Raw genomic sequence first — 115,343 nt, 5'->3', positions numbered from 1 at the left:
AATCTGGTGAATACGACTCTTGATATGATCGACAGCGGCGATGGTCGACCGGAATGGGGCACGTTGTCGCAGAGCTTGAACAACGACTTCGGCCTCGGTGATCTGAACCCCGGGTCGATTGCCTTCACCATCCTCGGCAACACCATCAACTGGGATCTCGAGCTGCAGGCGCTGCAGCAGGAACAGCGTGGTGAAGTAGTGTCCAATCCACGCGTGGTGACCAGCAACCAGCGTGAAGCGATCATCCGCCAAGGTCGGGAAGTGGGCTACCTGTCGGTGACCGGTGGCCAGAGCAACAACGTGCCGACGGTACAGTTCAAGGAAGCGCTGCTGGAGCTGAAGGTCACGCCGACCATTACGGCGGACGGTCGCGTATTCCTGAACCTCGCAGTGAAGAAGGACGAGATCCAGGACTACACCACCATCACCGGCTTTGGTTCGATTCCGAACCTTGCCAAGCGCGAAGTGACCACCGCCGTGCTGATCGAGGACGGCCAGACCGTGGTCATCGGCGGCGTGTACGAGTTCAGCGACCGCGACTCGGTGTCCAAGGTGCCGTTCCTGGGCGACCTGCCGATCCTGGGCAACCTGTTCAAGACCAAAGGCCGGTCCAAGGACAAGGCAGAGCTGCTGATCTTCGTCACCCCGCGCGTGCTGCGCGTGGCGCCGCGCAGCTACTGAGCAACTGACATGGCGGTACGAACGACGGGGCCCAATCGGGCCCCGTCGTCGTTCCGGCGGCCGGTGGCTTGAACCATCGCTGCCGAATCGGGTCAAACTGGCCCCGGCGCGGACGGCGCCGCAACCCGGTGTCCCATGGATACGACCAGCGACGACGGCACCAGGCTCCACGGCCTGTTCACTGGCCTGCGCGAGGCGCTTGCGACCGAGATCATCGGCCAGGCGGCCCTGGTCGAGCGCCTGCTCGTGGCGCTCCTGGCCGACGGCCACCTGCTGGTGGAGGGTGCTCCCGGCCTGGCCAAGACCAGCGCCATCCGCGCGCTGGCCGCGCGCGTCGAAGCCGACTTCGCGCGGCTGCAGTTCACGCCCGACCTGCTGCCCGCGGACCTGACCGGTACCGAGGTCTGGCGTCCGCAGGACGGGCGCTTCGAGTTCCTGCCCGGGCCGATCTTCCACTCGCTGCTTCTGGCCGACGAGGTCAACCGCGCACCGGCCAAGGTGCAGTCGGCGCTGCTGGAGGCCATGGGCGAGCGCCAGGTCACCGTTGGCCGGCAGACCTATGCGCTGCCGGCGCTGTTCCTGGTGATGGCGACGCAGAATCCGATCGAGCAGGAAGGCACGTTCCCGCTGCCCGAAGCGCAGCTTGACCGCTTCCTGATGCACGTGCGCGTCGGCTATCCCGAAGCCGAGGCCGAGACCGCGATCCTTCGCCTGGCGCGCGAGCGCGCCGCAGCCATGCTGCAGGCGCCTTCGGTTCCCGCCGAACGGATTTCGGAGGCCGACGTGATGGCGGCGCGCAGCGCGGTGCTGGCGCTGCACATGGCGCCCGCGGTCGAACGCTACCTGGTCGAGGTGGTGCTGGCCTCCCGCGACGCCGGGCGCTACGACGCGGAGTTGGCGCGACGCATCGCCTGGGGCGCGAGTCCGCGGGGCTCGATCGCGCTGGAGCGCTGCGCCCGCGCGCATGCGTGGCTGGCGGGGCGCGACTTCGTGACGCCCGACGACGTGCGCGCGGTGGCCCCCGACGTCCTCCGCCACCGCGTGCTGCCCAGCTACGAGGCCACCGCCGAAGGTTGGGATGGCGAGCGCCTGGTGCAGGCACTGCTGGCGCAGGTGCCCTTGCCGTGATCCGCTGGCCCGCCGCCAGACCCGAAGGCCGTGCGCGGCCGCCGGGCGCCGCAGCGGGGCAGGGCGGCGCGCGAGCGGATGAGGACGGGGTCACGCCGACCCTTCCCGAACTGATCGCGCTGCGCGGGCTCGCCCATGCGCGCGGCCGCGTCCGTCGCGGCGCCACCGGCCTGCGCACGCAGGCACCCTCGGCGCTGCGCGGCCGCGGCATGGAATACGCCGAGTCGCGCGCTTACGCCATCGGCGACGATGCCCGTCACATCGACTGGCGCCTGACCGCGCGCAGCGGCAAACCGCATACCAAGCTGTTCCAGGCCGAGCGCGAGCGCCTGACCCTGGTCGTGGCCGATACCGCGCCCGCGCTCTATTTCGGCACCCGGGTGCGCTTCAAGTCCGTGCAGGCCGCGCGCGCCGGCGCCGTCGCGGCCTGGCGTGCGGTCGCCGATGGCGATCGCATCGCCGCGCTGCGTGGCAGCGAGTCCGCGCCGCCGGTGCCTGCGGCGTCGGGCGCCCGCGGGGCGCTGCGGGTGCTCGATGCCCTCGTGCGCTGGTATGCGCGGCCGCCGGAGGACGATGCCGGCCTCGAGGTCGCGCTCGAGCACGCCCGCCGCCTGCTGCGCCCGGGCTCGCGGCTGCTGGTACTGGCCGATCCCGCCAGTGCCGCGGCCATCCCGGCCGCGCGCTGGCCTGCGCTCACCGCCCATCACCAGGTCGTGGTGCTGCTGCTCACCGACCCACTGGAGATGGCGCCGCCGGATGCCCTGCTCGCATTCGCGCCTGCAGGCGGCGATGCCGCCGCCCGCATCGACCTCGACCTCGCCGCCGCGGACCAGCGCCGCCGCTGGCAGGAGGCCTTCGCCGGCGGCGTCGAGAGCACCGTCGCGGCGCTGGCCGCGCGGGGCGTGCACGCCCTGGCGCTGTCCTGCGACGCGCCCAGTGACGCGTGGCTGGGCGCCAGCGATCCCGGGCGCCGCTGATGGGCGACGGCCTCGTCCTGCGCGACATCCACCTGTCGAGCGCGCCGCCATGGTGGCCGCCGGCGCCCGGCTGGTGGCTGCTCGCCGCGGCGATCCTGCTTGTCCTGGCCGCGCTCGTGGCCTGGCGCCTGCTTCGAGCGCGCCGTCGGCGCCGGCTGCTTGCCCTGTTCGACGCCGAACTCGATGCCGCCGCCAACGCCGCCGGAGCCGTGGCCGCGATGTCGGCCCTGCTGCGTCGCGCCGCGAGGCGCCGCCACCCGAGCGCCGACCGGCTCCAGGGCGCGGCCTGGCTCGAACTCCTCGATGCCGGCCGCGATGCCCCCCGGTTCGCCGGCGCCCGCGGCGTGCTGCTGCTCGAAGGCCCTTTCCAGCGCGACGCGGATGCCGCGGCGGTTGCGGACCTGCGCCACGCGGTCCGTGAACGCTTCCTGGAGTGGATGGAGGCCCGCCGATGAACGCGTTCGCTTCCGCCCTGCCTGCCTTCGCCGGTTTCGCCTGGCCCTGGCTGCTGCTCGCCCTGCCGCTGCCCTGGCTGCTGCGCGCCCTGCTCCCGCCCGCGCACGACGCGGGACCGGCGCTGCGGGTGCCGTGGGCCGCGCGCCTGGCCGAGGTCGCCGCGACGCCGGGCATGCCTGCACGCGGGCGCGGCCTGTCCTGGGCGGCCTGGCTGTCCTGGGCGCTGCTCTGCGTGGCCGCGGCGCGCCCGCTGGCCCTGGGGGAGGTGGTACAGCCGCCCGACAGCTCGCGTGAACTCATGCTTGCCGTCGACCTTTCCGCAAGCATGGGCGAGCGCGACATGCTGGTCGGTACCGAGGTGGTGGACCGCTTGACCGCGGCCAAGGCGGTGATCGCCGACTTCGTGGCGCGCCGCGAGGGCGACCGCATCGGCCTGCTGGTATTCGGCCGCGGCGCGTATGTGCTGGCGCCGGCCACCGCCGACCTGGACACGGTGCGCGAGCAGTTGCTGGCCACCGAAGTCGCGCTGGCCGGCCGCGAGACCGCCATCGGCGATGCCATCGGCCTGGGCGTGAAGCGCCTGCAGGCGCAGCGCGAGGGCGAGCGCGTGCTGGTCCTGCTCACCGACGGCGTCAACACCGCCGGCGTGCTCGACCCGGAGAAAGCCGCGGAGATCGCCCGCGACGACGGCGTGCGCATCCACACCATTGCGTTCGGCGGCGACGGCGAGGCGCTCTCGGTGTTCGGTTTCCGCCTGCCGAGCGGCGGCAGCGAGATCGACGAACAGGCGCTGGCGCGGATCGCGGCGATGACTGGCGGACGCAGCTTCCGTGCCCGCGATACCGATGCGCTGGCCGGCATTTACGATGAGATCGATCGCATCGAGCCGGTCGAGGCACCGGGCGAACCCGTGCGTCCGCGCCTGGAACGCTATCACTGGCCGCTGGCCCTGGCGCTTGCATTCGCGCTGCTCGCGACGGGGCTGGCCTGGCGGAGAGGCGCGTCGTGACCCTGCCCTTCACCGAGCTGCAGTTTCTGCGCCCGGCCTGGCTGGCGGCGCTGCTGCTCCTGCCGCTGCTCGCCTGGGCCTGGCGCCAGCGCGCGCACCGGCGCAGCGCCTGGCGCGCGGCGGTGGATCCCCACCTGCTGCCCCGGCTGCTCGCTTCGCGCGGCACGGGTCGCGGGGCGGCCGTGGCCGGGCCGGCTGTGCTCGTCGGACTTGCGGTGGCGGTCCTCGCCCTTGCGGGTCCGAGCTGGCGCAGCGTGCCGCAGCCACTCCAGAGTGGCGGCGGCGCGCTGGTGATTGCACTCGACCTCTCCAGCGCGACGCTCGCCAACGACCTGCCGCCGTCGCGCCTGGTGCAGGCCCGCGCGAAGCTCGATGGGCTGCTGCGCGCGCATGCGGGCGAAGTCGCGCTGGTGGCCTATGCCGACGATGCGTTCGTGGTGTCGCCGGTGACCGCCGATGCCGCCAACGTCGCGGTGTTCCTCGATGCCCTCGCGCCCGACCTGATGCCGGTGGACGGCCGCCGGTCCGGGCGCGCGATCGATCTCGCCCGGGAACTGCTGGCGGGTGCGGGCCACGCCCGCGGCGACATCCTGCTGCTGACCGCCGAAGCGGGGCAGGGCGGTATGCGCGCGGCCGCACGGGCCGCGGCCGAAGGCTACCGGGTGTCCGTGCTGGCCATGGGCACGGAAGCGGGTGCCGGCTACCGGGGGCGCGACGGTGATATCCACCGCAGCGCGCTCGACCCCGCCGCGCTGCGTGCGCTTGCCGCGGCCGGTGGTGGCCGGATGCACGACTGGAACGCATCGACGGCGCAGGGTCTGGGGGCAGCGGGCGGCGGCAACGCGCTGGCCGCTCCGGGCAAGGGGACCCGGGCCGGCGAGGTGCGCGAGGACGGTGGCTACTGGCTGTTGCCGCTGGCCATGTTCCTGTTGCTGGCGGCATTCCGCCGCGGCGGGGTGCTGGGCGCGCTGGCGCTGTGCCTGCTGCTGCCCGTGCAGCCGTCGTTCGCCGCCGGTGCGCAGTCGCCGCAGGCCAGCGCCTGGCGTCGCGCGGACCAGGCCGCGCATGCGCGCAGCACCGAGGCCGAGTCCGCCTATCGCGAGGGCGACTTCGAAGCCGCCGCCCGCGGCTTCGCCGACCTGCCCGGTGCCGACGCCGCATACAACCGCGGCAACGCCCTGGCCCGCGCCGGCCGTTACCGGGAAGCGCTCGCTGCTTACGACGAAGCCCTGTCCGAAGCGCCGGGCATGGCGGATGCCGCGGCCAACCGTGCCGCGGTCGAGGCGGCCATGCAGCGCCAGCCGCCGCCCGCGGGCGGAGGCCGTGGCGGAGATTCGCCTCCCGACGGCGGCCAGGGCGGCGACGCCGGGTCCGACGACGGAGAGCGCGGCGAGCAGGGCCAGGGCGAACCCGACGAAGACCCCGGGCGCGATCCTGACCGCGACGCGTCCGATGCCGCGCCACCGGACCCTGACGACGCCGGAACCGACAACCCGGAGCCGCCCGCCGCCGATGCTGCCGACGCCGAAGCCCGGGCCCGCCAGCAGGCCGCCGACGAAGCCCAGCGCGAAGCCATGCAGCGTGCCCTGGATGCCGGTACCGCCCGCGAAGGCGCGGGCCAGGCGGATGACGGCCTCGAAGCGCAGGCGCAGGCCGAGTCGACGGCCGCCGAAGAACGCGAGCGGGCCAATGCCGCCTGGCTGCGCCGCATCCCGGACGATCCCGGCGCCCTGCTGCGTGCGCGCTTCCGCAGCGAGCACCTGCGCCGTCGCGCCGGGGAGCGCTGAACCCATGATCATGAAAACGACGAACTCCCGAGCGCACCTCGCCTGGCTCCTGCCCGCGCTGCTGCTGTCGCTGCTGCTGCCACCGGCCCTGGCTCGCGCGGAGACCCGCGCCTGGGTCGACCGCGACAGCATCGAACTCGGCGAAACCGTCACCCTCAACATCGAGACCGACACCGGCGCCCGCCCCGACTACGCGCCGCTGCAGGACGATTTCCACATCGAGCAGCGCAGCAGCCGGCAGTCCTTCGAGCAAAGCGCGGGCCGGTCGGTCTCGCGCACGCTGTATGCGGTGGCGCTGCAGCCCGAACGCACGGGCAGGGTGACGGTCCCGGCGCTGCGCGTCGGCAGCGCGCGCACCGCGCCCATCACGCTCACCGTCACCGCGGCCAGCGCCGCACCGGCGCGCGCGCGCGGTCTGGCGTTCATCGACGCCGAGCTCGACGACACCACGCCCTATGTGCAACAGGCGGTCGGGCTGCGGCTGCGGCTGTACTACGCCGCGCAGCTGCTGTCCGGGCAGTTCGACCAGCCGGCGCCCGACGGCGCCGCGCTGCAGCGTGCGGGCAGCGACGTGCAGTACACGCGCGAGATCGACGGCCGTCGCTACCGGGTGGTCGAGCGCCGCTACGTGCTGGTGCCCGAGCGCAGCGGCCGGCTCGAACTGCCTCCGGCGAACTTTCGTGGTCGCGGGGTGGGCGGCTGGCTCGACGACCTGTTCGGCGACGGCCAGCGCGGACTCTCCGCCGACGGCCCGCCGCTCGTGCTCCAGGTGAAGCCCGTGCCCGATGCCGCGCCGCGACCGTGGCTGCCGCTGCACGGACTCGAGCTGCGCTGGCGGGACGCGCCCGACCGCGTGCGCGCCGGCGACGCGGCCACGCTCGAGCTCGAACTCGTGGCCGACGGCGCGACCGGCGCGCAGCTGGAGCCGCCGATGATCACCGTCGACCAGGGCGCCCAGGTCTTCCCCGAACCCGTACAGCACGACGACATGATCGAGGACGGCCGGCCGCGCGTACGCATGCTGCGGCGCTTCGCGGTGCTGCCGGCGCGCGAGGGCCGGCTGCGCATCGAAGGGCCGCGGCTGCAGTGGTGGGACGTCAATGCCGACCGGATGCGCGAGGCGACGCTGCCCGCGCTCGAGCTCGATGTCGCTCCCGCCGCATCCGGCACGGCCGCAGCGGTGCCACCCGGCGACGGGGGGCTGGTGCGCCTGCCCGGGGTCCAGCACGGCGTGGGCGCCTGGGCGCTGGCCACGGTCGCCTTCGCCCTGCTGTGGCTGGCCACGCTCGCCTGGGCGCTGCAATGGCGACACCGGGCGCAGGCAGGCGACACGGCCCCGCGCGACGATGACGCCGCCGCACGCAGCCCGGGCGCGCGACGCCCGTGGCAGGGATCGGCCCTGCGCAGGGTGCTCGACACCGGCGACCTCGGTGACGTCAGCGCCGCGCTGTGCGCCCTGGCCTCACCCGCCGCCGCCGACCTCGACGCGCTCTCGCGGATGCTGGCCCCCGGCCCGCAGCGCGAGGCCATCGCCGCCCTGCAGCGGGCCCGCTGGGGACAGGACGAGGGCGGTGCCTCGCAGGCGCGCGCCGCGGTGCGCGCGGCCTTTGCCCGCGGGCCCGACTGGCTGCCCCGGGACAGTGACATCGACCCTCCGCTGCCCCCGCTCTACCCCCGTTGAACGGGTCGCGGGACGCGCTTTGCTAAGCTCCGCCGTCCACACCGTTCCGGGGAATACCGCATGACCGAGCCGACCGCGCCCAGCACGCAGCGCATGCCGCTGCACTGGAAGATCGCCATCGGCTTCGTCGCGGGCCTGGTGCTGGGACTCTTCGTGCATTACGGCATCGGCCGCGACGCGACCTGGGTGCAGTGGCTGACGCAATACCTGACCCAGCCCTTCTCGACCCTGTTCCTCAGCCTGATCTTCATGATGATCGTGCCGCTGCTGTTCTCGGCGCTGGTGGTGGGCGTGTCGGAGATGGGCGACGTGAAGTCCCTGGGCCGCATTGGCTGGAAAACCCTGGTCTGCACCGTGTTGCTCTCGAGCATCGCCGTGCTCCTGGGCCTGGTGATGGTGAACGTGTTCGAGCCGGGCGCCGGCGTCGACCCGGTGCTGGCGCAGCAGCTGCTGACCGAGGGCGCCGAGCGCACCGCGGCCATCGTCCGCGACAGCGGCGCGCAGCCCACGGGCGTGCAGATGCTGCTCGACATCGTGCCGCAGAACGTGATTGGTGCCGCGTCCAACAACGCCAACATCCTCGCGCTGATGTTCTTCGCGCTGATGTTCGGCATCGGCATCGTGCTGAGTCCGGACACTGCGCCCATCCGTACCCTGCGCCGCGGCATCGAGGGCATCTTCGAGATCTCGATGACCCTGATCGGCCTGATCATCCGCCTGGCGCCGGCAGCGGTGTTCTGCTTCATGTTCAACCTCGCCGTGCTGTTCGGCTGGGACCTGCTGCTGCGCCTGGGTGCCTTCGTGCTGGTCGTGGTCGGCGCGCTGGCGATACACATGCTGGTGGTGTACTCGCTGGCGCTGAAGGCCATCGGCGGCTATTCGCCGGTGAAGTTCTTCAAGGGTGTCCAGGAAGCCATGCTGATGGCGTTTTCCACCGCATCGAGCAACGCGACCCTGCCGACCGCGCTCAAGGTGGCCGACGAGCTGGGCCTGCCCACCAAGGTGTCGCGCTTCGTGCTGACCATCGGCGCGACCGCCAACCAGAACGGCACCGCGCTGTTCGAGGGCGTGACGGTGATCTTCCTGGCCCAGTTCTTCGGCGTCGACCTGACCTGGGGCCAGCAGTTCATGGTGATGCTGGTCTGCATCCTCGGCGGCATCGGCACCGCCGGCGTGCCCTCGGGCTCGCTGCCGGTGGTGGCGCTGATCTGCGCCATGGTCGGGGTGCCGCCGGAGGGCATCGGCCTGATCCTGGGCGTGAACCACTTCCTGGACATGTGCCGGACCACGGTCAACGTCACCGGCGACCTGGGCATCGCGGCCATCGTGTCGAAGGGCGAAGTGGACGCGCCGGCAGACCCGGTGCCAAGGGCTTCTGGAGCCGAAGCCTGAGGCCTGGCCGAGGCGGTGCGCCCCGCTGCGCGCGACGGGGCCGCTGGACCAGTGTTGCGGTCCGGGCTTCCGCGCGAACGCCACGCGCCTGACGCGTGCGGCCGCGCCGCGGGAGACTCGGCGCGCGGGGGATGGGACAATGGCGGCTTCGCCCGCCGTCCCCAGCCGCCCGAGACCATGACCAGCCCCAGCCGCCGCGACCTCGCCAACGCCATCCGCTTCCTCGCCGCCGACGCCGTCCAGGCGGCCAATTCCGGGCATCCCGGCATGCCCATGGGCATGGCCGACATCGCCGAGGTGCTGTGGAACGACTACCACAGCCACAACCCCAACAACCCGAAGTGGTTCAACCGCGACCGTTTCGTGCTGTCCAACGGCCACGGCTCGATGCTGCAGTACGCGCTGCTGCACCTGGCCGGCTACGACCTGCCGATCGAAGAGCTGAAGCACTTCCGCCAGCTCGGCCACCGCACGCCGGGACATCCCGAGAACTTCGTCACCGGCGGCGTCGAGACCACCACCGGGCCGCTGGGCCAGGGCTTCGCCAACGCCGTGGGCTTCGCGCTGGCCGAGAAACTGATGGCGCAGCGCTTCAACCGCCCCGAATACGCGATCGTCGACCACCGCACCTGGGTGTTCCTGGGCGATGGCTGCCTGATGGAAGGCATCAGCCACGAGGCCGCGTCGCTGGCCGGCACCTGGGGACTGGGCAAGCTGGTGGCGTTCTGGGACGACAACCACATCTCCATCGACGGCGATACCGCCGGCTGGTTCACCGACGACACCCCGGCGCGCTTCGAGGCCTACGGCTGGCGCGTGATCCGCGATGTCGACGGCCACGACGCGGACCGGATCAAGGCCGCGATCGACGCCGCGCTGGGGCAGGACGACAGGCCGGTGCTCATCTGCTGCCGCACCACCATCGGCTTCGGCTCGCCCGCCAAGGCCGGCAAGGAGTCTTCGCACGGCGCGCCGCTGGGCCAGGACGAGCTCGAGGCCACGCGCAAGGCGCTGGGCTGGGAGCACGGTCCGTTCGAGCTCCCGCAGACGATCCGCGACGGCTGGCGCGCCAACAACGCCGGTACCGTGCGCGAAGAGCAGTGGAACCGCCTGTTCGACGGCTATGCGCAGCGTCATCCGGAACTCGCCGCCGAACTGACCCGCCGCTCGCATGCAGAGCTGCCCGAAGGCTTCAGCGCCGCCGCGGACGCGTACATCGCGAAGCTGCAGGCCGACAGCCCCAAGATCGCCTCGCGCAAGGCCTCGCAGATGGCGATCGAGGCCTTCGCGCCGCTGCTGCCCGAACTGATCGGCGGCTCGGCCGACCTCGCCGGTTCCAACCTCACGCTGTGGAGCGGCAGCAAGTCCGTGACCGGCGGCGACCCGGACGCGAACTACATCTACTACGGCGTGCGCGAGTTCGCGATGACTGCGATCTCCAACGGCCTGTCGCTGCACGGCGGCTTCATCCCCTACGACGCCACCTTCCTGGTGTTCAGCGACTACGCCCGCAACGCGGTGCGCATGAGCGCGCTGATGGGCGCGCATGCGATCCATGTCTATACGCACGACTCCATCGGCCTGGGCGAGGACGGCCCGACGCACCAGCCGATCGAGCACATGGCCAGCCTGCGCCACATCCCCGGCAACGACGTCTGGCGTCCCTGCGACGCGGTCGAGTCGGCGGTGTGCTGGAAGGCCGCGATCGGGCGCCGCGACGGCCCCAGCTGCCTGGTGTTCTCGCGCCAGAACCTGGCGCCGCAGGCGCGCGATGAAGCGCAGGTGGCCGCGATCGCGCGCGGTGGCTACGTGCTGAAGGACTCGGTCGGCGCGCCCGGGCTGATCCTGATCGCCACGGGTTCCGAAGTCGGGCTCGCGATGGACGCCGCCGCGCAGCTCGGCGACTCCGTGCGCGTGGTGTCGATGCCTTCGACCGATGTCTTCGACCGGCAGGACAAGGCGTATCGCGAGTCGGTGCTGCCGGATGCCTGCCGTCGCCGCGTGGCGGTCGAGGCCGGCGTCTCCGACTTCTGGCGCAAGTACGTGGGCCTGGACGGTGCCGTCATCGGCATCGACCGCTTCGGCGCCAGCGCGCCGGCCGAAGTGCTGTTCCCGCACTTCGGCTTTACGGTCGAGGCCGTGGTCGCCGCCGCGCGCGCGCTCTGAGGCGCGCGGGGAGGGAGGACGCCATGGCGCAGCGCGACTGGGTGGCGCAGGCCATCCACACCATCGAGGCCGACTTCAACCGCTCGGCGGACACCCACCTGATCCCGCTCGCACTGCCGGGCTGGCCGGGCATCGACGTCTATCTCAAGGACGAGTCCAGCCACCCCACCGGCAGCCTCAAGCACCGGCTGGCGCGCTCGCTGTTCCTGTACGCGCTGGCCAACGGCTGGCTGCGCGAGGGCCGGCCGGTGGTCGAGGCCTCCAGCGGCTCGACCGCGGTGTCCGAGGCCTACTTCGCGCGCCTGCTGGGCCTGCCCTTCATCGCCGTGATCCCGGCCTCGACCTCGCCGGAGAAGATCGCCGCGATCGAGTTCCAGGGCGGTCGCTGCCACCTGGTCGACACCGCCTGCGCGCTCGACGCCGAGTCGCAGCGCGTGGCGCTCGAGACCGGCGGCCACTTCATGGACCAGTTCACCTACGCCGAGCGCGCGACGGACTGGCGTGCGAACAACAACATCGCCGAGTCGATCTACCGGCAGATGGCCGAGGAGCCGCACCCGGTGCCGGCCTGGATCGTCTGCAGCCCGGGGACCGGCGGCACCGCGGCCACCCTCGGCCGCTACGCGCGCTACCGCCGCCACGACACCCGCGTGCTGTGCGCGGACCCGCAGGAATCGGTGTTCCACGACGCCTACCGCGCGGCCCTGGCCGGCGAACCCTGGCGCGACTTCACCCACCCCTGCGGCTCACGGGTCGAGGGCATCGGCCGGCCGCGCGTGGAGGCCAGCTTCATCCCCGGCTGCATCGACGGCATGCTCAAGGTGCCCGATGCGCTGGCGCTGGCGGCGATGCGCCACGTCAGCGCCACGCTCGGCCGCCGCGTCGGAGGCTCCACCGGCACCAACTTCGTCGGCGTGCTGCACGCCGCGCGGCGCATGCGCGAAGCCGGGCAGGACGGCTCGATCGTGACCATCCTCTGCGACAGCGGCGATCGCTATGCGCACAGCTATTACGCGCCGGCCTGGTACGCCGCCAACGGCATCGATACCGAAGCCTCGGACGCCGCCATCGCCGCTGCGGTCGCCGGTGGCGACATCGCCGGACTGGCTCCGCTCGGAGACGCCTGACCCGAAGCGGGCGACCGCATGCCTCTGTGCCGGCGCGCCGATCCTGCAGGATCGGCATGCCCGGGCGGGCACTTGACAGGGCGTTTGTTTACGTCTGTAATCGTTACAAATTACAGATGTAATCGACATGCCGATCAGCGATTCCGAAGCCGTGGTGATGGAAGTCCTCTGGAACGAGCAGCCGCTCGCGGCCGAGGACGTGGTGGCACGCCTGTCCGGCCAGGCCGACTGGGCCGAGCCGACCATCAAGACCCTGCTCAACCGCCTGCTGAAGAAGGGTGCGGTACGCGCCGACCGCGACGGACGCCGCTACCTGTATTCGCCGGTGCTGGCCCGCGAGGCCTGGGTGGCCAGCCAGAGCGAGAGCGTGCTCGACCGCCTGTTCGGGGGCCGCGTGGCGCCGCTGGTGGCCCACTTCAGCGAGCGCGGCAAGCTCAGCCAGGCCGATATCGACGCGCTGCGCCGCCTGATCGAGGAGCTTGACGATGACGGCCGCTGACGCCCTGCTGCGCTGGCTGGTCGACGGCAGCCTTGCGGCCAGCGCGGCGCTGCTGCTGGTGCTCGCACTGCGGCAGCCGTTGCGGCGGGCCTTCGGTGCACGCGTGGCCTACGGGGCCTGGGCGCTGGTGCCGTTGGCCCTGGTTGCGGCTGCGCTGCCACGGCCGGACGTCGGGCAGGCGCTGGCGCCGGAACTGATGGCCCTGCATCCGGGCGTGCTGGTGCTGGCGAGGGCAGACGCGGCACCGGCCATCGCCGGCGCCCCTGGCATCGACTGGGCGCTGTTTCTGGCCATCGCCTGGCTGTCCGGAACGGGACTGGCGGCGCTGTACTTCGCGCGCCAGCAACGGCGCTTCGTGGTGGCGCTTGGCCGGCTCGAACCCGATGCCGACGGCAGCTGGCGTGGCCAGCGCGTGGGCGGGCCGGCCGTGGTCGGCGCGCTGCGCCCGCGCATCGTCCTGCCCATCGACTTCGAAGCGCATCACGCACCGGAGGAGGCTGCGCTGGTGATTGCCCACGAGCGCGCCCACCTCGCGCGCGGCGACACCCGCGCCAACCTGGCCGCGGTCGCGCTGCGCTGCCTGCAGTGGTTCAACCCGCTGCTGCATTTCGCCGAGCGCCGTTTCCGCCTCGACCAGGAGCTGGCCTGCGACGCCACCGTGCTCGCGCGCCATCCCCACGCCCGCCGCCGCTATGCGGACGCGATGTTGAACGTGCAGCTGGCCGTCCCTGGACTGCCGGTCGGCTGCCATTGGCAGTCCAGCCAAACCCTGAAGGAACGCATCCTCATGTTGAAGCAACCACTGCACGGCACCGGTCGACGACGCGCCGGAACCCTGGCCCTGGGCGTCATGCTCGCCACTTGCAGCTATGCCGCCTGGGCCGTGCGCCCGGCTGCCGTACCTGAGCCGCCGCCGCCCCCTGCGCCCGAAGCGCCGCCCGCGCCACCCGCCCCGCCCGCGGCGTCGGTGCCGCCGGTGCCGGAGGCACCACCCGCTCCCACGCCACCGCCCGTGCCCGCGGCCGCTCCAGCCCCACCCGCGCCGCCGCCCGTGCCTGCGGTCGTGGGACCCCGAGCCGTCGACCGCCTGCCGCCGCCGAAGTATCCCGCCGAAGCCGCGGCCGCAGGCCAGGGTGGACGGGTGGTGCTGCGGGTGCTGGTTGGTATCGACGGAAGCGTCAAGGACGTGGTGGTGGAGAGATCAGAGCCCGAAGGCGTGTTCGAAGCCGTGACCCTTGAAGCGGTCCGGCAATGGACGTTCTCGCCGCAGCTCAAGGACGGCCGGCCCGCCGAAGGCTGGGTGCGCGTGCCCGTGCATTTCGAGGCGCCCGCTCCCGGGCCGGCCGCCGCAGAGGGCTGAGCGGGTCCGGTCGGATGCCGTGGCCGTCGCCCTGGCAGCCCCGGCATCCGTGGTATCAATAGGGCCGCGAAATCCTGCGCTACCGTTCCCGGAGGCCGTCGTGGAGGGATCACCGCAGCCCGCGCCACCCTGGCAGGTGGATCGCTGGTTCAACACGCCGGCACCGATCGACCTCGCCGCCCTGCGCGGCAGGGTGGTGGTGCTCGAAGCCTTCCAGATGCTGTGTCCGGGCTGCGTCTCGCACGGCCTGCCCCAGGCGGCGCGCGTGCACGCGGGCTTTCCGCCGGAGCAGGTCGCGGTGGTGGGCCTGCACACCGTGTTCGAACACCATGGGGCAATGACCCCGCTCGCGCTGCAGGCCTTCCTGCACGAGTACCGGATCACCTTCCCGGTGGGCGTGGACAGGCCGGGCATCGACGTTCCGTGCCGCAGACCATGCGTGCCTACGCCCTGCGTGGCACGCCGAGCCTGGTCCTGATCGATGCCCGCGGCAACCTCCGGGAGCACTACTTCGGCCAGGTCGAGGACCTGGTGCTGGGCGCGCGGATCGCGTCGCTGGTGCATGAGGCCGGGGCGGGCGCGACCGCGGCATGAGTGCGTCCGGGCGTCCGGCCCCGATGGCGACGCTCAGTCCAGTCTGTGCACGGCCCCGGTCAGCCGCCGCACCTCGTCGGGGTGGTGGCTGACGTAGAGCATCGGCAGCCGTACCTCGTCGCGCACGCGCTGCAGGTACGGGATCAACTCTTCGCGACGCGCCTGGTCGAGTGCCGACAGCGGTTCGTCGAACAGCAGGATCGCCGGCTGCGACAGCAGGGAGCGGCCGATGGCGACGCGCTGCGCTTCGCCGCCGGACAGGTTCGCGGTGCGCCGCGGCAGCAGCGCCTCGATGCCGAGCAGGGCCACCACGGCGTCGAGCTCGAAGCGCGGTCCGGCCCCGGGCGCGGCGTGGCGCCCATAGAGCAGGTTGCCGCGCACGTCGAGGTGCGGGAACAGGCGCGCATCCTGGAACACATAGCCGACGCGGCGCCGGTATGCCGGCAGGTCGATGCCGCGCGCGCGGTCGAACAGCACGCGGCCATCGACCTCGATGCGCCCCGCCCGCGGCTTCACGAGGCCCGCGATGGCGTTGAGCACCGTCGTCTTGCCCGCGCCCGAGGGGCCGACCAGCGCCACCACGCGCGCGCTGTCCTCGATCCGCACCTGGCGCTCGAAACGGCCGCGCTTCAGCTGGATGTCCAGACTCAGCATCGCGCGGCTGCCAAGCGCGTCGCAGCGGTGCATATCCCCGCCGCCGCGTTTCGCCGGGGCCGCCTCATGTGGCGTCCCTCTCGCCGCGGCGGCCGTGCTGGCGCTGCACCAGCCACTCCGAGGCAAGCAGCGCCAGCAGCGAAATCGCCACCGCCACCAGCGCCATCCGCCAGATCCCGAGCTCGCCGCCGGGGACCTGCATCAGCTCGTAGATCGCCGAGGACATGGTCTGCGTCTCGCCCGGGATGTTGGACACGAAGGTGATGGTGGCACCGAACTCGCCCAGCGCCTTGGCGAAGGCCAGCACGCCGCCGGCGACGATGCCCGGCCAGGCCAGCGGCAGGGTGACGGTGGCGAAGACGCGCCAGGGACTGGCGCCGAGCGTGGCCGCGGCCTGCTCCAGGCGGCGGTCGACCGATTCGATCGACAGCCGGATCGCGCGCACCATCAGCGGGAAGCCCATGATCGCGCTGGCCAGGGCCGCGCCGGTCCAGCGGAACGCAAACGTGATCCCGAAATATTCGGCGAGGAAGCCGCCGACCGCGCCCTGGCTGCCGAACACCACCAGCAGCGCATAGCCCACCACCACCGGCGGCAGCACCAGCGGCAGGTGCACCAGGGCGTCGAGCAGGGCTTTGCCCGGAAAGCGCTTGCGCGCCAGCAGCCAGGCCGTCGCGATCCCGAACGGCAGGCTGGCCAGTGCCGCGACGCCGGCCACCTTCAGGCTGAGCGCGATGGCGGCGAGTTCGGCGGGGCTGAAGTCGGGCATCGTGGGCGGGCGCGCGATGCGGCCTCAGCGCAGGCTGAAGCCGTGGCCGCGGAAGATGGCGCGGGCGTCGTCGTCCTGCAGCCAGCGCAAAAATCCGCCAGCGTGCGGATGCCGGCTCGCGGCCACGCGCGCCGCCGGATAGACGATCTCCGGGTGCGAGCCCGGCGGGAAGGTGGCCAGCACGCGCACGCGCGGTTCGGCCTGCGCATCGCTGCCGTAGACCACCCCCAGCGGCGCCTCGCCGCGCGCCACCAGCATCAGCGCCGCGCGCACGTTCTCGACGCCGGCCACGCGCGGCTCGATGGTTTCCCACATGGCGAGCGACTGGAAAGCAGCCTTCGCATACTTGCCGGCGGGCACGCTGTCGACCATGCCCAGCGCGATGCGGCCGCGGGTGCCCAGCAGCGGACGCAGGTCGAGGCCTTCGCGCAGCGTGACCGGCTCCGCGGCCGGGGTCGCCGGCGCGATCAGCACCAGGGTGTTGCCGAGCAGCTCGCTGCGCGTGCCGGCATCGACCAGCCCGCGCGCCTGCAGTTCATCCATCCAGTCGAGGTCGGCGGAGACGAAGACGTCCGCCGGCGCACCCTGCGTGATCTGGCGCGCGAGCGCGGAGCTGGCGGCATAGGACACGCGCACGCGCTGCCCGGTCGCGGCCTGGTAGGCGCCGGCCGCCTCGTCCATCGACTCCTTCAGGCTGGCCGCGGCGAACACGGTCAGCGGCGCATCGGCTGCCCGCGCGTCGTGCGGCCACAGCGCCGCGAAGGCCAGCAGGGCGCAGAGAACGACGGCGAAGCGGTGGCAAAACGACATGGTCCAGCGCCTACAGTGCGTCCAGCGGGAGGTCGAGGTAACGGATGCCGTTGCCATGCGGATCGGGCAGGGCGCCGGCGCGGATGTTGACCTGCACCGAGGGGATGATCAGCGCGGGCATCGCCAGGCTGGCGTCCCGGGTCTCGCGGGTGGCCACGAATGCCGCTTCGTCGACGCCTTCGTGGACGTGGACGTTGTCGCGCTTCTGCGCGCCGATGCTGGTTTCGCAGGCGGGCTCGCGGCCGCCGGGTCCGTAGTCGTGGCAGACGAAGACGCGGGTGTCGTCGGGCAGCTCGGCGAACAGGCGCCGGATCGAGCGATACAGCGTGGATGCGCTGCCGCCTGGGAAGTCGCAGCGCGCAGTCCCGCCGTCGGGCATGAACAGCGAGTCGCCGGTGAACAGCGCGTCACCGATGAGGTAGGCGTTGCTGTCGCTGGTGTGCCCCGGCACGGGGATGGCGCGGCAGGCGATGCCGCCGAGCGCGAAGGTTTCGTCGGCGGCGAACAGATGGTCGAATTGCGAGCCGTCGACCGCGAAGCCGGGGCCGAGGTCGAAGACCTCGCGGAAGCGCGACTGCACGGCGCGGATACCCTCGCCGATCACCACCGGCACGCCGGGCCAGTGGGTGGCCTTGAGCCACTGCGCCGCGGACAGGTGGTCGGCGTGGGCATGGGTCTCGAGCAGCCAGCACACGCGGTATCCGTGCGTGCGGACGCAGTCGGCCAAGGCCTGGGCCGAGGTGGTGGCCGTGCGCCCGGACGCCATGTCGAAGTCCAGCACCGGGTCGATGACCGCGGCCTCGCCGCCGGCCGCATCCGCCACCACGTAGCTCCAGGTGCCGGTGGCGGCGTGATGGAACGGATGGACGACGGGTGCGGCGATCTCATTCATGGCAACTTCTGGGGCGGGGCCAGGGCGTGGTTGAGCAGCGCCGCCAGGCGATGGCCGGCCTCGCGCAGGCGGCGTTCGGCCAGCGGCAGGCGTGCGTCGAGGAAGGCCTCGTCGATCACGTGTTCGCCCTCGGGTGGATAGATCTCGCCGGCTTCAACCAGACGGCAGGATTCCAGCGCCCACTCCAGGACCGGGCGGTCGGAGCCCAGGGTGGCGTCGTCGGCCAGCGGTGTCTGCATCAGTTCGGTCGCGTAGGGCCCGTAGGCCAGTCCGCGGCGCTCGAGGATGGTGCCGTCCCAGACGCGGTGCAGGTTGCTGCCTTGGCCGTCGATGTTGACCTGGTAGCCGTTGCCGCCCTTGTCGTCGCGCGGGCTGGCGTGCAGCGGCTGGTGCAGGTCGGCCACGAAGTGGACGATGAACTTGAGCGCGGCCGTGCGGCTTGCGTCGTCCAGCCCGGGGTCGGACAGGCTGCGGAACATCAGGTTGGTCTGGCCGACCACGCAGTTGTTGCCGGGGCAGTCGCGGGGCGGCTCGAAGCCGCAGCGGCCGTCGAAGTTGATGTAGTGCCACTTCGCCGAGCGTTTGCCGAGTTCGGGATCGTTCCTGCGCAGTGCGTCGGCCCAGGTGGCGACGCCGGCCAGGGTGGGATCGGCTTCATCGGCGAGGAGGCGATCGACTTCGGCACGGGCCTCGGGCTTGAGGCCGGCTTCGGCGATCCGGGCCACGATGCGGTGGCCTTCGGCGCTCCAGGCCAGGGCATCGCCGGCGACGAATGCGAGGGCGATTGCGAGCAGGGGGAGGACACGGGGCATTGGACGGTTCCGGTTCGGGCGCATGCGGCGATTCTAGCCGGCATGCGCCCGGAGACTCCGCCCGGCGGATCGGTGCCGGCGAGCGCGCCGGCGATGGGCGGGCTGTCCCATACGGTCCCGCATTGATCGTGCTCAAGCCCGGGCCGCACCCGTCCGAGCCTGCTAAAATAGGCGTTCTGCGTGTTCCACCCACCCTTGCCGCGGCGCGCGGCGTTACGGAGTCAGCAACCCATGGCGATCAAGGTAGGCATCAACGGTTTCGGCCGCATCGGGCGCAACGTCCTGCGTTCGGCGGTGCAGAATTTCGGCAACGACATCGAGATCGTCGCCATCAACGACCTGCTGGAGCCGGACTACCTGGCCTACATGCTGAAGTACGACTCCGTGCATGGCCGCTTCGACGGCGAAGTGTCGGTCGATGGCGACACCCTGGTGGTCAACGGCAAGCGCATCCGCCTGACCCAGGAACGCGATCCGGCCAATCTGAAGTGGGGCGAGGTCGGCGCCGACGTCGTCATCGAGTCCACCGGTCTGTTCCTCGACAAGGCCAGCGCGCAGAAGCACCTCGACGCCGGCGCGAAGAAGGTGATCCTCTCGGCGCCGTCGAAGGACGACACGCCGATGTTCGTGTACGGCGTGAACCACGAAAAGTATGCCGGCGAGGCCATCGTTTCCAATGCCTCCTGCACCACCAACTGCCTGGCCCCGATCGCCAAGGTGTTGAACGACAAGTGGGGCATCAAGCGCGGCCTGATGACCACCGTGCACGCCGCCACCGCCAGCCAGAAGGTGGTCGACGGCCCGTCCAACAAGGACTGGCGCGGCGGCCGCGGCATCCTCGAGAACATCATTCCCTCGTCCACCGGCGCTGCCAAGGCCGTGGGCAAGGTGATCCCGGAGCTCAACGGCAAGCTCACCGGCATGTCGTTCCGCATCCCGACCTCCGACGTCTCGGTGGTCGACCTGACGGTGGAGCTGGAAAAGGGCGCGAGCTACGAAGAGATCAAGGCCGAGATGAAGGCGCAGAGCGAGGGCGCGCTGAAGGGCATCCTCGGCTACACCGAGGACAAGGTGGTCGCCACCGATTTCCGCGGCGATACCCGCACCTCGGTGTTCGACGCCGAGGCCGGCATCCAGCTCGACGACACCTTCGTCAAGATCGTGGCCTGGTACGACAACGAGTGGGGCTATTCCACCAAGTGCCTGGAAATGGTCCGCGTGGTGGCCGCGAAGTAAGGCTCCGGCCATTTCGAACCTCGGGAAGCCCCGCCTTGCGCGGGGCTTCCTGCTTTCCGGATGGGACGGGCGACCCGTTCTGGAGCCGCCGTGGGCATCGGGCTTCTTGTCCCGGCCGCCGGGCGGCTAATGTGCCGGTTGGGCCGTGGCGACGGCGGGGCGGGGTTCGCAGGGATGGAATCGATACTGATGCTGTTGGCGCTGGTCGTGCTCGCGGTGCCGGTGTTGCTGGTGGTGGTGCTGGTGGCCATCGGCAACCTGAAGCGGCGCGTTGGCGAACTTGAAGCGGCGCTGGCGCGCGTGGAGACGCCGCCGATGGAGGCGCCGGAGAGGCCGGGAGCGGTTCCCCTGCCCGCCGCGTGGGTGGCGGCGGCTGACATGTCGGCGCCAGGCGCCGCAGCCCCGGCGCCCCCCGTTGACGGAGCGTCGCAATCGCCATCGCGCGTCGTGGAAAAGTCGCGGCCAGCGCCACCGCACCATATCGAGCCGATCGCAGCGGAAGCGCGACGTGCCCCCGCGGCGCCGGACCCGTTCGACCGCTTCGCCGCTGCGGTCCGCCGCTGGTTCACCGAGGGCAACGTGCCGGTGAAGGTCGGCGTCCTTGTACTGCTGGCCGGCGTGGCCGCGCTGCTGCGCTACGCCAGCAACCAGGGCTGGCTGACGCTGCCCATCGGCCTGCGCCTTGCGGCCATTGCCGCCGCGGCGCTGGCGGCACTGGCCTTTGCGTGGCGCAAGCGGCACAGCCACCGCAGCTTCGCGCTGGCGGTGCAGGGCGGGGCCATCGGCGTGCTGCTGCTGGTGGTGTTCGCGGCCTTCAAGCTTCACGGCCTGCTGCCGGCCGGCGCGGCGTTCGCGATCAGCGTGGGCCTGGTCGCCGCGCTGGGGGCGCTTGCGGTGCTGCAGGGCTCGCGCACGCTGGCCGTGCTCGGGATTCTCGCCGGCTTCATGGCGCCGGTCTGGCTGTCGACGGGCAGCGGCAACCACGTCGTGCTGTTCTCGTACTACGCGCTGCTCAACGCGGCGATCTTCGCCATCGCCTGCCTGCGCCCCTGGCGCGAACTCAACCTGCTTGGCTTCGCCTTCACCTGGGGCATCGGCGTGGCCTGGGGCGTGCTGGCCTACAACCCGTCGAAGTTCGCCACCACGCAGCCGTTCCTGCTGCTGTTCTTCGCCTTCTACCTGCTGCTGCCGATCCTGTACGCGCGACGCCGGCCACCGGGCCGTCGGGACGTGGTCGACGGCTGCCTGCTGTTCGGCACGCCGCTGATCGCCTTCAGTCTGCAGGCGGCGCTGCTGGAGGGGGAGCGCACGCAGCTGGCGCTGTGCGCCGTGGCACTGGCCGCGATCTATGCCGCGCTGGCCTGGTGGCAGCGACGGGGCCCGCACGCAGTGCTCGCCGAGGCCTATGTACTGCTCGCCGGCGGGTTCGCCACGCTGGCCGTGCCGCTGGCGCTGTCGGCGCGGGCCACCGCGGCCGTGTTCGCGGTCGAGGGCGCCGCGCTGGTGTGGCTTGGACTGCGCACTGCGCGGGGCCTGCCGCGCTGGGCCGGCACGGGCCTGCAGCTGGCCGCGGCGCTGTCGTTCGCCATCGGCGTTGCGGGGCATTCGCAGGATGCGCCCGTGCTCGCCAACGCAAGGTTCACGGGTGCGCTGCTGCTGGCGCTGGCGGGCTTCGCGAGCGCGTGGTGGTACCGCGGGGCGGGGCGGACGCCGGCGGCGCTGGCGTTCTATGCCTGGGGCCTGGCCTGGTGGCTGGGCAACGCCGTGCACGAGGCGGAGACGCATGTCGCATGGAACCTGCGCGCCGACGTGCTGCTGGCGGTGGCCGCGGTGACCGCGCAGCTCGCGGCGGAAGTGCATCGCCGGCGTCCGGCACCGGCGCTGGCGCTGACGGTGCTGGGCGCCATCGTGCTGGCGGCGCCGCTGGCGTTCATGCAGATGGATGCCCACGGCCAGCCGTTCGCGGGCTGGGGCGCGGCGGCCTGGCTGGTGTTCGCCGCGTGCGGCGTGCGCAGCCTCGCCTGCCTGCGCACGGACGGCGGGCCACCGGCAGCCTGGGCGCAGTTCGCCTGGTGGCTGCTGTGGGCGCTGGTGCTTTCGCTGTCGGCGTGGGAGTTCGCGCGCGGCCAGGCGCTGGGCGGTGGCTGGCGCCTGGCGCTCCCGGCGCTGCCCTGGCTTGCGCTGATGGCCCTGGGGCAGTTCCGCTGGCGCTGGCTGCGGCAGCCGCTGGGCGCGGCCTTCGACCCCATGCGACCGGCGTTCATTGCGACCTCTCTCGCCCTGGTGGGCGTCGGCTGGCTGCGCGCGCTGCGCGATGCCGGCGACAGCGCGCCGCTGCCGTGGCTGCCGTTGCTCAATCCGCTCGACCTCGCCCAGCTCGCGGCGCTGGGTCTCTTCGCATGCTGGCTGTGGTCGGCGCAGTCGCCGGCGTTCGCGCGGCGGCGGGTGGCGCTGCTGTCGTCGGCCGGATTCCTGCTGGTCACGTGCATCACGCTGCGTGCGGTGCACCACTGGGGCGGCGTGCAGTGGGGCGAGGCGCTGTGGTCGACCAGCCTGGCGCAGACCGCGCTGACGGTGGTCTGGAGCGTGCTTGGCGTGGCCGGCTGGATCGGCGGTTCGCGCCGCGGGCAGCGTGCGCTGTGGCTGGCGGGCGCGGTGCTGATGGCGGTGGTCCTGGCCAAGCTCGTGCTGTTCGACCGCCAGCACCTGGGCGACCTGCTCGGCATCGGCTCGTTCATCGCCTACGGCCTGCTGTGCACGCTGGTGGGCTGGTTCGCGCCGGCGCCGCCGCGCGCGCCGGTCGAGAGCGGAGCAGCCGCCCCGGCATCAGGCGCAGGTGCGGGCGTCGAAGGGTCCTGAGTGCCCGCCGCTGCCGCTGCTCAGGCCTCGCAGCCCTCGGGACCGCAGGCGGCGCCGTCGCCCGCGGCCGGAGGCGGCGCCAGTTTGCGCAGCGCCTCGGCCAGGGCCTCGGGCGGGTGCGCGCCCTGGATGCCGTGGCGACCGTCGACGACGAAGGTCGGCACCGCGCGGATGCCCATCGCCTGCGCACGGCCCAGCGCGGCCTGCACCTCGGCCACGCCCTCGTCCGAATCCAGCATTGCGCGCACGCGTGCTTCCGGCAGGCCGCCTTCGGCGCCGGCCGTGACCAGCACCTCGGGATCAGCCAGGTTGCGGCCCTCGGCGAAGTGCGCGCGGAACAGCGCCTCGCCGACCGCGTCGGCATCGCCCTCGCGCGCGGCCAGCCACATCAGGCGGTGGCCGGGCAGGGTGGTGACGCGCATCTGGCCGCGGTCGAAGTCCATCGGCAGGCCTTCGGCGCGCGCGGTGCCCTGGGTCTGCGCCAGGAGTTCCGCGGCGCGTGCCTCGCTGCCGAACTTGGCGGCATAGGCCTCGCGCAGGGGGACCGGCGTGGCATCGGCATCCGGATCCAGCAGGAAGGGATGCCAGTGCACTTCGATCGCGGGAGCGTCGTCGCCGAGCAGCGCGAGGGCGCGCTGGAAGCGGTGCTTGCCGATCCAGCACCAGGGGCAGACCAGGTCGGACCAGATGTCGATGCGCACGGGAGTCACCTCTTCGGTTTGCGTTCGTGGACCATGCGGGTGCCGGCCGCGCGGTCGTGCCAGGTCAGGCGGTCGCGGTCGAACCAGGCCCACCAGAAGCCCAGGCCTCCGGCCGCCACCGACAGCGTGGCCACCGCGTAGCGGCGCCACAGCGTCGGCCACGACGGCGCTGGACCGTCGGCGGCGACGACGCGCAGCCGCCAGGGCCGCATGCCGAGGGTCTGCCCGCCGCGGCGCCAGCTCAGCGTGGCGTAGGCGCCGGTGATCGCCCAGCAGCACAGCCACAGCAGCCACTGCAGCAGGCTCCAGGGCTGGATGTTCTCGCGCGCTCCGTGCCCGCCCAGCATGTAGCCGAGCGCGAACAGGAAGCCGAGCAGGAACCACAGCGACAGCACCGGAAACAGGTCGTACAGCATCGCCAGCAGGCGCTTGCCGATGTGCGCACCGGGTAGCGCCTGGCCGCTGGCGGCATGCGGGATGGGATCGTGTGGGGCGTCCTGGGTCATCGCGACAGGATAGCCGCCGCGGCATCCGCGCCGCTAAGCTGGCGACGATGTCCGCGTCCACGCCCGCCGAGCGCCGAACGCGCGCGATGCGGCTGCCGCCGCTGCGCGACGCCGACGCACGCGCCATCGATGCCTTCATCGATGCCTGGTGGGCCGAATCCGGCGCCGCCCGCCAGACCCTGGACAGCTACCGCCGCGACCTGCAGGGCTTTGCGCGCTGGCGGGACCGCGACGACATCGCCGACGCCGACCGCGCCGGCCTGTTCGATTACCTCGCCGATCGCAGCCGCGAAGGCTATTCGTCGCGCAGCAACTCGCGGCTGCTGTCGGCGCTGAGGGCGTTCTACGGCTGGCGCGTGCGACAGGGACTGCGCGCGGACGACCCCACCGCACTGCTGGAGCCGCCGAAACTGCCGCGCCTGCTGCCCAAGGCCCTGGCCGAGGGCGAAGTCGGTCGCCTGCTCGAGGCGCCCGATGTCGGCGTGCCCGCGGGCCTGCGGGACCGCGCGATGCTTGAGCTGATGTACGCCTGCGGCCTGCGCGTGAGCGAACTGGTCGGGCTGCCGGCCAATGGCGTCAATTTGCGCCAAGGCGTGCTGCGCGTCTCCGGCAAGGGTGGCAAGGAGCGGCTGGTGCCCCTTGGCGAGGAGGCCCGGGAGTGGCTCGAACGCTATCTCGCCGATGCGCGTCCGGCGCTGGCCGGCGCCCGCCAGATCCCGGTGGATGCGAAGGGCGACGCGCCGCTGTTCATCGGTCCGGATCTCCGCGCCCCGACCCGGCAGGCGTTCTGGGCCCTGGTCAAGCGCTACGCCGCCGCCGCCGGCATCGATCCCGGCAAGGTCAGCCCGCACGGCCTGCGCCACAGCTTCGCCACCCACCTGCTCAACCATGGTGCCGACCTGCGTTCGCTGCAGATGCTGCTCGGCCACAGCTCGCTGTCGACCACCCAGATCTACACCCTGGTGGCGCGCGAGCAGCTCAAGCGCCTTCACGCCCGCCACCACCCCCGAGCCTGAAAGCCGGCGCAATGGATGGCCATGGTCGCCGGCACCGCCATCGGGCCGCATGCGAGAATGCCGTGTCAGTCGCCGTCATGGCGGCATCGCCAAGCCGAGTCCTGCGAATGAAGTCCTTGCTGCCCCTCATGCTGTGTGCCGTCAGCCTCACCGCCTGCGCCAAGGCGCCGGACGCCGCCGCGCCGGGCGCGCAGCAGGCGGCCCGCGCTCCCGGCCAGGGCATGGCCAGCGCTGCTGCAGGTTCGGCCGAGGAGCGCGCGATCCAGGCACTGCACTCGATCAACCCGCGGATCGAGGTCGACCACGTCGGCGCCGCCCCGCTGCCGGGCTTCCGCGAGGCGGTGGTGGGCGGGCAGATGGTCTACATCAGCGACGATGGCCGCTATCTGCTGCAGGGCGCGCTGTTCGACGTCCACGGGAAGACCGACCTCAGCCAGACCGGCATGGCCGAGGTGCGCCGCAGGCTGCTGGCGACCATCCCCGCGTCGGAGCGCATCGTCTTCGCGCCGGAGAAGCCGGTGTACACCGTCAGCGTCTTCACCGACGTCGAGTGCGGCTACTGCCGCAAGCTCCACGAGGACATCGCCGAGTACAACCGCCTCGGCATCGCCATCGAATACCTGGCCTTCCCGCGGATGGGCCCGGCCAGCGAGGACTTCAGCAAGATGGTCTCGGTGTGGTGCGCCAGCGACCGCCGCGCCGCGCTGACCGCCGCCAAGCAGGGGCGCAAGCTTCCGGCGACCAACTGCACCAGCCCGGTGGCCAGGCATTACGACATCGGCCGCCGCGTGGGCCTGACCGGCACCCCCATGATCGTCACCGCCGACGGCACGCAGATGCCGGGCTACATGCCGCCCGCCGACCTGCGCGCCGAGCTCGACCGGCTGGCCGCGGAGACGGCGGGGCCGGCGGCCACCGCGTCGCCGTCCAGGGTGCCGGAGCCGGACGCCGCCGTGGGCGGCGCGCCGGGCGGGCGCTGAGCCACCAGCCGCGTCGCGGCTTCGCTACAATGGCCGGCCCGTTCCACGGTCGAAACCGGACATGATCGTCCTCGAGGGCCTGCCCGCCCTGTCGCCCTTCCGGCGCGAACGCCTCCAGGCCCGCCTGCAAGCCATCGATCCCGGCATCCGCGTCACCGGGTCCTGGCACGTCTACTGGCTCGATGCCGACGCCGGCGCGATGCCCGACCGGGCGGTCCTGCACCGCATCCTGCAGGCCTCCGACACCGTCGCGCCCGCCGGGCCCGGCGCCGTGACCCGCTTCGTTACCCCGCGTGTAGGCACGCTGTCGCCCTGGGCCAGCAAGGCCGGCGAACTGCTGCGCGGCGCCCGCCTGCCGGTGAAGCGCGTCGAGCGCGGCACCCGCATCGACCTCGCCGGCTGGCCGTCCGACCCGGTGGCAGCGGCCGCCGTGGCGGCCATCCTGCACGACCCGATGACGCAGTCGCTGCTGGTTTCGCACGCCGATGCCGGGGCGCTGTTCACCACGCCCGCGCGCGGCGCGGTCGAGGTCATTCCGCTGGATGGCCTGGAAGACGCCAACCAGCGCCTGGGCCTGGCGCTTGCCGCGGACGAGATCGCCTACCTGCGCGAGCGCTACGGCGCGCTCGGCCGCGACCCGCACGACGTCGAGCTGATGATGTTCGCGCAGGCCAACTCCGAGCACTGCCGGCACAAGATCTTCAACGCCTCCTGGACCGTCGACGGCGAGGAGATGCGCGCGCCCACCGGCGGCCCGCAGTCGCTGTTCAAGATGATCCGCCACACGCACGCGCAGACGCCGGAGCACACGCTCTCGGCCTACAGCGACAACGCCGCGGTGGTGGAGGGCTACGCGTCGAGGCGCTTCAGGCCGGACCCGGACACGGCCGTCTACCGCGCCGAGCCCGAGCGCGACGGCGCCTTCTGCATCAAGGTCGAGACCCACAACCACCCGACCGCGATTTCGCCGTTCGCGGGCGCCTCCACCGGCGCCGGCGGCGAGATCCGCGACGAGGGCGCCACGGGGCGCGGCGGGAAGCCGAAGGCCGGACTGGTCGGCTTCAGCGTCTCGCACCTGCGCATCCCGTCGTTGCCGCAGCCCTGGGAGCAGCCACGCGCGCTGAATCCGCGCATGGCGCCGGCGCTGGAGATCATGACCGACGGCCCGCTGGGCGCGGCGGCGTTCAACAACGAATTCGGCCGTCCGAACCTCAGCGGGTACTTCCGCAGCTTCGAGCTGCCGGAGGGCGACGGCCTGGTGCGCGCCTACGACAAGCCGATCATGCTTGCCGGCGGCCTGGGCGCGATCGACCGCGACCAGGTGGCCAAGCTGAAGCTGTCGCCGGGCGACGCGGTGGTGGTGCTGGGCGGTCCGTCGATGCTGATCGGGCTCGGCGGCGGTGCCGCGAGTTCCGTGGCCTCGGGCGAGAGCGCCGAGGCGCTCGACTTCGCCAGCGTGCAGCGCGACAACCCGGAGATGGAGCGCCGCTGCCAGGAGGTCATCGACCGCTGCGTGGCGATGGGCGAGACCGGCAACCCGATCAAGTGGTGCCATGACGTCGGCGCCGGTGGCCTGTCCAACGCGATCCCCGAACTGCTGCACGATTCCGGCGTGGGCGGCGTGATCGACCTCGACCGCGTGCCCAGCGACGACCCCTCGCTGTCGCCGATGCAGCTGTGGTGCAACGAGTCGCAGGAGCGCTATGTGCTGGGCGTCGCGGTGGATCGGATCGACGAATTCGCGGCGCTGTGCGAACGGGAGCGGTGTCCGTTCGCGGTGGTCGGGCATGCGACGGCCGAAGAGCGGCTGGTGGTGGGTTACGGCGCATCGCCCATGGCCGTCGCGGCGGGTGGGCCGCGCGACGTGCATGCCATCGACCTTCCCATGGACCTCATTTTCGGCAAGGCGCCGAAGATGCACCGCGATGCCGTCCGCCAGACGCCGCATCGCTGGCCCCAGCTCAACGCCGTCGCTCTTGCAGCCACCGGCCGCCCGGGCGAGGCGCTGCACGAAGCCGGCCTGCGCGTGCTCGCGCATCCGACCGTGGCTTCCAAGCAGTTCCTGGTCACCATCGGCGACCGCAGCGTCGGCGGCCTGACCGCGCGCGACCAGATGGTCGGCCCCTGGCAGCTGCCGGTCGCCGACTGCGCGATCACCCTGGCCGACTTCCACGGCCACGCCGGGGAAGCGATGGCGATCGGCGAACGCACGCCGCTCGCCCTGATCGACGCCGCCGCCAGCGCGCGCATGGCCGTCGGCGAGGCGATCACCAACCTCTGCGCCGCGCCGGTCGAATCGCTGGCGCGCACCAAGCTCTCGGCCAACTGGATGGCGGCCGCCGGGCATCCCGGTGAGGACGCGCGCCTGTACGACGCCGTGCACGCCGTGGGCATGGAGCTGTGCCCGGACATCGAATTGTCGATCCCGGTCGGCAAGGACTCGCTGTCGATGCAGGCGCAGTGGCAGTCCGAGGGCACCGCGCACAAGTCCGTATCGCCGGTGTCGCTGGTGGTCACCGCCTTCGCGCCGGTGACCGACGTGCGCCGGCAGCTCACTCCGCTGCTCGCACGCACGGGTGGCACCGAGCTGTGGCTGCTTGGCCTTGGCGCCGGCAAGCAGCGCCTGGGCGGCTCGATCCTGTCGCAGGTCCATGGCGCCTTCGGTGGCGCCTGCCCGGACCTCGATGACCCGCAGCGCCTGCGCGCCTTCTTCGAACTCGTCCGCGACGCGAGCGAGGCCGGCCTGCTGCTGGCCTACCACGACCGTTCCGATGGCGGCGTCTTCGCCAGCCTGTGCGAGATGGCGTTCTGCTCGCGCGTCGGCCTCGACATCGACCTCGATACCTGGGGCGACGACCGCACCGAGAACGTCTTCCGCACCCTGTTCAACGAAGAGCTGGGCGCGGTGGTGCAGATCGCGGTCGACGACCGCGTCGAGTTCGCCGACCTGGTCGCGCGCCACGGCCTGGTCGAATGCGCGCAGCGCATCGCGCGGCCGACCACCGCGTCATCGGTGCGCGTGCTCGCCGATGGCGAAGTGATGGCGGAGTGGGCCTGGGAGGACCTCATGGGCGCCTGGTGGTCGGTCAGCCACGCCATGCAGCGCCAGCGCGACAACCCCGACTGTGCCGATGCCGAGCGCGAGGCCGCGCTGCGCTTCGACGCGCCCGGCCTGCAGCCAGAACTCACGTTCGACCCGGTCGAGGATGTCGCCGCGCCCTACGTCTCCACCGGTGTCGCGCCGCGCGTGGCGGTGCTGCGCGAGCAGGGTGTCAATGGCCAGGTGGAGATGGCGGCCGCGTTCACGCTGGCCGGCTTCGAGGCGGTCGACGTGCACATGAGCGACCTGGTCGCCGGCCGCGCGAAGCTCGACGACTTCGCGGGCTTCGCCGCCTGCGGCGGCTTCAGCTACGGCGACGTGCTGGGCGCCGGCCGCGGCTGGGCGACCTCGATCCTGGAGCGCGAGGCGCTGCGCGCCATGTTCGAGCGCTTCTTCGGCCGCGGCGACAGCTTCGCCCTGGGCGTGTGCAACGGCTGCCAGATGATGTCGCAGCTCAAGGAGATCATTCCCGGTGCGGCGCACTGGCCGCGCTTCCAGCGCAACCTCAGCGAGCAGTTCGAGGCGCGCCTGGGCATGCTGGAAGTGGTGGACTCGCCGTCGCTGTTCCTGCGCGGCATGGTCGGCTCGCGGATCCCGGTGGTGGTCTCGCACGGCGAAGGCCGCGCCGAGTTCGCCAGCCCCGCCGACCAGTCCGCTGCGCGCGTGGCCTTGCGCTACGTCGACGGCGACGGCCGCCCGGCGACCGCCTATCCGGCCAACCCGAACGGTGCGGATGCCGCCGTCGCCGGCCTCACCAGCGACGACGGCCGGGTCACCTTGCTGATGCCGCACCCGGAACGCACCCTGGCCACGGCCAATTTCAGCTGGGCGCCGGCTGCGTGGCCGGACGCTTCTCCCTGGCTGAGGATGTTCCGCAACGCGCGGGTGGCGGTGGGCTGAGCGCGGCCCGCCTGCGGCGCGGGGGCTACCTGCTACAGTCGGCCTACCGCGCCAAGACCGGTTCCGCATCGAAGTGAATACCGCCGTGGACGACATCGATCTCGCGCCCTCGGCCGACGAACGTATCGTCGCCGTACTGCTGGAAAAGGGCCGACTGAAGGACGCTGACCTCGGCCGTGCGCGTCGGCTGCAGGATGAAACGGGCGGCAGCCTCCTGTCGCTGCTCGGCCGCCTGGGCCTGGTGTCCGAGCGCGACCACGCCGAGGCCTGCGCCGCGGTGCTCGACCTCCCGCTGGTCAGCGCCAAGGACATGCCCGAGATGCCGCCGGAAGGCACGCCGCTGACCGCGCGCTTCATGACCCAGTTCCACGTCGTGCCGGTGGCCGAAGGCGATGGCCACGTCGACGTGCTGGCCGCGGACCCGCAGGATCCATACGCGCTCGAAGCCGTGCGCCTGGCGACCGGCAAGGACGTGCGCGCCAGCGTGGCGCTGCGCTCGGAGATCGCCGGCCTGGTCGAGCGCTGGTACGGCCAGGGCCGCAGCGCCATGGGCGCCATCGTCGAGACCGCGGAGGGTGACGGCGGCGACATGGACGACGTCGAGCACCTGCGCGATCTCGCAAGCGAAGCGCCGGTCATCCGGCTGGTGAACCTGGTCATCCAGCGCGCGGTCGAGCTGCGCGCCTCCGACATCCACGTCGAGCCCTTCGAGAACCGGCTCAAGGTGCGCTACCGCGTGGACGGCGTGCTGGAAGAGGGCGAGAGCCCGCCCACCAACCTCACCGCTGCCGTGATCAGCCGCATCAAGATCATGGCCAAGCTCAACATCGCCGAGCGCCGGCTGCCGCAGGACGGCCGCATCATGCTGCGCGTGCAGGGCAAGGAGCTCGACCTGCGCGTGTCGACCGTGCCCACCGCGCACGGCGAGAGCGTGGTGATGCGCCTGCTCGACCGCGAGACGGTGGTGTTCGACTTCCACCGCCTGGGCTTCACCGACGAGTTCCTGCCGCGGTTCAACCACGTGCTGCAGCAGCCGCACGGCATCCTGCTGGTCACCGGCCCCACCGGCTCGGGCAAGACGACCACGCTGTATACGGCGCTGTCGAAGCTCAACCAGCCGGCGGTCAAGATCATCACCGTCGAGGACCCGGTCGAGTACCAGATCGAGGGCATCAACCAGATCCAGGCCAAGCCGCAGATCGGCCTGGACTTCGCCAACGCCCTGCGCAGCATCGTGCGCCAGGACCCGGACATCATCATGATCGGCGAGATGCGCGACCTGGAAACCGCGCGCATCGCGATCCAGTCCGCGCTCACCGGCCACCTGGTGCTGTCGACACTGCACACCAACAACGCCGCCGGTGGCATCACCCGCATGCTCGACATGGGCGTCGAGGACTACCTGCTGACGTCCACCATCAACGGCATCCTCGCCCAGCGCCTGGTGCGCAAGCTGGAGCCCACGCACGCCGAGCGCTACCCGGCCTCGCCCGAGGAAATCGGCAAGTTCGACCTGCGCCGCTTCCAGTCCGAAGGCGAGATCTTCCTGTATCGGGCGCGCGGGTCTGCGATCGCACCCACCGGTTACCTCGGCCGCACCACCATCGTCGAGTTCCTGGTGATGGACGACGCCCTGCGTCGCGCGGTCATGCGCCACGCCGGCATGGGCGAGCTCGAGCAGCTCGCGCGCGACGCCGGCATGCAGACCATGTACGAGGACGGCATCCGCAAGGCGCTGGCCGGGCAGACCACCATCGAGGAAGTGCTGCGCGTCACCGAGGACGCCTGAGCATGCCGCTGTACCGCTACAAGGCGCTCAACAGCCGCGGCGAAACGCTGGACGGCCAGATGGAGGCGGCCAGCGATTCCGAGGTGGTGCTGCGATTGCAGGAGCAGGGCCATCTCCCGGTGGAAGCGGCGCTGGCCAGCGAGGGCGGCGGCGAGGGTGCGCTGAAGGCGCTGTTCAAGCCCAAACCCTTTTCCGGCGAGCGCCTGGTGCAGTTCACCCAGCAGCTGGCCACGCTGCTCGGCGCCGGCCAGCCGCTGGATCGGGCGCTCACCATCCTGCTCGACCTGCCCGAAGAAGACGCCGCGCGGCGCACGATCCACGACATCCGCGACCAGGTGCGCGGCGGTACCGCGCTGTCGACCGCGCTGGAGCGACAGCACGGAAGTTTCTCGCGGCTCTACATCAACATGATCCGCGCTGGCGAGGCCGGCGGCAGCCTGCAGGACACCCTGCAGCGCCTGGCCGACTACCTGGAGCGCGCGCGCGCGCTGCGCGGCCGGGTGCTGAACGCGCTGATCTACCCGGCGATCCTGATCGTGATGGTGGGCCTGGCGCTGCTGTTCCTGCTCGGCTACGTGGTGCCGCAGTTCGGCATCATGTACGAGAGCCTGGACGCCGAGCTGCCGTTCTTCACCAAGATGGTGCTCGGCCTGGGCGAGCTGGTGCGCGACTGGTGGTTCGTGATGCTGGCGATCCCGGCGCTCGCCGCGCTGTGGTTCGACCGCCGTCTGCGCAATCCGGCGTTCCGGGCCCGCTTCGACGAGTGGCTGCTCGGGCGCAAGTTCGCCGGCAGCCTGGTGGCCCGGATCGAGACCGCGCGGCTGATGCGCACCCTGGGCACGCTGCTGAAGAACGGCGTGCCCCTGATCGCAGCCCTGGGCATCGGCCGCAACGTGCTGGGGAACCGCGCGCTCGCCGCCGATGTCGAAGCAGCGGGCGAGGAGGTCAAGAACGGCGTCGCGCTGTCCACCGCGCTCGCGCGCGGCAAGCGTTTCCCGCGGCTGGCGCTGCAGATGGTGCAGGTCGGCGAGGAGTCCGGCGCGCTGGATGCGATGCTGCTCAAGACCGCCGACACCTTCGAGGCCGAGACCGGCCAGGCGCTGGATCGCATGCTGGCCGCGCTGGTCCCGGTGATCACCCTGCTGCTGGCGGCGGTGGTCATGGTGGTGATCCTGGCGGTGCTGGTGCCGATCTACGATCTCACCAATGTCATAGGCTAGGGGCCTGCCCGCGCGCCGGGCGGCCCCTGTTCCATACAAGCCGTTTCCAATCCAAGCAGGCAGACTCCATGCACAAGCATTCCATCACCCGTTCCCCGCGTCCGTCCCGCCAGGGCGGCTTCAGCCTCATCGAGATCATCGTCGTGGTGGTGCTCATGGGCGGCATCGTGGCCTTCGCGGCCTCGCGCATCCTCGGCGGCGGCGACCGCGCCAAGGTCAACCTCGCCCGGGCGCAGGTCCAGACCATGGCCGAGAAGGTCAGCCAGTTCGAGATGGACACCGGCACCCTGCCGAGCGCGCTGTCGGACCTGGTGGATTCGCCCGGCGGCGTGGGCGGCTGGCTCGGCCCCTATGCCAAGGCAGCCGAGCTCAACGACCCCTGGAACACGCCCTTCGAGTACCGCGTGCCGGGCGACAGCGGCCCCTACGACATCGTCAGCTACGGTGCCGACCGGCGGCCGGGCGGTGAAAGCGTGAACGCGGACATCCGCTACGAATAAGAGCTGCCCTGGATGAACGCCGGGCGCGGCGGGGCAGGGCGTTCCCGCGGCTTCTCGCTGCTGGAAATGCTGCTGGTGATGGTGCTGATCGCCGCAACCGGCGTGCTCGCGGCCGGCGTGGTGGGCGGCGGCTTCGCGCGGATGGAGCTGCGCAGCCATGTGCGCGACATCGCCACGCAGCTGCGCTTCACGCGCGCCCGCGCGCTCGCCACCGGCATGCCGCAGACCTTCAGCATCGATCCCGCCGCGCACGTCTGGCAAGGCGCCGAGGGGCGCAGCGGTGAAGTACCGGAGTCGCTCGGCATCCGCTTCGTCGGTGCACGCGAGGTGCAGCCGGCGGAGGGCGTCGGTGCGATCGTGTTCTTCGGCGACGGCGCATCCACCGGCGGCCGGGTGCGGATCAGCCGTGGCGAGGCGGCCTTCGACATCGATGTCGCCTGGCTGACCGGCGGGGTGAGCGTGCACCGCGCGGAGCCATTGCGATGAGGCGGACCGGGGTGGCCGCGGCGCACGGGCGCCAGCGTGGTTACACGCTGATCGAGGTGCTGGTGGCGTTCGCGGTGCTGGCGCTGGCGCTGACCTTCCTGCTGGGCACGCTGTCGGGCGCGACGCGCCAGGTGCGCTGGTCGGCCGACGCCGGGCGCGCCGCGCTGCACGCGCAATCGCTGTTGGCCGACATCGGCGTGGGCGTGCCCCTGGAGCCGGGGCGCGACGAGGGCGAACTCGAGGATGGCCGCTACCGCTGGCAGCTCGAAGTCGCGCCCTACGTCGATCCGCTGCGACCCGGGAATGCACCGCAGGATCCGTTCGCGGCCCAGCTGTTGCAGCTGCGCCTGGAACTGGCCTGGGGCGAAGGCGCGCGCGCGCAGCGCCTGGTGCTGGACTCGCTGCGCCTGGTGCAGCCGGAGCCGGGGGGCGAGCCGTGAGCCGGGGTCGCGCGCGCGCCGCCGGCTTCACCCTGATCGAGGTGCTGCTGGCCACCGCGCTGCTGGCGAGTGGCCTGGCACTGGGCTTCGCCACCCTGCGCGCGGCCACAGCCACCGCCGAGCGTGGCGAGGCCATGGCGACGCGCACCGAGCGCATGCGCGCGGTGGAAGGTTTCCTGCGTCGGCGACTGGCCGCGGCGCAGGCCATTTCCTTCGCCCGGAACGAAGACGACGGCAGCGCGCTGCGATTCATCGGCGAAGCCGATCGCATCCGCTTCGTGGCCGACTTGCCGAGCTACCTGGGCCGCGGCGGCCCGCACCTGCACGACATCGCCGTGTACGGCCAGGGTGACGGGACGGCGCTGGCGGTCTCGTTCTCGATGGTGCTTGCCGGCGAGACCATCGAGGAAGACCAGCCGCGGGCGCCGGAGTCGCTGGTCGAAGGCCTGACCGGCCTGCGCATCCTCTACCGCGGACTCGACGGGGAATCCGGGCTGACCGACTGGCTGGACAGCTGGGAGTCCCATGAAACGCTGCCGCTGCAGGTGTCGATCGAGATCGAGAGCGACGACGGCGGGGCCTGGCCGCCGCTGGTCGTGGCGTTGCCGCAGGCGGGGACCACGCCGCAGCTTGGCAGCGGACGTTCGCGCCTCGGGCCCGCCGTGCGGCCGGGGAACAGGCCGGGCGTGCGCCCGGGGCAGCGCGATGGCAACCGCGATGGCGGCCGTAGCCGCACGCGAGATTTCCGGGGGCGGCGACCATGAGGGCGCAGCGGGGCGCCGCCCTGATCCTGGTGATGTGGCTGGTGGCGTTGTTGACCGCGCTGATCGGCGCCTATGCGGCCAGCGCGCGCATCGAGTACATGCAGGGGCGCGGCCTGCACGGCGCGGTGGCGGCCGAGTCGGCCGCACGCGCCGGGCTGGAGTACGCACTGGTGCGGCTGCAGGCGCACGAGCCGGAGTTCGCCTGGGTGCCCGACGGCCGTCCCTATCGCTGGGCCTACGGCGCGGCCGAAGTCGAGATCCGGGTCGTCGACGAGTCCGGCAAGATCGACCTCAATGCCGCCGACGCCATCGTGCTGTCGTCGCTGTTCCGGGGGCTCGGCGCCGAGGGCGGTCGCGCGGACGCGGTCGCGGGCGCGATCCTCGACTGGCGCGATGCCGACGACCTCACGCAGCCGATGGGCGGCGCCGAGACCCCGCAATACGCGCAGGCCGGCATGCCCTACGGTGCCAAGAACGCGCCGTTCGAAACCGTGGCCGAACTCGAACAGGTATTGGGCATGGATCGCGCGCTGTTCGAGTCCGCGGCCGCGCATCTGACCGTGTTCAGCGGCCTGCCGCAGCCCGATCAGCGCTTTGCCAGCGCCCAGGTGCTGCAGGCACTTGGCGTGGATCCGGAGATGGCCCTGCTGCAGCGCGAAGGCGGGCAGATGCTCACGCAGGATCTCGTGGGGGGTGGCACCGGAACGTATAGTATCGACAGCCGCGCGCGGCTCGCCGATGGCCGTCAGGCCGTGCTCCGCGCAGTGGTGCGCGCGGGTGGAGGCGGGTTGCCGGGTTCGGCATACCTGCCACTGCAATGGGAAGAGGGAGCCACGCCGCGCTGATGGCCGTCGTAGAAGACACCGCTGCAGGAACACCGCGCCGCCAGGCACCCGGCCGCCTGGGCGGGTCGCTGCGCCCGCGCGTCTCCGCGTCCTGGCGCTGGTGGATACAGGCGCTCGGCACCTGGTTGCCGCTGCGCCTGCGCGAACTGTTCGGCCTGGCGCGCGAGCGCCTGCTGCTGCAGGTGGCTGGCGACGGCCTGCGCCTGTCCATCGATGGCAGCGGCGGCGTACGCGCGCTGGGCGACCTCCCGCTGCCGCCGGCCGACGGCGTGGACGACCCCCTGGCCGCGCTGCTGGCGCAGCGCGTGGCCAGGCTGCCGCGCTGCCTGCTGCTGCCGGCGGGCTCGGCCCTGCGCCGCGCCATGCCGCTGCCGGCCGCGGCCGCCGAGCGCCTGCACGAAGTCCTGGGCTTCGAGATCGAGCGCCAGACGCCGTTCCCCGCCGCCGAAGTCGAATACGACGCGCGCCTGCTCGGCCACCGCGCCGACGGCCAGATCGACGCCGAGCTGGTAGTGGTCCCGCGCCACGCGCTCGAGGCGCAGCTGGCTGCCCTGGGGCCGCTGGCGACCACGCTGACCGGGGTCGACGTCGATGCCGGCGGGGGCGAAGGCCTGGGCGTGAACCTGCTTCCCGGCGCGCGTCGCCATCGCCGCGTCGATCCGTGGATGAGCTGGAACCTGGCGCTGGGCCTGGTGGCGGTGGTCGCCATCGCCGCCGGGCTGTGGCAGCTGCTGGACAACCGCCGCGCCGCGGCCGACGCCTTCGAGGCCGAGGTCGGACAGGCCGCCACCCGTGCCCGCGGCGCCTCGACGCAGCGCCAGGCGCTGGTCGACCTGGTGGAGGGCATGGCCTTCCTGGAATCCGCGCGCGCCGCGCGGCCGACCACGGTCGAGGTGATGGATGAGCTGGCCCGCCGCCTGCCCGATACGACCTACCTTGAAAAGCTTTCGATCGAAGACACGCGGATCCTGCTGATCGGCCTGAGCAACGAGGCGCCGTCGCTGGTGCAGCGCCTGGAAGGCTCGCCGCTGTGGCGTTCGCCGGCGCTGGCCGGCGCCCTGCAGCCCGATCCGCGCAGCGGCCGGGACCGCTTCACCCTGACCGCCGAACTGGTGGTTGCGCCGGCTCCGGCTATGCAGGACCCGGGGGCTGCCCGTGCGCGAAATCCCTGACCGCGACCGCTGGCTGGCGCTGGCGATCCTTGCCGGCGTGCTGGCCGTCGCCTATCTGGTGCTGCTGCATCCCTGGTGGACGGCGCCGATGCTCGAGGTCGACGACCGCATCGACGGCCTGCAGCAGCGCGACCTGCGCGTGCGCATGGAGCTCGCCCAGGCGCCGCACGTGGAGCAGCGCCTGGCCGAAGTGCAGGCGGTTGCCGCGCGCGTGCCCGGCTTCATGGACGAGCGCAGCACCGAGCTCGCCACCGCCGCGCTGATCGCGCGCCTGGAGACGGCCGTGCTGGACGCCAGCCCCGGCAATCGCAGCTGTGCGATCCGCAACCGGTCGCCGATGAGCGAACCGCGCCAGGGCCGCTTCCCGCGGGCGGTGGTGCAGGTGCGCCTGCATTGCGGCAACCCGGAGCTGGCCGCGGTGCTGCACTCGCTGGAGCGCGGCTCGCCGCGCCTGTTCGTCGACAACCTCAACGTGCTTGCGCCGCGCCAGGTGTTCGGCCGTGGCGGCGGCGGCGGCGCCCCGGGCGCGGGGCTGGACATCACCTTCGATCTTTACGGATACCTGCGGCCGGTTACGGCGGCGCCCGGAACGGGGGGCGACAATGCGCGCTGAGGCGCCCGGCGCGCGCACCTGGCTGCTGGGGGCCGTCGCGCTGTGGGCGCTGGCGACCTGGCTGCTGGGCCTGTTCGGGCTGGGCGGCCGCATCGACCGCCTGCCGCCCGATCCGGCGCTGGTGCAGGCGCTGCCGGCGGCCCCGCAGCCTGGCGACGCCCGCCTGGGGCCGTTGGCGCAGTACGCCGAGTTCGGCGACCGGCCGCTGTTCACCACCGACCGGCGGCCGCAGCCGTTCGTCATCAATCCCGAAGACGAGTCCGCGCCGGCCGAGTTCGAGTACGTGCTCACCAGCGTGCTGCGGACGCCTGGACTCGAGGTCGCGATCGTGCAGCCCTCCGGCGGCGGCGAGTCCGTGCGCCTGAAGGTCGGCGAGGCCGCCGAGGGTGCCCCCGGCTGGCACCTGGTCTCGCTGGCGCCGCGCAGCGCGGTGTTCGACGGCCCCGAAGGCCAGCGCACGCTGGAACTGCGCGTATTCGACGGCGTCGGCGGCGAGGCACCCACGGCCATGGCTGTCCCGGCGCCGCGCCAGGCGGGGCGGGGGCAGCCGACGCCGGGTCAGGACGCACAGGGCCGGGCCGCGGCCGGATCCCTGCGCGCGGGCAGCGGCGATGGTCCCGCGATGGTGACCACGTCCAGCTCGCCCGAGCCCGCCGAGGTCGAGGTTCCCGCGCCCGGGCAGCAGGAGCCGGACGCGGACGCATCCGTCGCCACTCCCGACGAGCAGGTCGATGCGATCCGCCAGCGCATCGAGGCGCGGCGTGCACGGCTGCGCGAACAGGCCCAGCAGGACCGGTAGCCGGCCCACGGATTCCCTAGAATGCCCAAGATGATCCCGACAACGACTTTCAGGCCGGCGCTCGCCGCACTCCTTGCCACCTTGCTGGTCGCCTGCGCTTCGACGCCGGTGCCCGAGGTGCGCCGCGACGCGCGCATGCCCACGCCGGTGATCCAGGTCGATGGCGTTCCGCGCGCCGCGGCGGCCGCCGACGGCATCGTCGAGGAGCCCCTCGCCGATGGTGCGCGCGCGCAGCTGCATCGTGGCGATGGGCGGGTGATCAACGAGTCGCTGGCGGCCTCCCCACCGCCCAACCTCGCCGGTACCACGGGCGAGGCCACGTTCAACTTCGAAGGCGAGTCGCTGCACGCCGTGGTCAAGGTGATCCTCGGCGACATGCTCGGCCAGAACTACGTGATCGCGCCGGGCGTGCAGGGCACCGTCACTTTGGCCACGCCGAAGACAGTCAGTCCGGCACAGGCCCTGGGCCTGCTGGAGATGGTGCTGGGCTGGAACAACGCCCGCATGGTGTACGCCGACGGCCGCTACAACATCCTGCCCGCCGAAGGCGCCGTGGCCAGCGGCGCGGTGCCCGCGCGCACCGGCAGCGCCGCCGGCGCGCGCGGTTTCGAGACCCGGGTGGTGCCGCTGAAGTACATCTCGGCGGTGGAAATGGAGAAGGTGCTGCTGCCCTACGCGCGCCCCAGCGCCATCGTCAACGTCGATGCCGGCCGCAACGTCATCACCGTGGCCGGCAGCCGGCAGGAGCTGCAGAACTACCTGCGCACGATCGAGATCTTCGACGTCGACTGGCTGTCGGGCATGTCGGTGGGCGTGTTCCCGCTGGTCGCCGGCCGTGCGCCGGACGTGGTCTCCAGCCTGGAAACGGTGTTCGGGGAAAGCAGCAACTCGCCGGTGGCGGGCATGTTCCGCTTCATGCCGCTGGAGGGTGCGAATGCGGTCCTGGTCATCACCCCGCAGCCGGCCTATCTCGACCAGATCGAACAGTGGATCTCGCGCATCGACGGCGCCGGTGGCGGCGTACAGCTGTTCTCGTACGAGCTGAAATACGTCACCGCCAAGGATCTTGCAGAGCGCCTGTCCGAGGTCTACGGCGGTGGCGGCAGCGGCGGTACCGGCGGGGGTCGCCGCGGCGGCGCTTCGCTGATGCCGGGCCTGGAGCCCACCGGAATCGGCGACGACGGCTTCGATGGCGGCATGGGCAACGGGGGCAACGGCCGCGGCGGCTCGTCCCGCGGCGGACTGGGCGGCAGCGGTTCGCTGTCGCTGGGCGAACGCCAGGGCGGCAATACCGCGGTCACGCTCGAGGTCGATGGCAGCGAAGTCGGCGTGTCCGCGGTCGACGAGACCAACACCCTGCTGGTGCGCTCCACCGGGCAGGCCTGGCGCTCGATCCGCGAGGTCATCGACCGCCTGGACGTGATGCCGCTGCAGGTGCACATCGAAGCCCAGATCGTGCGGGTCTCGCTCATCGGCGACCTGGAGTACGGCGTCAGCTGGTTCCTCGAGAAGGGCATGACCGACAACGGCATCGGCCCGTTCCCGGCGCCGGACGCGGGTGGCCCGAGCGGGTGGAGCACCCTAGGCGCGGCCATCGGCACCGCGGCCAATCCCGGCGCGGTCTGGACCCTGGTCAAGAACGATGCCGCCGCGGTGGTCCGCGCGCTGGACCAGGTGTCGGACCTGCAGATGCTGCAGACGCCGTCGGTGCTGGTGCGCAACAACTACGAGGCCACGCTCAACGTCGGCGACAATATCCCGGTCACCTCGGTGTCCTACAGCCCCGGCTTCGGCGGCGGCGACACCATCGGCCAGGTGCAGTACCTGGAAACCGGCACCATCCTCAAGGTGCGCCCGCGCGTGACCCGCGACGGCACCGTGTTCCTGGACATCGTGCAGGAAGTCAGCACGCCGACCGACACCGACGCCAACGGCAACCGCACGATCAACACCAACCGCCTGAAGACGAACGCGGTCGTGCAGAGCGGCGATACCGTGTTCCTGGCGGGCCTGATCACCGATGGCGTGACCCGCGGCGCATCCGGCATCCCCGGACTGAGCAGGATCCCGGTGATCGGTGGCCTGTTCGGGTCGCAGGGTTCGCGCACCGAGCGCAGCGAGATCGTGGTCCTGCTGACCCCGACCCTGGTGCGCGACGGCAACGACGCGCGCAAGCTCACCGACGAGTACGGCCGCCGCTTCCGCGCGCTGGAGCCGCTGCACGGGACCACCGACTGAGCATGGCTGGCAGGGAGGGCGCGGGCGTGCCCGAACTCCCGGTGCTGCTGCTGCCGGTCGCGGTCGACGACGACGCGCTCGACGCCTGCCTGGCGGCGCTGGATGCCGGCACGCCGGCGGGCACCCGGATCTGGCTGGCCGACGATGCCCAGGCCGGTCCGCGCGCGCTGGCGATCATCGAGCGCTGGCTCGAACGTACCCCCCTGCGCGCCGAGTACACGCGCAGGCAGCGTCGGCTGGGCGAGGTCGCCCACCTCGATGAAGCCCTGTCCGCCTGCGGCGACGCCGACGTGATCGTGCTCGCGCCCGACGCGGTGCCCGGCCCGGGCTGGGCGCGGCAGCTGGCCGCATGCGCCGCGCGCGACGGCGCCATCGCCACCGCCACGCCCTGGTGCAACGCCGGCGAGACCGCCGCCTGGCCGGACTGCGGCGAGGTCTCGCCGCAGCCGGGCGATGCGGTTCTCGCACGCCTGGCGCGCGCGGCCGAGCGCATGTCGCCGGTGCACCCCGAGCTGCCAGCCGCGATCGACCATGCCGTGTACATCCGCGGCCGTGCGCGCGCCAGGGCCGGCGGGCTCGACGCCGCCAGCTACGCGTCGTGGTACGCGGCCCTGATCGACCTGTCGCTGCGCATGGCCGGGCTGGGCTGGCGCAACGTGCTGTGCGAGACCGCCTTCGTGGCCCGCGGCGGCGAGGGCGGCCCGGCCGACGGCGACCTGGACGCGCTGGCCGCGCGCTGGCCGGGCTGGTATCCGCGGTTGGCGGAATTCCTCATGCACGATCCGATCAAGGACCGGCGGCAGGAGCTTGCGCGGCGCCTGGCCGGCGTCGACCCGCCATCGCAGCACGAGCTGTTCGAACCGTGAACGCAGCGCCTGTTTCCGTTGTCGTGGTCACCCATGAAAGCGGGTCGAGCATCGACGCCTGCCTGTCGCGCCTGCGCGTGGCCGCCGGCGTGGCCGAGATCCGCGTCGTCGACAATGCGTCCGGCGACGACACCCTGGCCGTTGTCCAGCGCCATGCCCTCGCCGATGCGCGCCTGCGTTTCATCGCCAACCCCGACAACCCCGGCTTCGCCACCGCCTGCAACCAGGGCGCGGCGGACAGCGCTGCGCCGTGGCTGGCCTTCGTCAATCCGGACTGCATGGTGGACGCGGACACGTTCGAACGCCTGCTTGCCCATGCGCACGGTTTCGATGGCGAGCTGCTGCTCGGCGCCGACCTGGTGGACGAGGCCGGCGTGCGCGACGGCGCCGCGCGGCGCAACGATCCCGACTTCGCCGCCATGCTCCGCGGCCCGCTGCGCGCCGGCCGCGGCCGTCCGCTGGACGTGGCGGTGGACGCGGGCATCGCGCTGCAGCCGGTGGAGGCGGTATCGGGCGCGCTGATGCTGCTGCCGCGCGCGCTGTTCGAGCGCATCGGCGGCTTCGACGCGGGCTACCGCCTGCACGCCGAAGACCTGGACCTCTGCCGCCGCGTACGCCTGGCCGGCGCGACGGTGGCCGTGGCCAACGACGTGCGCGTGCTGCACCTGCGCGGCGTGTCATCGCGCGCGCGCCCGTTCTTCGTGGAGTGGCACAAGCACCGCGGCCTGTGGCGCTACTTCCGACGCTTCGAGGCACCCGCGCGCGGCCCGCTGCTGCGTGCCGGCGTCTGGGTCGCGGTGTGGGCGCACTGGCTTTCACGCCTGCCGCGCCTGCTGCTGGAGTCCGCACGCAGCGGCGCGCCATGATCCATTCGCTGCTGCGGCAGGTGTTCGAGGCGCCTGAAGCCGCAGGCTGAGGCGGGGCGCTCAGGGCGCGATCACCACCTCCGCCGCCTGCGCCATGCTGTCGTCCTCGGGCGTGACCACCAGCCTGCCGTCGGTGATCGAGCTGATGTGCGCCGGTCCGACCAGGCGCGTGCCGAGCGAGAAGTCGCCGACTTGCTGCCAGTCGCCTTCGACCTGGCGCAGCACGTAGCCGTTGCGATCGTAATAGTTCGCGACGTTTTCGCAACCTTCCATGGTGTAGAGCAGCAGGGCCTCTTCGCCCGGCTCTCCATCGAGGTCGAGCATGAACAGGCGCTCGCCCTCGGGATGCGTGCCGCAGCCGCGCTCCTCGCCGGTGGCATCGACGATGCGGCGGGCCGCGTCGCGCAGATCGGGCGTGGCCGGGCGGGCGTCAGCGCGAATCCTGGCCAGCGCATCGCCGCTGAAGTCGAAGTACTGCGTGTCCTCGGCGTCGCTGCCGGGTGTCGTCGCCACTTCGTCGGTGGCCGGCTCGGCGGGCGCGGTCGCGTCGCCCGTGCCGGCGATGTATTCGGTGCCTGCCGCGGCCGTCGTCGCTGGCGGGATGGCAGCCGCGTCCTCGGCGGATGCAGTGGGCTCGGGGGACTGGCCGCAGGCGGCGAGGACGAGTGCGAGTGCGGTGGTCAGCGCTGCGTTGATCATCGGATTCCTTCCGGCAGGCGGGGCGGGACCCCGTTGACCGGCAGGATAGCGATGCCGCGTGATCCCCGCGGCAAGTGGCGAACTCTTCCCCGCAGGCGGGGGAAGGGCGCACGGGGGGCTAGCGGTGGCGGTTGAGCGTGTCGCGCAGCGCTCGCGCGGCGGCGGAGGCTGCTTCGGCATAGTCGTCGCCGGCCGATGCGTACAGGATCGCGCGCGACGAACTCACCATCAGCCCGGTGCCATTCGCGGTGCGCGCATTGCGCACCACCCCGGCGGCGTCGCCACCCTGCGCGCCGACGCCCGGTACCAGCAGTGGCATGTCGCCGACGATGGCGCGTACCTCGCGCAGCTGCTCCGGCCACGTGGCACCGACCACGAGCGCGACGTTGCCATTGCCGTTCCACTCCGCCGCGGCCTTCGCGGCCACGTGCTGGTACAGCGGCCGGCCATCGACCACGAGATCCTGCAGGTCGCCCGCGCCGGGGTTGGATGTGCGGCAAAGCACCACCACGCCGCGATCTGCGCGCTCGAGATAGGGCTGCAGCGAATCGCCGCCAAGATACGGATTCACGGTGACCGCATCGGCGGCATAGCGGTCGAACGCCTCCACCGCATAGCGCTGCGCCGTCGAGCCGATGTCCCCGCGCTTGGCATCGAGGATCACCGGCACGCCGGGATGCTTCGCGTGGATATGCGCGATCAGCCGCTCCAGCGCACCCTCGGCGCCCAGCGCCGCGAAGTGCGCGATCTGCGGCTTGAACGCACACGCGAACTCCGCCGTCGCATCGACGATGTCCCGGCAGAACCCGAACACCGCGTCCGGATCCCCCTTGAACTTCGCCGGAAACTTCGCCGGCTCCGGATCCAGCCCGACACAGACCAGCGACCCGGACGTCGCCCAGCGCTGCTGCAGCTGCTGCATGAAACCCATCGGGATCACCTTTTTGCCAGGGTACGGATGAAGGGCAAGGGCTTTTGCCACGGATTGACGCGGATTCACACGGATAGAGCGGACAATTTTTAGCCGCGGATTTACGCGGATGACGCGGATAAGAGCAGATTGTTTACGGCTTTACCGCTTCGCACATTCAAATTTTGATTGGCTTTCCGCAACAACCTTGCCTCGGCCAGATCCGCGTCATCCGCGTAAATCCGTGGCCCAGAAAGCTCTCGCTCTTTCGCCCTATCCGCGTTTGTCCGCGTGAATCCGTGGCCAAAAAAGCCCTTACTTCAACGCCTTGAACCGCAACCGCTTCGGACCCGCGTCGTCACCCATGCGGCGGCGCTTGTCTTCCTCGTACTCCCGGTAGTTGCCCTGGAAGAACTCCACGTGCGAATCACCCTCGAACGCGAGGATGTGGGTCGCGATGCGGTCCAGGAACCAGCGGTCATGGCTGATCACGAAGGTGTTGCCCGGGAACTCCAGCAGCGCGTCTTCCAGCGCCCGCAGGGTCTCGATGTCGAGGTCGTTGGACGGTTCGTCGAGCAGCAGCACGTTGCCGCCCTGCAGCAGGGTCTTGGCCATGTGCAGGCGGCCGCGTTCGCCGCCCGACAGCGTGCCGACCATCTTCTGCTGGTCCTGGCCCTTGAAGTTGAAGCGGCCGATGTAGGCGCGCGACTGGATCTCGATGCCGTTGATGTTGAGGATGTCGGCGCCGCCAGAGATCTCCTGGAAGACATTGTGCTCGCCTTCGAGCTTGTCGCGGCTCTGGTCCACGTAGGCGATATCGACCGTCGGGCCCATCTCGATCGAGCCCGAGTCCGGCTTCTCGAGCCCCGTGATCATCTTGAACAGCGTCGACTTGCCGGCGCCGTTGGGGCCGATGATGCCGATGATCGCGCCCGGCGGCACGATGAAGCTCAGGTCGTCGATCAGCAGGCGGTCGCCGAAGCGTTTGGAGACGTTCTTGAACTCCATTACCTTGCTGCCCAGGCGCTCGCCCGGCGGGATGAAGATCTCATTGGTCTCCTGGCGCTTCTGGTAGTCGACCGACTGCAGTTCCTCGATGCGCGCCAGGCGCGCCTTGCCCTTGGAGCGGCCGCCCTTGGCATTGCTGCGGGCCCACTCCAGCTCCTTCTGGATCGCCTTCTGGCGCGCCTTTTCCGAGGACTCCTCGCGCTTGAGCCGGTCTTCCTTCTGCTCCAGCCACTCGGTGTAGTTGCCCTTCCACGGAATGCCGCGGCCGCGGTCGAGCTCCAGGATCCACTCGGCGGCGTTGTCGAGGAAGTAGCGGTCATGGGTCACCGCCACCACGGTGCCGGTGTAGCGCGCCAGGAACTGCTCCAGCCATTCCACCGACTCGGCGTCGAGGTGGTTGGTCGGTTCGTCGAGCAGCAGCATGTCGGGCTTCTGCAGCAGCAGGCGGCACAGCGCGACGCGGCGCTTCTCGCCACCCGACAGCTTGCCGATGACCGCGTCCCACGGCGGCAGGCGCAGCGCGTCGGCGGCCACTTCCAGCTGGTTTTCAAGCGTGTGCGCGTCGCCGGCGGCGAGGATCGCCTCCAGCCGCTCCTGCTCCTTGGCCAGGGCGTCGAAGTCCGCGCCTTCCTCGGCATAGGCGTTGTAGACCTCGTCCAGGCGCTTCTGCGCCTGCAGCACTTCGCCCACGCCTTCCTCGACGGCCTCGCGCACCGTGTGTTCCGGGTTGAGTTCAGGCTCCTGTGCCAGGTAGCCGACCTTGATGCCCGCCTGCGGGCGCGCCTCGCCGCTGAAATCCGTGTCGACGCCGGCCATGATCCGCAACACCGTCGACTTGCCGGAGCCGTTCAGGCCCAGGAGGCCGATCTTGGCGCCCGGGAAGAAGGACAGCGAGATGTCCTTGATGATCTGGCGCTTGGGCGGAACGGTCTTGCTGACGCCGTTCATGGTGTAGATGTATTGCGACATGGGGGCTCCGGTGCGACATCCGCCGCCGCCCGGGCGGTGCACGGGCGGGAACGGGTGGATGGGGATGCGGCAATTATAGGGCCCGGGGCCGCCTGGTCAGTAGGGCCACCGTTCAGGCGTGGCAGACGATAGTCGACTCCGAGCCCACCGCCGGAGATACGCGATGAAGCCCTTCAGGACCTTTGGACTTGCCGCCCTCGCGCTGGCGCTGGGAGTCGCGTTCGCGGCCCCGGCGGAGGCGCGGGACAACAACCGCCGCGGCCATGACCGCGGCCATTCCGGACAGGAGTGGCGCCGTGGCCAGGACCGGCGCGCGGACCATCGCCGGGATGATCGACGCCAGGCCCGCCGTGATGACCGTCGGCATGAGCGTCGATACGATCGCCGTGATGACCGTCGCTACGACCGCCGTGACACCCGCGTGGTTTATGTCCCGCGTCCGGTGGTTGTCCACCACCCCAGCGCCTACCGCGGCCCGCCGCCCTGGGCCCGCGGCCGCCATTACGGGTACGCCGGCTATGCGCCGACCTATGTCGTGCGGGACTACGGTCCCTATGGGCTGCGCCATCCGCCGCGCGGCTACCACTGGCGCCGCAGCGACGCCGGCGACTTCCTGCTGGTGGCCATCGCCACGGGGATCATCGCGGACGTGATTCTGGGGCGTTGAGGCGACACATCCGGCGGGCCCCCCGGCCCGCCTCACCCGCACCTCAACCTGCAGGAGCAGCCATGGCTGCGACCCGGGCGCGCCGGTCGCAGCTGTAGCTGCTCCTGCGCTGGGTGAGGAAGGGGCTTCGGCTGGGCCTGAGCGTTCCGCCAGGCGGGCGTCGAGCGGTCGGGGCCGGGCTACAATGCCGGTCTTTCCGGCCCCTGGAGCGACCCCATGTTCCCGCGCGACGCACGCATCGAAGGTTACGACCCTGAACTGGCCGCGGCGATCGCCGCAGAGAACCAGCGCCAGGAGGATCACGTCGAGCTGATCGCCAGCGAGAACTACGCCAGCCCCCGCGTCATGGAGGCCCAGGGCACCCAACTGACCAACAAATACGCCGAGGGCTATCCCGGCAAGCGCTATTACGGCGGCTGCGAGCACGTCGACGTTGCCGAGCAGCTGGCCATCGACCGCGTCAAGGAGCTCTTCGGCGCGGACTATGCAAACGTCCAGCCGCACTCGGGATCCCAGGCCAACCAGGCCGTCTACTTCGCCCTGCTGCAGCCCGGCGACACCATCCTGGGCATGTCGCTGGCCCACGGTGGCCACCTCACCCACGGCGCCAAGGTCAACCTCAGCGGGAAGCTCTTCAAGGCCGTCCAGTACGGCGTGGACGACCAGGGCCTGATCGACTACGACGAGGTCGAGCGCCTGGCGGTCGAGCACAAGCCGAAGATGGTCGTGGCCGGCTTCTCCGCCTATTCCCAGGAAATCGACTGGGCGCGCTTCCGTGCCATCGCCGACAAGGTCGGCGCGTACTTCTTCGTCGACATGGCCCACGTCGCCGGCCTGGTGGCCGCGGGCGTGTACCCGAACCCGGTGCCGCACGCGCACGTCGTCACCTCCACCACGCACAAGACCCTGCGCGGCCCCCGCGGCGGCATCATCGTCGCCAGCCGCAAGGCCATGGGCGAGGGCGCCGACGACATGATCAAGAAGCTGCAGTCGATCGTGTTCCCGGGCATCCAGGGCGGCCCGCTGATGCACGTGATCGCGGCCAAGGCCGTGGCCTTCAAGGAAGCCTTGGAGCCGGAGTTCAAGGCCTACCAGCAGCAGGTCGTCAAGAACGCGCAGGCCATGGCGAAGGTGATCATCGACCGCGGCTACAAGGTCGTGTCCGGCGGCACCCAGAACCACCTGATCCTGGTCGACATGATCGGCAAGGGCGTGACCGGCAAGGCCGCCGAAGAGGCGCTGGGCCGGGCGCACATCACCGTCAACAAGAACGCCGTGCCCAACGACCCGCAGAAGCCCTTCATCACCTCGGGCCTGCGCATCGGCACCCCCGCGGTGACCACGCGCGGGTACACGGAAGCCGACTGCATCGCGCTTGCCGGCTGGATGTGCGACGTGCTGGACGGCCCCGACGACGAAGCCGTGATCGCGCGCGTGCGCGAGCAGGTGACGAAGCAGTGCAGGGACCTGCCCGTCTACGGCTGATCCCCGCCCTTACCGGAGTCGCGCCGCCGCCCCATGCATTGCCCCTTCTGCCAGCACGTGGATACCCGGGTCATCGATTCGCGCGTCAGCGACGATGGCGCGACCATCCGCCGCCGGCGCGAGTGCGAGGCCTGCGGCGAGCGCTTCTCCACGATGGAAACCATCGAGCTCAAGCTGCCGGCGATCATCAAGTCCGATGGCCGCCGCGAGCACTTCGACGCCCGCAAGCTGCGGCAGAGCTTCGACCGCGCGCTGCACAAGCGCCTGGCGTCGGAAGAGCAGATCGAGGCCGCGGTGCGCGCGGTGATCCACCAGCTGCGCATGACCACCGAGCGCGAGCTGCCGTCGCGCCGGGTGGGTGAATTCGTGATGGCCGAGCTGCGCAAGCTCGACCACGTCGCCTATGTGCGCTTCGCCTCGGTGTACCGCTCGTTCCAGGACGTCGCCGACTTCCGCGAGGAACTCGACCGCCTCGAGCGCGACCTGCCGGGCGAGGGCCAGCTGCCCCTGCTCGGCGGCGAGGTCGTGCCCTTCGACACGCGCTCCGGCAAGGGCCGGAAGCGCTGAGCGCGGTGTACGACGCCGGCGAACCGGGGCGCCATCCGCGGCCGCAGGCGCGCGAGGCGCTGCGCCGTGCGCTGGTGCTGTCCAGCGTCGCCGCCCGTGCCGGGCTGGAGGCGCGGGCCGACGCGGGCGAAGCCCGTGACATGCACCCGCGGATCCTCGACTGGCTGCGCGCGACCGGCCTGGACCAGGCGCTGGAACCCGCCGAGGCGGCGCTGGTCGCGACCCCGCTGGGCGAGCTCGACGCCAACGCCGCGCTGGATGCCGGCTGGCGTGCGGAAGGCGCCTATGTGCTGGCTTGGGCGCTGGGGCGCCACGCGCCGCTCCCGCACGACCGCCTGGTCGATCCCGACGACATCGCCTGGCCGCTGGGCTTCCTCGATGCCGACGCGCTGGATCGCGAAGGCGAGGCCGAACTGCGCGGCGAGCGCGAGATCGACACCTTCCTTGCCCGCCAGCTGGCGGTGCACTGGCGCCTGCGCGAGTACGCGCTGCGCCCGGGCCAGATGAACTTCGCCGCGGTGGTCGCCAACGGCGGCTGGGCGCGGCTGGACATCGACCAGGGCGCCCTGGTCGACGACGACCTCGCCATCGACGGCAGCCGCATCGACCGCGCCGACGCGGCCCGGATCGTGCGCTGCATCAGCATCGCCAGCGAACGCCACCGCGCCGCCAGCTGGCTGGCCGGCGCCGACCCCGTCTACTCCAACGTGGAAAACATCACCTGATGCAGGGCTATTCCGAAATCGACCACGTGATGATGGCGCGCGCGCTGCGCCTGGCCGAGCGCGGCGCATGGACCACGCGTCCCAACCCGATGGTCGGCTGCGTGCTGGTGCGCGACGGCGAGGTGGTGGGCGAGGGCTGGCACCGGCGCCCGGGCGGAGCGCACGCGGAAGTGCTGGCGATCGAAGCCGCCGGCGACAGCGCGCGCGGCGCCACCGCCTACGTGAGCCTCGAGCCCTGCGCCCACACCGGCCGCACCGGCCCCTGCGCGGACGCGCTGATCGCCGCCGGCGTCTCGCGCGTGGTGGCGGCGATGCGCGATCCCTTCCCGCAGGTCGACGGCAGCGGCTTCGACCGCCTGCGCGCCGCCGGGATCGAGGTCGCGCACGGCCTGATGGACGCCGAGGCGCAGGCTCTCAACCGCGGCTATGTCTCGCGCCTGGTGCGCGGGCGGCCGTGGCTGCGCGTGAAGCTGGCGATGAGCCTCGACGGGCATACCGCGCTGGAAAGCGGCGAGTCGAAGTGGATCAGCGGCGAGGCCTCGCGCCGCGACGTGATGCGCTGGCGCGCGCGCAGCGGGGCCCTGCTGACCGGTTCGGGAACGGTGATGGCCGACGACCCGCAGCTGACCGTGCGTCTGGAGGACGACGCCGAGGTCGCGCCGCCGCTGCGCGTGGTGCTCGATCCCGGGCTGGCCACGATCGCTCGCGGCCGCGTCCGCGAGGGTGATGCGCCGACCCTGTATGTCCACGCCGCCAACGCCAAGCCGCCGCGCGACTTCGGCAGCGAGCGCGTCTCCGTCCCGGCCGTTGGCAACGCCCTGGACCTGGCCGCGGTGCTGCGCGTGCTCGCCGACCGCGGCATCAACGAGGTCCAGGTCGAGGCGGGCGCGACCCTGGCGGGTGCCTTCATGCGCGCGGGCCTGGTGGACGAAGTGCTGCTGTACATCGCGCCGGTGCTGCTGGGCGCGCAGGCGCGGCCGCTGTTCGCCGGGCTGCAGATCCAGGACATGACGCAGCGCATGCGGATGCACGTGCAGGAGTCGGTGAGCGTCGGCGACGACCTGCGCCTGCGCCTGGTCCCGCTGCCCGCGGCCGTCGATGCCGACGCCGGCGCGGCGGGGTAGGGCGGCATGTTCACCGGAATCATCGAAGCCGTCGGCCGGCTGGCGGGACGCGAGGCGCGCGGCGGCGACGCCCGCCTGCGCATCGCCGTGGGCGGGCTTGCCTTCGACGACGCGCAGATGGGCGAGAGCATCGCGGTCAACGGCGTCTGCCTGACCGTGGTCGCCTTCGACGCCGGCCACTTCGAGGCCGACGCGTCCAACGAAACCCTGGCGCTGACCACGCTCGGCGCCCTGGCCGAAGGCGCGCCGCTGAACCTCGAACGCGCGATGCGGCCCAGCGACCGCCTTGGCGGCCACATCGTCAGCGGCCACGTCGACGGCGTCGGCCGGGTGCTCGATGTGCGCGAGGACGCGCGCGCGCAGCGCTGGCGCTTCGGCATGCCCCCGGCGCTGGCGAAGTACGTCGCGCACAAGGGTTCGATCTGCGTCGACGGCGTCAGCCTCACCGTGAACGTCACGGAGGCCGAAGCGTTCGAAGTCGCACTCGTGCCCCATACCGTGGCCCATACCGCGTTCTCCGCGGCGCGCGTGGGCGACCCGGTCAACCTCGAGGTCGACCTCATCGCGCGCTATCTCGAACGCCTGCAAAGCGCGCCCTAGTCCCGGCCTTCCCGTCGGCAGCGCCGTTTCCCCAGCCCCCAATCCCAGGTCCGCCATGTCTTTCGCCCCCATCCCCGAACTGCTCGAAGAACTCCGCGCCGGCCGCATGGTCGTCATCGTCGACGACGAAGACCGCGAGAACGAAGGCGACCTGATCATGGCCGCCGAACTCGTGCGCCCCGCCGACATCAACTTCATGGTCACCCACGCCCGCGGCCTGGTCTGCCTGTCGCTGACCCGCGAGCGCTGCGCGCAGCTGGGCCTGCCGCCGATGGTCCAGGCCAATACCTCCTCGCACCACACCAATTTCACCGTCAGCATCGAGGCCGCGGAAGGCGTCACCACCGGCATCTCGGCCTACGACCGCGCGCACACCGTCCGCACCGCGGTGCGCCCCAACGCGGCGCCGTCGGACCTCGCCCAGCCCGGTCACATCTTCCCGCTGGCCTCGCAGCCCGGCGGCGTGCTGGCGCGCGCCGGCCACACCGAGGCCGCGACCGACCTGGCGATGCTCGCCGGGCTGGAGCCGGCCGGCGTGCTGGTCGAGATCCTCAACCCCGATGGCACCATGGCGCGCCGCCCGGAGCTGGAAGTGTTCGCGCGCGAGCACGGGCTGAAGATGGGCTCGATCGAGGCCCTGATCCGCCACCGCCTCGAGACCGAGCACACGGTGGAGCGCGTGGACAGCCGCGACATCGAGACCGAACACGGCCCGTTCCGACTGCACACCTACCACGACCGCCTCGGCCACGCGCTGCACTTCGCCCTGGTCCGTGGCGAGCCCGATGCCGGAACGCCGACCCTGGTGCGCGTGCAGGTGCGCAACGCGCTGGCCGACGTGCTGCGCTGGTGCCGGCCCGATTTCGGTCCCGCGGTCGGCGAGGTGCTGCAGCGAATCGCCGCCGAGGGCCGCGGCGCGCTGGTGCTGCTGGATGGCGGCCAGACACCCGACGCGCTGCTCGAGCGCCTGCGTGCCGCCGATGCGCTGCCCGCCGAAGGCCGATCGCCGGCGCCGGCGCGCGACGGCGCCCTGGTCGAATGGCGCCGCAACGGCGCCGGCAGCCAGATCCTGGCCGACCTCGGCCTGGGCAAGCTGCGCGTGCTGGGCACCGCCCGCAAGCAGGTCGGCCTGGCCGGCTTCGGCCTCGAAGTCGTCGAATACATGGACCCGCTGGCGTAGGGCGCTGCCGGCCGACACGCCCGCAGGCTTCGTCCCCCATCTGCCCTTCGGGCATCCTCCCCCGCTTTGCGGGGGAAGCATGTCGCAGACGGGCTAGAATGCCGATCTGCCCCAGGAACACACCATGACCCATCACGAAGGCGACCTGCACGCGCCCGCCGGCGCGCGCTTCGCGATCATCGCCAGCCGCTGGAATCCACGCATCGTCGATGCCCTTGTGGGCGCCGCGCGCGCCACGTTCGAGGGCAACGGCGTGGCCGTCGATGCCGTCGACGTCGTGCGCGTGCCCGGTGCCTGGGAGATTCCGATGGTCGCCGACCGCCTGGCGCGTGGCGGCCGGCACGCCGGGATCATCGCCCTGGGCTGCGTGGTGCGTGGCGACACCCGCCACTTCGAGCACGTCGCCGACAGCTGCGCCGAGGGCCTGGCGCAGGTCCAGCTCGCGCACGGCGTGCCGGTGGCCAACGGGGTGCTTGCCGTCGATGACATGGTCGACGCCGAGGACCGCGCCGGTGGCAGCCACGGCAACAAGGGCGAGGAATGCGCCCTGGTGGCGATCGAGATGGCCAATCTGTTGAGGAAGCTGCCGTGAAGCCGCAGCGTGGCGGCGGCGGCCGCAATGCCGGCATCGACACCGTGGCGCGCTCGCGTTCGCGCCGGCGCGCGCTGCAGGCGGTGTACGCGATGCAGCTTTCCGGCGTGGATGCGCGCAACGCGATCGCCCAGTTCGCCCACGAACAGGCGCATGAAGTCGCCGACCTCGAGTACTTCGAGGACCTGGTACGCGGGGTGGAGACCCATCGCCGCGACCTGGATGCGGCGCTGCAGCCCTTCCTCGACCGCGCCATCGGCGAAGTCGACCCGATCGAGCGCGCGATGCTGCGCATCGCCGCCTACGAGCTGCGCCACCGCATCGACGTGCCCTACCGGGTGGTGATCGACGAGGCGCTGAAAACCGTCAAGCGCTTCGGTTCCGAGCACGGCCACACCTACGTCAACGGCGTGCTCGACCACGCCGCCGCCGAGTGGCGCGCGGCGGAAGTGCAGGCGTCGCGCGGCTGAGCCCGCGGCCGCCGCCATGGCCGAATTCAAGCTGATCGACCTCATCCGCGCGCGCGCCACGCAGGCGCGCGACGACGTCGTGCTGGGCATCGGCGACGATGCCGCCCTGCTGCAGCCGCCGCCCGGCATGCAACTGGTGGTGGCGATGGACACGCTCAACGACGGCGTGCATTTCCCCCCGGGCACCGATCCCGCGCACGTCGGCTGGAAGGCGCTGGCGGTGAACCTGTCCGACCTCGCGGCGATGGCAGCGGAACCCGCGTGGTGCACGTTGTCGCTGTCGCTGCCCGACGGCGATCCGGCCTGGGTGGCCGGCTTCCTCGACGGATTCCTGGCGCTGGCCTCGCTGTACGACGTCGCCCTGGTCGGCGGCGACACCACGCGCGGGCCGCTGTCGATCTCGGTGACCGTGCACGGCTTCGTCGATCCCGGCCGCGCGCTGCGGCGCGACGGCGCGCGCGTGGGCGATGGCGTGTGGGTGAGCGGCACGCTCGGCGGCGCAGCGGCCGCGCTTGGCCAGTGGCGCGCCGGCGAAACCATCGCCCCGGCGCTGCGGGAACGCCTGGAGCGCCCGCGGCCGCGCATCGCGCTGGGCCGCGCGCTGGCGGGCGTGGCGAATGCCTGCATCGACATCTCCGACGGCGTGCTCGCCGACCTCGGCCATGTCTGCGTCGCCAGCGGCGTGGCCGTGCGGCTGGAGGTCGATGCGCTGCCCGGCCGCGAAGCCCTGCGCCCGCACCTGGGCGACGATGCGGCGCGCATGCTGCAGGCATCGGGCGGCGACGACTACGAACTCTGCTTCACCGCGCCCGGCGATGCCGACGCCACGGTGCGGGCGGCGGCGGACGCGGCAGAGACCGGCGTCGAGGTCACGCGTGTCGGCACGGTGGTGGCGGGGCAGGGCGTGCAGGCGCTGGATCGCGACGGCCGCTCGTGGCTGCCCGCCCGCAAGGGCCACGAGCACTTCGTTCCCTGACGCTCTCCGCCGGGCGCATTTGCCGCCCATCGAGGCCGCGCGGGGTGCTTCGGCCGTTTGCCTCAGGCGTCGTCCACCCGGAACGCGTCGCGGTACCAGGTGAAGTCGGGCGACTCCGGATCGCCGCTGGCATCGACCACGTCGAAGCGGCAGAAGTCCTCGGCCAGTGCCGGATGCTGCAGCAGGAACAGCTGCGCCGCGCGCACGATGCGCCGGCGCTTGCCGCGGTCGACCGATTCCGCGCCACCGCCGTAGTCGGCGCTGGCGCGATAGCGCACTTCCACGAAGACCACGGTGTCGCCGTCGCGCATCACCAGGTCGAGCTCACCAAGCCGATAGCCGGCGTTGGCCGCCACTTCGGCGAGCCCGGCGCGCAGCAGATGCGTGCGCGCCGCGGCTTCCACGCCGGCGCCGCGGCGCCGGGCTTCGCTCAACGCGCGGCGCCCGCCAGCGGCACCACGTGGCCACCGCTGAAGGTCGACCAGGCCGGCGTGCGCAGCACGTGGCCGTCCACGCCCATGCGCAGCACGCCGCTGGCGCTGGACACCGAGGCCTCGGGGCTGCTGGCGAGGTGGCCCAGATAGGCCGACAGCAGCCAGGCGTCGTAGCCGAAGGCGAACAGGCGCGCGGCCGCCCCGCGCGCGGTGGGCAGCGCGTCGGCCACGCTGCGCGCCGGGGGCAGGCCGGGAACGCCGGACACCGACCAGGCATCGTTGGGGAAGGCGATCCCGTCCAGCGCCGCGTCGTCTTCGGCCTTGCCCGTGCCCGACAGCAGCTGCGACGTCGCCACGCGCGGGCGTCCGGACAGCCCGGCCGCGGAGACCTGGGCGGCCGCCAGCCGCGCCTGCGGGCCGCGCAATGCCATGAACACCGCATCGACGCCGCCCTCGCGCTGCAGCGCGGCCTGCATCGGCCCGATCAGGTCGGGCGGACTGTCGCCGACCACCGCCAGCAGCTGCACCACGCCGCCGCCGAGCTCCTGCAGGCGCGTGCCCAGCGCATCGATGCTGCGCCGCGCGCTGTCGTCGCCGGAGCTCAGCACCAGCACCCTCAGCGCACCGCGCGCGGCGAGGAAATCGGCCGCGGCCACGCCTTCGTCCTCGGGCGCAAGTGCGTAACTGGCACTGTTCACCGGCGGCGTGCCGGCGCGGTTGAGGGCCAGCACCGGCACCGTGGCCGTGGTCTGCGCGAACACCGCGTCGACCTCGTCCCGGCTCAGCGGCCCCACCACCTGGCCGGCGCCCTCGGCCACCGCGCGCCGATAGGCCTCGACCGCGCCCCAGGCGGTGCCCCGGGTGTCGTAGAACTCCAGGTCCGGACGCCGGCGCTGTTCGCCGTAATAGCCGGCCAGCAGGCCGTCGCGCACCGGGCCGGCGGCCGTGGACAGGCTGCCGGTGAGCGGCAGCAGCACGGCCAGCTTGCGCGGGGGGCGATAGCCATCGCGCTCGGCAGGCGGCCGGTCGCCGGCGTCGAACTGCCAGTGGCCGGTCGTGGCCGGAGCCGGAGCCGCGTCCGGCACCTCGGCGGGGCGCGTCACCTGCACGGTGGAACAGCCGGCGATCGCCAGCGCGGCGAGGGTGGCCGCAAGGGCCTGCTTCCAGGGATGGCGCATCGAGGCGTTCCGGCTGCGAGAATGCCCGGATTCTACCGTCACCCCCGCAAGGACACGATGCAGCCCGCCGCCGGAACCCTCCACGTCGTCGCCACGCCGATCGGCAACCTCGCCGACCTGTCGCCGCGCGCGCAGGACACGCTGCGCACCGTCGCTGCGATCTGCGCCGAAGACACGCGGCACACCCGGCACCTGCTGGCGCACTTCGGCATCGAGAAGCCGCTGCTGGCGCTGCACGAGCACAACGAGGCCGAGGTCGCCGGGCGGCTGGTCGCGCGGCTGGCCGCGGGGGAGTCGCTGGCGCTGGTGTCCGACGCCGGCACGCCGCTGGTCAGCGACCCCGGCTTCCGCCTGGTGCGCGCCGCGCGCGAAGCCGGGATCCGCGTGAGTCCGGTGCCCGGCCCGAGCGCGATCATCGCCGCGCTGAGCGTGGCCGGCCTGCCCAGCGACCGCTTCGCCTTCGAGGGCTTCCTGCCGGCGAAGGCCGGCGCGCGGCGCGAGCGCCTGGCGGCCCTGGTCGGCGAGACGCGTACGCTCGCGTTCTACGAATCCTCGCACCGCATCGCCGAATCGCTGGCGGATTTCCGCACCGTGTTCGGCGACGCGCGCCGCGCCGTGCTGGCACGCGAGCTGACCAAGCTTTTCGAGACCGTGCTCGACGGCACGCTGGCCGACCTGCATGCCGCGGTCGAGGCCGACGCCAACCAGCGCAAGGGCGAGTTCGTGCTGCTGGTGGAAGGCGTTGGCGACGATGCGGAGGCAAGGGTCGCGCAGGGCAAGCTGCTGTATGCAAAGCTCGCCGCGCACCTGCCACCCTCGACCGCGGCCAAGCTCGCGGCAGAACTCAGCGGCGCCCCGAGAAAGGCCTTGTACGGCGGCTGACCCCAAGCCGACCCAGGCGGGGGAAGGGGCTCGCCCCATGCGACAATACCCACGGCGGAGTCGGCCAGACAGTCGCGTCATCGTCCCATCTCGATGGGTCGGTGCCGAGGAAAGTCCGGGCTCCACAGGGCACGGTGCCAGGTAACGCCTGGGCGGCGCGAGCCGACGGAAAGTGCAACAGAGAGCAGACCGCCGAACGGTCAGGTGTTCGAAAGAATGCCGGATGCGTGGCAAGGGTGAAACGGTGCGGTAAGAGCGCACCGCGAGTCTGGCAACAGACCGGCACGGCAAACCCCACCGGGAGCAAGGCCAAATAGGGAGGCAATGCCGCGGCCCGCGGTGCCTCCGGGTAGGCTGCTTGAGCGTATCGGCGACGATGCGCCTAGAGGAATGACTGTCCACGACAGAACCCGGCTTATCGGCCGGCTCCGCCACCTCTCAAAAAAAGGTTCTTCTCCCAACTGAGGGAATGGCGCGCCATTGATCCTCTGGGGCGCCGGGTGCCAAGGCCCTTGAGTGCTCATGTCCCCCGGCGATGGCCTGCGGCCATCGCCTCCTCCTTGACTTCGCTCTCAAGGGCCTTGGCACCCGGTGCGCAGCAGTACGCGGTGGCCCCAGGAGCGAAGCCGGCATTCCGCGCACCTGCAGCAACGCCGAGTCCCGTCGTGGCCGGGAGGCCTTCGCGGGGAAGTCAAGGAGGAGGCATCCGCCGCCAGGCGGATGCCGGGGGACATGAGCCGCGAAGGCCTCCCGGCCGCGGCGGGGCCCTCCAGATCACCGCGAGGCGTAGCGAAAGAAGCAGACACTCCTCGTCAAAGCCGCTTCCCCGGAGTTGGGAGATGAATCAAAAAAATTGCGCACGGCCCCGGGGGAGAGAGGAGGGCCGTGCGCAAGACTCACTTGGTTGATGGGCTTTCGCGCCCTTGGCCACAGTCTCGCGCGCGGCCCCCGGACATGCGTGGCGGGGGCTGCGCACTGGGTTTGCCGAAGTTGCGGTTTCGGCGGCGGCTTCAGCCGCCGTTCGGGCGCAGCGTTGCCACGCCGACGTCGGTCCGGTTCTCGGTCAGCACCGGCAGCACGAGGTGGCGGCGGTCCGAGCCGACCTGGAACCCTCCCCCCAGCAGCAGCCGCAGCCCGCGCAGCGTCGCCAGCCGCGTGACTTCGCCATCGCGCAGGGCATACGCCTGGAGCGTCGCGATCCCGGACCCGTCGCCCTGTGAGTGCAGCGACCACACCGCATCGCCCACCACCTGCCACGGTTCGTCGATCGGCAGCGGCGCGTCGCGCAGGGCGCGGAGGTCGTCTTCGGCATGGACCGCTACGCGACCCTCGCTGCCGGCCTCGGCCAGCAGCAAGGCGGTGCGCCCGTCCACCGTGGCGCGCTCGACCCGGAACGCCTGCAGCGGAGTCCGCTGGCCGCTGCAGACGGCGCCGTCGGCCGGCCGCCGACAGGCATGCAGGTACCAGCCATCGTCGCTCCAGCCGGCGTACCAGATCGAACGGTCATCGCTGGCGTAGACGGCGTTGCGCAGCGATGCGCTTGCTTCCGCCACGCGCTGCGACAGGCCCCGCTCGAAGTCGAACTCGTGCAGCTCGTGCCGCCCCTGCACGCGCAGCACGTACAGCACGCGGCGGCCATCGGCCGACAGCACCGGCGCTTCCACCATTCCCGCCTCGTGCCGGGTCAGCCGGGTGGCCTGGCCCTCGCCGCGGTCCAGGAGCCAGAGCTGCGAGCTGCCGTCGCGGTCGCTGGCGAACACCAGGCGGCTGTCGTCGGCCGACATCGCGGCGGAGAAGTCGCTTCCCGACGACGGTGCCAGCAGCCGCCTGGGGCCGCCTTCAAGCGGATACTCGACCAGAGCGGAGCGCCGCGCATCGAGCTGGAAGGCCAGGTTCCAGACGGTGCCGCCGATGTCCGGCGATGAGGCGTCGGGGATGCCCAGCGCGGTGATCCCACCATCGGCCAGGTCCAGCGCATAGAGCGCGCGATGGCCTTCGTGGTTGGAGGAGAGCACCAGCCCCGAGCCGTCGGGCAGCCAGTCGAAACCGAGGATCTCCGAGCGCAGCGTGGTCAGCCGCTTGACCGTGCCGCCGCTCGTGGACACCGAATACAGGTCGGAGGTGGGGTTGGTGTTGCCGCGGAACGCGATCTGCCGACCATCCGGCGAGAACCGCGGGTAGAGGTCGACGGCGGTTTCCAGGTACCCGTATTCAAAGGGTTCCCATGCCCATCCCTCTCCGCGCCGCAGCAAGGTGACGCGGGTGTCCGCGGCGCTGCCGGCGATGATCGCGGAGTAGGCGATCTGGTCGGCATCGGCCGGGTTCCAGTCCAGGTACACGACGCTGCGCGCCGGGCAGTCGCTGATCGGCTGCTGGCCGCCGCCGTCGATGCTGGTCACCCGGATCTCGCAGCGCGTGCCGTCGGCCGCGCGCCAGACATAGGCGATTTCGCGGCCGTCCGGCGACCAGGCCGGGCGTTCGGCGTGGTCGCCTGCGGCCAGTTCGATCGCCTCGGTGCCGTAAAGCGACTGCAGGAACAGGCCTGGCGGGTCGCCAAGGCGGTCCCGGCGGCTGTATACCAGCCAGTCACCGCCCGGGTTGAGCCGCGGATGGTCTTCGCTGCCGGGGGCGAAGGTGATGCGGCGGACAGGGCCGGCGGTGACGCCAGCGGCCGCCTCCGCGGGTGCGATTTCGGCGTCGCGCCGCCAGGGGCTCGCCAGCAGCAGCACCGCCGCCGCGGCGAGCAGCGCCACCATGGCCAGCGGCCGCAGCCAGCGCCGCGGCGCGGCTCTGGACGGCGCGGAATCTGCCGGGGCCGGCCGGGTGTCTTCCGGAGCCTCCGCGGGCGTCGCAGCCGCAGCCGCCGTCGTGGCCGGTGACCCCTCGATCGCAACGGAGGGCGAAGGCGCCGGTGGACTGTCGATCCCCGCCGCCGTCGCCTCACCGTCCGCCTCGTGCGCGGAGCCGCCTGCCTCGGCGGCGCCCAGCCACTGCACCTGCGCGATCAGGCGATAGCCGATCCGCGGGATGGTTTCGATATAGCCGGGTCGCTCGAGGTCGTCGCCGAAGGCGCGGCGCAGGGCGGTGATGGCATGCCCGACCACCCCCGGGGTGACGTGCACGCTGCCCCAGACCTCGTCGAGCAGTTCGTCGCGGGACACGGTCACGCCCGGCTCGCGGGCCAGCGCCAGCAGCACGGCCATGGCCTTGGGTTTCAGGCGCGTGGCCTGTCCGCCGGACTCCACCTGCAGCGCGCCGGCGTCGACGTGGAATGCGCCGACATCAAGTTGCTGGCGATGGCTGCCGTCGCGGCTGCGTTGGTCTGCGGCTCGGGGCAAGTTTCACCTGTGATCCGCGGCGGCGGGCCCGCCGGGCGGACGCACGGGCGGGCTGCGCGGGGGCGCCGCGGAGCTTCATATGGCGGAGTAGTGTAGCGCCGCGTAGCTGGCGGGCAGCTTTACGGCGCCAGCTCAGGCGGCGTCGGCGAGGTCCTGGCGGAACCGGGTCGCAGTGAGGCCGACGCACTTCTTGAACGAGCGCGCGAAGGCGAACCGGCTTTCGTAGCCGACGCTGGCCGCGACTTCGGAGATCGCCAGGTCGCTGTTGGCGATCAGGTCCTTGGCCAGTTCCATCCGCGTCTGGATCACCAGGTCGTGCGGCGTGATGCCGAACACGTCGCGGAAGCTGCGCAGGAAGTGCGACTTCGAGTAGCGCGCCGCAGCGGCCAGGCTGTCGAGATCGCTGCCTTCGAACGGCGAGTTCAGGATCCGGCTATGGGCGCTGAGCAGCCGCTGCACGGTCTGCCGACGGTGGCCCTCGGTGCGGCCGCTGGCCCGCGCCACCCAGTCACGGCTGGGGGCCTGGGCATCGCGCGCGGCCTGCAGGACGCTTCCCAGCAGGATGTCCATCGCCGGCCGCTGGCCATCGCCGGCCGCGCGTGCGACCGCGGCCACGGCGCGCAACAGGGCGCGGTCCATCGGCAGCACGGAGGAGAACAGCAGCGGACCCGGGCCCCGGCGCACGCCGACGCTGCGCAGGATCGCGGCCACGGCGGGTGGCGGCAGCGCCAGCGCCACCCAGTCGGCGCCGTCACGACCCAGCGCGCGCACGGCGGCGCCGGCCGGCAAGGCCAGGAAATGCCGGCGCGGCACCCGGAAGGCTCCGTCCGCGCCGCGTACCTCCACGCTTCCGCGCAGTACGCACCACAGCGACGGGGATGCCGCCGCGACCAGGGCATGGCTGCCGCGGCCGAAGCCGCGCACGCAATGCACGCCCTCCACGCCGGTCAGATCGATACCGCCGCCCTGTCCGGCGCGCCAGAACTCCACATCCACCACGGCTTGCCCCCTGTCACTGAAGTACGTGCCCAAGGCTGCGGGCCCGCGTGCCCGAAGTCGCGAAGCGGCGCGGACGTTTCGGCTCCAGGGCAGGACGTATCGATGACGTATCGATGAAACCCCGCATGGGCGCTGGCCTGGGGGCGCAGGGGGCGCTTCGCGGAGGCATGCCGCGCTGATCCCGAAAGCGGCGTTGAGGGCATCTCAAAAGCTCATGAACGCCCGGTGACAAATGCACCGGATCCGGCGGGATGGCGATTTCGGGCACGCCGAAGCGACAGCGCGAGCACCCCGTAGCGGCAGGCCCTCCCTAAGGTCGTCCGGTCGGCTTTTTTTAACGACGCCTTAACTGTTTGCACTCATCAACCAAAGATTTTGGAGTACTCATGAAGACAAGTTTGCTGCGGGACGCCATCCGCACGTCGCTGCTCGCCGGCGCGACCCTGGCGGTCTCGCTGCCCGCGCTCGCGCAGGACGCCACGGACGCCGCCGCTGCCACGACGCTTGATCGCATCGAGGTCACCGGTTCGCGTATCCGCCAGGTCGACATGGAGACGGCGCAGCCGGTGCTGACCATCAGTCGGCAGGACATCGAGGGCCAGGGCTTCCGCACCGTGTCCGACATCCTCCAGAACATGACCGCCGCCGGCTCCCCGGCGATCAGCCGCTCCGAGTCGCTCGCCTCCGGTGAAGCGGTTGGCGGCCAGTACATCGACCTGCGCAACCTCGGCGCCAATCGCACCCTGGTGCTGGTGAACGGCAAGCGCCTGGGCGTCACCACCGGCGGCCTGCAGGACGTGTCCTCGATCCCGTCGGTCATGGTCGACCGCATCGAGATCCTGAAGGACGGTGCCTCGTCGATCTACGGCTCCGACGCGATGGCCGGCGTGGTCAACATCATCACCCGCAAGAACTTCGACGGTGCCGAGGCCAATGCCTATTACGGCCAGTTCGGCGACGGCGACGGTGCCAAGGAAAGCTACGACTTCATCATGGGCATGTCCGGTGACCGCGGCTCGATCACCCTTGCCGCCGAGTACCACAAGGAAGACGGCGTCTGGGCCCGCGACCGCTGGTTCAGCCGTGACAGCTACCCCGGCTTCCCGGAGTACAGCCTCAGCCCGGTCGGACAGTGGGGCAACTACAACGCCAACAGCGGCCTGATCCAGCGCAACCCCGATGGCTCGCCGGTGCTCAACGCCGATGGCAACACCATTCCGCTGCCGGCCGACTGGTATGCCCCCAACCGCGACGGCAACGCCCTCGGTTCGGACGCGTTCCACCCGCAGACCAGCGACGACATGAGCAACGCCGCGCAGCAGATGCACGTGCTGACGCCGCTTGAGCGCCGCTCGCTGTACGTCAACGGCCAGTACGACCTCACCGAGAACATCCGCTTCTCGACCGACATGGGCTACAACAACCGCGTTTCCAACTCGCAGATCGCGGGCTACCCGGTGCAGTCGACCGCGCTCGGCGCGCCGATGTCCGCCGACAGCTACTTCAACCCGCTCGGCGACGGCCGCGCCGTCGACTGGCGCCGCCGCGGCTGGGAAAACCCGCGCACCACCGAGTCCGAGCTCACCACCTGGCGCTTCACCGCGGGCCTGGACGGCGCGTTCCAGGTCGGCGACCGCTACTTCGACTGGGATGCCGGCTATCTGTACAACAAGAACGAGCTGACCAAGATCAGCAACGGCAACTTCTACATCCCCAACGTCCGCAATGCCGTGGGTCCGTCGTTCATGGACGACGCCGGCAACGTGGTCTGCGGCGTTCCGGGCGCCGTGATCTCCGGCTGCACGCCGTGGAACCCCTTTGCGGGCTTCGGCACCGGCGAGGTCGCCAACTCGCTCGACGACGAGGCCGTGCGCGCCTACCTGTTCAAGCAGGAGCACGCGATGGGCGAAACCGAGACCACCAGCTACTTCGCCAACCTGGCCGGTTCCATCATGACCCTGCCGGCCGGCGACCTCGGCTTCGCGGTGGGCTACGAGTACCGCAAGGAGCAGGGCGGCTACACCCCCGACGCGATCTCGCAGTCGGGCGACTCGACCAACCTGGCCGCCGGCCCGACCTATGGCGAGTACGACGTCGACGAGTTCTACCTCGAGCTGAACGTGCCGGTGCTGGCCGACATGGCGTTTGCCCGTGAGCTGAGCTTCAACGTCGCCAGCCGCTATTCGGACTTCAGCACCTTCGGCGACACCACCAACAACAAGTTCGGCGTGAAGTGGCGTCCGATCGACGACCTGCTGGTCCGTGGCACCTGGGCCGAGGGCTTCCGCGCACCGACGATCTCCGACCTGTACGGCGGCGGTTCGCAGACCTTCACCACCGGCTTCCGCGACCCCTGCGACAGCGAATACGGCACCGTGGGCGGCTCGCAGCGCTGCCTGCAGGACGTGGCGGCGAACTACCGCCAGCAGCAGCAGGGCTTCATCCCGACCGACGGCCCCGCGGCGCAGACGCCGGTGCCGTTCACCAGCGGCTCCAACCCGCTGCTGTCGCCGGAGACGTCAGAGTCCAAGACCATCGGCCTGGTGTACAGCCCGTCCTGGGTCGAGGGCCTGAGCCTGACGCTCGACTGGTGGAACATCACCATCGAGAACACCCTGGTGTCCGACAGCCCGAACCAGATGCTCAGCGACTGCTACGTCGCGCTGATCGAGTCGCGCTGCTCGGGCTTCAGCCGTGACCCGGTGAGCGGCATCGTCAACGACCTCACCTATGGCCTGCGCAACGCCGGCTACCAGGAGACGGAAGGCTTCGACTTCGACATGTCCTACCGCGTGCAGACCGGCTACGGCAACATCGGGGCGACCTGGCAGAACACCTACGTCAGCAAGAACAACCTGAAGACCACCAACGAAGCCACCACGCCGGAATCGGTGTACGTCAGCTTCGGCGGCAACTTCCGCCTGCGTTCGAACCTGAACCTGAACTGGGACAACGGCCCGTTCTCGGCCAACTGGGGGATGCGCTACTACTCCTCGATGAAGGAAGAGTGCTACTTCGATTCGCTCTGCAACGTTCCCGGCTACGCGGCGCCTGACACCCAGGGCCAGAACGTGCCGATGAACGAGACCGGCTCGAACACCTTCCACGACGTCCAGTTCGCGGTGAAGACCCCGTGGAACGCGACGGTGGCGGTCGGTGCCAACAACGTGTTCAACCACTACGCGGCCCCGGCGTTCGACCAGCCGAACTCGAACTTCGCCTACTACGGCGGTTTCGACCTCGGCCGCTTCGTGTTCATGAAGTACCAGCAGCGCTTCTGATCGGCGCTGGGCGACACCGGCCGGGGTCCCGCAAGGGGCCCCGGCTTTTTTGTGCGCGAATGCACAGTTCGCGTGAAAACGGCGTTACGGTTCTTGAAATTTGAGAGTAAACAGCAGCTTGTGGATAAAGCTTGAACAAGTCTCTGAAGTGTTGCGCAAGTCATTGACCTGCCTGATGAAAATTCCTGTCGGCAGCTGTTGACAAGGGTGTGGAGCGCTCCTAAGGTGGCGATGCGTGGGGAGACCGGGAATATCGTGGTTTTTCCTATAGCATGAAGCCCGCCACAGACGGGCACGGAGCGGACAGCAAGTGTTGCAGGGCGAGCACGCCATCACGATCGACGACAAGGGACGGCTGGCGATTCCGACCAGCTACCGGGACCTTGTCGCGTCCGAATTCGGCAACCGCCTGGTCATCGCCTACAACCCCTTCGAGAAGGGCTCGCTCTACATCTATCCCCATGCCGCCTGGGAAAAGGTGCGTGATGGCGTCAACGCGCTGTCCAAGGTCAAGAAGGCCCACCGCAGCCTGCAGCTGAAGCTGGTCGGCGCGGCGACGGTCGTCGAGCCCGACGGCAACGGCCGCATCTCGATCCCGGCCAGCCACCGCAACGCCATCGGCATCGAAAAGAAGGCCGTGCTGCTGGGCATGGGCGACAAGTTCGAACTCTGGAGCGAACAGGCACATCGCACGCAGATCGAGACGCCGCTGGGCGACGACGATTTCGGCGACGAACTGGACGGGTTGCAGTTGTGACCGCGGGTGCCGCGGATGCCCGCTCCGCGCACCTTCCGGTCTTGTTTACGCAGGTCATGGAAGGGCTGCGCGTGTGTGAGGACGGAACCTACCTGGATGGCACCTTCGGCCGCGGCGGCCACGCGCGCGGCGTGCTGCAGGCGCTTGGGAGCGGAGGCCGGCTGCTGGTCATGGACAAGGATCCCGATGCGATCGCCGTCGCCGAGCGCGAGTTCGGAGCGGACCCGCGCGTCTCGATCCGCCGCGGCAGCTTCGCCGACCTCGGCCAGTGGGACGCCGTTGCCGACGGCCTGGACGGCGTGCTGTTCGACCTCGGCGTGTCCTCGCCCCAGCTCGACGTCGCCGCGCGCGGCTTCAGCTTCGGCAAGGACGGCCCGCTGGACATGCGCATGGACCCCGATTCCGGCGAAAGCGCCGCGGAGTGGCTTGCACGCGCGCCGGCCGACGAGATCGCCGACGTGCTCTGGACCTATGGCGAGGAGCGCATGAGCCGCCGCATCGCCCGCGCGATCGTCGAGCGCCGCGCACAGGCGCCGATCACCCGCACCGCCGAACTCGCCGAGCTCATCGCCTCGGTGATGCCGCGTCCGAAGCCCGGCCGCCACGCGATCCATCCCGCCACGCGCTCCTTCCAGGGCATCCGCATCCACATCAACCGCGAGCTGGCCGACCTCGAGGCGGGCCTCGAAGCCGCCCAGGTCGCACTGCATCCGGGCGGACGCCTGGCGGTGATCAGCTTCCACTCGTTGGAAGACCGCATCGCCAAACGCTTCATCGCCGCCCGTGCAAAGCCGCCGGCGGGCAACCGTCGCCTGCCCGAAGCCACGCCCTTCGTGCCGACGCTGCGCGAGATCGGCGGCGCGATCCGCGCCGGCTCGGACGAACTCGCCGGCAACCCGCGCGCGCGCAGCGCCGTGCTGCGCGTGGCCGAGAAGCTGGAGGCGCGTCCGTGACCCGTTTCCTGGTCATCGTGCTGCTGATCGCCAACGTGCTCGCCGCGATCGGCGTGGTGCACGCGCGCCACCAGCACCGCCAGCTGTTCGTCGAGCTGACCCGCCTGGTCGACGAACGCGACGAACTGAATATCGACTTCGGCCGGCTGCAGATCGAGCAGGCCACCTGGGCCGAGGCCAACCGCATCGACCACGTCGCGCGCATGCGGCTGGGCATGAAGTTCCCGGAAGCCGGGGACATCGTGGTGGTGCGGCCATGAAGTTCCGTCGCGACCGCAGCGGCACCGTCCGGCCCCGCGGTCGCGCGCAGTTCAACCTGCGCGGGCGGCTGAAGCTGGTGGTCGGCGTGCTCGGCGCCTGCGGCGTCGTGCTGGTGGCGCGCGCGGTCGACCTGCAGCTGGTCGACAACGCCTACTACCAGCAGAAGGCCGACTCGCGCTTCCTGCGCGAGATCCCGATCCCGACCTCGCGCGGCATGATCACCGACCGCAACGGCGAGCCGCTGGCGGTGTCGTCGCCGGTGGACAGCGTCTGGGGCAATCCGCAGGAGCTGCTGAAGACGCCGGATCGCCTGCCGGAGCTGGCCGAAGCGCTGGGCGTGCCGCTCGATCATCTGGAGCGCCGGCTGGCGCAGCGCGCGGACAAGGAGTTCGTCTACCTCAAGCGCCGCATCAATCCCAGCGAGGCCGAGCTGATCCTGGCCCGCAAGATCCCGGGCGTGTTCTCGCAGCGCGAGTTCCGCCGCTTCTACCCGCAGGGCGAGGCACTGGCGCACGTGCTGGGCTTCACCAACATCGACGACGCCGGCCAGGAGGGCGTGGAGCTCGCGTTCGACGAGTGGCTGAGCGGCATTCCGGGCGCGCAGAAGGTGATCCGCGACCGCCGCGGCCGCATCGTCGAGAACGTCGACCTGGTGCGCGCCGCGCAGCCGGGCAAGGACCTCACGCTCAGCATCGACCGCCGCATCCAGTACCTCGCGCACCGCGAGCTGCGCGCCACGCTGCAGCGCACCGGCGCCGTCGCGGGCTCGGCGGTGGTGCTCGATATCGCCACCGGCGAGATCCTCGCCATGGCCAACCTGCCCACCTTCAATCCGAACGCGGTCACCGGCGAGCACCGCGATGCGCGCCGCAACCGCGCGGTCACCGACCTGATCGAGCCGGGTTCGACGATCAAGCCGATCACCGTGGCCGCCGGGCTCGAAGCCGGCGTGATCACCGTGAACACGATCTTCGACACCAATCCCGGCTGGATCGCCAACGGCCGCTACCGCACCACCGACCACCGCAACCTGGGCGTGCTCGACACCACGGGCGTGATCACCAAGAGCTCCAACATCGGCACGTCGATGATCGTGCAGAAGCTGGACAACCAGTACTTCCACGACTTCCTGGCACGGCTGGGCTACGGCAAGAGCACCGGCAGCGGCTTCCCGGGCGAGGCCTCCGGCCTGCTGCAGCCGGCGGACGGCTGGAGCGGCACCACCAAGCAGACCATGAGCTACGGCTACGGCCTGTCGGCCACGCCGCTGCAGATCGCGCATTCCTATGCCACGCTGGCCAACCACGGAAGGGCGATGCAGCCGACCCTGGTCAAGGGCCAGCACGCCGAGCCCCGGCAGGTGCTGTCGGCCGGGATCGCCGACACCGTGCTGCGCATGATGCAGACGGTCACCGAGCCCGGCGGCACCGCCATCCAGGCCGCGATCCCGGGCTACCACGTGGCCGGCAAGACCGGCACCGCGCGCAAGGCGTCCGGCGGCGGCTACTCGCGCCGCTACGTGTCCTTTTTCGCCGGCGTGGTGCCGGTGGAGAACCCGCGCTTCGCGATGGCGGTGGTGATCGACGATCCCGATCCGACCAAGGGCATCTACGGTGGCCCGGTGTCGGCGCCGGTGTTCCAGACCGTGATGGACGGCGCGCTGCGGCTGATGGACGTGCCGCCCGACGACATCGAGACCTGGCTGGCCGAACAGGCGAAGCAGCAGGCGAAGGAGCGCGCGCGCAACGCGCCGCGCGTTGCGGCCACGCCCGCAGTGGCATCGGGAGCAGGTCAGTGAGCCCCCGCATGCCGCTTAGCGAACTGCTGCCCGACGTCGCCGGCGTGCCGGCCACGCTCGAGGTCTCGGGCCTCGTGCTCGACAGCCGCACGGTGCGCCCGGGCGACGGCTTCGTCGCGATCGGCGGCTTCGGCACGCACGGCCTGCACTTCGCCGGGCGCGCGCTGGCCGACGGTGCCGCGGCGGTGATGTACGAGCCGCCAGTGCCTGCCGACGTGCCGGCGCCCCCGCCGGGCGCCATCGCCGTGCCGGGCCTGCGCGCGCGCATGGGCGCGATGGCCGATGCATTCCACGGCCGGCCTTCGGCTGCGATGTCGACGGTCGCGATCACCGGGACCAACGGCAAGACCTCCACCGTGCAGCTGCTCGCCCAGGCCTGGGAGCTGCTCGGTCGCCGCGCCGCGAGCATCGGCACGCTCGGCGCCGGCCTGCACGGCGCGCTGCGCCCGACCGGCTTCACCACGCCGCTGGTGCTGCAGGTGCATGAGCTGCTCGCCGAACTGCGCGACGCCGGCGCGCAGGCGGTGGCGATGGAAACCAGTTCGCACGCGCTCGACCAGGGCCGCGTGGACGCCGTGCACTTCCAGGTCGGCGTGTTCACCAACCTCACCCGCGACCACCTCGACTACCACGGCGACATGGCCACCTATGGCATCGCCAAGGAACGCCTGTTTTCAGTGCAGGGGCTGGCGGCGGCGGTGGTGAACATCGACGACGGCTTCGGCCGCGAACTGTTCGCGCGCCTGCCCGAGCGCCTGCGCCGCATCGGCACCAGCGCGCGCGCCGCGGACGCAGCGACCATCACGGCGTCGGCCATCGTGCTCGATGCCGCGGGCATCGCCTTCGACCTGCGCGTCGGGCGCGAGAGCCACCCGGTGCGTTCGCCGCTGCTCGGCCGCTTCAATATCGAGAACCTGCTGGCCGTGGCCGGCGTGCTGCATGCCCAGGACATCGCCGCCGCCGACATCGCGCGCGTGCTCGGCCAGCTGCAGCCGATCGCCGGCCGCATGAACCGCCTCGGCGGCCAGGGCGGCCTGCCGCTGGTGGTGGTCGATTACGCGCACACGCCCGACGCCCTGGAACAGGCGCTGGCCGGCGTGCGCGCGCACGCCGCCGGGCGCATCACCTGCGTCTTCGGCTGCGGCGGCGAGCGCGACCGCGGCAAGCGCCCCGAAATGGCGGCCGCCGCGGAGCAGGGCGCCGATGCCGTGGTGGTCACCGACGACAACCCGCGCGGCGAAGACGGCGATGCCATCGTCGCCGACATCATGGCCGGCTTCAGCGATCCCTCCTCGGTGACGGTGGAGCGCGACCGTGCCGCCGCGATCGAGCGCGCCGTCGGCGCCGCCGGCCCCGGCGACATCGTGCTGGTTGCCGGCAAGGGCCACGAGCCCTACCAGGAAATCGACGGCGTGCGCCATCCCTTCGACGACCGCGACGTGGCGCAGCGCGCCCTGGGAGCGCGGGCATGAAGCCGCTCCTGCTCTCCCGCATCGCCCAGGCCTGCAATGGCCGCCTGCAGGGCGGGGACCTCATGGTCGACGCGATCGTGACCGACAGCCGCACGCTGTCGGCCGGCAGCGGCGCGCCATTGTTCGTGGCGATCGCGGGCGAGAATTTCGACGGCCACGAGCACGTGGCCGCGGCGGCATCCAAGGGCGCAGTGGCGGCCCTGGTCTCGCGCCCGGTCGACGCGGAGCTGCCGCAGGTCGTGGTGGGCGATACCGTCGAGGCCCTGGGTTCGCTTGCCGCCGCGCTGCAGACCGTGCGCAGCGGGCAGGACGTGGTCGCGATCACCGGCAGCAACGGCAAGACCAGCGTCAAGGAGCTGGTGCTGTCGATCCTCCGCGGCGTCGCCTCCGTCACCGCCAGCCCCGGCAACCGCAACAACGAGATCGGCCTGCCGCTGGCGATCATCGACGCCGACGACGACGCCCGCTTCGCCGTGTACGAAATGGGCGCGGGCAAGCCCGGCGACATCGCCTACCTCGCCGCCATCGCGCGCCCGCGCGTGGCCCTGGTCAACAACATCGCGCCGGCGCACCTGGAACGCATGGGCAGCCTGGCCACCGTCGCCGACACCAAGGCCGCGATCTATGACGCGCTGCCCGCGGACGGCACCGCGGTGATCAACGCCGACGACGCCTTCGAATCCTTTTTCGCCGAACGCGCGCACGGCCGTCGTCTGCTGCGCTTCGGCTTCGGCGCCCGCGCCGACGTCAGCGCCCGCGACATCGCCCTGCGCGAGGACGGCAGCGATTTCACCCTGGTCACGCCGGACGGCGAGGCCACCGTGTCGCTGTCGCTGCCCGGCCGGCACAACATCGCCAACGCCATGGCCGCCGCCACCCTGGCGCTGGCCTGCGGCGCGCCGCTTGCCGCCATCGCCGAAGGGCTGACGGGCGCGCGGCCGGTGGAAGGCCGCCTGGTGCGCCGCCGCCTGCCGGGCGGTGCCTGGCTGGTGGACGACAGCTACAACGCGAACCCCGGCTCGCTCGCCGCGGCCATCGACACCCTGGCGGCCACGCGCGGTGGTGGCTGGCTGGTGCTGGGCGACATGCGCGAGCTGGGCGTGGACGCGATCGCGCTGCACGAAGCCGCGGGCCGGCGCGCCCGCGAGGCCGGCGTGGCGAAGCTGTTCGCGCTCGGGCCGCTGGCCGCGAAGGCGGCGGAGGCGTTTGGCGAGGGTGCGGCGGTGTCCGGATCGCACGCGGAGCTGGCGGCAACGCTGATCGCCGCAATGGTCGCGGCACCCGGTGCCGATGCACCCACCATCCTCGTGAAGGGATCGCGCGGCAGCGCGATGGATCGCGTGGTCCGCGCGCTGCTGGAAGGAGGCGATACCGATGCTGCTTGAACTCACGCGCTGGCTGGAGCAGCTCGAGGGCCTGTTCGGCCTGTTCGGCTACCTCACCTTCCGCGGCATCCTCGCCGCGCTCACCGCACTGTTCCTGTCGCTGTGGTGGGGCCCGGCGGTGATCCGGAAGCTCGCCCAGTACAAGGGTGGCCAGCCGATCCGCCAGGACGGTCCGCAGACCCACTTCTCCAAGGCCGGCACGCCGACCATGGGCGGCGGCCTGATCCTGCTCACCGTGCTCGCATCGACGCTGCTCTGGGGCGACCTGCGCAACCGCTACGTCTGGGTGGTGCTGGCGGTGATGGTCGCCTTCGGCGCCATCGGCTGGTGGGACGACTGGATCAAGATCGTCAAGCGCGATCCCAACGGCATGCGTTCGCGCACCAAGTACGCGCTGCAGTCGCTGTTCGGCCTGGCCGCCGGCCTGTTCCTGCTCTACACCGCCGACACCCCGGCGGCGACCACGTTCTACATCCCCTTCTTCAAGGCCGTGGCGCTGCCGCTGGCCGGTCTCTCCTTCGTGGTGATCGCCTACTTCTGGATCGTCGGCTTCTCCAACGCCGTGAACCTGACCGACGGCCTCGACGGCCTGGCGATCATGCCCACCGTGCTGGTCGCCTGCGCCCTGGGCGTGTTCGCCTATGCCTCGGGCCACGCGCAGTTCGCCGAATACCTGCAGATCCCGCGCGTGCCCGGCGCCGGCGAGCTGGTGATCATCTGCGCGGCGATTGCCGGGGCAGGGCTCGGCTTCCTGTGGTTCAACACCTATCCGGCGATGGTGTTCATGGGCGACATCGGCGCGCTGGCGCTTGGCGCCGTGCTCGGCACGGTCGCGGTGATCGTGCGCCAGGAACTGGTGCTGGTGGTGATGGGCGGCATCTTCGTCATCGAGACGCTCTCGGTGATCATCCAGGTGGCCTCGTTCAAGCTCACCGGCAAGCGCGTGTTCCGGATGGCGCCGATCCACCACCACTTCGAGCTCAAGGGCTGGCCGGAGCCGCGCGTGATCGTCCGCTTCTGGATCATCTCGGTGGTCCTGGTCCTCGTCGGCCTCGCCACGTTGAAGGTGCGCTGATGGACCGGACCCACGACCGCAGCAGCCAAGCCGTCCGCCTCGAGTCCATCGGCGGGCGCTTCGACCCGTGGATGCTCGGCGCCGTGATCGCGCTGGCCGCGCTGGGCATCGTGATGGTGGCCTCGAGCTCGATCGCGGTCGGCGAGGAACTGGGCGTCGGCCCGTACTACTTCCTGGTGCGCCACGTGATGTTCATGGCCCTGGGTGCGGGCCTGGCCTGGTGGGCGATGCGCACCGAGCTCAAGACCATCGAGCGTTTCGACCGGCTGCTGCTGGTCGGCTGCTTCGTGGCCCTGCTGCTGGTGTTCGTGCCGGGCATCGGCCACACCGTCAACGGCGCGCAGCGCTGGATCAACCTGGGCGTGTCCAACTTCCAGGCGGTCGAGGCGGTGAAGGTGATGTACATCGTCTGGCTCGCCAGCTACCTGGTGCGCTTCCGCGACGAGGTCAACGCCACCTGGGGCGCGATGCTCAAGCCCATCGGCGTGACCATCGTGCTGATGGTGCTGCTGGCGCTGCAGCCGGACTTCGGCTCGCTGGCGCTGCTGCTGGCGATCACCGCCGGCATGCTGGTGCTGGGCGGCGTGCACCTGCCGCGCATGGCCGCGCCGGTGCTGGCGCTGCTGCCGGTGCTGGCCCTGGTGGCGATCGCCGAGCCCTACCGCATGCGCCGCCTGACGTCCTTCATGGATCCCTTCGCCGATCCCTTCAACAGCGGCTACCAGCTGGCCAACGCGCTGATGGCGGTGGGTCGCGGCGAGTTCTGGGGCGTGGGCCTGGGCGCGTCGATCCAGAAGCTCAACTACCTGCCCGAGGCGCACACCGACTTCATCCTGGCGGTGATCGCGGAAGAGCTCGGCTTCGTCGGCGTCTGCCTGGTGATCGGCCTGTACGCGCTGCTGGTCGGCCGCGCCTTCCTGGTGGGCCTGCGCTGCGTGGAGACGCGCCGCCACTTCGCCGGCTACATCGCCTTCGGCATCGCGCTGTGGCTGAGCCTGCAGGCGCTGGTGTCGATCGGCGTCAACCTCGGCCTGCTGCCGACCAAGGGACTGACCCTGCCGCTGGTGTCGTCCGGCGGCTCCAGCGTGATGATGACCTGCGTCGCCGTGGGCCTGCTGCTGCGCGTGTCCTACGAGCTCGACCGCACCCAGCGCCAGGTCGCCCGCCTGCGCGGCGAAGGCGCTGCGCCCGCCGCCAGCCAGTCGCCACCGCCGCCGACCGCGCAGCCGGTGCCGTCGCTGGCCGCGCGCGGCACGGCCCGTTTGCGCCAGCGCATCGAACCCAGGCTCACGCCGGGAGCACAGGCATGATCCAGCGCCTCCACGACACCCACGGCGTGCCGATGGCCGACTTCGCGCGGCGGCATTCGCGCGTGCACTTCATCGGCATCGGCGGCACCGGCATGAGCGGCATCGCCGAAGTGCTGTGCACGCTGGGCTACCAGGTCTCGGGTTCGGACACCGCCGACAGCGCGGTCACCCGCCGCCTGGCCAGCCTCGGCGCCACCGTGCACCGCGGCCACGCCGCGGCCAACGTGCTCGGCACCGACTGCGTGGTCATCTCCAGCGCCATCGGGCCCGACAACCCGGAGCTGATGGGCGCGCGCGCGCAGCGCATCCCGGTGGTGCCGCGCGCGGAAATGCTGGCCGAGCTGATGCGTTTCCGCCGCGGCGTCGCCGTGGCCGGCACCCACGGCAAGACCACCACCACCTCGCTGCTCGCAAGCGTGCTGGCCGAGGGCGGGCTCGACCCGACCTTCGTGATCGGCGGCAAGCTGCTGGCCGCCGGTGCCAACGCGCGCCTGGGCGGCGGCGACTGGCTGGTGGCCGAGGCCGACGAGAGCGACGGCAGCTTCCTGCGCCTGAACCCGCTGGTGGCCATCGTCACCAACATCGACGTCGATCATCTCGAGAACTACGGCGGCGACTTCGCCCGCGTGCAGCAGGCCTTCTCCGAGTTCCTGCACCGGCTGCCGTTCTACGGCCTGGCCGTGCTGTGCATCGACGACCCCGAGGTCGAGGCCCTGTCCGGCGCGGTGTCGCGCCACGTCATGACCTACGGCTTCCATGCCGATGCCGACGTGCGCGCCGACAACGTGCGCCAGGACGGCCCGACCATGTACTTCGACCTGATGCTGCCCGACGCGTCGGTCACGCCGATGGAGCTGGCGCTGCCCGGCCGCCACAACGTGCAGAACGCGCTGGCCGCGGCCGCCGTCGCCTGGCAGCTGGGCGTGAAGCCCGGTGCGATCCGCGCCGCGCTGGCGAAGTTCGAGGGCATCGGCCGCCGCTTCAACCGCCTGGCCGAACTGACCACCGCGCGCGGCGCCACCGTGCAGCTGGTCGACGATTACGGCCACCACCCGCGCGAACTCGCCGCGGTGTTCGAGGCCGCCCGCGGCGGCTGGCCCGAGCGCCGCCTGGTGGTCGCCTTCCAGCCGCACCGCTACAGCCGCACCCGCGACCTGCTCGACGACTTCGCCGGCGTGCTGTCCGACGTCGACGCGCTGGTGCTGACCGAGGTCTATCCCGCCGGCGAGCAGCCGCTCGCCAATGCCGACGCGCGTGCGTTGGCGCGGGCGATCCGCGCCCGCGGCCGCATCGACCCGGTGGTGGTCAACGGCCCCGCCGACCTGCGCGGCGTGCTGCCCGACATCCTCGAGGACGGCGACCTGCTGCTGGTGATGGGCGCCGGCGACATCGGCCAGATCGCTCAGAACCTGGTCGCCGAAGGCTTCCCGAAAGAAGGGGAGGACGCGTGAGCGAGCGCCTGCCCGCGCTGCGCGTGACCGATCCCGCGGCCTTCGGGCGCGTGGCCGTGCTCATGGGCGGCGACACCAGCGAGCGCGAGGTGTCGCTGGACTCCGGCGGCAACGTGCTCGCGGCGCTGCGTTCGCGCGGCGTCGATGCGCAGGGCGTCGACGGCGTGCCCGCGCTGCTCGATGCGCTGCAGGCCGGCCGCTTCGACCGCGTGTTCAACATCCTCCACGGCGGCGTCGGCGAGAACGGCGTGCTGCAGGGCCTGCTCGCCGCGCTGCGCGTGCCGTACACCGGCTCCGACGTGCTCGGCTGCGCGCTCACGCTCGACAAGATCCGCACCAAGCAGGTGTGGCTGTCCGAAGGCCTGCCCACGCCGCGTTACGAACGCCTGCCCAGAGGCGCCGACCTGCGTGCCGCCGCGCAGCGCCTGGGCCTGCCGGTGTTCGTGAAGCCGTCCAGCGAAGGCTCCAGCGTGGGCGTATTCCGCGTGCTGGCCGAGTCCGACCTCGCGCCCGCCATCGCATTCGCCGCGAGCTACGACGGCGAACTGCTGATGGAGCAGATGGTGCGCGGCGATGAACTCACCGTCGGCATCCTCGGCGATGTCGCGCTGCCGTCGATCCGCATCGTGCCCGCCGGCGAGTGGTACGACTACCACGCCAAGTACGTCGCCGAAGACACGCAGTACCTGTGCCCCGGACTCGAAGGCGAGGACGAAGCCGCACTGCGCGCGCTCGCGCTGCGCGCCTTCCGCGCCGCCGCCTGCAGCGGCTGGGGCCGGGTGGACGTGATGCGCGACCGCGAACGCGGCCTGCAGCTGATCGAGATCAATACCGCGCCCGGCATGACCAGCCATTCGCTGGTGCCCAAGGCCGCCGGCGAGCTCGGCTGCGACTACGCAGAACTGTGCTGGCGCGTGCTGGAGCAGACGCTGTGAACGCGCTCGCCCGCATCCTTGCCTGGTCCCTGGCGGTGGCGCTGATCGCGCTGCCGGTGGTGGCCGTGGTCCAGGGCTGGATCGGCGCCGATCGCTGGCCGCTGCGCACGCTGCGCATCAACGACAACCTGCAGCAGGTCGATCCGGCCGCGGTGCGCGCGGCGGTGCTGCCATACGCGCAGCAGGGCTTCTTCGCCGTGCGCCTGGACGACGCGCGCACGGCCGTGGCCGTGCTGCCGTGGGTGGAGCAGGTCGAGGTCGGCAAGCGCTGGCCCGATGTGCTCGAAGTGCGCGTGCAGGAGCACCGTCCCTTCGCGCGCTGGGGCGACGACCGCCTGCTGTCGCAGCAGGGCCGCGTCTTCCCCGCCGAAGGCATCGACATGCCGCAGGGCCTGCCGCTGCTGCACGGTCCCGATGGCCGCGCTTCGGACGTGGTCGAGCTGTACCACGCTGCGCGCGTGCAGTTCGCGCCGGCGGGCTACAGCGTGCGCGCGCTGCTGCTCGACAGCCGCGGCAGCTGGGCGCTGGTCCTTTCCAACGGCACCGAGGTGGTGATCGGCAGCCACCAGGTGCGCACCCGCATGGCGCGCTTCGCCCGCCAGCTTCCGCAGCTCCTGGCGCAGCGGCAGCAGCCGTTGTCGCGCGCCGATCTCCGCTACACGAATGGTTTTGCCCTGACCTGGGCCGAGGAACGCAACGCATGAACCGCAAAGGCGACAAGGCCCTGATCGTCGGCCTCGACATCGGCACCTCCAAGGTGGTGGCCCTGGTCGGCGAGTACTCGCCGGGCAACCCCATCGAGGTGATCGGCATCGGCAGCCACGAATCGCGCGGGCTCAAGCGCGGCGTGGTCGTGGACATCGAGTCGACGGTGCAGTCGATCCAGCGCGCGATCGAAGAGGCCGAGCTCATGGCCGGCTGCGACATCCGCTCGGTCTACGCCTCGATCTCGGGCAGCCACGTGCAGTGCAAGAACTCGCCGGGCATCGTCCCGATCCGCGACGGCGAGGTCACCTGGAGCGACCTCGACCGCGTGCTCGACGCCGCCAAGGCGGTCGCGATCCCGGCCGACCAGCGCATCCTGCATGCGATCCCGCGTGAGTACGTGCTCGACGATTCGCAGGAAGGCATCCGCAACCCCGTCGGCATGACCGGCGTGCGCCTGGAGGTGCACGCGCACCTGGTGGTCTGCGCGCAGTCGGCCGCGGCCAACATCTCCAAATGCGTGCAGCGCTGCGACCTGCAGATCGACGACCTGGTGCTGTCGTCGCTGGCCTCGAGCACCGCCGTGCTGACCAGCGACGAGCGCGAACTGGGCGTGGTGATGGTCGACATCGGCGCCGGCACCACGGACCTGGCCGTGTTCGTGCAGGGCGCGATCTGCCACACCTCCAGCCTGCCGATCGCCGGCGACAAGGTCACCGAGGACATCGCGCACATGCTGCGCACGCCCACGCCGGAAGCCGAGCAGATCAAGGTCCGCTACGCCTGCGCGCTCGCGCAGCTGGCGACCAGCGAAGAGTCGATCCAGGTGCCGAGCGTCGGCGACCGCCCGCCGCGGCGCCTGCCGCGGCAGTCGCTGGCGCAGGCGGTGCAGGCCCGCTACGAGGAGATCTTCGAGATGGTGCAGGCCGAACTGCGCCGCTCGGGCTTCGAGCAGCACGTGCGCGCCGGCATGGTGCTCACCGGCGGCGCCGCGAAGATGGAAGGCGTGGTCGAGCTGGCCGAGGAAATGCTGCAGATGCCGGTGCGCGTGGGCATCCCGCAGCACGTCACCGGACTCGGCGAAGTGGTGAACAACCCGGTCCACGCCACCGGCGTCGGCCTGCTGCTGATGGGCAGCCAGATCGAGAATCCGCGGCGCCCCGTGCTGCCCACCGGCCGCGCCGGCAGCCTGCTGAAGAAGCTCAAGACCTGGTTCAACGGAGAGTTCTGACCATGGCCAAGCACATGCGAATGCCGGAACGGCCATGGCCGCGGAAACGGACAGGGCGACGACGAAAACAGACAGCAACACGCAACACCACCAACAACTAGAAAACACCAGCACCACATAACGACATCAAGAGGACTACGGACATGGCGCACTTTGAACTGGTTGAGAAGATGGCCCCCAACGCCATCATCAAGGTCATCGGCGTGGGCGGCGGCGGCGGCAACGCGGTCAACCACATGGTCAACAGCAGCGTGGACGGGGTTGAGTTCATCACCGCCAACACCGACTCGCAGGCAATCAAGAACAACGGCTCCAAGCTGCAGCTGCAGCTGGGCAACAGCGTGACCAAGGGCCTGGGCGCAGGCGCCAACCCCGAGGTCGGCCGCCAGGCCGCGCTCGAGGACCGCGACCAGATCATGGAAGCGCTGCAGGGCGCGGACATGGTGTTCATCACCGCCGGCATGGGCGGCGGCACCGGCACCGGCGCGGCACCGGTGGTGGCGCAGATGGCCAAGGAGATGGGCATCCTGACCGTCGCCGTGGTCACCAAGCCGTTCCCGTTCGAAGGCCGCCGCCGCATGCAGGTGGCGCTGAAGGGCATCGAGGAACTGTCGGCCAACTGCGACTCGCTGATCACCATCCCCAACGAGAAGCTGATCACCGTGCTCGGCCGCAACGCGACCATGGTGCAGGCCTTCCGCGCGGCGAACGACGTGCTGCTCGGCGCCGTGCAGGGCATCGCCGACCTGATCGTGCGTCCCGGCCTGATCAACGTCGACTTCGCCGACGTGCGCACCGTGATGAGCGAGATGGGCCTGGCAATGATGGGCACCGGCACCGCCCGCGGCGACGACCGCGCGCAGGCCGCCGCCGAGTCCGCGATCCAGAACCCGCTGCTCGACGACGTCAACCTGGCCGGCGCCAACGGCATCCTGGTCAACATCACCGCCGGCCCGGACTTCACCATGGCCGAGTTCGACGAGGTCGGCCGCACGGTGGAGAACTTCGCCAGCGAGGACGCCACCATCGTCATCGGCACCGTGCTCGACCCGGACATGCAGGACGACGTGCGCGTGACCGTGGTCGCCACCGGCCTCAACCGCGCCCAGGCCCGCGGCGTGGTGCGCGACACCGGCTACGGCCGCGACGCCGGCTTCGGCGAAGCCCAGCGCCGCCCGAACATCCAGCTGATCAACACCGCCGGCCGCCGCGACGGCACCACCGGCATGCTGATCGAGGATGACGAGCCGCAGCCGATGCATGCCGGCCACGGCATGGGCCTGCGCAGGGGTTCGGCGGAACCGGCACCGACGACCCCGGCGGTGGCGGACTTCGGCGGTGGGAACGATTCGGGCTACCTCGACATCCCGGCGTTCCTGCGTCGCCAGGCCGACTGACTCCTGGCTTGCGCAGGAGCAGCTACAGCTGCGACCACCACGGTCGCGGCTGCAGCCGCGACCTGCATGGGGTGTGGGGGGGGGCGGTCGCGGCTGTAGCCGCTCCTGCGGCCGGCGGCTGCCGCTGCGTCCGTGGGACGGCCATTTCCGTTCAGGTTCAGCGGGCGCCATGCTAAATTGCGAGCCGCTTTCATTTGCCTGCGCTTGAAGTGCCCGGCATCACCACCCAGAGTCAGTGAATGGTCCAGCAGCGCACCATCAAGAACGTCACCCGCGCCACCGGCGTGGGGCTGCACAGTGGCGAGAAAGTGTTCATGACCCTGCGCCCGATGCCGCCGGATTCGGGCATCGTGTTCCGCCGCGTCGACGTCGAGCCGCCGGTCGAGATCCCGGCCGAGGCCACCCTGGTCACCGAGACCACGCTGTGCACCGGCCTGTCCATCGGCGGCGCCAACGTGCAGACCGTCGAGCACCTGATGTCGGCGCTGGCCGGCCTGGGCATCGACAACATCATGGTCGAGCTGTCCGCGGCCGAGGTGCCGATCATGGACGGCTCCTCGGGTCCGTTCGTGTTCCTGCTGCAGTCCGCCGGCATCGTCGAGCAGGACGCGCCCAAGCGCTTCATCCGCATCAAGCGCCCGGTCGAGGTCCGCGACGGCGACAAGATCGCCCGTTTCGAGCCCTACGACGGCTTCCGCCTGGGCTTCACCATCGATTTCAACCACCCCGCCATCCCGACCACCCGCTCGCGGGCGGTGGTGGAGTTCTCCACCGAGAACTACATCCAGGAGGTCAGCCGCGCCCGCACCTTCGGCTTCATGCGCGATCTCGAGTACATGCGCGACCGCAACCTGGGCCTGGGCGGCTCGATGGACAACGCCATCGTGCTCGACGACTTCCGGGTGCTCAACGAGGACGGCCTGCGCTACGCCGACGAGTTCGTCCGCCACAAGATCCTTGACGCCGTCGGCGACCTCTATCTCGCCGGCCGGCCGATCATCGGCGCCTTCGAAGGCTACAAGTCCGGGCACGCGCTGAACAACACGCTGGTGCGCGCGCTGCTGGCGGACGTGGATGCCTGGGACGAGGTGACTTTCCCCGAGGCCGTGGCAGGCCCGGTGACCTACGGCGAGCTGCAACCGGCCGCCTGAGCGCAGCCAGCAAGGCCGTGCACGAAGCCCAACCCGGCCTGTCCACGTTCACGGCGTCTTGCTTTCGACGTCACACTTTAATGAAATATTAACGAAAACCGAATAAGAACCTTCGGTTTCGTTAACGTTTGGGCACTGCCCGGCCGTTAGGATGCCCAGTCGGCGCGAAAACGCCGGCGCGAATTCAGGAGACGTCCTTGTCCTTGCCCACGGGCAATCGCAGGGACGCCAAGGCAGCCCGCAGCCCCTCCGGTGCGTTTGCCGACAACGGACGTGAGGTCGCTTCAACCCGCGCAGGCGGGAACAGCGGCTGGGTGGTCGTCTTTATCCTGAGCTCCCGGACTTCCAGCCCGTGCGAACGGGCGGCGTCCAGGAGCGCTGGAGCGGCAAGCCTCAGGCTTGCGTTCCAGAGCGGCGAATCCACCAGGTACACCAGCTTTGCGCCATCCACATTCGCAAGCCGCGCGTGCGCGGCCAGTGAAGGGGAAATGTGGGGACGCAGGGTGCGATCGAGCGCGTCGAGCCACATGGCACGCTGGATCGGGGAACGGCCGGAGACATCGGCCGCGAGCGCGTCGAACGCGGCGCGCAGACCTTTTGGGGACACCGATTTGGCATTGCCAGCAGACATACAGATGACTCTACACCGGACGCTTCAACACTCACACGACTGGCTCATGCATTACGCCCGACTGGGCGCGCACCGTGTCGTGCAGGCCGGCAGCCGGAACCGGCTCGCGGTGATCGCCGCGACCCTGGTGGTCGGCGCCGCGGCCGGCGCCGCCGTGCAGTCGGCCGAGGTCAACGCGCTGCGCGCGGAGATCGCCAGCCAGGACACCCGGATCGAAGATACCCGCCGCGCCGCCCAGCGCGAGGTCAACGCCCTGGCCGCCCGCCTGGGCGAGCTGCAGGCCCAGGCCAATCGTCTCAACGCGCTCGGCGACCGCCTGACCCGCGTGGCCCAGCTCGGCGATGGCGAGTTCGACTTCAACAGTCCGGTCGGCATCGGCGGCCATGGCCCGGTCGCCGACATGGCCGCCGGCGAGCTGCGCGAAGGCATCACCGGCGTGGACCTCGAGTTCGGCACCGCCGGCGGCCAGCTGTCGGTGCTCGAAATGCTGCTGTTCAACCGCGAGCTCGACCGCAACGCCGTGCCCTCGCGCTCGCCGGTGTCCGCCAGCTACATCACCTCGGGCTTCGGCCGCCGCGCCGACCCCTTCGGCCGCGGCGCCGCCTGGCACAAGGGCATCGACTTCAGCGCCAGTACCGGCGACACCGTCATGGCCGTGGCCGACGGCGTGATCAGCTATTCCGGCCGCCGTTCGGGCTATGGCAACGTGGTCGAGATCGACCACGGCAACGGCTACGTCACCCGCTATGCCCACAACTCCGCCAACGTCGTCCAGGTCGGCGACCTGGTCCGCGTGGGGCAGAAGATCGCCCGCGCCGGCAGCACCGGCCGCAGCACCGGCGCCCACGTGCACTTCGAGGTCTGGGAGAACGGCCACGTCGTGAACCCGCGCAAGTTCCTCGGCGAGAAGGGCTGACCCTCCCGGGGAGGCTTGATAGGCGGGTCCGCGACCCCCACGCTACAATGTCGCGGCCAACGGAAAGGGCGCCCTGCGCCCTTTTTCCGTTTCTGGCGAGACATTCCTGGCCGGGCACTCCGGCCTCCCATCCATCCAACCGGTCATCCAATGCTCAATCGCCTGCTCACCAGTGTCTTCGGCAGCCGCAACGAACGCATCGTCGGTCAGTTCAGCAAGGTCGTCGCCAAGGTCAACGCGTTCGAACCGCAGATGCAGGCGCTCTCCGACGCCGAGCTCCAGGCCAAGACCCCCGAGTTCAAGCAGCGCATCGCCAACGGCGAGTCGCTCGACAAGCTCCTGCCCGAAGCCTTCGCCGTCTGCCGCGAGGCCTCGGTCCGCGTGCTGGGCATGCGCCACTACGACGTGCAGCTGGTCGGCGGCATGGTGCTGCACACCGGCAAGATCGCCGAGATGCGCACCGGCGAGGGCAAGACCCTGGTCGGCACCCTGCCGACCTACCTCAACGCACTCGAGGGCAAGGGCGTGCACGTGGTGACGGTGAACGACTACCTCGCCCGCCGCGACTCGGCCTGGATGGGCCGCCTGTACAACTGGCTCGGCCTGTCGGTCGGCGTGGTCTACCCGGGCATGCCGCACGGCGACAAGAACGCCGCCTACAACTCCGACATCACCTACGGCACCAACAACGAATTCGGCTTCGACTACCTGCGCGACAACATGGCGCTGTCGAAGGACCAGCGCTACCAGCGCGGCCTGCACTACGCGATCATCGACGAGGTCGACTCGATCCTGATCGACGAGGCGCGCACGCCGCTGATCATCTCCGGCCCCGCCGATGAAACGCCCGACCTGTACATCAAGGTCAACCGCATCGTTCCCGAATTCACCCGCCAGGCCGACGAACAGTCCGAAGGCGACTACTGGGTCGACGAGAAGGGCAAGCAGGTGCATCTGTCCGAGGCCGGCCAGGAGCTGGCCGAGACCCTGCTGCGCCGCGCCGGCATCCTCGAGGAGGACGATGGCCTGTACGACCCGCAGAACATCCACGTCGTGCACCACCTCAACGCCGCCATGCGCGCGCACGCCATCTACCAGCGCGACGTCGACTACATCGTGCGCGACGGCGAAGTGGTGATTGTCGACGAATTCACCGGCCGCACGCTGACCGGCCGGCGCTGGTCCGACGGCCTGCACCAGGCGGTCGAGGCCAAGGAAGGCGTGCCGGTCCAGCGCGAGAACCAGACGCTGGCCAGCATCACCTTCCAGAACCTGTTCCGCATGTACAACAAGCTTGCGGGCATGACCGGCACCGCCGACACCGAAGCCTTCGAGTTCCAGTCGATCTACAGCCTGGAAGTGGTGGTGATCCCCACCCACCGGGAGATGGTGCGCATCGACCATCCCGACGCCGTGTTCCTCAACCGCGCCGGCAAGTACCGCGCCGTGGTCGCCGAGCTCAAGGAAGCGCACGCGCGCAACCAGCCGGTGCTGGTGGGCACGACGTCGATCGAAGTGTCCGAGATGCTCGGCCAGCAGCTGACCGAGGCCGGCATCCACCACGAAGTGCTCAACGCCAAGCAGCACGAGCGCGAGGCGCAGATCGTGGCCCAGGCCGGCCGCCCGGGCGCGGTCACCATCGCCACCAACATGGCCGGCCGCGGCACCGACATCGTGCTCGGCGGTTCGCTGGAAGCGGAGATCGCCGAACTCGAAGCGGAGAAGGGCGAGCCGCTGGACGAGGCCACCCTCGCCAAACTCAAGGCCGACTGGCAGCAGCGCCACGACGCCGTCAAGGCCGCCGGCGGCCTGCACATCGTCGGCACCGAACGCCACGAATCGCGCCGCATCGACAACCAGCTCCGCGGCCGCTCCGGCCGCCAGGGCGACCCGGGCTCCAGCCGCTTCTACCTGTCGCTGGAAGACAACCTGATGCGCATCTTCGCCGCCGACTGGGTGCAGAAGGTGATGGCGCGCATGGGCCTGAAGGAAGACGACATCATCGAAAGCCCGCTGGTGTCGAAGCAGATCGCCAACGCCCAGCGCAAGGTCGAATCGCACAACTTCGACATCCGCAAGAACCTGCTCGACTTCGACGACGTCAACAACGACCAGCGCAAGGTGATCTACGGCCAGCGCAACGAGCTGCTCGAGTCCGACGACATCGCCGACCACGTCGCCGGCATCCGCGGCGACGTCGTGGCCGACGTGGTGGACAGCTTCGTGCCGCCGGACTCGGTCGACGACCAGTGGGACCTCCCGGGCCTCGAGGCCACGCTCGCCGCCGACTTCGGCCTGCAGCTCGAGCTGGTGAACTGGGCCACCGCGCAGTCCGAGCTCGATGCCGAAGGCATCCTGCGCTACGTGCAGGAAGCGGTGGAGCAGGCCGTCGTCGAGAAGACGGATGGCATCGGCCCCGAGACCATGCGCATGCTCGAGAAGCACATCATGCTCAGTGTGCTCGACGACAACTGGAAGCAGCACCTCGCGCGCATGGACTACCTGCGCCAGGGCATCCACCTGCGCGGCTACGCCCAGAAGCAGCCCAAGCAGGAATACAAGAAGGAAGCCTTCGAGCTGTTCTCCGAGTTGCTCGACAAGGTCAAGCGCGAAGTGGTGACGATGCTGTCGCGCGTGCGCGTGCGCAGCGAGGAAGAAGTGGCCGCGCTGGAAGCGCAGGAACGCGCCCAGGCCGAAGCCCAGGCCCGGCAGCTGCAGTTCCAGCACGCCGACAGCGGCGGCTACAGCGCCGACGAAGAAGCCGCCACGCCCGACTACCAGCACGACGGCGACCCCGCCGACCGCACGCCCAAGGTCGGCCGCAACGAACCCTGCCCCTGCGGCAGCGGCAAGAAGTACAAGCACTGCCATGGGCAGATCGCCTGACCCACTTCCTGGGCGGGGGTCGCAGTTGAAGCAGGTCGACGTCGTCGCCGGCGTCATCACCGACGCCCGCGGCCGGATCCTGCTGGCCCGACGCACCGAGGGCCGCGATCTCGCCGGCCTCTGGGAGTTTCCCGGCGGCAAGCGCGAACAGGGCGAAACGCCCGAGGCCGCGCTCGCGCGCGAACTGCACGAAGAACTCGGCATCGAGGCCCGCGTCGACGGCCACCTGATCACCGTGCCCCAGGCCTATGCCGACAAGCGCCTGCGCCTGGACGTCCGCCGCGTCTCGCGCTGGACCGGAATTCCCCGCGGACTCGAAGGCCAGGCCCTGGCCTGGGTGCCGCCGCACAAGCTCCCCAGCTACGCCATGCCGCCGGCGGACATCCCGGTGGTGGCCGCGCTGCTGCAGCCTGATCGCTACGCCATCAGCCCCGACCTTGTTTCCAGCAGGAGCGCTTGGCTTTCCACCCTCGATGCGACCCTCGCCAGCGGCGTCGCCCGCATCCAGCTCCGCCTTCCCGGCCTCAGTCCCGACCTGCACCGCCAGCTCGCGATCGCCGCCGCCGAACGCTGCCGCAGCGCCAACGCCGGGCTGCTGCTCAACGCCGACATCGCCCTGGCCCGTGAGCTCGGCACCGGCGTGCACCTGCGCGCCGCCCAGCTCGCGGGCCTGGCCGAACGCCCCGCGCTGGCCGGAGGCGCCGCGCTGGCCGCGTCCTGCCACACCGCCGAAGACCTCGCCCACGCCGCGCGCCTGGGCTGTGACTTCGTCGTCCTCGGCCCGGTGAAGCCGACCGCCACGCACCCCGGCGAACCGGGCATCGGCTGGGATGCCTTCGTCCGCCTGCGTGAGAATGTCAGCCTCCCGATCTACGCCCTCGGGGGCCTGGCCCCCACCGACCTCGAAGACGCCCGCCACCACGGCGCGCAGGGCATCGCCGCCATCCGCAGCCTCTGGGGTGGCGCCCGGCGATAGCGGCCGCACTCGGCCCTCATATGGATCCCGGGGATCGCCGCTGCAGCGGTTCCTACAGGGGGCGGGGGGTGGCGTGGGCCAGGGCGAGGTAGCGGGCGTGGAGGGTGGCCACGGCGGGGTCCAGGGCGTCCAGGGGGCCATCGTTGGTGATGATGTCGTCGGCTACGGACAGGCGCTGTTCGCGGGTGGCCTGGGCGCGGATCATCCGCCAGGCCAGGGTCTCGTCGATGCCGTCGCGGCGCAGCAGGCGTTCCAGCTGCAGCTCCACCGGCACGTCCACCACCAGCACGCGGTCGACCCAGGCGGCGTAGGCGTCGCGGCCGGCCTCGGCGAACAGCGGGATCGCGGCGATGGCGTAGGAGCCGGGGGCGGCTTCGCAGGCGGTGCGCAGCGCGGCGCGTACGCGGGGGTGGATGATGGCTTCCAGGCGAAGGCGGGCGGTGGCGTCGGCGAAGACGCGTCGGCGCATGGCCGGGCGGTCCATCCCGCCGTCGGCTCCCAGCACGTCGGGGCCGAAGGCCTCCACGACCTCCGCGAGTCCCGGCGTTCCGGGTTCCACCACCTCGCGCGCTGCCACGTCGGCATCGGCCACGTATACGCCCAGGGCGCGGAAACGGCGCTCGACCTCGGACTTGCCCGAGGCGATGCCGCCGGTGAGGGCGATGGTGTAGTGGGCCATGGGGGCGAAGTCTAGCCTGCGCGCCGTACGGTTCGCGCGCGCTGTCCAAGCAATCCCGTGATGATCCTGCGTCCCACGAATATCGGGGGAGGGCGGGTCAGAAGCCGGCCAGGTTGCGGTACCAGCTGATCATCGGGTCGCCCCACATGAAGACCAGCCAGCCGGCGATCGCGAGGAACGGGCCGAAGGGGATCGGGGTGGCGCGCTCGCGGCCCTTGAAGAGCAACCACGCCCCACCGATCACGGCGCCCACCAGCGACGACACCAGGATGATCGGCAGCACGCCCGCCAGTCCGCACCAGGCGCCCAGCGCGGCCAGCAGTTTGAAGTCGCCGTGGCCCATGCCGTCCTTGCCGGTGAACTGTTTGTAGCCCCACCACACGGTCCACAGGCTCACATAGCCGGCGATCGCACCGAGCAGGGCCGCCTTGGGCCCGTGGTACAGGTTCTCCACCGCCGCGATCAGCCCCAGCCACAGCAATGGCAGGGTGAGCGAATCCGGCAGCAGCTGGGTGCGCAGGTCGATGCCCGCCAGCGCGACCAGGTAGCAGCTCAGCAGCGCCGCGCCAAAGCCCTGCCAGCCGAAGCCGAAGGTCCACACGCTGGCCAGCACCAGCAGCATGGTGAGCAGCTCGACCGCGGGATACTGCACCGAGATCGGCGCGCGGCACGAGCGGCACTTGCCGCGCAGCGCCAGCCAGCTGAACACCGGAATGTTCTCGTACCAGTTCAGCTGGTGGCCGCAGTGCGGGCAGTGCGAGCGCTCCACCACGATGCCCGGCGGCGGCGGATCGTAGAGCTCCGGCTCGCCCAGCATCTCGCGGCTGTCGCGCTTCCACTGCCACTCCATGCGCTTGGGCAGGCGCAGGATGACCACGTTGAGGAAGCTGCCGACGAGCAGGCCGAGGCCTGCGACCAGCGGATAGCCGATCTCGGGGTTCTGGTCGAGGAAGGCCACTGGTCGGTCAGACCACCGCGGCGAGTTTGAAGATCGGGAGGTACATGCCGATGACCATGCTGCCGACCACGCCACCGATGAAGATCATGATCATCGGTTCCAGCAGGCTGGACAGCGCGTCCACCGCGTTGTTGACCTCTTCCTCGTAGAACTCGGCGACCTTGAACAGCATGGTGTCGAGCGCGCCGGCTTCTTCGCCGATCGCCGCCATCTGGATGACCATGTGCGGGAACAGGTTGACCTGCTTCATCGACATGTTGAGCTGGTAGCCGACCGCCACGTCGTTCTTGATCTCGTGGGTGGCTTTCTCGTAGACCGTGTTGCCGGTTGCGCCGGCGACAATATCCAAGGCCTCCACCAGCGGCACGCCGGCCTTGAACGTGGTGGCCAGGGTGCGTGCAAAGCGGGCGATCGACGAGTTGTGCATCACCTGGCCGATCACTGGGACCTTGAGGATCATCCGGTCGCAGAGATGCTGGAATGCGGGTGAGCGCTTGAAGAAAAAGATCAGGGCAAAGATCGTACCGACGACGATGAATAGCACCAACCACCACCAGGCCACCAAGAAGTCGGACGCAGTCACGATCATCTGGGTGAACGCCGGAAGATCTGCACCGAAGCCTTGAAAAACCGCTTCGAACTGCGGCACCACGAAAACCAGCAGGATCGCGCTCACAATCAGCGCCACCGCAACCACTGTGGCCGGGTAGAACAAGGCCTTCTTGATCTTGCCCTTGAGGGTTTCGATGTTCTCCTTGTACGTGGCGATGGTCTCGAGCACAGTCTCGAGCACGCCCGCGCCTTCACCGGCCTTGACCAGATTCCGGTACAGCTCATCGAACTGAACCGGGTGCTTGCTCATGGCTTCGAAAATCGACGAGCCGCCCTCGATGTCCAGGCGCAGCGAATCGACCATGGTCTTCATCCGCGGATTCTTGTTGCCGTTGCCGATGATTTCCAGCGCCTGCACGATCGGCACGCCGGACTTGATCATGGTCGCCAACTGGCGACTGAACACCGCGATCTCTTTTGCAGAGATGGTCTTGCCCGCGCTGCCGAACAAGGGCTTGGGCTTGGGCTTGACCACCTGGGGCGTGATGCCCTGGCGGCGCAGTTCGGCGCGGAGCAGGTTGGCGTTCTTCGCCGACTGCTCGCCCTTCATCTTCTTGCCGCGCTTGTCCGTGCCCTGCCAGACGAAAGGCGTCAGCTCAACGCCCGCGCGCTGGTGCGCAACGGGCTTCTTCGCGGCGGTTCGCGCGGCGCTACCGGTCACAGCCATGTTCAGACTCCCCTAAAGGCCCGGAACCCCGACCAGGCCGCAAGAGTCCATCCTAAACCCTTGCGGCGGAAAGTGAAATTTCCGTTTGTGACGCCGCTCCGGGTTCCGACCTTTCCTTCAGCCGCAAAACACTCAGTCGACCGTAATCCGGTTGATCTCGGCCAGACTCGTCAGCCCGTTCCTCGCCTTCAGCAGCGCCGACTGGCGCAGGTCCTTCACCCCTGCTGCCTTCGCCACCTCGGCGATCTGCAGCGCGTTGCCTCCCTGCAGCACGATGGTCTGGATCTCGTCGCTCATCGGCAGCACCTGGTAGATGCCCACCCGGCCCTTGTAGCCACCGGTGCACTCGTCGCAGCCCACAGCCTCGTAGATCGTGAAACCCGCGTGGATCTCGTCGGCGGTAAAGCCTTCGGCCAGCAGGGCGTTGTCGGGCAGGTCCTGCGGCCGCTTGCACTTGGGGCAGAGCCGGCGGCACAGGCGCTGGGCCACCACCACGGTGACGGAGCTGGTGATGTTGTAGGGCGCGATGCCCATGTTCATCAAGCGGGCGATCGTTTGCGGGGCGTCGTTGGTGTGCAGGGTGGAAAGCACCATGTGGCCTGTCTGGGCGGCCTTGATGGCGATCTCGGCGGTTTCCAGGTCGCGGATCTCGCCGACCATGATGATGTCCGGGTCCTGGCGCAGGAAGCTGCGCAGGGCCGCGGCGAAGGTCATGCCACGCTTGACGTTCTGCTGCACCTGGTTCACGCCGGGCAGGCGGATTTCCACCGGATCCTCAACAGTCGAGATGTTGCGCATGTCGTCGTTCAGGATGCCGAGCGCCGTGTACAGGCTGACCGTCTTGCCCGAGCCGGTGGGGCCGGTGACCAGCACCATCCCGTAGGGCTTGTGGATGGCATCGAGGAAGATCTTCTGCTGCTCCGGCTCGTAGCCCAGCTTCTCGATGCCCAGCTTCGCGGCGCTGCCGTCCAGGATACGCAGCACCACCTTTTCGCCGAACAGGGTCGGCAGGGTGCTGACGCGGAAGTCGATCTGTTTGGTCTTGCTCAGGTTGAGCTTGATGCGGCCGTCCTGTGGCACGCGCTTTTCAGCGATGTCCAGCTGGGCCATGACTTTCAGGCGCGCAGTGATCCGCTGGTTCAGCTTCACCGGCATCTTGGCGGCCTGCTTGAGGATGCCGTCGATGCGCAGGCGGACGCGGAAATCGTCCTCATATGGCTCGAAATGGATGTCCGATGCCCCCTTCTTGATGGCATCGATCAGGACCTTGTTGACGAACTTGACCACCGGGGTGTCGTCGCCCTTGGCGTCGACGCCGGAATCACCGCCCTCGTCCTCGCCTCCGCTGATGTCGAGGTTGTCCAAGCCTTCCGAGTCCTGCAAGGCGTCGCCGAAGCTGTCCCCGGCGTCCTGCCACAGCTCCATGCAGCGGCGGATCTTGTCCTCGTCCACCAGGATGGGCTCCACCACCAGGTTGGTGTGGAACTTCACCTCGTCCAGGGCATGGGTGTTGGTGGGGTCGGTGGTGCCCACGAACAGCTTGCCGCCGCGCTTGAACAGGGGAAGGATGGTGTGCTTGGACAGCAGCTCGTCGCTGACCAGCTTGATCGCGCTCATGCTGCCGTCCATGACCGATGGATCGAACACCGGCATGCCGAACTCCATGGAGTTCGCCGCGGCCATCTGGGCCGTCGTGACCAGTTTGGCCTCGCGCAGGTACAGCGCGACGGGCTTGCGCTCCTTGGTGGCCTTGTCCAACGCCTCGCGGGCGGCGGCCTCGTCCAAGACTCCGTCAAGGACCAGGCGGCGGGCGATACCGGTGATGCCGACCAGGTTGGCTGATACGACTGCGTTCATTGGGTTCCTCCACGATGGGCAGACTTTACCGCAAGCATCCTGTGTGCCATAGGCGGACATGGGTCACGCTATGGACGGGCGGCTGCCGCCGCCGGAGATTTCCGGCTACCCTTGGGCAAAGGGGATCTCATGCGAATTTCAGTCATCCTGCCCGCCAAGAACGAGGCCGACGGCCTTCGGCGCACCCTGCCTACGTTAAGGGCACTGCTGCCCGATGCCGAAGTGATCGTAGTGGATGATGGCTCAGGCGACGATACCGCTACGGTCGCTGCCGCGCATGGCGCGCGGGTGCTGTCATTGCCGTATTCGATGGGCAATGGCGCGGCGATCAAGCGCGGCGCGCGCGCGGCCTTTGGTGAGGTACTGGTGTTCATGGATGCCGATGGCCAGCATGATCCAGCCCATATCCCGACCCTGCTGGCCCGGCTTGAGCAGGGCTTCGACATGGTGGTGGGCGCACGGGATTGGTCCGGGCAAGCCGGCGTGAGTCGAGGTGCGGCAAACGCCTTCTACAACTGGTTGGCCAGCCGTATGACCGGGTTCGATGTGAAGGACCTGACGTCCGGCTTTCGCGTAGCCAGGTCAGACAAGTTCAAAGAATTCATTCACCTGTTGCCAAACGGCTTCAGCTACCCCACAACCAGCACAATGGCCTTCTTTCGAAGCGCGTACCCGGTGGCGTATGTGCCGATTCCGGTGGCCAAGCGCATTGGCATCAGCCACATCAGACCAATCCGGGATGGGATCCGCTTTTTGCTGATCATCTTCAAGATCGCTACGCTCTACTCGCCACTCAAGTTGTTCGCACCAAGCGCCGGGGCGTTCTTCCTGGTGGGGCTGGGCTACTACGTATACACGTACATTACCCAAGGTCGCTTCACGAACATGAGCATGCTTATGTTCAGCGCATCGGTGATTATTTTCCTCATTGGGTTGGTCTCTGAGCAGATCACAAGTCTGACGTACCGGCGCGATGCCTGAACCTGGCGAGTCCCGCCCGCGCATTCTTCTTCTTACGCGCAATTTGCCGCCGCTGCGAGGCGGGATGGAACGACTAAACCAGCGCGTAGCGACGGCGCTTGCCAAGCGCGCGGAGTTGCTAGTCGTGGGTCCAATGGGATGTGGGGACAGCTTGCCGACAGGCGTCCAAGTGCATGAAATCCCGGTCGCGCCACTGTGGCGGTTCCTGGTCCGCTCGATGCTGCTTGCACATCGGCTCACGGCAAACCCTTTCGACCTGGTGGTGGCCGGCAGCGGACTGATGGCGCCGGCGGCAGTGTATGCGGCGTGGCGGGCACGGGCCAAGTCTGCCGCCTACATCCATGGCCTCGATATCGTGGCGACGCACCTGGTCTACCGCATGATGTGGCTGCCGATGTTGCGACGACTCGACGGCGCACTGGCAAACAGCGCCAATACCGCCGATCTCGCCGCGCGGGCAGGTGTGGCAGGAGGCAACGTGGCGGTCGTGCATCCCGGGACATCCTTGCCGCAAGGCGTCGCCATCGACTCCAAGGGCTTTCGTACGCGCTTTGGCTTGGGTGATGGCCCTCTTTTGCTCAGCGTTGGCCGTCTGACGGAGCGGAAGGGCTTGGCCGCCTTGGTCGAGCAGGCGCTTCCCGCGATCGTGGCGCGATATCCCGGAGCGCGCCTGGTGCTCGTCGGCGATGATGCGCCGGACGCCCTCCGACGAAGTAGCGAGGATCCCGTGGACGCATTGGCGCGTGCGGCAGCCGGGCAGGGGCTGTCCCACCACGTCACACGCTTGGGGCCGTGCGGCGAAGCAACCCTGGCAGAGGCCTATGCGGCGGCCGACGTGCATGTTTTTCCTGTGCGACAGGTGCCCGGGGATGTCGAGGGGTTCGGAATGGTCGCGATCGAGGCGGCGGCGCATGGCGTCCCCACCGTCGCGTTCGCGGTCGGCGGCGTACCGGATGCGGTCAGGGATGGTGTCAGCGGCAACCTGCTGGCACCGAACGATTACGCAGGGTTTGCGCGGCGGGTGTGCGACATCCTCCACGACGGCCCCGACGCGCCTCTGCGCGCGTCAGCACGCGTTTTTGCGCGAGGGTTCGCTTGGGAACAGTTCGAAACGCGGTTGCACGATCATGTGGATGCAATCTTGCGCGGCGATCGGCTTACGGAAGATGGCCACCGCGGCCACGCAGTACTAGACTTGCAGAGCCGCAACGCCAAGGCACGAAAGATCGAAGCGTTGCTGGAACTGGGTGCGCGCGAGCGACCGCTCCGGCTGCTGGAGGTCGGTTGCGGCTCGGGTGGGATCGCGCACTACTTCGGCACTCATCCGACAATCGCGTTCGACGTCGAAGCAGTGGATGTCGAGGATGCACGCCAGGTCCACGGCGGTTACCAGTTCACGCGCGTCGAAGATACCGGACTGCCCTTCGCAGATGCTGCATTCGATGCTGTCATCAGCAATCACGTTATCGAGCACGTGGGTGACATGGGTGCCCAGAAGAGCCACCTCGAGGAATTGCGGCGCGTTCTCGCGCCTTCGGGGCGCATCTACCTGGCGGTGCCTAACCGTTGGATGTTGGTCGAGCCACACTATGGGCTGGCATTCCTAAGCTGGCTGCCACCACACTGGCGGACGCCGTACCTGCGTTGGCGTAGGCGAGGTACCGAATATGATTGTCGGCCGCTGACCGTGCCGGAGCTGGAGGCTCTGCTCGATACCGTTGGTTTTGAGCACGCACAGTTGCACGGCGGAGCGCTGCGCCTGACTTACGAGTTGGAACGTCCACGGGCGCTTGCTTACCGCGCTTTCCTCCGGCATGTTCCAGATTGGGCTTTCGGTTTGCTGCGGCGAGTGTTCCCAACGCTGATCTATGTACTGCGCCTCAAGGACCCCGACGCGCGCGACGTGTCCGCCGCGTAGGCAACGATGATTACCACCAGCGCATGGGCGCGGCAAGTAGCCGAGCTTTGGCACAGACGCCATTTGAGAGGCCGGATATCCAAGCTGCTGGCACCACTGCCAAACCATCCTTCCCTGCCGCACCATCTTCCCACCTGATACCTTGCGCCCATGAAAGCAGTCATCCTCGCCGGTGGTCTCGGTACTCGCCTGAGCGAGGAAACCGTTGTGCGCCCAAAGCCGATGGTCGAGATCGGCGGAAAGCCGATTCTCTGGCACATCCTCAAGCACTATTCCCGCCACGGGATCGACGAATTCGTGATCTGCTTGGGCTACAAGGGCTATCTGGTCAAGGAGTACTTCGCCAACTACTTCCTGCACACATCAGACGTCACCCTGGATATGCGCGACAACACCATGGCAGTGCACCACAAGCACGCTGAGCCCTGGCGGATCACGCTGGTCGATACGGGCGACGACACCCAGACCGGAGGCCGCCTGTTGCGTGTCGCGGAGTACCTGGACGATGACACTTTCTGTTTCACCTATGGGGATGGCCTGTCGGATATCGACATCACTGCCGAACTCGGCTTCCACCGCTCACGTGGCACGCTGGCGACGGTGGGTGCCGTGCAGCCACCCGGCCGCTTCGGTGCGTTGGACATCCACGACAGCCGCATCACACAGTTCACCGAGAAGCCTCAGGGGGATGGCACTTGGATCAATGGTGGTTTCTTCGTCCTGGAGCCAGGCGTGTTCGAGTACATCGCCGGTGAAGGCACCGTCTGGGAACGCGAACCGCTGGAAAACCTTGCGCGAGACGGGCAACTGTCCGCCTACCTGCACCGAGGCTTCTGGCAACCCATGGATACGCTGCGCGATCGCACCCGTCTTGAAGAGCTCTGGCAGACCGGTGCAGCACCTTGGAAGACCTGGAATTGAAGCACCTGTTCGGCGGCGCCTACGCGGGCATGCGTGTGCTGGTCACCGGGCACACCGGTTTCAAGGGCTCATGGTTGTGCCTTTGGCTTCAGGCCATGGGTGCCAAAGTGGCGGGCATTGCGCTGTCGCCTGACACCGAACCGTCGCACTGGAATCTGCTTGCACTGAAAGGGATTGCGGACGAGCGCATCGATCTGCGTCACGCCGAGAAGCTCTACGAAGCGGTGCAGCACCACCGCCCGCAAGTCGTTTTCCATCTGGCAGCACAACCGCTGGTGCGACACAGCTACGTTGATCCGGTCGGCACCTTCTCCACCAATGTCATCGGCTTGGTGAGCCTGTATGAGGCTATCCGCAAGATCAGCGGCGTTCTGGCTGTCGTCAACGCCACCACGGACAAGGTGTATCTCGAGCAGGCGACAACTGGCGGCTACTCGGAAGAACACGCGCTCGGCGGGCATGATCCCTACAGCACGTCCAAGGCCTGCGCTGAGCTGGTCAGCGAAAGCTATCGCCGCAGCTTTTTCACCGGCACGGGCAAGGTGGTGCCACGCCTGGCCACCGCGCGGGCAGGCAACGTGATCGGCGGCGGTGACTGGGCAGCGGACCGACTGGTCCCCGACCTTGTCCGCGCCGCATCGCGCGGCACACCCTTGCAGGTGCGGAACCCGGATGCGATCCGCCCCTGGCAGCACGTGCTTGAGCCCCTCTCGGGCTACCTGCGCCTTGGCCAGGCGTTGTTGGCCGGCGAGCCGGCGGAGGGCCCTTGGAACTTCGGCCCCGCGCCCGGCGCAACGCTCCCGGTCCTTGCCCTGGTCGAGCGCTTGCGGGAACACTGGCCCGGAGTGTCGGTGCAGGTCCCGGGAGTGGAGCACCTCCATGAGGCAGCCGTACTGCAACTGGACAGCGGCAAGGCCGCGCTCGGACTCGGCTGGCGGCCGGTCTGGGATGCAGACATGACCATCACCCGCACGATGGGCTGGTACCGAAACTTCCATGTGCATGGCTTCGTCGACAGCCGCGACAACCTCGTCGACTATATCCGGCATGCCCGTTCCTCGGGACTGGAATGGGCGGCATGAAGCTGCACGCCACGCCACTTTCGGGACTTGTTGTGGTCGAAACAAAATCGGTCAACGACGACCGGGGCAGCTTCACGCGCGTATTCTGTGAAGCTTCGCTCCGTGAACTGCACCCATCCAAGGATATCCCGCAGGTGAATCTATCCGTGACGTACCAGCGCGGCACCGTACGCGGCATGCACTACCAACGCCCACCGGCCGCGGAAGCCAAGTTGATCCGCTGCCTGCGCGGACGCGTGTTCGACGTGGCGGTCGATCTGCGCGCCGGCTCCAAGACCTTCCTGCATTGGCACGCCGTTGAACTCGACGCTGACAAGCCCTTGCAGGTGTTCATCCCGGAAGGCTTCGCGCACGGCTTCCAGGCGTTGACCGACAACGTGCAGCTTCTGTACCTGCACACCGCGCCCTGGAGGCGCGAACACGAAGGTGGTCTGCGCCCTGATGACCCCGCACTCGCAATCGAGTGGCGGTTGGCGATCAGCCTGATCTCGGACAAGGACCGCACAGCCCCGTTGATCGACCATGAATTCGCGGGATTGCAGCCGTGAGATGCCGTCTGTGTTCCGCGCCGCTACGCGATGTTTTCCTTGATCTAGGAAGCGCACCGCCTTCCAACGCCTACCTGACGGCCGAGACACTCACTGCACCGGAGACCTGGTTCCCACTGAAGCTGTTCACCTGCAGAGCATGCTTCTTGGTGCAGGTCGACGAGGTGCAGTCGCACGAGGCCCTGTTCCCGGCGGATTACGCCTATTTTTCCTCATACTCAAGTTCGTGGCTCGAACACGCGCGGGGCTTTGTCGATGCCGCCACCAACAGACTCGGTCTCGGACACGAAAGCCTGGTACTGGAAGTTGCCTCAAACGATGGCTACCTCTTGCAGTACGTGGCAGACAAGGGCATTCCCTGCGTCGGAATCGAGCCGACCTCCGGGACTGCTGCCGTCTCACGTGGACGCGGTATCGAGACCATTGAGGCATTTTTCGGCCAAGCGCTGGCCAGGGAGCTTGCTGGCGAACGCGGTGGCGCCGAGCTGATCGTCGCCAATAACGTGCTTGCGCATGTGCCTGACCTCAATGACTTTATCGCCGGACTGGCGATCATGCTGGCGCAGCAGGGCTCGCTGTCGATCGAGTTTCCTCACCTGCAGCGCCTGATCGAGGAGCGCCAGTTCGATACCGTCTACCACGAACACTTTTCCTATTTCTCCCTGCACACGGTACTCAACGCGCTTGTCCAGCATGGCCTGCGTATCTGGGATGTAGAGCGCCTGACCACGCATGGCGGGTCGCTGCGTGTCTGGGCTGCCCACGACAGCAGCGCCTTCGAACAGCAGCCGTCGGTCGAGGCCATTCTCAACGTTGAACGTGCAGCCGGCATGCTCGCCATGGACTACTACCGTGGCTTCCAGGCCCAGGCGGACGAGGTCAAGAACGACCTGCTTGCGTTCCTGCTTGAAAAACGGCGCTTGGGCCGCAAAGTCGCCGGGTATGGCGCTGCGGCGAAAGGCAACACATTGCTCAATTATGCTGGTGTACGCCCCGACCTGCTCCCCTATGTCGTGGATGCGTCGCCGCACAAGCAGGGGCGCTTCCTGCCAGGCTCACGTATTCCTGTGGTGTCTGAAGCCCGCATCCGCGAAACCCAGCCAGACTACGTGGTGATCCTCCCCTGGAACCTCCGTGATGAAATTACCGCACAGCTAGCCTATATCCGGGAATGGAATGGCAAGTTTCTTACTGTGATTCCAAAGTTGCAAATGTCATGACTATTGAAAGCAACTCGTCCCGTATCTACTACACCAAGCCGTCCATCACGGAGCTGGAGATCCGGTATGCCAACGATGCCGTGACGAACGGCTGGGGGGAGCAATGCTACGACTACATTTACCGCTTTGAACGACAATTCGCCCAGTACCTCGGCGTGCGCCACGCAATTGCCACATCCAGCGCCACAGGTGCGTTGCACATGGGTTTGGCTGGATTGGGTATCGGCCCAGGGGATGAAGTCATCCTTGCCGACATCAACTGGATTGCTTCCGCAGCGCCCATTATCTACGTCGGCGCAACGCCTGTTCTAGTGGACATTTTGGCGGACACTTGGTGTCTTGACCCGGCTGCAGTGGAAGCGGCTATCACGCCACGTACCAAGGCCGTTCTTGCTGTGCATCTGTATGGCAATTTGTGCGACATGGATGCGCTTTCAGTCATCACACAAAAGCACGGCATCTACTTGATCGAAGATGCTGCCGAAGCGATTGGCTCAGCTTGGCACGGAAAACGTGCTGGATCCATGGGAATCTTTGGAGCCTTTTCCTTTCACGGCACCAAGACACTCACCACCGGTGAAGGCGGCATCTTTATCACTAATGACGATGCCCTTTACGAGCGCGCTCTGACCCTCTCTAACCACGGTCGCGCCCGCGATGAGGCACGTCAGTTCTGGCCCGAAAGTATCGGCTTTAAATACAAAATGTCCAATGTCCAAGCTGCCATCGGCTGCGCACAGTTGGAGCGGGTCGATGAACTTGTAGCCGGCAAGCGCCGTGTGTTCGAGGCCTATCGTGGGGCACTCGCCGGGTTGCCGGTGTCGATGAATCCAGAGCCACCAAATACAGTAAACGGCTATTGGATGCCGACAATTGTCGTTGACGAAGCTGTTCCTTTCGACCGCGAGACGCTGCTAGCAGCATTTAGCGCATGCAACATTGATGGGCGGGTGTTTTTTTGGCCGCTGTCCTCCCTCGAAATGTTCAGATCAGAACCCCAGAATTCAATTAGCTATTCGCTGTCGTCACGCGCCATCAACTTGCCCAGCTATCAAGATCTTGATAATGCCGACATGGAGAGGGTTTCAATCTGTGTCCACTCCGTGCTTGGAGACATTCCATGACTGCGCAACCCTTGGTCATATGGGGAGGCACGGGGCACGCAAGGGTGATCCGCGAGGCCTTGCGCAGAGAAAGCTGGCATGTTGTCGCAGTTTTTGACCAGCGCGAGATCGTTTCCCCTTTTGAGGACGTGCCGCTTTTCGTAGGAACTGACACCTTTTCCAGCTGGATGCATTCGCAGTCTGTCGAGGTAGTGGCAGCGTGCGTCGCGATTGGAGGCAACGACGGCAAGAGCCGGCTGGATACCGCAGATTTCCTCTTGTCACATGGATTGAACCTGCCGACCGTCATCCATAGAACCGGCTTCGTTGCGACAACAGCGACCATCGGCGACGGCTGTCACGTGCTGGCACAGGCAGCGGTCTGCGCGAACGCGCGACTGGGTCGCTCGGTCATCGTCAATACTGCGGCATCCGTCGACCATGATTGCGTGATTGGCGACGGGGTTCACATTGGGCCCGGTGCGCGGCTCGGAGGTGAAGTCTTGGTCGAGGAAAATGCGTTCATAGGTATTGGAGCCGTGGTGCTCCCCCGTGTTCGAATCGGGTCTGGTGCGATCATTGGCGCCGGGGCCATTGTCACTAGGGATGTGCCCGCATGTACAACTGTCATTGGTAATCCCGCACATCCCCCCATCAGAAAGTAGTTCCAACAGAAGCAGCCCATGGATCCAAAAGCCGAATTCAAGTGCTTCGTTAAAGCAAATATCGATGGACTTAGAGCTGACACTAGCCTCCGAAAGGATTCCATCGATTGGCTGCGCAGGACGCTCTTCCACCAATACTCTTACAACCACTCGTGGATGGACCGTCCGATCATCCAGTATCCACAAGACATGATCGCCATCCAGGAGTTGATCTGGCAGATTAAGCCAGATCTTGTGATAGAGACGGGTATCGCCCATGGTGGTTCATTGATCCTAAGCGCCTCAATCTTGGCGCTACTGGACTACCGCGACGCCGTCGATGACGGCAGGATGCTGGACCCCAAAGAGTCGCGCCGACGTGTGCTGGGCATCGACATCGACATCCGCGCCCATAACCGTGCCGCCATTGACGCACACCCCATGGCGCACCTTATCGATATGATTCAGGGCTCGTCGATTGCGCCCGAGATCGTGGCCGAAGTGCGCAAGCGCGCCGCAGGTTTCGAGCGCATCATGGTAATCCTGGACTCCAACCACACGCATGATCATGTGCTGGCGGAGCTTCGTGCCTATGCACCGCTGGTTAGTCACGGCAGCTACTGCGTGGTTTTCGACACGGTGATCGAGGATTTGCCCGCCGGTATTTATCCCGAGCGTCCTTGGGACGTGGGCAACAACCCCAAGACTGCCGTTCGTGAATTCCTTTCCGGCCGCGATGATTTCAAGGTGGATGAGGACATCGAGGCAAAGCTATTGATCACGGTAGCTCCCGGCGGCTATTTGCGCAGGCGCTGATTCGTCTCATGGCTGCACTGCGCATCAACATTCTGGCTAATTACGCCGGCCACATGTGGATCGCGGCAATTGGACTGGTGTTCCTGCCGCTGTACACACGCATCTTGGGCATGGAAGCCTTTGGTCTGGTCGGCCTGATGCTCAGCCTGCAAGCGGTCATGCAACTCTTCGACTTCGGTATTGGTGGCACTGTGAACCGCGAGTTGTCGCGTCGCGTGTATGACGCAGCACAGGCAGACAACTCGCGCGACTTGTTGCGCACGGCGGAAACCACCATTTGGCTGCTGGCGGCTCTGGCAGCGCTGTTAGTATGGATTGGCAGCGGGCCGATGGCCGAACATTGGCTCCACTTGCAAACCCTTGGCCGGGACCAAGCCGGCACGGCCATCGCGATAATGGGAGTGGCCATTGCGTTGCTTTGGCCGAGCACGTTCTACGCCAATTGCTTGTCGGGGCTGGAGCGGCAACCTGCGCTCAATTTGATAAATGCGGCATTCGCCACGCTTCGATACGCTGGCGTGGTGCCTGTGCTGATATGGGCTGCATCAACAATCGAGGCGTTCCTATGGTGGCACGCCATCGTGGGCCTTGTGCAGTCATTGGTCATGGCCGTAGCCGTATGGCGTGCTTTGCCTTCTGGCAAGCGCAACGCGCGCTGGTCAGCGCTGGAACTCTTGCGCAACCGGAGCTTTGCCGGCGGACTGTTCGCCATTGGCGTATTGTCGGTGGTGATAACCCAGATTGACCGCTTGGCGCTAGCCAGTCTTCGTCCGCTGGAGGAAGTGGGTTATTACACGCTGGCATTGAGCGTTGCCGCTGGCCTTGGGCGCATGGTGCAACCTATGTTCAACGCACTCTATCCCCGTTTCAGCCGGCTGGTATCACGCCATGACGAAAAGACTCTGCGTGAGCTATATCACCTCAGCAGCCAGTATCTTGCCGTAGTCATTGCTTCAATGACGTCTATATTGATCATATTTTCTTGGGATATTCTAGTGCTTTGGACGGGTGACGCCATGGTGGCCGATAGGGTGGCGCTGCCCATGGCGATTCTGGTCACGGGGACAGCACTGAACGGGCTGATGAACATTCCATACGCGCTTCAGCTAGCTAATGGCTGGACGCGCTTGGCGTTGGGTCTGAACGCTGTGTCACTGGTGCTGATCATTCCCCTTTGCTTTTGGGCCGTGCCGCGCCACGGCATGGTCGGCGCGTCGGTGCTTTGGCTGGTGCCTAACCTGATCTCGGTTGCCATGGGTGTTCCGCTGATGCATCGTCGCCTGCTGCGAGGCCAAGCCGTGCCATGGCTTCTGCGCGACAATCTGCCCCCGTTGCTGGCAGGCTTGGGTGTAGCACTCGCGCTGAGGGCGCTATTTCCAGTCCTGCCTCGCAGCCTGTCGGGGCTTGCTGTGCTCGCACTGGCGAGTGGCTTAACTTTGTTGGGTTGTGCCCTGACCGCACCTGCGGTACGCGCTGCGATGTGGCGGCGGATGTCCTCATACTTTGACGAACTGTTCCAATGACTTCACCCAAGATTACCGTCATCATCCCTACACGTGAGCGCGCCAGCGTGCTAGGCGCCGCGCTGCGAACCGTTACGGCTCAAACCTACGAAAACCTAGAAATCATCGTCAGCGACAACAATAGCGGTGATGGCACTGATGCAGTAGTGCAGCACGCTAATGACAGTCGTATTCGCTACCTAAACACTGGCAAGCGCTTGAGCATGTCGCACAACTGGGAGTTCGCACTAACCCATGTGCGGGAGGGCTGGGTCACCTTCATGGGCGATGACGATGGCCTCCTCCCTGGCGCAATACACCGGATGGCCGAGATCATCGTTGAGACGAAGGCGCAGGTGATTCGCACCGAATACTGTACCTACGACTGGCCGGGAATGCTTGGGCGCCCGTACGGCCAGCTCATCGTGCCGCTGACATCCGGGATGGAAAGTCGAAACAGCCGAAAATGGCTCAAGAAGGCCTTGGAGGGGCACGTCCGATACAGTCAGTTGCCGATGATCTACAACGGCGGATTTATCCATTTCTCGGTGTTGCAACACATCAGGGACGTGATGGGTGTGTTCTTCTCCTCGGTCAATCCAGACGTATACACGGCCGTGGCGATTGCCCGCCTGACCGACGATTTTCTTTTCGTCCGCGAGCCGCTGGCGATCAGCGGAACGTCCAAGTACAGCAACGGGCATTCGGCGTTTTCGGCCCGTGCTTCCCGCAACCCGCAGGCTTACAGGCAGTTCTTAAGCGAGGGCAATATACCCTCCCATGCGGATATGCCAACCTCCAAGGAAGGCAACATGCCAACGTCATTGCAAGCGTGCGTTTACGAGGCCTATCTGCAATCTGCTCGTTTGGGCGGCAGCGTGGACTCGATGAATCACGCTCGACAATTGGCTGTGGTGCTGGCGACTTCCGGGAAGCACCGCACTGCGATTGATGCTTGGGGCCAGGACTTTTCGCATTTGCACGGATTAGACTATTCCCGCGCGAATCGTTCGGCGGTACATCTGCGCCGAAAGCTGGAATCACGCTGGCTGGGGCAAAAATTGGTGCGAGTACTGCGCTCGGTCGTCACCGACAGACTTGCGCTACAGAACGTGTATGAGGCCAGCATCGCAGCCGGGGCGCTCAGAGCTGCACCGGGACGCATGGATAGCTTGCGGTTCTTAGGGAATGAATTGCGCGGTGCATGGCGGGCTCGTATTAACGCGTGAAGAGGGCGCGATAAAGGTCTACGTACGATTGGGTCATTGCTTCTTTGGTAAATAGATTCAAAGCTCGCTCCCGTGCTGCTTGGGCAAAGCTGGCGTAACGGGCGCTGTCCGCGGCCAAGCTCCGAATGGAGCCAACAAAGGCGCGCAGATCGTCTTGTGCGCACAGCAACCCTGTTTTTCCGTCTTCCACCAGATCGAGCAAGGACGAGCCGCGCGTTGCGATCACCGGCAGCCCACAAGCCATGGCTTCAACAACAACCAACCCAAAGCCTTCGTTGCGAGAAGGAAAAAGCAGCGCATCCGCATTCTGCATGGCCGAGACCACGGCGGCGTCGCCTTGCAAACGACCGATGTCGATCATGTTGGCTGGCATGTTCGTTTTGTCCGTTTCCGCCGGCGAGCCTCCTGTGTAACGAAGTACAAAGTTCTCGCCTAATTCGCGCAGAATAGGAGCGAGCAGGTCCACACCTTTGAGTGCCCTCCAGCTGCCGACAAACAGCAATTTGAAGGGTTCACCGGGTTGGTTCTGTCGTGCGCCAGGTCTGAAGGTTTTGGTATCCACGCCGTTATGGATCACCCGCATGAACACATCGACAAGAGATTTCTGGGCGCTGTCGGAAACGAACTGACTGACGGCGGTCACCTTGTCGGCCCGGCAGATTACGCGACGTTCGATGGGTGCAAACCACCAGCAGTGGTAAGCGGCGCGCAGTACACCCTTGTAAGCGTGTGCATCTGGGTGATGCACGGCGTGATGCAGCGTGGCCACAACCGGAAGATTCGATGGGATGAAGCGCGGATGCAGCCAGGTGTTGACGTGTACCAAGTTCGCCCAGGCGGGCGGCTCGGGTACAGAAACTGTCCATGGTGCGTACTCCGCACGCAACGGAAGCCAAGTGATGTCTGCCCGCAAACCACACTGTCTCAAACCGTCCACCAGACGTTCGGTGAACACGTCGGTGCCGGTTCCCGCTCTGATCGCAGGAAACCAGACCCCGGGACGCTCGCGTTCCAATGTTTCTTTCATACGTTGCGCAAGCGATAGATCAGGGTAGGTAACATGCGACGGGTCTGTAGTCAGCGGCAAGTGGACGGCAGGTAACGGGCATCGACGCCTCCACAGTCCCAGCGGAGGCTGCCCGAATGGTCGTAAACCTGAAGCGACAGCGTTTGTCCGCTGAGTTTTGCGCTGGCGGTAGAAGAGAATGCTACGGAGATGATTCCATCGCCGCCGCCAATGGTAACGGATGCCACATATTTACCATTAATGGATAAGGGCGATGCCATGCCCGCATTGTGATTATTAGCGGGATACTCCCCATGTTCGCCGTAGTGCGTGGTTATGGCGCTTTTGGCACCAGTTGCGAGGCTGATCGCTTCCGTGACGTGACTTCGGGCAACGTAATCTTGGTACGCTGGTAGCGCGAACGCTGCAAGGATGGCGATGATCGCGACTGTGATCATCAGCTCAATGAGGGTGAATCCACGTTCAGTCGATGTTCTCATAACCAGCCCCCGCAGAAGATACTGTTGACCAATCTCCATGCAATTTTCATGCCTATCTTTCAGTCCCAGAAAAGTGGACAAGCCGGAGCCGAAGTTTCTTGGCAATAGATCCCATGCTTGTCGGCGTGCTTGATAGCGGTTAACAGTTCGATTAGTTCTGGGGCCTCTGGCGAGGTCATTGCTAGAATTTTCGCCAGATTGACTTTGTATTGTAGGGTGTTTGGGTCGAGGTCAATTGACCTTCGTGTCGCAACTAGGGCAAGTTCAGCATCCCTAAGCACGAAATAAGCGAAGTTAGAATAGAGTGAGTTGAGCACCGCGGATCTTGGGTTCTTGTCAAGCGCCGTCAAAAAAGTATCCAAAAGCTCTTGGTCGTCAATGTCACATCGGTGCTGGATGCGGCAATCCAAGAGGCCATGAAGTGCGCTGATGTCCTGCACGCCAAGACTCCTTCGAGTGATCTTCTCTCGCAGTTGCTGCCACATTTCTGGCTTCGCTGTCTGACCAGTCCTTGCGTGCAGAATGATGAGCGCCTGGTCCGCGAGTGCGGATGAATGAGGCAACTGCGCCGAATGCTCGAACTCTTTGGCGGCCAGCGACAACAGCGGCGACGAGTGATTCTCGCCAGCCTGAATAGTCATCTGCTTTCCAAGGGCATAGCTTGCGCGAGGCGACTCCTGGTTCCGGGACGCAAGCGCGATAGCCAAGCGCAATGGGTCGCCCCAAACGTGTGCCTGGATTGCGCAAAGACATGCAAGGAGTGCAACTGGCGTCGCAGCCAGCGTTCGTCGGGAATCCATGTTCAAGCGCGCGCCCACGGCGGCGAGTACTTGTCCTGCTGCTATTAGTATCCCGAGCAATGCAAAGTAGTTTCTATGTTCGAATGCGAGTTCAAGGGGCACGACATTGCTGGTGAGAGCGTGCGCCCCGAAGAACCAAGCGACTCCGAGTGGAACAAGTGGCCAACGGTCTTTGGCAAGCCAGGCCAAAGCTGCGAGCAGGGCGAGAGCGATCGTGCTGATCAGGGTGGCGGGAGGATTCAGCCACCCACGAGAGACAGGAAAGCTGTCGTAATAGAAGACAAGGCTGTCCAGCCTTGGGTACAGTATTTGGCCGAGGTATGAGGCCAATACGTGGGGTTGCGTGAGGAGGCGCTCGTGCAGGGAAAAATGTCTTGCTGCATAGATCGACTCAGGGGAGTACTTGGGCAGGATGAGGAAGACGAACAGTGTGAGTCCGAAGGCGATACCGGCGGTGTAGATCGCAACAAGTAGGCGGGAAGGTCTGTTGTCTGCGGTTTTGAATCGCAGGATGAAGACTTCGAGCGCAAACGTGTAAAGCGGCACTAGCAGAGCCGATTCTTTGAACCCCAAGCCTAGCGCGACCGCCAAGGCGGATAGGACGAACCACGGCCAGGCTATTGCCCCCGCAGTCGTCTGTGCGGTCCGGCCACTGAGGTATGCCAGTAGCGCCAGGAGCACGCCCGTATGGGCGGCAACTTCCATCCGCTGCACGACGTACAGAACCGATGATACTTGCAGGGGGTGCACGACCCATGCCAAGGCAACCAGCATCGCCGCGTAGCAGCCCATGCGTTCGGCTGTGAGACGTCCTGGGGCCAAGGTAAATAGGCGCAGACATAGCAGCCACACTAGGACGCCGTTCGTTAAATGGAAGACCAGGCCGGTGAGTTTGAGGGGGAATGGGGCTAAGCCGGTGAATACATGGTTCAGTGCAAAGCTGAGCAAGGCCAGAGGGCGTCCCGTGTCGCTTGCAATGCCTAATGCCATCGCGCGATAGAGTTCGGCAGGCGCGAGTGAAGTCGCTTTCCAGTCGGGGTCGTCAACCAAGTTGGCGAAGTCGTCGAATATGAAACCGCCTCGCAGTCCCTGCCAATAGACCAAGGCGCCAACGAGGCATATCAGAGCGGGGGCGAGGAGACTCAATCGGCGCATTGGTGCGGACTTTTGAAAAGAAAGGGCCGCGATATGCGGCCCTTTCAGTGTGCTGGCGTGCTGACGGTGCTTAGCGGCAGGAGCTGGGCAGGTACTTGTCTTCGACGGTGGTGGTGGCCGTATTGCAGGCCCAGCGGATGCTGCCGCCTGCATCGGAGGGAGTCAGGGAGAACACGTCGCCGGCGATCTTGCTGCTGGCAGAACCTGCGCCTGCCATGGTTGCGGAGATCACGCCGTTGGCGCCGACCGCTACCTGACGTACGTAGCGGCCAGTGATGCTGCCTTCAGGGGACAGCCCAGCCTCGGCGTTGGTGGTCGGCCAAGCGCCACGGTCGGCGGCGTACTCAGCAACGGCCGTGCGGGCGCCGGACGACAGACTCATGGCCTCGGAAACCTGCGCCCGGGCCACGTAGTCCTGGTAAGCCGGCAGCGCGATGGCGGCCAGGATGGCGATGATCGCCACAACGATCATGAGCTCGATGAGCGTGAAACCTTGCATCTTCTTCTTCATTTGGGTAACTCCCCTAGAGGTTTGTAGGAAACTTCACGTGTGACAACGCCGGCATGGGTTCCGGAACCGTTGCTGCCGTGCGATATCGCACGTGCAGTGAAGTGTATGCAGAACCCGTGCCAGTTGTTGCCTTGCGGGGATGAATGAACAGATGTGCAACAGGATTCACGGTCCAGACTGTCACTGTCGGGAAGTAGGCGACGTATCGCGTCACTTTTTAACGCAGAAAGTGACGTTGCAGGTCAGTATTTTGGGATGTCTTGTGATGCTCGTCGCGCATCGCGTCTTTCCGTGCATGTGCGATGCGCGGTTCGAAGTGCGCAACTACGACTGGAGATGGGTCACATCCTGACGACGGCTGGCTTGGTTCGTCTGGCCCAGGCCATCCCGAACTGCGCCCTGGTGCAGGGCGTGGGCGACGCCAACCTCAACGTGTCCATCACTTGGCTCATCGTGCTCTCGTGAAAAAGTAGCACGTGAGCAGGAAGTCACTGGGTCATTCATGTCTTGCAGGTGCAGCCGACGCGAAGCCTGCGTCGGGAGGGCGGCTAATACAACACCCTTCGGGGGAATACGCCCGCCGGCTCTGTGCGGTTTCGAACCTCCCGACTTCCCGTCCGCCTGCGCGGCGGCCGGCCACTTCACGGAACGAGGAGGCAACGATGTCGAGTCAGCGAACGCATGATCCGGGCAGCCCGGACGATTTGCCGCCGGAAGAGGCAATGGCCGGCCCGCCCGGTGCTGGTACCGGTGGAGCGTTTCCCATGCAGGCCGCCGAACTGGCCCCCGGCACGCTGCCTGTGATCGGGCAGGCGATCCACGACCATGCGCAGGCCGCGCGCAGCATCCTCGGCCAGGTGGAGGCGCAGCGGACCGGGCAGGCACCCGGTGGGCGGGACGGGGTGGAGGATGTGCGGGCGGGCTACGCGGTCGGGCCACTGCGCCCTCGTGGGCTCGACCATCCCGCCCGAACAGGAGCAGCGGCTCGCCGAATGGCCCTCAGGCCGCCTTCTGCGCCAGCGGTTGGATGCGTTCGAGATCTTCCCGCAGGACATCGCGTGCGCATTGGGTATCGAACCGGGCCTGGCCCCGAATCGTTATGCGGGGTCGAAGCGTGAGGCGACAGTCCGTGCGAACTGCTCGAAATCCACCAGACGCTCGGTAGCGATGGCAAACACGATGTGCCAGTCGATGGTGTCGTAGGCATGCACGGCGATGTTGCGGAAGCCGACCGCCTTCTTCATCCGCAGTGACAGATCGGTGTCGAGGATCCCGGCCTGGGCCAGCCGATCGAATGCCGCACCCATGGTCTCGGGTGGCGGCAGGGACAGGCCCGAGAGCAGGTGCGCGGCGAGGTCCACGCAGATCTGGACGGCGCGGCTGAGGTTGAGCACCAGCACGTCCTGGAGGTCGAGGTCGGCTTCCAGGGTCTCCACGTCGGGCGGGCGCCTGCTGGCGACGCGCGCCAGGCAGCGCTGGAGAGAGTCGAGCTTGCGTTCGACGATCAGCCGATCCATGCCTGTCTTCTCTCGCGCAGCATGCGTTCGACGTAGGGCTGGAAGTCTTCGGCATCGAACAGGTGGCGGCGGATGAGTTCGGCGTGGTCGGAGTCGCTGCCGAGGATGCGCCGGCCGTGCTTCAGGATCTGGGCCAGCAGCGGGCCGCTCGCGGTCTTCAGGTCGATCAGATCCACGGGCCGGCCGGTGGCTGAGGCGAATGCTTCGATGAGCGCGGTTTTTTCCCGGGCGTCCAGGGGATGGTCCGCTTCCACGGCGATGTCCAAGTCGCTGCCCGGATGTGCCCGGCCGGCTGCCACTGAGCCGAATACGAGCGCTTGGCGGATGTGCGGGTGCCTTTGGAGGACTTCGCGCAATCGGGGCGACGTCGTGGACATGGCGGCATGGTACACGCGGATGGCGGGCCGGGACCAATGATGCGGTATCGGCGGTGATGGCGGTTGCCGGCAGCGAAATCGCGGCTATAGCCGCTCCCACAAAAGCCGCTCCCACAGGGTTTCGTGCGCTCCCGCAGGCTTCGCGGTCAGTCGATCCCGAGCTTCTTGAGCTTGTAGCGCAGGGCCCGGAAGGTGATACCCAGCGCGGCGGCCGCCTTGGTCTTGTTGTAGCGGCTTTCCTGCAGCGCCTGCTGGATGGCGGCGCGTTCGATCTCTTCTATATAAGAAGGCAGGGCGCTTGACGCGGTCTCGCGCGGGTTCATCGCGGCCGGGGATTGCGAATGGGCGGTGCTGCCCGTCATCGGCGGCAGGCGGCCGGGCGAGTGGATGTTGTTGCCGCCCGGCAGGCGCAGGTCGGCGGCGGTGATGCTGTCGCTGTCCGCCAGCGCCATCGCGCGCTCAAGCACGTTTTCCAGCTCGCGCACGTTGCCCGGGAACGCGTACGCGGCCAGTGCCGCCAGCGCCTCGGGCCCCAGCTTCGGCGCGGTCCTGTGCATCGCCTGCGCCAGCCGCGCGAAGATCGCGTCGGACAGCAGCGGCAGGTCGCCGTCGCGGTCGCGCAGGGCGGGGACGTGCAGTTCGATCACGTTGATGCGGTAGTACAGGTCATGCCGGAAGCTGCCGGCATTCACCAGGGCGTTGAGGTCCTTGTGGGTGGCCGAGAGGATGCGCACGTCGACGTCGATCTCGGTGGAGGCGCCCACGGGGCGGATCTTCTTTTCCTGGATCGCGCGCAGCAGCTTGACCTGCATCGCCAGCGGCAGTTCGGCCACTTCGTCCAGGAACAGGGTGCCGCCGTCGGCGCTCTGGAACAGGCCGGGCTTGTCGGCGTGGGCGCCGGTGAAGCTGCCCTTTTTGTGGCCGAAGAACTCGCTCTCCATCAGTTCGGTGGGGATGGCGCCGCAGTTCACCGGCACGAAGGGGCCGTTGGCGCGGGCGCCCTGGACGTGGATGGTGCGTGCCACGAGCTCCTTGCCGGTGCCGGATTCGCCGCTGATGTGCACGGGGGCCTGGCTGCGGGACACCTTGGCGATGGTTTCGCGCAGGGCGACCATCGCCGGGGAGCCGCCGAGCAGTCGGCCGGCTTCTTCCGGCTGCGCCCCGCGGCGGGCGTTGAGCTCCAGCGCCTGGCGCACCAGGCCGCGCAGGACGTTGATGTCCACCGGCTTGTTGACGAAGTCGAAGGCGCCGGCTTTCAGTGCTTCCACCGCGGCCTCGACGTTGCCGTAGGCGGTGATCATCGCCACGGGGGTATCGGGGAAGCGGGTGGTGATGTCGCTGATCAGCTCAAGCCCGGAGCCGTCGGGCAGGCGCATGTCGGTCAGGCAGAGGTCGTAGTGGTTGCCGGCCAGCAGCTCGCGGGCGGCGGCCAGGTTGGCGGCGGTGTCGGTGCGCAGGCCCATGCGGCCGAGGGTCAGCACCAGCAGCTCGCGGATGTCGTGTTCGTCGTCGACGATGAGGGCGCTGCGAGCTTCGGTCATGGAGGAATCGATGGCTGGTGGTTCGAGGTGACCAATTTTGGCACTTTTTTACTTAGTGTGACGAGTGTCTAAAAGTACGATGCGATTGACTTGGGGTTCGACATGCTGAACCTTGGGTCCATGGGCACCTTGGCCGACCCCAATGCTGCGTCGCATGGCGACTTCCCGGCGGCCCTGGACCGGGAGTATGAAGCGCGCCTGTTGAGGCTTGCGGCCGCGCGGCCACGCGACTTCGAGGCTTGGTGCGCGGCCGGTCCGGGATTTTTCATGGCGGGGCTGGCGGTGATGCTGGCGAGCGTACGTGGTGAGGATCGACGCGGCCTGCTGGACCTGGCCGAGCGCCTGTATCCGGGGGCCTCCGAGCCTGAGGTGTTCACGCGCTGGCTCCGACTCAGCCCCCTGCGCCCTTCGCGTTTCCTGCCGCTGTTTGAAATGGAGGCCCGGCGTGCCGCCTGATGCGTCCGTGCGCCGCGAATTCCTCGGCGCGCTTGCTGAAATTGTTGGCCGCATCGCCGCGTCCCTGCACGGGGTGGCGCCGGTGGTCCTGCCGATCCACATGTATATCGCTGGCGGCGCTGCGCTGCACTTTTATACCGGTGAGCGCGTCTCCAATGATGTCGATGCGGCGTTCTCGCATCGCATCGCGCTGCCTGAGGACCTGGAAGTGGCCTGGCGGGACGCCGATGGTGCTTCCCGGCTGCTGTACTTCGACCGCAATTACAACGACACCCTCGCACTGCTGCACGAAGATGCCTATGACGATTCGCATCCACTGCCCTTGCCGGGCGTGGACAACGCGGTGCTCGACGTGCGCCTGCTGTCGCCCCTGGACTTGGCGGTCAGCAAGTTGAGCCGGTTCTCGGGCCAGGACCGGGAAGACATCCTGGCGCTGGCCAGGCATGCCCTGATCGATGCGGCGGGCCTGCGTGTACGTGCCGATGAGGCACTGGGCGGCTATGTGGGCGATCTTGCGCGGGTGCGCAACACCATTGATATCGCCTGCCGGATGATCGCCTGAGGGCGCGGGCCGTCAGGCGAGCATCACCGATCCGCCGCGCAGGGTGATGCGGAAGCAGGCGCCGCCGCCGGGCAGGGAGACGTATTCAAGGCGGGCGTCGTTGGCGCGGCAAAGCTCGTGGGCGATGTACAGGCCCAGGCCGGTGCCGTGCTCGGAGGTGGTGAAGAAGGGGCGGAACAGCTGGTGGCTGACGGCGTCGGGGATGCCGGGGCCGCGGTCGCTGATCTCGATCACCGGGTTGCGGTCGAGCAGGTCGGCGTTGATGGTGATCCGCGCCGGTTCGCCGGGCTGGTGGCCGTGGCGCACGGCGTTGTTGGTCAGCGAGGTCAACACCTGCTGCAGGTGCCGGGGGTCGATCATGGCCGGGACTTCGGGCCGCTGGCCGGCCTGGCGCAGGCTGGCGTTCTCTTCGGGGCAGGTCTGGCGGTAGTCGTCGATGAAGGCGCGCACCTGGCCCACCAGGTCGACGTTCTCGGGCTGGGCGCGCTCGCGGCGGGCCAGGCTCAGCACGCTTTCGACGATGGTGTTGGTGCGCATGCACTGCTGGTGGACGATCTGCAGCAGGCGGCGGTCGCTGTCGCCGATGTCGCGCGATTCTTCCAGCAGCTGGGTGGCGTAGCTGATCGCGGCCAGGGGGTTGCGGATCTCGTGCGCGAGGCTGGCGGAGAAGCGGCCCATGGCGGCCAGGGTGAGCGATTCGGCGCGGCGCGAGACAAGCGCCGTGTCGTCGAGGAAGATCAACGTGGTGTCGTCGGTGGCCAGCAGGCGGGTGAAGCGCGGGAGCACTTCGTTGCCGTCGTCGCCGATGTTGAGCGGGGTGTCGTCGGTCTGGCCGCTGCGCCGCCATTCGGCCACGCGCATGGCCAGCGCAGGCGACAGCTGGGGCAGGGTGCGCGCGGTCTCGCCGTGCGGGTCGCTGCCGGCCTGGCCCAGCAGGATGCGGGCGGCCTCGTTGGCCATGCGGATGCGGCCGGCGCCATCCACCATCAGCACGCCCACGCGCATGCGGCGGATGATCAGTTCGTTGACCTCGGCCAGGTTGGCGGCTTCGGCCCCGCGCTTGTGCGCGAGCGTGCGGCTTTCGCGCATGTCGCGGCCGAGGAAGTTGGTCAGGGTGGCCAGGGCCAGGTAGCTGACCGAGAACATCAGCACTTCGGCCAGCGGGCGTTCGCGCATGGGATTGCCGGCGATGGCCACCATCATGTACTGCGCGACCAGGGCGCCCGAAGCGAGCGCCGCTGCGGCCAGGCCCAGGTGCAGGGGCATCAGCAGGGCCGCGGCGCCGACGTTGAACAGCAGCATCATGGCGATGCCGGGGCCGGCGTGGGGCAGGGCGTGGGTGGCCAGGGTGGCGACGGCGATGTCGATCAGGACGCCGACCACGACCTGCGCCGGCAGCGGAATCGATGCGCGTCCGGAGAACACCAGCAGCACGGCGGAGGCCACCAGATAGGTGGCTGCCACCGCGGCGGCGAGGGCCGGGTCGCGCGACTCGCCGCCGAATACGCCCTGCAGCGGGCCGAATACGGCCAGCGCCAGCAGCGCGGCTTCGAGCGTGCGGTACAGGGCCAGCAGGTAAAGCTCGCGCCTCATGGCGCGATCGGGGGCGGCTATCGGCACGCGTGCGGGCTCCGGAGGCATCCGCGCACTATAATGGTTGGCGCTGTGTCCCACTTTCCCACGACGGACCCCACATGAACTTCCACGAGTACCAGGCAAAGCAGCTGTTTGCCGATTACGGCATTTCAGTCCCGGCCGGGCGCGTCGCCCGCACCCCCGAAGAGGCAGTCGATGCCGCCAAGGCCATCGGCGGCAATTTCTGGGTGGTGAAGGCCCAGATCCACGCCGGCGGCCGCGGCAAGGCAGGCGGCGTGAAGCTCTGCCGCTCGCTCGACGACGTGCGCGAGCACGCCAAGGGCATGCTCGGCCAGAAGATGGCCACCTACCAGACCGCCGGCGTCGAGCTGCCGATCGATTCGGTGCTGGTCACCCTGGCCACCGACATCGACAAGGAGCTGTACCTGTCGGTGCTGGTGGACCGTTCGACGCAGTCGATCACTTTCATTGCCTCCAGCGAAGGCGGCGTGGACATCGAGCAGGTGGCCGCCGAGACGCCGGAGAAGATCCAGTCGCTCAACGTCAACTTCATCCAGGGCCTGCAGCCCTACCAGTGCCGTGACATGGGCTTCGGCCTGGGCCTGACCGGCAAGCAGGTCAACCAGCTCGCGAAGATCATGATGGGCCTGTACAGGCTGTTCAACGAGAAGGACCTGGCGCTGGTCGAGCTGAACCCGCTGGCGATCCTCACCGACGGCAACCTGGCCGTGCTCGACGGCAAGGTCGACTCCGACGACAACGCCGGCTTCCGCCACCCGGAGCTGGTTGCGCTGCGCGACATCCGCCAGGAAGACGAGACCGAGGTCAAGGCCAGCCAGCACGACCTGAACTACGTGACCATGGACGGCAACATCGGTTGCATGGTCAACGGCGCGGGCCTGGCGATGGCGACGATGGACGTGATCCAGCTGGAAGGCGGCTCGCCGGCCAACTTCCTCGACGTCGGCGGCGGCGCCACCAAGGAGCGCGTGACCGAGGCGTTCAAGCTGATCCTGTCGAGCGACGACGTGAAGGCGATCTTCGTCAACATCTTCGGCGGCATCGTGCGCTGCGACATGATCGCCGAGGGCATCATCGCCGCGGTGAAGGAAGTCGACGTCAAGGTGCCGGTGATCGTGCGCCTCGAGGGCACGAACGTGGACGCGGGCAAGGAGATGCTGAAGAACTCCGGCCTGGCGATCACCCCCGCCGACGACATCAACGACGGCGCCCGCAAGGCCGTCGAAGCGGCCAAGGCCGCCTGACCCGAATCCAAGGATCGAATTGCAATGAGCGTTCTCGTCAACAAGAACACCAAGGTGATCGTGCAGGGCTTCACCGGCACGCAGGGCACCTTCCACGCCGAGCAGATGCTCGAGTACGGCACCAAGGTCGTGGGCGGCGTGACTCCCGGCAAGGGCGGCACCGAGCACCTGGGCCTGCCGGTCTTCAATACCGTGGCCGATGCGGTCGCCGACACCGGCGCCAATGCGTCGGTGATCTACGTGCCGCCACCGTTCGCGGCCGACGCGATCCTTGAAGCCGCCGATGCGGGTATCAAGGTGATCGTGTGCATCACCGAGGGCATCCCGGTGCTGGACATGCTGCGCGTCAAGAAGACCCTGGTCACCACCTATCCGGACACCGTGCTGGTGGGCCCGAACTGCCCCGGCATCATCACCCCGGGCGAGTGCAAGATCGGCATCATGCCGGGCCACATCCACCAGCCGGGCAAGATCGCGATCGTCTCGCGCTCGGGCACGCTGACGTATGAGGCGGTCAAGCAGACCACCGACGCGGGCCTGGGCCAGTCGACGGTGATCGGCATCGGCGGCGACCCGATCAACGGCCTGAACTTCATCGACTGCCTGAAGCTGTTCCAGGACGATGCGCAGACCGAGGGCATCATCATGGTCGGCGAGATCGGCGGTTCGGCCGAGGAAGAAGCGGCCGAGTTCATCGCCGAGTACGTGACCAAGCCGGTGGTCGGCTTCATCGCCGGTGCGTCCGCGCCGAAGGGCAAGCGCATGGGCCACGCCGGCGCGATCGCCTCGGGCGGCTCGGGCACGGCCGAGGGCAAGTTCGCCGCGATGGAGAAGGCCGGTGTCACCACGGTCCGCTCGCCGGGCGACCTGGGTGCGGCCATCGCCAAGCGCCTCGCGGGCTGATCGCCACGCTGGAGCGTTGAGGAAGGGCCGCCTCCGGGCGGCCTTTTCTTTGGTTCTTCTCCCAATTGAGGGAATGGGGCGCCATAGCTACAGCGCGGGCGCCGGGTGCCAAGGCCCTTGAGTGCTCATGTCCCCCGGCGCTGGCCTTGCGGCCATCGCCTCCTCCTTGACTTCGCTCTCAAGGGCCTTGGCACCCGGTGCGCAGCAGTACGCGGCGCCCCCAGGAGCAAAGCCGGTATCCCGCGAACCCGCAGCAACGCCGAGCCCCGTCGTGGCCGGAAGGCCTTCGCGGGGAAGTAAAGGAGGAGGCATCCGCCGCCAGGCGGATGCCGGGGGACATGAGCCGCGAAGGC

Annotated in this window: 102 protein-coding genes, 1 other RNA gene and 1 pseudogene (1 of these 104 running past the window's edge); 77 read left to right on the top strand and 27 right to left on the bottom strand. The window is 69.0% G+C overall.

Going from position 1 to position 115,343, the window contains the following annotated elements; genetic code table 11:
* The 14 genes from E2169_RS05220 to E2169_RS14415 form a co-directional block, all read left to right on the top strand.
* Positions 1-681, top strand: the final stretch of a protein-coding gene (locus tag E2169_RS05220) for a type IV pilus secretin PilQ (RefSeq protein WP_132985577.1). Its footprint begins 1,275 nt before the window's first position; 681 of the gene's 1,956 nt are visible here — the last part of the coding sequence; the start codon falls outside the window, past its left edge; it ends in the stop codon at positions 679-681.
* 135 nt (positions 682-816) lie between these two features.
* A complete protein-coding gene (locus tag E2169_RS05215; RefSeq protein ID WP_132985576.1) occupies positions 817-1,809 on the top strand; it encodes an AAA family ATPase in 993 nt (330 codons plus the stop codon).
* A complete protein-coding gene (locus tag E2169_RS05210; protein ID WP_370465135.1) occupies positions 1,809-2,786 on the top strand; it encodes a DUF58 domain-containing protein in 978 nt (325 codons plus the stop codon). Before E2169_RS05215 ends, E2169_RS05210 begins: the two co-directional genes overlap by 1 nt.
* On the top strand, positions 2,786-3,241 hold the full coding sequence (locus tag E2169_RS05205; protein WP_132985575.1) for a DUF4381 family protein: 456 nt from the start codon (positions 2,786-2,788) through the stop codon (positions 3,239-3,241). Before E2169_RS05210 ends, E2169_RS05205 begins: the two co-directional genes overlap by 1 nt.
* The gene (locus E2169_RS05200; protein WP_132985574.1) at positions 3,238-4,251 is read left to right on the top strand and encodes a vWA domain-containing protein; all 1,014 of its coding nucleotides are present in this window, start codon (positions 3,238-3,240) and stop codon (positions 4,249-4,251) included. Before E2169_RS05205 ends, E2169_RS05200 begins: the two co-directional genes overlap by 4 nt.
* Positions 4,248-6,038, top strand: a complete 1,791-nt coding sequence (locus tag E2169_RS05195; protein WP_132985573.1) for a VWA domain-containing protein — start codon at positions 4,248-4,250, stop codon at positions 6,036-6,038. Before E2169_RS05200 ends, E2169_RS05195 begins: the two co-directional genes overlap by 4 nt.
* Positions 6,039-6,048: 10 nt before the next feature.
* Positions 6,049-7,719 (top strand): BatD family protein, encoded by a 1,671-nt coding sequence (locus tag E2169_RS05190; RefSeq protein ID WP_165942335.1) that lies wholly within the window; start codon positions 6,049-6,051, stop codon positions 7,717-7,719.
* A 60-nt stretch (positions 7,720-7,779) separates the two neighbouring features.
* Entirely contained in the window at positions 7,780-9,111 is a 1,332-nt protein-coding gene (locus tag E2169_RS05185; RefSeq protein ID WP_132985571.1) for a dicarboxylate/amino acid:cation symporter, read from the top strand.
* Positions 9,112-9,288: 177 nt separating this feature from the next.
* Complete coding sequence (gene tkt, locus E2169_RS05180) at positions 9,289-11,277, top strand: transketolase (protein ID WP_132985570.1); 1,989 nt, start codon at positions 9,289-9,291, stop codon at positions 11,275-11,277.
* 23 nt (positions 11,278-11,300) lie between these two features.
* Positions 11,301-12,404, top strand: a complete 1,104-nt coding sequence (locus E2169_RS05175; protein ID WP_132985569.1) for a PLP-dependent cysteine synthase family protein — start codon at positions 11,301-11,303, stop codon at positions 12,402-12,404.
* A 127-nt stretch (positions 12,405-12,531) separates the two neighbouring features.
* Positions 12,532-12,903, top strand: a complete 372-nt coding sequence (locus E2169_RS05170) for a BlaI/MecI/CopY family transcriptional regulator (RefSeq protein WP_132985568.1) — start codon at positions 12,532-12,534, stop codon at positions 12,901-12,903.
* On the top strand, positions 12,890-14,263 hold the full coding sequence (locus tag E2169_RS05165) for a TonB family protein (protein ID WP_132985567.1): 1,374 nt from the start codon (positions 12,890-12,892) through the stop codon (positions 14,261-14,263). The genes E2169_RS05170 and E2169_RS05165 overlap by 14 nt, the downstream gene beginning before the upstream one ends.
* A gap of 100 nt (positions 14,264-14,363) precedes the next feature.
* Positions 14,364-14,741, top strand: coding sequence for a thioredoxin domain-containing protein (locus E2169_RS05160; RefSeq protein WP_229659086.1), 378 nt, complete (start codon positions 14,364-14,366; stop codon positions 14,739-14,741).
* Positions 14,699-14,857, top strand: coding sequence for a TlpA family protein disulfide reductase (locus E2169_RS14415; RefSeq protein WP_229659087.1), 159 nt, complete (start codon positions 14,699-14,701; stop codon positions 14,855-14,857). Before E2169_RS05160 ends, E2169_RS14415 begins: the two co-directional genes overlap by 43 nt.
* A 33-nt stretch (positions 14,858-14,890) precedes the next feature.
* On the opposite strand, the gene E2169_RS05155 is transcribed toward E2169_RS14415, so the two are convergent.
* The 5 genes from E2169_RS05155 to E2169_RS05135 all read right to left on the bottom strand — a co-directional run bounded on the left by E2169_RS05155 (position 14,891) and on the right by E2169_RS05135 (position 18,794).
* Positions 14,891-15,511 carry a molybdenum ABC transporter ATP-binding protein gene (locus E2169_RS05155; protein WP_132985985.1) on the bottom strand — a complete coding sequence of 207 codons (621 nt, stop codon included), beginning with the start codon at positions 15,509-15,511 and terminating at the stop codon, positions 14,891-14,893.
* 64 nt (positions 15,512-15,575) lie between these two features.
* Positions 15,576-16,280 carry a molybdate ABC transporter permease subunit gene (modB, locus tag E2169_RS05150; protein WP_132985566.1) on the bottom strand — a complete coding sequence of 235 codons (705 nt, stop codon included), beginning with the start codon at positions 16,278-16,280 and terminating at the stop codon, positions 15,576-15,578.
* Positions 16,281-16,304: 24 nt separating this feature from the next.
* Positions 16,305-17,090 carry a molybdate ABC transporter substrate-binding protein gene (gene modA / locus E2169_RS05145; RefSeq protein ID WP_132985565.1) on the bottom strand — a complete coding sequence of 262 codons (786 nt, stop codon included), beginning with the start codon at positions 17,088-17,090 and terminating at the stop codon, positions 16,305-16,307.
* 10 nt (positions 17,091-17,100) lie between these two features.
* Positions 17,101-17,982 (bottom strand): MBL fold metallo-hydrolase, encoded by an 882-nt coding sequence (locus E2169_RS05140; RefSeq protein WP_132985564.1) that lies wholly within the window; start codon positions 17,980-17,982, stop codon positions 17,101-17,103.
* A complete protein-coding gene (locus tag E2169_RS05135) occupies positions 17,979-18,794 on the bottom strand; it encodes a S1/P1 nuclease (protein ID WP_165942334.1) in 816 nt (271 codons plus the stop codon). Before E2169_RS05135 ends, E2169_RS05140 begins: the two co-directional genes overlap by 4 nt.
* 231 nt (positions 18,795-19,025) lie before the next feature.
* On the opposite strand from E2169_RS05135, the gene gap reads away from it, so the two are divergent.
* Positions 19,026-20,030 carry a type I glyceraldehyde-3-phosphate dehydrogenase gene (gene gap, locus E2169_RS05130; protein ID WP_132985562.1) on the top strand — a complete coding sequence of 335 codons (1,005 nt, stop codon included), beginning with the start codon at positions 19,026-19,028 and terminating at the stop codon, positions 20,028-20,030.
* Between the two features lie 174 nt (positions 20,031-20,204).
* Positions 20,205-22,889: a DUF2339 domain-containing protein gene (locus E2169_RS05125; protein ID WP_132985561.1), complete on the top strand. Its 2,685-nt coding sequence runs from the start codon at positions 20,205-20,207 to the stop codon at positions 22,887-22,889.
* Between the two features lie 20 nt (positions 22,890-22,909).
* On the opposite strand, the gene E2169_RS05120 is transcribed toward E2169_RS05125, so the two are convergent.
* Together E2169_RS05120 and E2169_RS05115 are read right to left on the bottom strand one after the other, a co-directional pair.
* Complete coding sequence (locus tag E2169_RS05120) at positions 22,910-23,590, bottom strand: DsbA family oxidoreductase (protein WP_132985560.1); 681 nt, start codon at positions 23,588-23,590, stop codon at positions 22,910-22,912.
* A gap of 5 nt (positions 23,591-23,595) precedes the next feature.
* A complete protein-coding gene (locus E2169_RS05115; protein ID WP_132985559.1) occupies positions 23,596-24,096 on the bottom strand; it encodes an RDD family protein in 501 nt (166 codons plus the stop codon).
* A 47-nt stretch (positions 24,097-24,143) separates the two neighbouring features.
* Between E2169_RS05115 and xerD the strand changes: the two genes are divergently transcribed.
* From xerD to E2169_RS05035, 16 genes and pseudogenes are all read left to right on the top strand, one after another.
* Positions 24,144-25,112 (top strand): site-specific tyrosine recombinase XerD, encoded by a 969-nt coding sequence (gene xerD / locus E2169_RS05110; protein WP_132985558.1) that lies wholly within the window; start codon positions 24,144-24,146, stop codon positions 25,110-25,112.
* Between the two features lie 107 nt (positions 25,113-25,219).
* Positions 25,220-26,092 (top strand): DsbC family protein, encoded by an 873-nt coding sequence (locus E2169_RS05105; RefSeq protein ID WP_132985557.1) that lies wholly within the window; start codon positions 25,220-25,222, stop codon positions 26,090-26,092.
* 61 nt (positions 26,093-26,153) lie between these two features.
* Positions 26,154-30,092 carry a phosphoribosylformylglycinamidine synthase gene (gene purL / locus E2169_RS05100; protein WP_132985556.1) on the top strand — a complete coding sequence of 1,313 codons (3,939 nt, stop codon included), beginning with the start codon at positions 26,154-26,156 and terminating at the stop codon, positions 30,090-30,092.
* A 73-nt stretch (positions 30,093-30,165) separates the two neighbouring features.
* A complete protein-coding gene (gene gspE, locus E2169_RS05095; RefSeq protein ID WP_132985555.1) occupies positions 30,166-31,881 on the top strand; it encodes a type II secretion system ATPase GspE in 1,716 nt (571 codons plus the stop codon).
* A gap of 2 nt (positions 31,882-31,883) precedes the next feature.
* Positions 31,884-33,101, top strand: coding sequence for a type II secretion system protein XpsF (gene xpsF, locus E2169_RS05090; protein WP_132985554.1), 1,218 nt, complete (start codon positions 31,884-31,886; stop codon positions 33,099-33,101).
* Between the two features lie 68 nt (positions 33,102-33,169).
* A complete protein-coding gene (gspG, locus tag E2169_RS05085) occupies positions 33,170-33,601 on the top strand; it encodes a type II secretion system major pseudopilin GspG (RefSeq protein ID WP_132985553.1) in 432 nt (143 codons plus the stop codon).
* A gap of 12 nt (positions 33,602-33,613) precedes the next feature.
* A complete protein-coding gene (xpsH, locus tag E2169_RS05080) occupies positions 33,614-34,087 on the top strand; it encodes a type II secretion system protein XpsH (RefSeq protein WP_132985552.1) in 474 nt (157 codons plus the stop codon).
* A complete protein-coding gene (gene xpsI, locus E2169_RS05075; protein WP_132985551.1) occupies positions 34,084-34,527 on the top strand; it encodes a type II secretion system protein XpsI in 444 nt (147 codons plus the stop codon). Before xpsH ends, xpsI begins: the two co-directional genes overlap by 4 nt.
* A pseudogene (locus tag E2169_RS05070) lies at positions 34,524-35,141 on the top strand (prepilin-type N-terminal cleavage/methylation domain-containing protein); the annotation flags it as partial. The gene xpsI and the pseudogene E2169_RS05070, both read left to right, overlap by 4 nt.
* 146 nt (positions 35,142-35,287) lie before the next feature.
* The gene (locus tag E2169_RS05065) at positions 35,288-36,136 is read left to right on the top strand and encodes a type II secretion system minor pseudopilin (protein WP_132985549.1); all 849 of its coding nucleotides are present in this window, start codon (positions 35,288-35,290) and stop codon (positions 36,134-36,136) included.
* Positions 36,136-37,308 carry a PilN domain-containing protein gene (locus E2169_RS05060; protein WP_132985548.1) on the top strand — a complete coding sequence of 391 codons (1,173 nt, stop codon included), beginning with the start codon at positions 36,136-36,138 and terminating at the stop codon, positions 37,306-37,308. The genes E2169_RS05065 and E2169_RS05060 overlap by 1 nt, the downstream gene beginning before the upstream one ends.
* On the top strand, positions 37,292-37,921 hold the full coding sequence (gene gspM / locus E2169_RS05055) for a type II secretion system protein GspM (RefSeq protein ID WP_229659088.1): 630 nt from the start codon (positions 37,292-37,294) through the stop codon (positions 37,919-37,921). Before E2169_RS05060 ends, gspM begins: the two co-directional genes overlap by 17 nt.
* On the top strand, positions 37,911-38,720 hold the full coding sequence (locus E2169_RS05050) for a general secretion pathway protein GspN (protein WP_132985547.1): 810 nt from the start codon (positions 37,911-37,913) through the stop codon (positions 38,718-38,720). The genes gspM and E2169_RS05050 overlap by 11 nt, the downstream gene beginning before the upstream one ends.
* A gap of 30 nt (positions 38,721-38,750) precedes the next feature.
* A complete protein-coding gene (gene gspD, locus E2169_RS05045) occupies positions 38,751-40,958 on the top strand; it encodes a type II secretion system secretin GspD (RefSeq protein ID WP_132985983.1) in 2,208 nt (735 codons plus the stop codon).
* Between the two features lie 2 nt (positions 40,959-40,960).
* Positions 40,961-41,824 (top strand): glycosyltransferase family 2 protein, encoded by an 864-nt coding sequence (locus tag E2169_RS05040; protein WP_132985546.1) that lies wholly within the window; start codon positions 40,961-40,963, stop codon positions 41,822-41,824.
* The gene (locus E2169_RS05035) at positions 41,821-42,690 is read left to right on the top strand and encodes a glycosyltransferase family 2 protein (RefSeq protein WP_132985545.1); all 870 of its coding nucleotides are present in this window, start codon (positions 41,821-41,823) and stop codon (positions 42,688-42,690) included. The genes E2169_RS05040 and E2169_RS05035 overlap by 4 nt, the downstream gene beginning before the upstream one ends.
* A 60-nt stretch (positions 42,691-42,750) precedes the next feature.
* Here the strand turns inward: E2169_RS05035 and E2169_RS05030 are convergent, their stop codons facing one another.
* From E2169_RS05030 to ettA, 3 genes are all read right to left on the bottom strand, one after another.
* Positions 42,751-43,389, bottom strand: coding sequence for a hypothetical protein (locus tag E2169_RS05030; protein ID WP_132985544.1), 639 nt, complete (start codon positions 43,387-43,389; stop codon positions 42,751-42,753).
* A 118-nt stretch (positions 43,390-43,507) separates the two neighbouring features.
* Positions 43,508-44,320: an orotidine-5'-phosphate decarboxylase gene (gene pyrF / locus E2169_RS05025; RefSeq protein WP_132985543.1), complete on the bottom strand. Its 813-nt coding sequence runs from the start codon at positions 44,318-44,320 to the stop codon at positions 43,508-43,510.
* Between the two features lie 294 nt (positions 44,321-44,614).
* The gene (gene ettA, locus E2169_RS05020) at positions 44,615-46,276 is read right to left on the bottom strand and encodes an energy-dependent translational throttle protein EttA (RefSeq protein WP_132985542.1); all 1,662 of its coding nucleotides are present in this window, start codon (positions 46,274-46,276) and stop codon (positions 44,615-44,617) included.
* 163 nt (positions 46,277-46,439) lie between these two features.
* On the opposite strand from ettA, the gene E2169_RS05015 reads away from it, so the two are divergent.
* From E2169_RS05015 to thiL, 10 genes are all read left to right on the top strand, one after another.
* Positions 46,440-46,943, top strand: a complete 504-nt coding sequence (locus E2169_RS05015) for an RcnB family protein (protein ID WP_132985541.1) — start codon at positions 46,440-46,442, stop codon at positions 46,941-46,943.
* A 216-nt stretch (positions 46,944-47,159) separates the two neighbouring features.
* The gene (gene glyA, locus E2169_RS05010; RefSeq protein ID WP_132985540.1) at positions 47,160-48,428 is read left to right on the top strand and encodes a serine hydroxymethyltransferase; all 1,269 of its coding nucleotides are present in this window, start codon (positions 47,160-47,162) and stop codon (positions 48,426-48,428) included.
* Between the two features lie 33 nt (positions 48,429-48,461).
* The gene (nrdR, locus tag E2169_RS05005) at positions 48,462-48,995 is read left to right on the top strand and encodes a transcriptional regulator NrdR (RefSeq protein ID WP_132985539.1); all 534 of its coding nucleotides are present in this window, start codon (positions 48,462-48,464) and stop codon (positions 48,993-48,995) included.
* Positions 48,996-49,000: 5 nt separating this feature from the next.
* On the top strand, positions 49,001-49,720 hold the full coding sequence (locus tag E2169_RS05000) for a DUF4272 domain-containing protein (protein WP_165942333.1): 720 nt from the start codon (positions 49,001-49,003) through the stop codon (positions 49,718-49,720).
* The gene (gene ribD, locus E2169_RS04995) at positions 49,720-50,844 is read left to right on the top strand and encodes a bifunctional diaminohydroxyphosphoribosylaminopyrimidine deaminase/5-amino-6-(5-phosphoribosylamino)uracil reductase RibD (protein ID WP_132985537.1); all 1,125 of its coding nucleotides are present in this window, start codon (positions 49,720-49,722) and stop codon (positions 50,842-50,844) included. Before E2169_RS05000 ends, ribD begins: the two co-directional genes overlap by 1 nt.
* 6 nt (positions 50,845-50,850) lie before the next feature.
* The gene (locus E2169_RS04990; RefSeq protein WP_132985536.1) at positions 50,851-51,444 is read left to right on the top strand and encodes a riboflavin synthase; all 594 of its coding nucleotides are present in this window, start codon (positions 50,851-50,853) and stop codon (positions 51,442-51,444) included.
* Positions 51,445-51,499: 55 nt separating this feature from the next.
* On the top strand, positions 51,500-52,624 hold the full coding sequence (ribB, locus tag E2169_RS04985; protein WP_132985535.1) for a 3,4-dihydroxy-2-butanone-4-phosphate synthase: 1,125 nt from the start codon (positions 51,500-51,502) through the stop codon (positions 52,622-52,624).
* A gap of 124 nt (positions 52,625-52,748) precedes the next feature.
* A complete protein-coding gene (gene ribH, locus E2169_RS04980) occupies positions 52,749-53,216 on the top strand; it encodes a 6,7-dimethyl-8-ribityllumazine synthase (RefSeq protein ID WP_132985534.1) in 468 nt (155 codons plus the stop codon).
* Positions 53,213-53,686 (top strand): transcription antitermination factor NusB, encoded by a 474-nt coding sequence (gene nusB, locus E2169_RS04975; RefSeq protein WP_229659090.1) that lies wholly within the window; start codon positions 53,213-53,215, stop codon positions 53,684-53,686. Before ribH ends, nusB begins: the two co-directional genes overlap by 4 nt.
* Positions 53,687-53,702: 16 nt before the next feature.
* The gene (gene thiL, locus E2169_RS04970) at positions 53,703-54,662 is read left to right on the top strand and encodes a thiamine-phosphate kinase (RefSeq protein WP_132985532.1); all 960 of its coding nucleotides are present in this window, start codon (positions 53,703-53,705) and stop codon (positions 54,660-54,662) included.
* Positions 54,663-54,724: 62 nt separating this feature from the next.
* Here thiL and E2169_RS04965 read toward each other — a convergent pair whose 3' ends face one another.
* Together E2169_RS04965 and E2169_RS04960 are read right to left on the bottom strand one after the other, a co-directional pair.
* A complete protein-coding gene (locus E2169_RS04965; protein ID WP_132985531.1) occupies positions 54,725-55,096 on the bottom strand; it encodes a YraN family protein in 372 nt (123 codons plus the stop codon).
* The gene (locus E2169_RS04960) at positions 55,093-56,274 is read right to left on the bottom strand and encodes a penicillin-binding protein activator (protein ID WP_132985530.1); all 1,182 of its coding nucleotides are present in this window, start codon (positions 56,272-56,274) and stop codon (positions 55,093-55,095) included. Before E2169_RS04960 ends, E2169_RS04965 begins: the two co-directional genes overlap by 4 nt.
* 57 nt (positions 56,275-56,331) lie before the next feature.
* On the opposite strand from E2169_RS04960, the gene rsmI reads away from it, so the two are divergent.
* Positions 56,332-57,156: a 16S rRNA (cytidine(1402)-2'-O)-methyltransferase gene (gene rsmI, locus E2169_RS04955; protein WP_132985982.1), complete on the top strand. Its 825-nt coding sequence runs from the start codon at positions 56,332-56,334 to the stop codon at positions 57,154-57,156.
* A 56-nt stretch (positions 57,157-57,212) separates the two neighbouring features.
* An RNA gene (gene rnpB / locus E2169_RS04950) (RNase P RNA component class A) lies at positions 57,213-57,590 on the top strand.
* Positions 57,591-58,166: 576 nt separating this feature from the next.
* Here the strand turns inward: rnpB and E2169_RS04945 are convergent.
* Both E2169_RS04945 and E2169_RS04940 read right to left on the bottom strand, forming a co-directional pair.
* Positions 58,167-60,494 (bottom strand): winged helix-turn-helix domain-containing protein, encoded by a 2,328-nt coding sequence (locus E2169_RS04945; protein ID WP_132985529.1) that lies wholly within the window; start codon positions 60,492-60,494, stop codon positions 58,167-58,169.
* A gap of 132 nt (positions 60,495-60,626) precedes the next feature.
* On the bottom strand, positions 60,627-61,490 hold the full coding sequence (locus tag E2169_RS04940; protein WP_132985528.1) for a helix-turn-helix transcriptional regulator: 864 nt from the start codon (positions 61,488-61,490) through the stop codon (positions 60,627-60,629).
* A gap of 389 nt (positions 61,491-61,879) precedes the next feature.
* On the opposite strand from E2169_RS04940, the gene E2169_RS04935 reads away from it, so the two are divergent.
* The 15 genes from E2169_RS04935 to lpxC all read left to right on the top strand — a co-directional run bounded on the left by E2169_RS04935 (position 61,880) and on the right by lpxC (position 80,655).
* Positions 61,880-64,774, top strand: coding sequence for a TonB-dependent receptor domain-containing protein (locus tag E2169_RS04935; protein ID WP_132985527.1), 2,895 nt, complete (start codon positions 61,880-61,882; stop codon positions 64,772-64,774).
* A gap of 310 nt (positions 64,775-65,084) precedes the next feature.
* Positions 65,085-65,531: a division/cell wall cluster transcriptional repressor MraZ gene (mraZ, locus tag E2169_RS04930; protein WP_132985526.1), complete on the top strand. Its 447-nt coding sequence runs from the start codon at positions 65,085-65,087 to the stop codon at positions 65,529-65,531.
* A complete protein-coding gene (gene rsmH, locus E2169_RS04925) occupies positions 65,528-66,484 on the top strand; it encodes a 16S rRNA (cytosine(1402)-N(4))-methyltransferase RsmH (RefSeq protein WP_243707992.1) in 957 nt (318 codons plus the stop codon). Before mraZ ends, rsmH begins: the two co-directional genes overlap by 4 nt.
* Positions 66,481-66,744, top strand: a complete 264-nt coding sequence (gene ftsL / locus E2169_RS04920; RefSeq protein ID WP_132985524.1) for a cell division protein FtsL — start codon at positions 66,481-66,483, stop codon at positions 66,742-66,744. Before rsmH ends, ftsL begins: the two co-directional genes overlap by 4 nt.
* Entirely contained in the window at positions 66,741-68,543 is a 1,803-nt protein-coding gene (locus E2169_RS04915; protein ID WP_132985523.1) for a peptidoglycan D,D-transpeptidase FtsI family protein, read from the top strand. The genes ftsL and E2169_RS04915 overlap by 4 nt, the downstream gene beginning before the upstream one ends.
* Complete coding sequence (locus E2169_RS04910) at positions 68,540-70,015, top strand: UDP-N-acetylmuramoyl-L-alanyl-D-glutamate--2,6-diaminopimelate ligase (protein WP_132985522.1); 1,476 nt, start codon at positions 68,540-68,542, stop codon at positions 70,013-70,015. Before E2169_RS04915 ends, E2169_RS04910 begins: the two co-directional genes overlap by 4 nt.
* Positions 70,012-71,400: a UDP-N-acetylmuramoyl-tripeptide--D-alanyl-D-alanine ligase gene (locus E2169_RS04905; protein WP_132985521.1), complete on the top strand. Its 1,389-nt coding sequence runs from the start codon at positions 70,012-70,014 to the stop codon at positions 71,398-71,400. Before E2169_RS04910 ends, E2169_RS04905 begins: the two co-directional genes overlap by 4 nt.
* A complete protein-coding gene (gene mraY, locus E2169_RS04900; RefSeq protein WP_132985520.1) occupies positions 71,390-72,475 on the top strand; it encodes a phospho-N-acetylmuramoyl-pentapeptide-transferase in 1,086 nt (361 codons plus the stop codon). Before E2169_RS04905 ends, mraY begins: the two co-directional genes overlap by 11 nt.
* Complete coding sequence (ftsW, locus tag E2169_RS04895; RefSeq protein WP_132985519.1) at positions 72,475-73,785, top strand: putative lipid II flippase FtsW; 1,311 nt, start codon at positions 72,475-72,477, stop codon at positions 73,783-73,785. The genes mraY and ftsW overlap by 1 nt, the downstream gene beginning before the upstream one ends.
* Positions 73,782-75,236 (top strand): UDP-N-acetylmuramate--L-alanine ligase, encoded by a 1,455-nt coding sequence (murC, locus tag E2169_RS04890; RefSeq protein ID WP_132985518.1) that lies wholly within the window; start codon positions 73,782-73,784, stop codon positions 75,234-75,236. The genes ftsW and murC overlap by 4 nt, the downstream gene beginning before the upstream one ends.
* Complete coding sequence (locus E2169_RS04885) at positions 75,233-76,171, top strand: D-alanine--D-alanine ligase (RefSeq protein ID WP_132985517.1); 939 nt, start codon at positions 75,233-75,235, stop codon at positions 76,169-76,171. Before murC ends, E2169_RS04885 begins: the two co-directional genes overlap by 4 nt.
* The gene (locus E2169_RS04880) at positions 76,168-76,875 is read left to right on the top strand and encodes a cell division protein FtsQ/DivIB (RefSeq protein ID WP_165942331.1); all 708 of its coding nucleotides are present in this window, start codon (positions 76,168-76,170) and stop codon (positions 76,873-76,875) included. Before E2169_RS04885 ends, E2169_RS04880 begins: the two co-directional genes overlap by 4 nt.
* Entirely contained in the window at positions 76,872-78,107 is a 1,236-nt protein-coding gene (gene ftsA / locus E2169_RS04875; RefSeq protein WP_132985515.1) for a cell division protein FtsA, read from the top strand. Before E2169_RS04880 ends, ftsA begins: the two co-directional genes overlap by 4 nt.
* A 143-nt stretch (positions 78,108-78,250) precedes the next feature.
* Positions 78,251-79,504 carry a cell division protein FtsZ gene (gene ftsZ / locus E2169_RS04870; RefSeq protein WP_132985514.1) on the top strand — a complete coding sequence of 418 codons (1,254 nt, stop codon included), beginning with the start codon at positions 78,251-78,253 and terminating at the stop codon, positions 79,502-79,504.
* Positions 79,505-79,743: 239 nt separating this feature from the next.
* The gene (gene lpxC, locus E2169_RS04865; RefSeq protein ID WP_132985513.1) at positions 79,744-80,655 is read left to right on the top strand and encodes a UDP-3-O-acyl-N-acetylglucosamine deacetylase; all 912 of its coding nucleotides are present in this window, start codon (positions 79,744-79,746) and stop codon (positions 80,653-80,655) included.
* Positions 80,656-80,839: 184 nt separating this feature from the next.
* Here the strand turns inward: lpxC and E2169_RS04860 are convergent, their stop codons facing one another.
* Positions 80,840-81,286, bottom strand: coding sequence for a DciA family protein (locus E2169_RS04860; protein WP_132985512.1), 447 nt, complete (start codon positions 81,284-81,286; stop codon positions 80,840-80,842).
* A gap of 46 nt (positions 81,287-81,332) precedes the next feature.
* Between E2169_RS04860 and E2169_RS04855 the strand changes: the two genes are divergently transcribed.
* The 3 genes from E2169_RS04855 to E2169_RS04845 all read left to right on the top strand — a co-directional run bounded on the left by E2169_RS04855 (position 81,333) and on the right by E2169_RS04845 (position 86,064).
* The gene (locus tag E2169_RS04855; RefSeq protein WP_308422574.1) at positions 81,333-82,202 is read left to right on the top strand and encodes a M23 family metallopeptidase; all 870 of its coding nucleotides are present in this window, start codon (positions 81,333-81,335) and stop codon (positions 82,200-82,202) included.
* A gap of 150 nt (positions 82,203-82,352) precedes the next feature.
* Positions 82,353-85,088, top strand: a complete 2,736-nt coding sequence (gene secA, locus E2169_RS04850) for a preprotein translocase subunit SecA (protein WP_132985510.1) — start codon at positions 82,353-82,355, stop codon at positions 85,086-85,088.
* Positions 85,072-86,064, top strand: coding sequence for a Nudix family hydrolase (locus tag E2169_RS04845; RefSeq protein ID WP_132985509.1), 993 nt, complete (start codon positions 85,072-85,074; stop codon positions 86,062-86,064). Before secA ends, E2169_RS04845 begins: the two co-directional genes overlap by 17 nt.
* A gap of 52 nt (positions 86,065-86,116) precedes the next feature.
* Here the strand turns inward: E2169_RS04845 and coaE are convergent, their stop codons facing one another.
* The 4 genes from coaE to pilB all read right to left on the bottom strand — a co-directional run bounded on the left by coaE (position 86,117) and on the right by pilB (position 90,837).
* The gene (gene coaE / locus E2169_RS04840) at positions 86,117-86,743 is read right to left on the bottom strand and encodes a dephospho-CoA kinase (RefSeq protein WP_132985508.1); all 627 of its coding nucleotides are present in this window, start codon (positions 86,741-86,743) and stop codon (positions 86,117-86,119) included.
* A 97-nt stretch (positions 86,744-86,840) separates the two neighbouring features.
* Positions 86,841-87,701, bottom strand: a complete 861-nt coding sequence (locus tag E2169_RS04835; protein WP_132985507.1) for a prepilin peptidase — start codon at positions 87,699-87,701, stop codon at positions 86,841-86,843.
* Between the two features lie 7 nt (positions 87,702-87,708).
* Positions 87,709-88,980, bottom strand: a complete 1,272-nt coding sequence (locus tag E2169_RS04830; protein WP_132985506.1) for a type II secretion system F family protein — start codon at positions 88,978-88,980, stop codon at positions 87,709-87,711.
* A gap of 132 nt (positions 88,981-89,112) precedes the next feature.
* The gene (gene pilB / locus E2169_RS04825; protein ID WP_132985505.1) at positions 89,113-90,837 is read right to left on the bottom strand and encodes a type IV-A pilus assembly ATPase PilB; all 1,725 of its coding nucleotides are present in this window, start codon (positions 90,835-90,837) and stop codon (positions 89,113-89,115) included.
* Positions 90,838-90,966: 129 nt separating this feature from the next.
* On the opposite strand from pilB, the gene E2169_RS04820 reads away from it, so the two are divergent.
* From E2169_RS04820 to E2169_RS04770, 11 genes are all read left to right on the top strand, one after another.
* On the top strand, positions 90,967-91,818 hold the full coding sequence (locus E2169_RS04820; RefSeq protein WP_132985504.1) for a glycosyltransferase family 2 protein: 852 nt from the start codon (positions 90,967-90,969) through the stop codon (positions 91,816-91,818).
* Entirely contained in the window at positions 91,811-93,736 is a 1,926-nt protein-coding gene (locus E2169_RS04815; RefSeq protein WP_132985503.1) for a glycosyltransferase, read from the top strand. The genes E2169_RS04820 and E2169_RS04815 overlap by 8 nt, the downstream gene beginning before the upstream one ends.
* A 150-nt stretch (positions 93,737-93,886) precedes the next feature.
* The gene (gene rfbF, locus E2169_RS04810; RefSeq protein ID WP_132985502.1) at positions 93,887-94,657 is read left to right on the top strand and encodes a glucose-1-phosphate cytidylyltransferase; all 771 of its coding nucleotides are present in this window, start codon (positions 93,887-93,889) and stop codon (positions 94,655-94,657) included.
* Positions 94,639-95,739: a CDP-glucose 4,6-dehydratase gene (gene rfbG / locus E2169_RS04805; RefSeq protein WP_229659091.1), complete on the top strand. Its 1,101-nt coding sequence runs from the start codon at positions 94,639-94,641 to the stop codon at positions 95,737-95,739. Before rfbF ends, rfbG begins: the two co-directional genes overlap by 19 nt.
* Positions 95,736-96,287, top strand: coding sequence for a dTDP-4-dehydrorhamnose 3,5-epimerase family protein (locus tag E2169_RS04800; protein WP_229659092.1), 552 nt, complete (start codon positions 95,736-95,738; stop codon positions 96,285-96,287). The genes rfbG and E2169_RS04800 overlap by 4 nt, the downstream gene beginning before the upstream one ends.
* Entirely contained in the window at positions 96,284-97,507 is a 1,224-nt protein-coding gene (locus E2169_RS04795) for a class I SAM-dependent methyltransferase (RefSeq protein WP_132985500.1), read from the top strand. Before E2169_RS04800 ends, E2169_RS04795 begins: the two co-directional genes overlap by 4 nt.
* Positions 97,504-98,631, top strand: coding sequence for a DegT/DnrJ/EryC1/StrS family aminotransferase (locus E2169_RS04790; protein WP_132985499.1), 1,128 nt, complete (start codon positions 97,504-97,506; stop codon positions 98,629-98,631). Before E2169_RS04795 ends, E2169_RS04790 begins: the two co-directional genes overlap by 4 nt.
* Positions 98,628-99,275: an acetyltransferase gene (locus E2169_RS04785; protein ID WP_132985498.1), complete on the top strand. Its 648-nt coding sequence runs from the start codon at positions 98,628-98,630 to the stop codon at positions 99,273-99,275. The genes E2169_RS04790 and E2169_RS04785 overlap by 4 nt, the downstream gene beginning before the upstream one ends.
* A gap of 18 nt (positions 99,276-99,293) precedes the next feature.
* Entirely contained in the window at positions 99,294-100,070 is a 777-nt protein-coding gene (locus tag E2169_RS04780; RefSeq protein ID WP_132985497.1) for a cephalosporin hydroxylase family protein, read from the top strand.
* Between the two features lie 8 nt (positions 100,071-100,078).
* Positions 100,079-101,593 (top strand): lipopolysaccharide biosynthesis protein, encoded by a 1,515-nt coding sequence (locus E2169_RS04775; protein WP_132985496.1) that lies wholly within the window; start codon positions 100,079-100,081, stop codon positions 101,591-101,593.
* The gene (locus tag E2169_RS04770) at positions 101,590-102,801 is read left to right on the top strand and encodes a glycosyltransferase family 2 protein (protein WP_132985495.1); all 1,212 of its coding nucleotides are present in this window, start codon (positions 101,590-101,592) and stop codon (positions 102,799-102,801) included. The genes E2169_RS04775 and E2169_RS04770 overlap by 4 nt, the downstream gene beginning before the upstream one ends.
* Here E2169_RS04770 and E2169_RS04765 read toward each other — a convergent pair.
* The 7 genes from E2169_RS04765 to E2169_RS04730 form a co-directional block, all read right to left on the bottom strand.
* Positions 102,791-103,828: a glycosyltransferase family 4 protein gene (locus E2169_RS04765; RefSeq protein ID WP_207918360.1), complete on the bottom strand. Its 1,038-nt coding sequence runs from the start codon at positions 103,826-103,828 to the stop codon at positions 102,791-102,793. The two genes, E2169_RS04770 and E2169_RS04765, sit on opposite strands and share 11 nt — an antisense overlap.
* 50 nt (positions 103,829-103,878) lie before the next feature.
* Positions 103,879-104,388, bottom strand: a complete 510-nt coding sequence (locus tag E2169_RS04760; protein WP_308422575.1) for a pilin — start codon at positions 104,386-104,388, stop codon at positions 103,879-103,881.
* Positions 104,367-106,157, bottom strand: coding sequence for a tetratricopeptide repeat protein (locus tag E2169_RS04755; protein ID WP_132985494.1), 1,791 nt, complete (start codon positions 106,155-106,157; stop codon positions 104,367-104,369). Before E2169_RS04755 ends, E2169_RS04760 begins: the two co-directional genes overlap by 22 nt.
* Before the next feature lie 175 nt (positions 106,158-106,332).
* Positions 106,333-106,773, bottom strand: coding sequence for a pilin (locus E2169_RS04750; RefSeq protein ID WP_132985493.1), 441 nt, complete (start codon positions 106,771-106,773; stop codon positions 106,333-106,335).
* Positions 106,774-107,870: 1,097 nt separating this feature from the next.
* Positions 107,871-108,290: a type VII toxin-antitoxin system HepT family RNase toxin gene (gene hepT, locus E2169_RS04740; RefSeq protein WP_132985491.1), complete on the bottom strand. Its 420-nt coding sequence runs from the start codon at positions 108,288-108,290 to the stop codon at positions 107,871-107,873.
* Positions 108,278-108,667 carry a type VII toxin-antitoxin system MntA family adenylyltransferase antitoxin gene (gene mntA / locus E2169_RS04735; protein ID WP_132985490.1) on the bottom strand — a complete coding sequence of 130 codons (390 nt, stop codon included), beginning with the start codon at positions 108,665-108,667 and terminating at the stop codon, positions 108,278-108,280. Before mntA ends, hepT begins: the two co-directional genes overlap by 13 nt.
* Before the next feature lie 146 nt (positions 108,668-108,813).
* Positions 108,814-110,208: a sigma-54-dependent transcriptional regulator gene (locus E2169_RS04730; RefSeq protein ID WP_132985489.1), complete on the bottom strand. Its 1,395-nt coding sequence runs from the start codon at positions 110,206-110,208 to the stop codon at positions 108,814-108,816.
* Positions 110,209-110,298: 90 nt separating this feature from the next.
* Between E2169_RS04730 and E2169_RS04725 the strand changes: the two genes are divergently transcribed.
* On the top strand, positions 110,299-110,664 hold the full coding sequence (locus E2169_RS04725) for a hypothetical protein (protein WP_132985488.1): 366 nt from the start codon (positions 110,299-110,301) through the stop codon (positions 110,662-110,664).
* 7 nt (positions 110,665-110,671) lie between these two features.
* Positions 110,672-111,226 carry a DUF6036 family nucleotidyltransferase gene (locus E2169_RS04720; protein ID WP_207918359.1) on the top strand — a complete coding sequence of 185 codons (555 nt, stop codon included), beginning with the start codon at positions 110,672-110,674 and terminating at the stop codon, positions 111,224-111,226.
* A 12-nt stretch (positions 111,227-111,238) separates the two neighbouring features.
* On the opposite strand, the gene E2169_RS04715 is transcribed toward E2169_RS04720, so the two are convergent.
* Positions 111,239-112,867 (bottom strand): sensor histidine kinase, encoded by a 1,629-nt coding sequence (locus tag E2169_RS04715; protein ID WP_132985487.1) that lies wholly within the window; start codon positions 112,865-112,867, stop codon positions 111,239-111,241.
* A 53-nt stretch (positions 112,868-112,920) separates the two neighbouring features.
* On the opposite strand from E2169_RS04715, the gene sucC reads away from it, so the two are divergent.
* Positions 112,921-114,087 (top strand): ADP-forming succinate--CoA ligase subunit beta, encoded by a 1,167-nt coding sequence (sucC, locus tag E2169_RS04710; protein WP_132985486.1) that lies wholly within the window; start codon positions 112,921-112,923, stop codon positions 114,085-114,087.
* A gap of 24 nt (positions 114,088-114,111) precedes the next feature.
* A complete protein-coding gene (sucD, locus tag E2169_RS04705; RefSeq protein WP_132985485.1) occupies positions 114,112-114,990 on the top strand; it encodes a succinate--CoA ligase subunit alpha in 879 nt (292 codons plus the stop codon).
* Positions 114,991-115,343: the final 353 nt, after the last annotated feature.

The sequence above is a fragment of the Luteimonas terricola genome (assembly GCF_004352845.1).
Classification (GTDB): Bacteria; Pseudomonadota; Gammaproteobacteria; order Xanthomonadales; family Xanthomonadaceae; genus Luteimonas; species Luteimonas terricola.
This window is presented reverse-complemented; position numbering and strand designations above follow the sequence as displayed.

Coding starts and splice junctions, on each gene's coding strand:
- gspG (WP_132985553.1), top strand. CDS start 33,170: ATGCACAAGCATTCCATCACCCGTTCCCCGCGTCCGTCCCGCCAGGGC.
- E2169_RS05140 (WP_132985564.1), bottom strand. CDS start 17,982: ATGAATGAGATCGCCGCACCCGTCGTCCATCCGTTCCATCACGCCGCC.
- pilB (WP_132985505.1), bottom strand. CDS start 90,837: ATGAACGCAGTCGTATCAGCCAACCTGGTCGGCATCACCGGTATCGCC.
- E2169_RS04765 (WP_207918360.1), bottom strand. CDS start 103,828: ATGAAAGAAACATTGGAACGCGAGCGTCCCGGGGTCTGGTTTCCTGCG.
- E2169_RS04750 (WP_132985493.1), bottom strand. CDS start 106,773: ATGAAGAAGAAGATGCAAGGTTTCACGCTCATCGAGCTCATGATCGTT.
- E2169_RS05190 (WP_165942335.1), top strand. CDS start 6,049: ATGAAAACGACGAACTCCCGAGCGCACCTCGCCTGGCTCCTGCCCGCG.
- E2169_RS04845 (WP_132985509.1), top strand. CDS start 85,072: ATGGGCAGATCGCCTGACCCACTTCCTGGGCGGGGGTCGCAGTTGAAG.
- E2169_RS05135 (WP_165942334.1), bottom strand. CDS start 18,794: ATGCCCCGTGTCCTCCCCCTGCTCGCAATCGCCCTCGCATTCGTCGCC.
- E2169_RS05170 (WP_132985568.1), top strand. CDS start 12,532: ATGCCGATCAGCGATTCCGAAGCCGTGGTGATGGAAGTCCTCTGGAAC.
- ftsZ (WP_132985514.1), top strand. CDS start 78,251: ATGGCGCACTTTGAACTGGTTGAGAAGATGGCCCCCAACGCCATCATC.
- lpxC (WP_132985513.1), top strand. CDS start 79,744: ATGGTCCAGCAGCGCACCATCAAGAACGTCACCCGCGCCACCGGCGTG.
- xpsI (WP_132985551.1), top strand. CDS start 34,084: ATGAGGCGGACCGGGGTGGCCGCGGCGCACGGGCGCCAGCGTGGTTAC.
- E2169_RS05185 (WP_132985571.1), top strand. CDS start 7,780: ATGACCGAGCCGACCGCGCCCAGCACGCAGCGCATGCCGCTGCACTGG.
- mntA (WP_132985490.1), bottom strand. CDS start 108,667: ATGTCCACGACGTCGCCCCGATTGCGCGAAGTCCTCCAAAGGCACCCG.
- nrdR (WP_132985539.1), top strand. CDS start 48,462: ATGCATTGCCCCTTCTGCCAGCACGTGGATACCCGGGTCATCGATTCG.
- xerD (WP_132985558.1), top strand. CDS start 24,144: ATGTCCGCGTCCACGCCCGCCGAGCGCCGAACGCGCGCGATGCGGCTG.
- E2169_RS04960 (WP_132985530.1), bottom strand. CDS start 56,274: ATGCGCCATCCCTGGAAGCAGGCCCTTGCGGCCACCCTCGCCGCGCTG.
- ribD (WP_132985537.1), top strand. CDS start 49,720: ATGCAGGGCTATTCCGAAATCGACCACGTGATGATGGCGCGCGCGCTG.
- modB (WP_132985566.1), bottom strand. CDS start 16,280: ATGCCCGACTTCAGCCCCGCCGAACTCGCCGCCATCGCGCTCAGCCTG.
- E2169_RS04855 (WP_308422574.1), top strand. CDS start 81,333: ATGCATTACGCCCGACTGGGCGCGCACCGTGTCGTGCAGGCCGGCAGC.
- E2169_RS04790 (WP_132985499.1), top strand. CDS start 97,504: ATGACTATTGAAAGCAACTCGTCCCGTATCTACTACACCAAGCCGTCC.
- E2169_RS04730 (WP_132985489.1), bottom strand. CDS start 110,208: ATGACCGAAGCTCGCAGCGCCCTCATCGTCGACGACGAACACGACATC.
- E2169_RS04990 (WP_132985536.1), top strand. CDS start 50,851: ATGTTCACCGGAATCATCGAAGCCGTCGGCCGGCTGGCGGGACGCGAG.
- rfbF (WP_132985502.1), top strand. CDS start 93,887: ATGAAAGCAGTCATCCTCGCCGGTGGTCTCGGTACTCGCCTGAGCGAG.
- purL (WP_132985556.1), top strand. CDS start 26,154: ATGATCGTCCTCGAGGGCCTGCCCGCCCTGTCGCCCTTCCGGCGCGAA.
- E2169_RS05065 (WP_132985549.1), top strand. CDS start 35,288: ATGAGGGCGCAGCGGGGCGCCGCCCTGATCCTGGTGATGTGGCTGGTG.
- E2169_RS04815 (WP_132985503.1), top strand. CDS start 91,811: ATGCCTGAACCTGGCGAGTCCCGCCCGCGCATTCTTCTTCTTACGCGC.
- E2169_RS05015 (WP_132985541.1), top strand. CDS start 46,440: ATGAAGCCCTTCAGGACCTTTGGACTTGCCGCCCTCGCGCTGGCGCTG.
- ribB (WP_132985535.1), top strand. CDS start 51,500: ATGTCTTTCGCCCCCATCCCCGAACTGCTCGAAGAACTCCGCGCCGGC.
- sucC (WP_132985486.1), top strand. CDS start 112,921: ATGAACTTCCACGAGTACCAGGCAAAGCAGCTGTTTGCCGATTACGGC.
- murC (WP_132985518.1), top strand. CDS start 73,782: ATGATCCAGCGCCTCCACGACACCCACGGCGTGCCGATGGCCGACTTC.
- ribH (WP_132985534.1), top strand. CDS start 52,749: ATGACCCATCACGAAGGCGACCTGCACGCGCCCGCCGGCGCGCGCTTC.
- secA (WP_132985510.1), top strand. CDS start 82,353: ATGCTCAATCGCCTGCTCACCAGTGTCTTCGGCAGCCGCAACGAACGC.
- E2169_RS04830 (WP_132985506.1), bottom strand. CDS start 88,980: ATGGCTGTGACCGGTAGCGCCGCGCGAACCGCCGCGAAGAAGCCCGTT.
- rsmI (WP_132985982.1), top strand. CDS start 56,332: ATGCAGCCCGCCGCCGGAACCCTCCACGTCGTCGCCACGCCGATCGGC.
- glyA (WP_132985540.1), top strand. CDS start 47,160: ATGTTCCCGCGCGACGCACGCATCGAAGGTTACGACCCTGAACTGGCC.
- gspD (WP_132985983.1), top strand. CDS start 38,751: ATGATCCCGACAACGACTTTCAGGCCGGCGCTCGCCGCACTCCTTGCC.
- E2169_RS05115 (WP_132985559.1), bottom strand. CDS start 24,096: ATGACCCAGGACGCCCCACACGATCCCATCCCGCATGCCGCCAGCGGC.
- E2169_RS04715 (WP_132985487.1), bottom strand. CDS start 112,867: ATGCCTCCGGAGCCCGCACGCGTGCCGATAGCCGCCCCCGATCGCGCC.
- E2169_RS14415 (WP_229659087.1), top strand. CDS start 14,699: ATGCGTGCCTACGCCCTGCGTGGCACGCCGAGCCTGGTCCTGATCGAT.
- E2169_RS05040 (WP_132985546.1), top strand. CDS start 40,961: ATGGCTGGCAGGGAGGGCGCGGGCGTGCCCGAACTCCCGGTGCTGCTG.
- E2169_RS05175 (WP_132985569.1), top strand. CDS start 11,301: ATGGCGCAGCGCGACTGGGTGGCGCAGGCCATCCACACCATCGAGGCC.
- E2169_RS04780 (WP_132985497.1), top strand. CDS start 99,294: ATGGATCCAAAAGCCGAATTCAAGTGCTTCGTTAAAGCAAATATCGAT.
- E2169_RS05060 (WP_132985548.1), top strand. CDS start 36,136: ATGGCCGTCGTAGAAGACACCGCTGCAGGAACACCGCGCCGCCAGGCA.
- gap (WP_132985562.1), top strand. CDS start 19,026: ATGGCGATCAAGGTAGGCATCAACGGTTTCGGCCGCATCGGGCGCAAC.
- ftsA (WP_132985515.1), top strand. CDS start 76,872: ATGAACCGCAAAGGCGACAAGGCCCTGATCGTCGGCCTCGACATCGGC.
- E2169_RS05200 (WP_132985574.1), top strand. CDS start 3,238: ATGAACGCGTTCGCTTCCGCCCTGCCTGCCTTCGCCGGTTTCGCCTGG.
- E2169_RS04860 (WP_132985512.1), bottom strand. CDS start 81,286: ATGTCTGCTGGCAATGCCAAATCGGTGTCCCCAAAAGGTCTGCGCGCC.
- E2169_RS05030 (WP_132985544.1), bottom strand. CDS start 43,389: ATGATCAACGCAGCGCTGACCACCGCACTCGCACTCGTCCTCGCCGCC.
- pyrF (WP_132985543.1), bottom strand. CDS start 44,320: ATGGGTTTCATGCAGCAGCTGCAGCAGCGCTGGGCGACGTCCGGGTCG.
- modA (WP_132985565.1), bottom strand. CDS start 17,090: ATGTCGTTTTGCCACCGCTTCGCCGTCGTTCTCTGCGCCCTGCTGGCC.
- mraY (WP_132985520.1), top strand. CDS start 71,390: ATGCTGCTTGAACTCACGCGCTGGCTGGAGCAGCTCGAGGGCCTGTTC.
- E2169_RS04935 (WP_132985527.1), top strand. CDS start 61,880: ATGAAGACAAGTTTGCTGCGGGACGCCATCCGCACGTCGCTGCTCGCC.
- xpsF (WP_132985554.1), top strand. CDS start 31,884: ATGCCGCTGTACCGCTACAAGGCGCTCAACAGCCGCGGCGAAACGCTG.
- E2169_RS04770 (WP_132985495.1), top strand. CDS start 101,590: ATGACTTCACCCAAGATTACCGTCATCATCCCTACACGTGAGCGCGCC.
- E2169_RS04800 (WP_229659092.1), top strand. CDS start 95,736: ATGAAGCTGCACGCCACGCCACTTTCGGGACTTGTTGTGGTCGAAACA.
- E2169_RS05215 (WP_132985576.1), top strand. CDS start 817: ATGGATACGACCAGCGACGACGGCACCAGGCTCCACGGCCTGTTCACT.
- E2169_RS05125 (WP_132985561.1), top strand. CDS start 20,205: ATGGAATCGATACTGATGCTGTTGGCGCTGGTCGTGCTCGCGGTGCCG.
- E2169_RS05155 (WP_132985985.1), bottom strand. CDS start 15,511: ATGCTGAGTCTGGACATCCAGCTGAAGCGCGGCCGTTTCGAGCGCCAG.
- E2169_RS04785 (WP_132985498.1), top strand. CDS start 98,628: ATGACTGCGCAACCCTTGGTCATATGGGGAGGCACGGGGCACGCAAGG.
- thiL (WP_132985532.1), top strand. CDS start 53,703: ATGGCCGAATTCAAGCTGATCGACCTCATCCGCGCGCGCGCCACGCAG.
- E2169_RS05205 (WP_132985575.1), top strand. CDS start 2,786: ATGGGCGACGGCCTCGTCCTGCGCGACATCCACCTGTCGAGCGCGCCG.
- sucD (WP_132985485.1), top strand. CDS start 114,112: ATGAGCGTTCTCGTCAACAAGAACACCAAGGTGATCGTGCAGGGCTTC.
- E2169_RS04905 (WP_132985521.1), top strand. CDS start 70,012: ATGAAGCCGCTCCTGCTCTCCCGCATCGCCCAGGCCTGCAATGGCCGC.
- E2169_RS04775 (WP_132985496.1), top strand. CDS start 100,079: ATGGCTGCACTGCGCATCAACATTCTGGCTAATTACGCCGGCCACATG.
- coaE (WP_132985508.1), bottom strand. CDS start 86,743: ATGGCCCACTACACCATCGCCCTCACCGGCGGCATCGCCTCGGGCAAG.
- E2169_RS05165 (WP_132985567.1), top strand. CDS start 12,890: ATGACGGCCGCTGACGCCCTGCTGCGCTGGCTGGTCGACGGCAGCCTT.
- E2169_RS04915 (WP_132985523.1), top strand. CDS start 66,741: ATGAAGTTCCGTCGCGACCGCAGCGGCACCGTCCGGCCCCGCGGTCGC.
- E2169_RS04820 (WP_132985504.1), top strand. CDS start 90,967: ATGCGAATTTCAGTCATCCTGCCCGCCAAGAACGAGGCCGACGGCCTT.
- xpsH (WP_132985552.1), top strand. CDS start 33,614: ATGAACGCCGGGCGCGGCGGGGCAGGGCGTTCCCGCGGCTTCTCGCTG.
- tkt (WP_132985570.1), top strand. CDS start 9,289: ATGACCAGCCCCAGCCGCCGCGACCTCGCCAACGCCATCCGCTTCCTC.
- E2169_RS05050 (WP_132985547.1), top strand. CDS start 37,911: ATGCGCGCTGAGGCGCCCGGCGCGCGCACCTGGCTGCTGGGGGCCGTC.
- hepT (WP_132985491.1), bottom strand. CDS start 108,290: ATGGATCGGCTGATCGTCGAACGCAAGCTCGACTCTCTCCAGCGCTGC.
- E2169_RS05105 (WP_132985557.1), top strand. CDS start 25,220: ATGAAGTCCTTGCTGCCCCTCATGCTGTGTGCCGTCAGCCTCACCGCC.
- ettA (WP_132985542.1), bottom strand. CDS start 46,276: ATGTCGCAATACATCTACACCATGAACGGCGTCAGCAAGACCGTTCCG.
- ftsW (WP_132985519.1), top strand. CDS start 72,475: ATGGACCGGACCCACGACCGCAGCAGCCAAGCCGTCCGCCTCGAGTCC.